Here is a 96,862-nt window from a genome sequence, read left to right as displayed (position 1 = left end):
AGAAGCGGATTTTACATCGGGCAATAAAAGTTATCCACACATAAATGGAAAATAAACCACACGACCTCTTAAAATCAAAAATGTTAATAACATAGTAGGTTATACACATCGGTAGATAAAACTTTTCCCATGTGTATAAAAGTGATGGTTATACACATACTAACATGGATTTATTTTTATCTTGTTCACAGGCAGAAAATTTTTTATCTTTTTGATTTTTATACACAATAAATCATTAAAAAACCTCTCTGTGGATAAAATCCAAAAATATATTTTTCTTTATCCACTACCAAGGTAGAAGTCTGTGTGTAAGTGTTTAATGAATTGTGAAGCTATTTATTTGATAAAATTGCGCCGCGAAGCATTGAATTTACTGAGGAAAGGCTCTAAAATCCGCGCCCTGATTTGACCAATCAAATGTAGAGGCTTGGCGACCGCTAACCCTCAAAACTCAAACACTGCATTCAGTGAGAGAATTAAGATGAAAAGAACTTTCCAACCTAGCGTTCTAAAACGCAAACGTAACCACGGTTTCCGTGCTCGTATGGCTACTAAAAGCGGACGTCAAATCGTCGCTCGTCGTCGTGCTCGCGGCCGCAAGGTTCTAAGCGCATAAGCACGCTGATGACCGAATATTGTTTTCCTCGGCATGTCAGACTTCTGAATGCCGGGGATTATCAATCTGTCTTTAACGACACTTCCTCCAAAGTCTTCGCAGGCGAATTCCTTTTATTGGCACGAAAACGAGATGACGACCAAGCTCGACTGGGTCTAATTGTGTCTAAAAAAACGGATAAACGCGCGGTAGGCAGGAATCGTATCAAACGCTTGGTACGTGATTCCTTTCGTCACCACAAAACACCACTTTCCGGTCTTGATATTGTCTTCTTAGCAAGACAAGGTATCAAAGAGCTAGAAAATGCGGATTTGCACAAACGACTCGACAAAGCGTGGGATCAATTGGCAAAAAAAGCCCAAAAACCCGCTCAAAATAAAAAACGCGACCAATCTAGACAGAAATAGGCTGAAAAAACTGCCAAAGGCTGGTTTAATAGCGCGTGATTTTTATAAGGGTTCTGTGAACCTATTGTCCAACCAAACAAATTAGTTGAATACCATGGATTTCAGACGTTACTTTTTATGGGGTGCGCTTTTTATCAGTGGCTACCTACTGTTTTTACAGTGGAGCCAAGATTATGGTCCTCAGTCCACTCAAAGCGTAGCTCAAAGCACACAGTCTCAATCTGAGACAGACTCTCAAGTGAGCAATGATTTGCCTACGGCAATTCAAAGCACAACCGAAGCCAATGCCGAAATCCCACAAAGTGTGACAAAAATCGCACCTGGGAAATTGATTGAAGTCACAACCGATACCCTTCGTGTTGCGATCAATCCTGTCGGTGGTGATTTAGTTGAAGCCGCTCTTCTTCAATACAAAAAAGAATTAGGCAAGCCTGATCCATTTGTTATTTTAGAAGATGGCAGCGAACGTACTTATGTGACTCAAAGTGGTTTAGTTGGACAAAATGGTCCAGACGCTTCTCCTGAAGGTCGCCCAGTTTACCAATCTGAAAAAACCGCTTATACCTTAGCGGAAGGTGAAGATTCTCTTGATGTCAATCTTTACTACACAGATGCACAAGGCGTGAAATACACAAAAACTTTCCGCTTTCTGAAAGGCAAATACCGTATTCGCCAATTGATCACTGTGGACAACGCTTCATCTAATACATGGCGCGGCACTCAGTTTGCTCAGATCAAACGCGATAATACGCCAGATCCTAGCCAAGCAACTAGCATGGGCTTACAGCCTTATCTAGGCGGTGCTATTTCGGACGAACAAACGAAATACAGTAAAATTTCTTTCTCTGATATGAAAGAAGAACCGATAAAAACCACCACAACCAAAGGTTGGGTAGCGGTACTTCAGCATTATTTCGTGTCAGCTTGGATCCCAGAACAAGGCCAGAAAGTTACCCTGCAAACTCGTACTAATGGTGACTTTAACATCATCGGCTTCACTGGCACGCCAGTAGAAATCGCACCAGGTAAGCAGGGCACATTAAGCTCTACTTTCTACGTGGGTCCGAAACTACAAGATCATCTTGAAGAGACCGCTGAAAACCTAGATTTGACCGTCGATTACGGCTGGTTATGGTGGTTAGCTAAACCACTATTCTGGTTATTGACCTTGATCCAATCTTTCGTGGTCAATTGGGGTATTGCGATCATCTTGGTTGTGGTTTGTGTAAAAGCTGTTTTCTTCAAGCTATCTGCTACAAGCTACCGTTCAATGGCCAAAATGCGTAAATTTGGCCCTGAAATTGCCAAGCTAAAAGAAAAGTACGGTGATGATCGCCAGAAAATGTCGCAAGAGATGATGGCGCTTTACAAGAAAGAGAAAATTAACCCATTAGGTGGTTGTTTGCCTATCTTGGTTCAGATGCCAGTTTTCCTTTCTTTGTACTGGGTATTAATGGAATCGGTTGAATTGCGTCATGCGCCATTCTTCTTATGGATTGACGATCTATCTGTGATGGATCCTTACTTCATATTGCCGATCTTGATGGGTATCAGTATGTTTGTTCAGCAATCACTTAACCCAACGCCTCCAGATCCAATGCAAGCTCGAATCATGAAGATTATGCCAGTGGCATTCTCTATCTTCTTCCTATGGTTCCCAGCGGGTCTAGTTCTTTACTGGGTAACAAACAATACGTTGTCTATCTTGCAACAGTATGTAATTACCAAACGCATCGAAAAAGAAGCCTGATACTAAACGGCTAATGATTCGATTAAAAAGGCTTCCCAATGGGAGGCCTTTTTTACGTTTAGATTGCCATGTTTGCTTCGCTAACGGACAATAGCTTCATCGCTATTTAATTTTTTACCGCACAGAGTTTGACTATGACTGACTTCCAATACGCCACAGACCAAGACACCATCGCCGCACAAGCCACAGCTCCCGGCCGAGGTGGCGTAGGTATCATTCGTTTATCGGGTCCAAAAAGCCTTGCCATCGCCAAGCAAATAGTGGGATTTGAACCTACACCTCGCTATGCCCATTACGTGCCATTTAGAACTACGAATCAAGAACAGCTTGATGAAGGCATCGCTTTATATTTCCCAGGACCAAACTCCTTCACTGGCGAAGACGTGTTTGAATTACAAGGTCACGGTGGCCCCGTGATTATGGATATGCTGCTTAGCCATTGTGTGGCGCTTGGGGCACGTTTAGCTCGTCCAGGCGAGTTCTCAGAACGAGCATTCATGAACGACAAAATGGATTTAACCCAAGCGGAAGCCATTGCCGATTTAATCGACAGCACATCAGAACAAGCCGCCAAATGCGCGTTACGTTCCTTACAGGGTGCTTTTTCAAAACGCGTTGACGAACTGGTCGAAGCCTTGATTCACCTGCGTATTTACGTCGAAGCGGCGATCGATTTTCCAGAAGAAGAGATCGACTTCATCGGTGACGGCAAAGTCGCCACAGAGCTAGCTGGCATCAAAAATAAGCTCATTGAAGTACTTAAAGAAGCCAACCAAGGCGCCTTGATTCGTGAGGGCATGAGCGTCGTTATAGCGGGTCGTCCTAATGCTGGTAAATCCAGTTTATTGAACGCCTTATCAGGTAAAGAATCCGCCATTGTCACCAACATCGAAGGCACCACTCGTGATGTCTTGCGCGAACACATTCACCTAGATGGCATGCCACTGCACATTATCGATACAGCCGGTTTACGCGACAGCCCAGACGAAGTAGAACGTATTGGTATTCAGCGCGCATGGGACGAAATAAGCAAAGCGGATCGCATTCTAATGATGGTCGACAGCCAATCGATTGATTCAAAAGACCCAAGCGAAATCTGGCCAGAATTTATGGAGAAACTCGGCGACACCAAACACTTAACCTTGGTGCGCAACAAAGTCGATTTGACCAAAGAAGGCACGGGCATTGAAATGGTCTCAGGCGTCCCTGTGGTCTCTCTATCGGCAAAAACAGGTGAGGGCGTCAACGATTTAACTGAACATCTAAAAGCCGTCATGGGCTTCGACAGCACGACTGAAGGAGGATTTATCGCCCGTCGCCGTCACATCGAAGCACTTAACAAAGCCAACCGCTTTTTAGACGCAGGTAACGAGCAACTTCACGGTTACGGCGCAGGGGAATTGCTGGCAGAAGATCTAAAAGAAGCTCAACAAGCTCTTAGCGAAATCACCGGCGCTTTCACCAGCGACGACTTGCTAGGCCGTATCTTTGGCTCGTTTTGTATTGGTAAATAAAACATGCTCACACCTGGTCCGAGATAATGGCGGGATCATAAAGCTCTGATGACAACCCCCCCTTGTGCATCTTGGCGAAGGGTTCTGATGTCACGTGCGGGGGGCGCGCCAAACAGCCGAGAATATTCTCGGCTAAACTGTGACAGACTCTCATAACCCACTGATAAAGCAACGGCAGCGACGCCGCCAAGTTCAGTAAAGAGTAGCCTGCGCGCTTCATATAATCTGATCTGTTTTTGATACTGAAGAGGCGACAATCCAACCGTTGCCTTGAAACGTCGATGAAAAGCCGACGGGCTCATATTCACGGTAGCGGCAAGTTCTTCCACCCGAAATGCCGTGGCGTAGTGTTTGCGAATCCATGTAATGGCATTTCTGATTTGGAAAAAACGATCATCGATACCGGCTATTTGTCTTAACACCGCACCTTGTGGGCCACGCAGCATTCGATACAGGATCTCGCGTTCAATAAGAGGCGCGATTAAGTCGATATCATCCGGATGATCGCTAAGACGGATCATCCTATACCATGCATCAGCAAGATCATCACTCACTTGGTCAATGCAAAAACCTCTCGTTTCAGACAAACTCAAGGGGCTATCCATCTCACATAAAATCTCTGTCACTAACGCTCGGTCGAGAGAAAGCCGCAAAGCCAGATAGGGGGAAGTCGGACTCGACTCAACCACTTCGGCAATCACAGGCACCTCGACGGATGTAATAAAGCTTTGTCCCGCACGATAGTCGACGACTTGATCCCCGATGACAATCCTTTTACTCCCTTGCAGGATTAGGCTAATCAGGGGTTGATAGATCTCAGGAAAAAGCTCTGTCGGCTGACTAACTCTAAGAATATCCAAACGAGGAATTTTGGTTTGGGTAAGTACGGATTTAGCCCTTTTTTCTACAAGAGACCTTAGTTTTTCAAGCGGATGATTCATATCACTCTTTCTAGCATAGCTTTCATCAAGCCTCAATAAATTAAGCAGGAATAGGCATTTTATAGACAGAAACTAACACGCCAGCGTTTAGTGGGTTTGTTATAAATATTGGCAATGTAATAGAGATACCTAATGGGCTCTCTGAAGTACATGTTTGTTTATTTTAACCACTCCACGTCTTTCGAATAGGAAATATGCCATGGAAATTAAAAATTCAGTCGTCCTCATTACAGGCGCATCATCAGGTATTGGTGAAGCGACAGCACGTGCGGTCGTTCAAGCAGGTGCTCAAGCCGTATTATTAGCAAGACGGCAAGATCGACTTGATGATCTAGCAAAAACGCTGGGAAACGATGTTCTGGCCTTACCCTGCGACGTAACCAACCCCATCGAGGTTCAAAAAGCCGTCCAGATCGCGCAAGAAAAATATGGCCGAATCGATGTATTGATCAACAACGCGGGACAGGGACTCTATGCCACAATTGAAGATATCGGCATTGAAGACTTTCGGGAACTATTAAATCTAAACACCGTTGCGCCACTGAATATGATGCAAGCGGTCATTCCCTTGATGCGCAAACAACAAGCCGGATGCATCATCAATGTTAGCTCGGGCGCGACCTTAGCAACGTACCCAGGTTCAGCGGCTTATACGAGCTCAAAGTCAGCACTGAACATGATCTCAAAAGTGGCACGGCTTGAACTAGCGGATGCAGGTATCACTGTCTCTTTACTACACCCCTTCATGACAGCGACCGAGTTCTATGGCTCGGTGAAATCCGGCTTAAACACTTCTAAAGAACAAGAAGCAGGCGCTATGTCAATCGCACATCAACCATCATTAGCCGCGCAAATGATCGTCAACCTAATAAAAACGGGCGATGAAGAGGTGGATCTTGTTCCGAAAGAATATGGGGGAAGTTTCGAAGGCTAAAAGCATTTCGTTAATAGAAAAAATAGCGTATTCCACGCTCCAAGCTATTGGACTTAGAGCGTGGAAAAGCTTCTTAACCCACGGTCATTTTAACTTTTGGATAGCGGACTTTTTTGCTTCTTGGGCTGGCGAGGAAGTAGGCCAGCGTCAGTGGCCCAAGGCGGCCGATGAACATCAAGAAGATAATGATACCTTCTCCCATATTACTCAATGATCCGGTTAACCCTCGAGAAAGGCCAACCGTACCCAATGCCGATACGGCTTCAAACACCACGTCAATCATCTGTGCGTGCTTCTCACTCACCAACAATATGAATATCGCCAACCAGGTGACACCAATCGAAATCATGCTCAAGGCCAGCGCTTTGCTGATTACTTCCTTTGGAATCTCGCGCTTAAACACGTTTACTTCTTCATCGCGGCGCAGGTAAGCGTAAGTCGCTAAGACCAGCAGCATAAACGTTACGACCTTGATGCCGCTGGCGGTACTCAAAGAGCCGCCTCCAATGAACATCAGCACCAACATGAGTGACGTCGTCGCGTCTCTTAGTTCTTCAATGGCGAGGGTGTTAAACCCAGCGGTGCGTGGTGTTACCGCTTGAAACCAGGAAGCCAGCCATTTGCCCGTTTCACTCAGTGGACCAAGAGTATTCGGATTGCTGTATTCAATAAAATAAATAGCAAGCAAGGCAACAAGGTTAATAACTATGGTGCCGGTAATCATCATTTTGCTGTAGGGCGAAAGTCTCGCCCAGCGGCGATTTTTCATCAGATCAATCCATACGGAAAACCCCAAACCACCGATGATAAACAAACCACTAATAGTAAAATTCACGATCGGATCGGCCACATAAGGCATCAAGCTCGCTGATGAAAGTGCAAATCCAGCGTTGTTAAAGGCGCTGATGGTGTAGAAAAAGCCATGAAATAAACTGGTTTTCCAACCCAAGGAATCACTCCAATGCAGCGCAAGAATCAGCATACCGATGGTTTCTACGATCAAGGAAAAGACTAATACTGACTTGGCGGTAGAAACAATGGTGGAGGCGTCTGTTTGATTAAAAGCCTCGATGGCGACGGTACGTTGCAAAAAACCAATACGGCCGCCTAACGCGACGAGAGTAACAATAGCGAAGGTCATTAAGCCAAGACCACCACATTGAATCAAAAGTGCAATCACTACTTGACCAAAGGTAGTGAATACCGTGCCCGTATCTTGCACCACAAGACCTGTCACTGTGACAGCAGATGTGGCTGTAAAAACGCTGTGTAACCAAGAAATCGGTTGTGTGGTGGCAATCGGTAATTTAAGTAACAAAGTGCCGATAATAATCAGCAATAAAAACCCACCGCATAAAATCAAAGGTGGCGCCGCCATGATTTTTTTCGCTGCTTTTGGGTGACGTTCTATAGCGACAATCGCAGGATCCCAATTCACCATCTCAAGCCAACCTTGGTGCGATATTTTTAAGTTCACTGCGAGGGCCACACAGCAACAAGATATCTTTTTCTTTTAGTACAAAGGCTTTGTCTATCTGCAAAAACGTCTCTTGTTCGCGTTTCACCATCACAGCATCAACTTTTCCTTTTGCTGGGTCTAAAACATCACCAAGAGGACGTTCGTCTAGCTGTGGTTTGATATGAATCTCCACCACGTACAAACCATGACCAATAGACAAATAATCGTTCACCATCGGGTAATTCAGTGCCTGTGCAACTCGCACACCCATTTCCTCTTCAGGATGAATGATCCGTGCCACACCAAGTTTAGACACAATCGTATGGTGCGCGCGGCTGCTGGCTTTGACCCAGATCTCTTTCACACCGAGCTTTTTCAACGCCAAGATGCACAACAAGCTGGATTCCATGTCTTCACCAATGGCCACCAGCACAGCATCACTGTTGATTAAGTCGAGTTCTTTTAGTGCGTTTTCATCGGTGGAATCACAAATCATCACTTGAGTGAAATCATCAACATACTTTTCAGCAATTTTTGCATCTCGATCAACCCCCGTGACTGTGTGACCTAAATAAATCAGTTCCATACTTGCTGCAACACCAAAACGCCCTAAACCAATCACAGTGAAATGCGCCATATTGACTACCTTTTATTTATGTCTTTTAAGAATTTTTTAACATTTTTAATAGATTGAGACCTTTGCACGAAGTCACGAGCGAAGCCAAGACGAGGCAAAAATAGACGAAAAAGCAGAGTTTATGGGTTATAAATGAGCATTTTGAGTCTATTTTTAACAAAGTATTGGCAAGCGCAGTAGTCGTGCAAAAGTCTCGGATTAACGGTCTGATAACAGTCGATAACCCAGACCAGGTTCTGTTTTGATGATTCGCTGGTCATTAGCGTTATCATTGAGTTTTTTACGCAACTGACTGACTAAAATCCGTAAATAGTGTGAGTCACGGGTATGGGTCATGCCCCAAATTTTAGCTAGTAACTCTTCTTGCATCACCAGTTTGTCTGGCGTAGCCATCAGCATGCGTAAAAAGGCGAACTCCTTCTTGGTTAACGCCAAGGGCGAGCCTTGCAACCATGCCTGATTGGTGCTGATTTCTAACTTAATATTACTTGTTTCTAGAACATCAGCAGGTGAGTGAGTATTCACTAAATCTCTTAGTAAAACTTTCACTCGAGCAATTAATTCGCGAATGCCGAAGGGTTTACTCAGGTAATCATTCGCACCAGATTCAAGCAGGCGAATCTTTTCATCTTCTTCATCCCGAGCAGTCAGAACTAAAATAGGTGTGTTGCTGGTGGAACGCACAAAGTTAACCAAATCCATACCATCACCGTCTGGCAAGCCCAAATCCAAAATCAACAAATGCGGTGAATTTTGTTCAATCAAACGTTTCGCAGCGCCAATGGATTCGGCACCAAGATACTCGAAACCTTCAGCCGCTAATGAAATCCGAATAAAGGTATGAATTTGTGGCTCGTCATCGACCACCAAAATTTTATAAGAAGTCATGATGCCTTGCCTTTATCGTTAATGGGCGGCTCAACGCACGCAGGCAAACAGATACGAATTAGGCAGCCTTGCTCGACAGGAACGGATTGAATAGAACCATGATGAGCCGCAATAATGCCTTTTGATACCGCCAATCCCAAACCTGTGCCGCTGTCATTTCGCTTAAAAGAATCGACCGAGTAAAACAGCTGAAAGATGCTTTCAGACTGGGCTGTACTAATGCCAATCCCTTGATCTCGTACATCAATCACAACTTGAGGATGCTTGCTGTTTGTATCTAATGTCTTTATTGAAATGGTGACAGTTTTGTCTATTGGTGAATATCGCAAGGCATTATCGATAACGTTAAAAATGGCCTGTTGAATAAGCGACGCACTCACCAAAACCAGCGGCAGCTTATCGTCTAACTGTAGAATTAAACGGGATTTTTGCTGACTAAAACGCTCCATAACAAGGTGAATAATGGCAACAGCAGATTGCTCTGACACTTTTGGAAGCACAGCGCCATGGTGCAGTTTTGTCGCTTGCAGTAAGTTCTCAATGTATTGATGAAGACGATGACTTTCGATAGTGGCACTGTCTAGCAGCTCTTGCTTTTCCTGCTCCGAGAGCTTCGCCATGTATTCTTTTAAGGTGCTTAAAGTGCCAATAATGGTCGACAAAGGCGTACGTAGGTCATGAGAAACCGATAACAAAATACTGTTACGCAGCTGCTCTTGTTTTAATTGGTTTTGCTGATTTTGGTATAGCTCAGCTAACTTACTGGTGATCACAGCCACCAACAGAAATACCAGCAAATTCACCATGTCATCGCCATTAAACATCTCGAATGAATAACGCGGTACAGTGAACAGAAAGTTGAAACACAGCGCTTCAAACAGCGCCACGCCATATACCCAACGAGAACGACAGGATAAAGCGACAACCACCACAGCCAGCTGCAAAATCAGTAATACGGCAATATTTGAACCAAGCCAAATATCCAATCCATAGCTGATCAGTAAAGCCGTACAAACCGCCAGCACAGCTAAATAGTGAGAAGGGATAGTGGATGTTGTCATTTTCATGGTGTCGCTTGTCACAGCCTTTTAAGTAAGGAAGAGCACAAGTAAGACTGTATCAAAGGGCGCAGGTATTGGCGCGTAAAAAAACCGTAACGTTTTTATTCTCTATACCAGTCACTATCCAATCAAATGGCCAAATGGCCCTGATTGGATAAGTGCTGCAATACTATCGAGTACTGGCCGGTGAAACAGAAAATATAGTTATGAAGCTTTTACATTTACCAACACACGACCACGTACCTTTCCTTCAAGTAGCTTATTCGCCGTTTCTACGACATCGTCTAAGCGGATTTCTTCGCTCATGCTGTTAAAATCTTCAGGCTGTAAAAGCTCACTCAGGCGCTGCCATGCTTCGATGCGGTCTTCTAATGGGCGCATAACACTGTCGATACCAATCAGCTTGATGCCTCGTAAGATGAAAGGCGCCACAGAAGCAGGGAAATCCATGCCTTGTGCTAAACCGCAACAAGTGACCACACCGCCGTATTTGGTAGTCGCACACGCATTAACTAAGGTATGACTTCCTACGCAATCTATGACACCAGCCCAACGCTCTTTCTGTAAAGGTTTACCAGGTGCAGACAAAGTATTTCGATCAATGATTTCGCTTGCACCAAGGTTCTTCAAATACTCGCTTTCTTCCACTCGGCCAGTAGACGCCACGACGTGATAACCAAGGCGGTTCAGTAGGCGAATTGCAAAGCTGCCAACACCACCATTTGCGCCAGTGACAAGAATATCGCCTGATTCTGGCGTAACGCCTTGTTTTTCAAGAGCAAGTACCGACAACATGGCAGTATAACCTCCTGTACCTATTGCCATAGACTGCTTAGCATCTATACCTTCAGGAAGAGGAATGAGCCATTCGCTTTTTAAACGCGCTTTTTCTGCTAATCCACCCCAGTGTACTTCACCGACACCAAACCCATTCAGCACTACAAAATCGCCGACAGAGAAGCGCTCTGAATCACTTTGTAGAACTTTACCAACGAGATCTATTCCAGGCACCATTGGAAAAGAACGTACAATAGGGGACTTACCTGTAATGGCTAAGCCGTCTTTATAATTTAAAGTACTGTAATGAACTTCCACCAATACATCGCCCGCTGGCAACTGATCTTCACTTAGCTCTGCTACAGAAATGGCGTTTTGTTTGTCTTTTTGCGTTATCAATAAGCCTTTAAACATACATCCTCCAAATTTAGACCGATCGTCTATTTATATAACTAAAAAAACCAAGCGTCTTCGCTTGGCTTATGTCATTAATTGGTTTTCTTTCGAATCGCCTGGATAAAAAACACCATGAACAAGCTTAATGGTTGCGTACTTTTAGCTAATCTCGCCCGATGAACAGCACCTTCCCAGCCAATCCAAAAGGCTTGGGAGACATCGTTTATATTGCATTGAGAGTCAATTTCGCCTTGTTTCTGACTTTCTAATAAACAATTGGCGACTCGCACTTGCCAACTTTGATAGGTTGCTTGTAATTGCTCTTGAAATGCTTCGGACAGTAAGCTTGATTCTTGTTCTAAGTTGCCCACTAAACAACCGCGCTTAAACTCGTGTCTAACAATGCCGTCTTGGGCATCTTGAGCAAATCGCTGTAAACGCTCTAACGGAGCAATAGCGCTATCCAGTAAAAACTTATCTAATTTCGTTTCAAAGTAGCGACGGTATCGGGATAGAACCGCCAAACCAAACGCTTCTTTGCTTTGAAAATAATGATAAAAAGACCCTTTTGGCACTCCTATCGACTTTAAAATAGGTTCAATACCACTGCGAGTAAAACCAGACTCCGTCAATACCTGCATTCCAGCACGTAATAAGGCTTCTCGGGTATCCAAAGTGTCTGCGCTTTGCTTTTTTGGACGCCCACGACGAGGCTTATTTGATGTATCGAGAACATGAAGCAAATTCTTGTACCTAAACGATTAAAACATGATGGATCTAAAATTAGACCGATCGTCTATTAAATTCAAGTAAGTAAATTCAAGTAGGTAAATAAAGCGCTAAGCCAAAGAAGGTCAGAGGACCGCACCTTCTTTTAATTTATCCTTGGTCGGAGGCGCACCAAAGTAACGTTTGTAGTCTCGACTAAACTGATGAATGCTTTTATAACCCACCTCTACCGAAATTTGGCCGACATTCAATTTCCCTTGGTTTAGCAGCATTTGCGCTTTTAACAGTCGCAACCGCTTCAGGTACTGTAAAGGAGACGACCCAGCGATATTTTTAAAGTGATGGTGGAAGCTTGAAACACTCATATTGGCATCTTCAGCCAGTTGTTCCACTCGAATTTCTTGATCCAGCTGCTGATGTAACTGTTTAAGCGCGTTCACTATCAGTGAAAAACGCCCTTGGTTTACAACTAAGGCACGTAATGCCGCGCCTTGAGGACTTTGTAAAGCTTCAAAGATCACTTCTCGAACTCGGCTTTGCCCCATGATTTTTGCGGTATGTGGATCGTGCAAGGCTTTAATAAGACGAGACACGGATTCGGTCATCTCGTCACTCATTGGTACGGACGACATAGGAAAATAAGATACAGATGGTTTTAAGTCATCTTCAGAAGAAACAGAAACCAACTCAGATAATAAAACAGGGTCGATATCAATAGAGACACCCAAAAGCGGTTCTTGTTGGCTTGCAAAGGTTTCACATTCAAAGGGCAAAGGCAGTGTTTGCACCAAATACTGGCCGGAGTTGTAATGAATTTCACGATCACCCAAGTAACCAATTTTACGACCTTGGACAATGATGGTGAGTCCAGGGCGATAGATTAAAGGCATTCTAGGCATGCACTTCGAACATTTCATCAGGCGAACATTCGTAATTAAGGTATCCGAAAAACCTTCTGTACTTACCAGAGGTTTGATCAAATTTACTAAATTTATATCGGTCATATTTGATCCATCTAGCTATAAAAATCAATGATATTATTATTCATGCAAGATTGTGTAGGAAAAGTTAAGTTTTTAGTTTTTGGAGAAATTGGCAAAACAACAGTAAGAATGCACAACACAATATCAGCAAGTTTACCCTACACTAGGTTGTACCTATTTCATGTTCTAATACTGGAGTAATCATTTATGAGCCAAGCAAAATCTTATGCGGCACTGTCGGCAACCACGCCACTAGCACCGTTTTCATTTGAACGTCGCGATCTACGCGAAGATGATGTCAATATTGATATTCTTTATTGTGGAGTTTGTCACTCAGACCTTCATACCGCTGAAAGTGACTGGGGACCAAGTAATTATCCAATCGTTCCAGGCCATGAAATCGTCGGTAAAGTGACAGAAGTCGGCAGCAAAGTATCTAGATACAAGGTTGGCGATATTGTTGGTGTTGGTTGTATGGTCGACTCTTGTCAACATTGCTCCCATTGTGCCGCAGATTTAGAACAATATTGTGATAATGGCCCAGTAGGTACCTATGGTGCTTATGATTTAATCGATGGCACCTTAACTTACGGCGGTTATTCTGATCATATCGTTGTTCGCGAAAAGTTTGTTCTATCTATTCCTGAAACATTAGAGCTTAGTAAAGCTGCACCTTTGTTGTGTGCCGGTATCACAACATATTCTCCACTTCGTCATCATGGCATTAAAGCTGGTGATAAAGTTGGGGTTTTGGGTATGGGTGGCCTTGGTCATATGGGCGTTAAATTCGCGAAAGCCTTTGGTGCAGAAGTAACCATTTTCACTCGCTCAGAAAGCAAAATTGCGGAAGCAAAAAAACAAGGTGCGGACCACGTCATTGTGTCGACGAATGAAGAGCAAATGAAAGCCGCAGCTATGACTTTCGACTACTTGTTAGACACGATTCCTGTCCAACATGATTTGAACCCTTATCTTGGTTGTTTAAAAGTCGATGGCACACACATTTTAGTCGGTCTTATCGAACCAATGGAGCCAGCAGTACATGCAGCTAACTTGGTCATGAAACGTCGTGTTCTTACTGGTTCTTTAATCGGTGGTATCGCAGAAACACAAGAAATGTTGGACTTCTGTGCAGAGCACAATATTGAGTGTGATGCTGAGATGATCAATATTCAAGACATTAACCAAGCGTATCAACGTATGAAAAAAGGCGATGTGAAATACCGCTTTATTATTGATATGAAAAGCCTGAAAGAAGAAGTTTAATCCGGCTTTGCTGATCTAAAAATACGTTAGTCGTCAAACAAGCGCCCCCAGTGGGCGCTTTTTTTGTTACATCATTCGTCATGACAAGAAGTGGTCTGCCGAGCTGGTGGACAAAGGCTTATTTCTGATGAGAAACCAAGCTCAGCTCAAGTAAATGTAAAATAGTTACTCACAGGATGGGGATTTTCAAATTTTCTTCCTTTCTCCACAATGTCCACACGCCTGCAAAATACAGCCTTCCAAGCTAATTATTCACAATACTTATAGAAAAAAAGATCGATATTTGAATTTTTTTAATTTATTTGCTTGTGGATTATTTTTCGATAAAAAATAGCTTTTTTTGCCATAAAAAACCAAAAAATACATTTAAAACATAAACTTATAAACAGACAACCATCAAAAAACACCTGTTGATAAGTATGGTGATAGGTAGATAAGAAGTTTTGCACAGTTTTTAACAACTTAGAGGTTAAAAATCGACTCTGTATAAGTCACCATTTTATACACAGGTTGAGGTTATCCACACCACAAGATAACCCGCCTTGTCTTAACAAGATATCATCGCTATAAATTGTTAATAAATATGATATTTTTTGAATTATGCACAGATTTAAGCTTGCTATATAAACATAACAAACATAAAAGACCTTATATACTTACTTAATAATATTAATATTGATGACCGGGGTAATCACGTTTGGATCTCTTTCTTTTTGGAAATTAGCCTATATACTAAGCGGCCTAAATCGATAGTTGATCGTTTTTTATTCATTTTTATTATTCTAGTAATACCGAGGTTCCTGTGGATTTCCCAAGTCACTTTGACGTGATTGTGGTTGGTGGCGGACACGCTGGTACAGAAGCAGCTTTAGCAGCAGCACGTATGGGCGTTAAAACTTTGTTACTTTCTCACAACATTGAAACATTAGGACAAATGTCCTGTAACCCCGCCATTGGTGGCATAGGGAAGTCCCATCTGGTTAAAGAAATAGACGCTTTAGATGGCGCTATGGCATTAGCCACAGATCAGGCGGGCATACAATTCCGTACCTTAAACTCTCGAAAAGGTCCTGCGGTTCGAGCAACTCGTGCTCAAGCTGACCGTATATTATATAAAGCGGCTATTCGTCATAAATTAGAAAACCAAGAAAACCTTTGGCTTTTTCAACAGTCTGTTGAAGATCTGATTGTTGAAAATGGTGCTGCTCGTGGTGTGGTTACTCAGACAGGTATCCGCTTTAACGGCAAAACGGTTGTTTTAACCGCCGGAACCTTTTTAGGTGGTGTTATCCACATTGGTTTACAAAATCACTCTGGTGGTCGTGCAGGTGATCCGCCATCCATTGGCCTAGCACAAAAGCTTCGTGCTCTTCCGTTCCGAGTTGACCGTTTAAAAACGGGAACGCCACCTCGTATTGATGCACGTACTGTTGATTTCTCTTTGATGCAGGCACAGCCTGGTGATGATATTGATCCAGTAATGTCATACATGGGCAATCGCGCCATGCACCCTCGCCAAGTAGAATGTTTTATCACTCATACTAACGAGCAGACTCACGACATAATTCGTGCCGGTATGGATCGTTCACCAATGTATTCTGGTGTTATTGAAGGTATTGGACCGCGTTACTGTCCTTCTATTGAAGACAAAATAGTACGTTTTGCCGATAAAAACTCTCATCAAATCTTTATCGAACCTGAAGGTTTAACAACGCACGAGCTTTACCCGAATGGTATTTCTACGTCGTTGCCGTTTGATGTGCAAATTGAGCTAGTACGTTCAATGAAAGGCATGGAAAACGCCCATATTACGCGTCCTGGTTATGCCATTGAGTATGATTATTTTAATCCTCAGGATTTAAAATACTCTTTAGAAACCAAACATATGCCTGGTTTGTTCTTTGCTGGACAAATTAATGGTACAACGGGCTATGAAGAAGCTGGTGCGCAAGGCTTGCTCGCGGGTTTAAATGCTGCATTATTGGCTCAAGATAAAGAAGCGTGGACACCTCGTCGTGACGAAGCGTATCTCGGCGTATTAGTTGATGATTTGATTAGCATGGGGACAAAAGAACCGTATCGCATGTTCACCAGCCGTGCTGAATATCGTCTGATTTTGCGTGAAGATAATGCGGACATGCGCTTGACTGAAAAAGGTCGTGAACTTGGTTTGGTTTCTGACGAACGTTGGGCTGCTTTCTGTAAAAAGCGTGAGGCTATTGAATTAGAGACTCAGCGTTTGAAATCTAGCTGGATTGTGCCTAATACGCCTGAGGCGGAAAGCATCAACCCTAAACTGGAAACGCCAATAACTCATGAATACAGCTTGTTGGATTTGCTTAAACGTCCGAATATTGTTTATTCCGATGTGGCTGGGCTAAAAAATGCCTTGGATGAGCCTGTAGATGAGCAAGTTTCAGAGCAAGTGCAGATAGCCGTGAAATACGCAGGTTACATTTCTCGTCAAGCCGAAGACATTGAGCGTCTTCGTCGTCAGGAAAATACCGAGCTACCTGAAGATCTGGATTATAGCAAGATGGAAGGGTTGTCGAATGAGATCAAGCAAAAGCTGACTCAATTGCGTCCAACGACTCTTGCGGCAGCTTCTCGAATCCAAGGTGTGACGCCTGCTGCAGTATCCTTACTATTAATTCACTTGAAAAAACGTGCGATTGCGCGCAAAAGTGCCTAGAATCATCAGCCGATAATCCTTAATTGCTATCTCTATAGAATGGATCGACTGTGACACACTTTGACACTATTCAAAAAGGCGCCCAACAAATGGGCGCTGTTCTATCTGATGAAACCATTCAGACACTTGTAAAATATCTAGCCATGCTCGAAAAGTGGAATAAGGCTTATAACCTAACCGCTATTCGTGATGTGGAACAAATGATCTCATTACATTTGCTAGACAGTTTGGCGACATTACCTTTTATTACCGGCGAAAATATTATAGACGTCGGCACTGGACCGGGTTTACCTGGTATGGTGCTTGCTATATGTTATCCAGAGAAACAATTTACGTTACTAGACAGTAATGGCAAAAAAACCCGCTTTTTAACGCAAGTTAAGATGGAGTTGGGAATTCATAACGTCACCGTAGCCAATGAACGTGTTGAAAAGCATGCTTTTCAAGGGGCGTACGACCATGTTATTTCAAGGGCGTTTGCTTCTTTGGAAGATATGATTAACTGGACGTTGCCGTTACCAAAAGACTCCGGTAACTTTTTGGCGATGAAAGGCGTTTATCCTAGTGAAGAAATAGCGACACTGCCCAAAGATGTTGACGTGGTGTCTGTAGAACCTCTAAATGTGCCAAATGTTCAGGCGGAGCGTCACATGGTTGTGATGACGCGTAAAGGATAAAGCATGGCAAAAATCATAGCAGTAACCAATCAAAAAGGTGGCGTTGGAAAAACGACTACTTGTGTTAATTTGGCAGCGTCCTTGGCAGCAATGAAGCGTCGAGTGCTGTTAATCGATCTTGATCCACAAGGCAATGCAACAACAGGTAGCGGTTTTACCAAAGAAGAATTAGACACCAGTGTTTATGATGTATTGATTGGTTCTCATGGCGTAAAAGAAGTCATGAAAAAAAGCATGCCTGGAGATTACTGGGTATTGCCTGCTAATGGTGATTTAACCGGTGCGGAAGTGGTTTTACTTGATTTACCAAGCAAAGAAACACGTTTACGTGCCGGTTTGTATGAAGTCGACAATGACTTTGATTATATATTGATGGATTGTCCGCCAGCATTGAATATGCTGACTGTTAATGCGCTAGCTGCGTCACAGGGCGTCTTGATCCCTGTGCAATGTGAGTACTATGCATTAGAAGGTTTGACAGCATTGCTACAAACAATTGAGCGTATTACTCAAGCGTTAAATCCGTCTCTAGAGGTCGAAGGCATTTTAAGAACCATGTATGATCCTCGTCCTAGTTTAACTCACGATGTTTCCAGCCAACTGCACAAGCATTTTGGTGACAAAGTGTATGATACTGTAATCCCTCGAAATATTCGTTTGGCGGAATCTCCAAGTTACGGCTTGCCGGTTCTGCATTATGAAAAACAATCTCGAGGTGCTATTGCTTACTTAGCATTGGCTGGTGAGTTTATTCGAAAATCTGTCGCATAATTATTGTGTTATAAGCGTACTTTAATACCAATTAGGGTTAATGAAATGACGATGAAAAAAAGAGGCCTAGGTCGTGGCTTAGATGCATTACTGGCACCACAATCAACGCCAACTAATGAGGCTGAAAGTGGTTCTAATAATGAGCAAATTAAAGGTCTGACTTATCTACCTGTGGAATGGCTCTCTAAAGGGAAGTTCCAACCTCGTCGTGACATGAACCCAGCACAATTAGAAGACTTGGCCGCTTCCATTCGTACCCAAGGTATTATGCAGCCAATTGTTGTGCGACCAAACGGCCATAATCAATATGAAATTATTGCTGGTGAACGCCGTTGGCGTGCCGCTAAGTTAGCTGATTTAACACAAGTGCCGGTGATCGTGCGTCACGTAGAAGACGCAGACGCTGTGGTTTTAGCCTTGATTGAGAATATACAGCGTGAAGATCTTAATCCCGTTGAAGAAGCCTTGGCTCTTCAACGTTTAGTTGAAGATTTCCATCTTACCCAACAAGAAGTTGCGGATACGGTTGGTAAATCCCGCTCAACCGTCGCGAATTTGTTACGCTTGTTAGGTCTCACACCAGAAGTTCGTCGTTTATTGGAACACGGCGACATTGAAATGGGACACGCACGGGCATTGTTGCCTTTAGAGCATGACAAGCAAATTCAAGCGGCGTCGCAAGTTGTTACTAAATCCTTATCTGTCCGTGAGACAGAGAGATTGGTAAAAAACTTCCAAGTAATTGAAAAAAGTGAAGATAACAAACCTCCTCTGCCTGATTTGAGTGCAGAAGCAGAACGCATTAGCCAAAAGATTAATGCGGCGGTAAAAATACAGCCTTCAGCCAAAGGAAAAGGCAAACTTGTCATAGAGTATAGAAACCCTGAGCACCTAGAACTCTTGGTTAGCGAACTACTCGCAGGGAAATGAAGCAATTTGTGACAAGTAGGTTTTTCTATCTAGACAAGATGAGTAGAAACTGATTCTGCTATCCGTTTTAAGTTGAACACAACTGCTATAACCCATATAATGCCTCGAATTTTGTAAATCATCACATTGATTGCACTTTTTCTGTGCAAAAAGAGAGTTTGTAATGGAAGCAAAGAAGCCATTAAGCGCCAGTGCAATGATTAGCGCTAAAAAGAAGGCTGTGTTTCGTTTCCTTTTGTTGCAATTAATACTCACTTTTTTTGTTTCTTTGGGAATCTTTTACATTGTTGATGGTCTGTATGGGTACTCTTTTTTATTAGGAGGACTGACCAGCATACTGCCCAATGTATATATGGCTTGGCGAGTGTTCGGTCATAAAGGAATTTTGCCTGCAAAAGAGGTTGTTAAATCTTTTTACAGGGGAGAAGCTGGTAAGCTTGTTTTAACAGTCTTACTGCTATCACTAGTGTTTATCCTAGTGAAACCTCTGGCCGCTGGAAGCTTTTTTGCGGGCTTTAGTTTAGGAATTTTGAGTCACTGGCTCAGCCCTGCGGTTATCCGTTAATTAAACGAACTGCGGGCGCGTGGTTTTTATCATTAAAAGAGCGTGGATATAAATATGGCAAGTGAAAATCCAACAGCTTCGGAATACATAAAGCACCACCTTCAGAATTTGACCTTTGGTCAGCATCCTGATGGTAGCTGGGGTATTGCGGAGACATCTAAAGAAGCTGCAGACATGGGCTTTTGGGCGATTCACCTAGATACAATGGGATTCTCCATTGGCTTGGGTATTTTGTTCTTGGTACTGTTTCGTTTTGCAGCAAAGAAAGCGTCAGTAGCGACTCCTACAGGCCTACAAAATTTTGTAGAGCTTATGGTTGAGTTCGTTGATAACTCAGTAAAAGAAAGTTTTCATGGCAAAAGTAAGGTTATTGCTCCATTAGCATTAACTATTTTTGTATGGATATTTTTGATGAACTTAATGGATTTGGTGCCAGTTGATTTCATCCCTAGAATTGCTACGGATGTTTTTGGTATTGAGTACTTTAAGATAGTACCGACAACAGATATCAATGCCGCATTGGGTATGTCTTTGTCTGTGTTCTTCTTGATTATTTTCTACAGCATTAGCATTAAAGGGTTTGGTGGGTTCGTAAAAGAACTTACTTTGCAGCCTTTTAATACGCCAATCATGATTCCATTTAACTTTGTTTTGGAAATGGTTGGGTTACTAGCGAAACCTGTGTCATTGGCATTGCGATTATTCGGTAACTTGTATGCTGGTGAATTGATCTTTATCTTGATTGCTCTTTTGCCTTGGGGCGTTCAGTGGGCTTTGTCTGTACCATGGGCAATTTTCCACATACTAGTCATAACACTGCAAGCTTTTATCTTCATGATGTTGACTATTGTATACCTGAGCATGGCTCACGAAGAACACTAAGATATTGTTATATATAGTAATAATTTTTTTAAACTTGAATCTAAAACTGTAAAATCTAGGAGTTAAAATGGAAACTGTAGTTGGTTTAACTGTTATCTCTGTAGCAATCCTTATCGGCTTGGCTGCATTGGGTACAGCAATTGGCTTTGCTATCTTGGGTGGCAAATTTCTTGAAGCAAGTGCTCGTCAACCAGAACTTGCGCCAATGCTACAAACCAAAATGTTCATCGTTGCAGGTCTTTTGGATGCTGTATCTATGATTGGTGTTGGTATTGCGTTGTTCTTCACTTTCGCTAACCCATTCATTGCTCAGGTTGCTGGCTAATACGTCGCTTTATTGTAAGTGATTTATTTTTTGAACGACTAGAGCGAGGATATTAGCGTGAACTTGAATCTCACACTTATAGGCCAAGCTATTTCGTTTGCCATTTTTGTCTGGTTCTGCATGAAATTTGTGTGGCCACCAGTGATTGCTGCGCTCGAAGAGCGTAGCAAAAAAATAGCAGACGGTTTAGAAGCAGCGAACCGCGCTTCCCGTGATCTTGAGTTGGCACAAGAACAAGCTGACCAAATTTTACGTGAAAGCAAAGACAACGCGGCCGAGATTATTGAACAAGCCAACAAACGTGCGAACCAAATGATCGACGAGGCGAAAGAGCAGGTGATTGCCGATGGCAAACGTCTGCGCGAAGCAGCTCAAGCAGAGATCGAACAAGACGTTATGCGTGCTAAAGAAGCATTGCGTGCTCAAGTTTCTGTTCTTGCATTTGCTGGTGCCGAGAAGATTTTGGGAGCCACCATTGACGAAAAAGCACATAGCGAGATCGTTGAACAGCTCGCCAAAGAGCTTTAAGCGAGGGTCTAATGGCTGAATTAAAAACAGTCGCGCGACCGTATGCGAAAGCCGTTTTTGAAGTTGCTAAAGAGCAAGGTCAAATTACTGAGTGGGCTGATATGCTTAGCATATTAGCTTCTGTAACAGTAGAACCTAAGCTTAAACAGGCGCTTAAAAATTCGGCTTTTAGTGCGGAAGAGAAGGCAAACGCTCTAGCGGACGTTTGTGCAGAAGTAGCTACAGAGCAAGGCAAAGCATTTTTGCTAACCCTTGCACAGAATAAGCGTTTAACGCTTCTTCCTATGATTTCTGAGCTATTTTTACAGTTCAAACTGAATTTCGAAAAAGCCGTAAATGTTAAATTTACGTCTGCATTCGAACTTACAGCAGAACAAACACAAGCATTAGCCGCTTCACTGGCGAAAAAGTTGGACCGTACTGTCAACTTAACCAGTGAAACAGACGCAAGCCTACTTGGTGGCGTGGTTATTCGTACGGGTGACTTAATCATCGACGGTTCAGTACGCGGTAAATTAGCGAAACTGGCCGAGGCGATAAACTCCTAGCGTTTCGTTAAATCGAAACCAGGGTTGAGGAATTTAGCATGCAGCAACTGAATCCATCTGAGATCAGCGAGATTATCAAGAAGCGCATCGAGAACCTCGATGTATCTTCTGATGCCCAAAATGAGGGCACAATTGTCAGCGTGGCAGACGGTATCGTTCTGATCCACGGCCTGGCAGATGTTATGTACGGGGAAATGATTGAATTCCCTGGTGGTGTTTATGGTATTGCTTTGAACCTAGAGCGTGACTCTGTCGGTGCAGTAGTACTTGGTAAATACCAAGACCTTGTAGAAGGTCAAAAAGTGAAATGTACAGGTCGTATACTGGAAGTTCCAGTAGGTCCTGAATTGCTTGGTCGTGTTGTTGACGCATTGGGTAACCCAATCGACGGCAAAGGCGCAATCGATGCAAAATTAACAGATAAAGTTGAAAAAGTGGCGCCAGGCGTTATCGAACGTCAGTCAGTTGATCAACCGATTCAAACTGGTTACAAAGCCATTGACGCCATGGTGCCAATTGGTCGTGGTCAACGTGAGTTGATCATCGGTGACCGTCAGATTGGTAAGACTGCTCTAGCAATCGACACCATTATTGCTCAGAAAGATTCTGGCATTAAATGTGTGTACGTAGCGATCGGTCAGAAACAATCTACTATTGCTAACGTTGTTCGTAAGCTTGAAGAAGCTGGCGCAATGGAATACACCACAGTAGTAGCCGCTGGCGCATCTGATCCAGCAGCAATGCTTTACATAGCGCCATACACTGGCTGTACTATGGGTGAATATTTCCGTGACCGCGGTGAAGACGCATTGATCATTTATGATGATTTGACCAAGCAAGCTTGGGCTTACCGTCAGATCTCTTTGCTTCTACGTCGTCCGCCAGGTCGTGAAGCCTACCCAGGTGACGTATTCTATCTTCACTCTCGTCTTCTTGAGCGTGCATCACGTGTAAACGTTGATTACGTAGAGAAATTCACCAATGGTGAAGTGAAAGGCAAAACAGGTTCTTTGACCGCATTGCCAATCATCGAGACTCAAGGTGGTGACGTATCTGCGTTCGTACCAACCAACGTTATCTCCATCACAGATGGTCAGATATTCTTGGAAACAAGCGCGTTTAACTCGGGTATCCGTCCAGCGATGAACGCCGGTATTTCGGTATCTCGTGTAGGTGGTGCAGCACAAACTAAGATCGTCAAGAAACTTGGCGGTGGTATTCGTCTTGCATTGGCTCAGTACCGTGAATTGGCGGCTTTCGCTCAGTTCGCATCTGACCTAGACGAAGCGACTCGTAAGCAGCTAGAGCACGGTAAACAGGTTACTGAACTGATGAAACAGAAGCAGTTCTCTCCTATGTCTGTAGCTGATATGGGCGTAGTTCTTTACGCTGCTAATGATGGCTTCCTTGAAGATGTTGAAACAAGCAAAATTGCTAGCTTTGAAAAAGCATTGTTAGGTTACATGAACAGTGAACACACTGATCTTATGGCTGACATTAACAAAACTGGTAATTTTAACGGCGAGATTGAAGCGACATTTAAAGCGGCAATCGAGAAGTTTAAAGCGACGCAAACTTGGTAATGACTTTGGTGACAAGCGATTGAGCTTGTCACCACTTTCTTGCAGTTTGTGAAATAACATTCTCACAAGGGCAGTTCTATTATGGCAGTCGGAAAAGAGATACGCACTCAGATTTCGAGCATTAACAATACGCGTAAAATTACTCGTGCTATGGAAAAAGTAGCCGCTAGTAAAACGCGTAAAGCTCAGGATCGTATGGCCGCTTCTCGTCCGTATGCGGAACGAATTCGCCAAGTAGTTGGCCATTTGGCCAACGCGAATCCTGAGTATAAACACCGTTACCTTACCGAACGTGAGGCGAAGCGTGTTGGTTATATCGTAGTCTCTTCTGACCGTGGTTTATGTGGTGGTTTGAACGTTAACGTGTTCAAAAAAGCCATTAAAGATATGAAACAATTTGCTGATTCAGGTGTTGAAATTGACATCTGTGCTATTGGTAGCAAAGCCGTTTCATTCTTTCGTAACTACGGCGGAAATGTAACAGCAGCTTTCACCGGTTTAGGTGATGCACCGAAAGCTGACGACTTAGTCGGTAGTGTTAAGGTGATGCTAGACGCATTTGATGAAGGTCGTATTGATCGTCTTTACGTGGTTTCAAATGAGTTCGTGAATACCATGACTCAAAACCCGACGGTTGAGCAACTTTTGCCATTAAAAGCGGAAGAGAATACAGAGTTACAGCACCACTGGGATTACATCTACGAACCAGAACCCGTTGAACTTTTGAACGAGTTATTAGTTCGCTATATTGAATCTCAAGTATATCAGTCAGTGGTTGAGAATATTGCGTGTGAGCAAGCAGCTCGTATGATTGCGATGAAGAACGCAACAGACAACGCCGGCGATATCATTGATGAATTACAGTTGGTGTACAACAAGGCTCGTCAAGCAGCGATTACTCAGGAAATTTCTGAGATAGTCAGCGGCGCGGCAGCGGTTTAAGGTATTTAGGTATTTAAGAGGATCCGAACATGAGTAGCGGACACATCGTACAGGTTATCGGTGCTGTTATGGACGTGGAATTTCCACGTGATAGCGTGCCAAAAGTATATGATGCCCTGACCATTGAGGGTAAAGAGTTGGTGTTGGAAGTTCAACAACAACTAGGCGACGGTATTGTTCGTACCATCGCAATGGGTTCTACTGACGGTATTAAACGTGGTTTGGTTGTTGAAAACACAAACAAGCCAGTTTCTGTACCAGTTGGTACTCAAACACTAGGACGTATTATGGACGTTCTAGGTAATCCGATTGACGAAAAAGGCCCAATCGGCGAAGAAGAGCGTTGGTCAATTCACCGTTCAGCTCCTTCTTATGCTGAGCAGTCTTCTAGCAGTGAATTGCTAGAGACGGGTATCAAGGTTATCGACCTTGTTTGTCCTTTCGCGAAAGGTGGTAAAGTTGGTCTGTTTGGTGGTGCCGGTGTAGGTAAAACCGTAAACATGATGGAACTTATCCGTAACATCGCTATCGAGCACAGCGGTTACTCTGTATTCGCAGGTGTTGGTGAGCGTACTCGTGAAGGTAACGACTTCTACCATGAGATGACTGACTCGAACGTAATCGACAAAGTATCTCTAGTATACGGCCAAATGAACGAGCCACCAGGTAACCGTCTACGTGTTGCTTTGACTGGTTTGACTATGGCTGAGAAGTTCCGTGACGAAGGTCGTGACGTACTTTTCTTCGTAGATAACATCTACCGTTACACGCTTGCGGGTACAGAAGTATCTGCATTGCTAGGTCGTATGCCATCTGCGGTAGGTTACCAGCCTACACTTGCTGAAGAGATGGGTGTTCTTCAAGAACGTATCACCTCTACTAAGACTGGCTCTATCACGTCTGTTCAAGCGGTATACGTACCTGCGGATGACTTGACTGACCCTTCTCCAGCAACAACGTTCTCTCACTTGGACGCAACGGTTGTATTGTCTCGTGACATCGCATCTTTGGGTATCTACCCAGCGATCGATCCTCTAGATTCTACTTCACGTCAGCTTGACCCACTTGTTATCGGTCAAGAGCATTACGACGTAGCACGTGGCGTACAGATGGTATTGCAACGTTACAAAGAATTGAAAGACATCATCGCAATCTTGGGTATGGACGAGTTATCTGAAGAAGATAAGCAAACGGTTAACCGTTCTCGTAAAATCCAGCGTTTCTTGTCTCAGCCTTTCTTCGTAGCAGAAGTATTTACAGGCGCACCTGGTAAGTATGTTTCTTTGAAAGACACGATTCGTGGCTTTAAAGGCATCTTGGATGGTGAGTTTGATGATCTTCCAGAGCAAGCGTTCTACATGATTGGTAGCATCGACGAAGCCGTCGAGAAAGCTAAGAAACTTTAACCATCACGCGTAGTAAAAGCGTCTAAAGGCGCTTTTACTAAGTATGACTAAGAGAGGCAACTTATGGCTATCACAGTACACTGCGATATCGTAAGCGCTGAACAAGAGATTTTTTCCGGCTCGGTCCAATTTCTTGTGGCTTCAGGATATAATGGTGACTTAGGTATTATGCCTGGTCATGCTGCATTATTGACGACTTTAGAAGCTGGTCCTGTTCGTGTGGTTAAAGAAAATGGTGACGAAGAGGTTATCTTCGTGTCCGGTGGCTTCCTAGAAGTTCAACCGCACCGTGTCACCGTCTTGGCTAACACAGCCACTCGTGCAAGAGATCTGGACGAAGAGGCGGCAGTGAAAGCGAAAGAGCATGCAAAAGAGCTCATAGCTAATCAGCAAGCTGATATCGATTACTCTCGTGCAACTGCGGAATTAGCAGAAGCGGTTGCTCGTTTGCGTACGATTCAGCAGTTCCGCGAACACAAGTAAGCGGCAACGTTGAGTTTGAAGTCAAAAAAAGCAGCCTAAGGGCTGCTTTTTTATTGGCTAATTTTTTCTATTAAAGCATCTTCCATAAAGTATCGAAGATGATCTGCTGGGCTTTGGCGATGTCTTTTGACTCCAACACTACAGCAGAAGGAAAGTTGTTACTCGCCAAAGAAATAATCGCACATTTAGGTGGGTAGATAGCGATATAGCTGGCGTCGACCGATCCCTCCGTTTTAATCCACTTTCGTTCTGATAATTCCGCCTCTTCACCACCATCCCCAAGGGCTATAACTTTTACGTTAATACCAAGCTTTACACGCTGCTTTGTGTAGTTGGGAAATGGGCGATACAAAAAAGGGCGAATCGGCTTTGAAGAAAACACACAATATTCTTTGTGGTCTTGTTGCGACACCACGTTTAAAATATCGCGCAAAACCCACTCGATACCATCATCGCCTTCATAATAACGCACATGGGTTTGATGATAATCCGGCTGTTGTTGATGCAAGTTCGGGATAATCGTGTTTTTTAGGTTATCGATGGTCTTGTTTAGGCGGTTACGTTTTTCTTCCGCTAAATTTAATAGAATATCAGGGTTTTCAGCGGTAAAAAGTCGACGCTTTCCTTTTGGGAAATAGCTCACAATGCCTTTGCTTTGCAGCTGTTTTAACGACTCATAGGTTGTGCCGCGGTTAATGCCGCTGTGTTCGGCAATATCTCGAATGGAAGACGGCCCTAGCTTTAATAGCGTTTGGTAAAGTTGCGTTTCTCTTGGTGTTAAACCAAGCATTTCAAAAGCTTGCTGAATCATATGGCTCACAGTAAATAGTAATTATTTAGAGAATGTAATCTGTATTTTCTAAGTTCACAGAATACACTTATTGACATAAAAAGCGCAGGACGATCTGGCTGCGAGGAGAGAAAAGTGACAAACGATCAACGATTTGGTGGTATCCGCCGATTATATGGCGATGCAGCGTACGAGCTTTTTACTCAAGCTCACGTTTGTGTCATCGGTATTGGTGGCGTTGGCTCATGGGCAGCAGAAGCTCTGGCTCGTTCTGGTATTGGTCACATCACGCTGATTGATATGGACGATGTTTGCATCACCAATACCAACCGTCAAATTCATGCTTTAGATGGCAACATTGGCCAATCAAAAGTGGATGTCATGGCGGAACGTATCAAGTTGATTAGCCCAGAATGCCAAGTAACTTGCATCGAAGACTTTATTACCCCTGACAACCTTCCTGAGCTGCTCTCTACGCCGTTTGACTATATTATTGATTGCATTGACAGCATTAAACCAAAAGCCGCTCTAATGGCTTGGAGTAAGAGCAATAAGCGTAAAGTCATTACAGTTGGTGGTGCGGGTGGTCAGATCGATCCAACGAAAATCCTCATCGGTGATCTTTCAAAAACGGAAAAAGACCCGCTCGCGGCAAAATTACGCAACTTTTTAAGACGACACTACAACTTTACTCGTAATCCAAAACGCCGTTTTGACATCGAATGCGTGTATTCCACCGAGCAACTACGCTACCCGCAAGGTGACGGCACGGTTTCCCATCAGCGCTTAAAAGGCGATACAGAAACCAAAATGAACTGCGACACCGGCTTTGGCGCCAGTACCGCCGTAACCGCTTCCTTCGCGTTTGTCGCGGTGTCTAGAGTATTGGAAAAACTGGCGCAGAAGGCGAATTAAGTCATGATACCTACGACTATGACGTTCTTTGAGAAGTAGTGCATGACGGACAAACAGATTCTGCTCATCTATGACAAGGAATGTCCTGCTTGTGATTTTTACTGTCAGATCGTGCGCATACATCAAAGCGTCGGAGACTTAGTACTCATTGATGCGAGAGAGAATCCTGAAGTGTTACAAGAAATCACCGCAGAGGGCTTGGACATAGACCAAGGCATGGTGTTGAAAATGGGTGGGCAGCTCTACTACGGCGCGGATGCAATCCATCTTTTAGCCTTGCTGAGCAGTCGATCTGGCGTGTTTAACCGCTTGAATTATTGGCTGTTTAGTTCCAAAAAAGTGGCTGGAATTTTGTATCCAATATTAAGGTCTTGCCGTAATCTGCTGTTAAAAATATTAGGCAAAACTAAGATTAATAACTTAAAGCAAGAAGATAATGATAGGTTTTAGTTTGATGCTATCTTGCCCAAAATCGCCAACACCCCATTGGTTCTAGAGCTGGTTAAGTAGCTTGATAGATTAAGCTCGGCTAGCTCTGCTTTTAGATCCATTTGTTGGATGTCTGTGAGAGTTTTCCCTTCGACCAAGCTCAATATAGCGACTAATACTCCGCGCATGAGTTTGGCATCGCTGTCGGCTTTGAAGTGGCGTATGCCATGGCTTTCTTCAATTATGAGCCAAACTGCGCTTTCGCAGCCTTTTATTTTGTTGTCTTCCGTTTTTTCTTCAGCTGTCAGTCTTGGGAGTGTTTTGCTCAATGTCACCAAGGTTTTGAAGGTTTCTTCTTTGCTACGGCAAGTTTGTAGTTGGGCTTTGATGCTTAAATTGTCTGTCATTGCGTGTTACTCATCACTTAATAAATCAATGGCTTCTAGCAGTACGTCACAGAAACGATTCGCTTCTTCCATGGTGTTGTAGCAGGCGAAGGAGGCACGTAAAGTTCCAGCAACGCCAAGTTGTGCCATTAATGGATGGGCACAGTGGCTGCCTGCACGAACAGCGACACCTTGGCTATCTAGGTAAGCATTTAAATCCAAAGTATGAATATTGGGTACACTTAAGGAAACCAAAGTGGTGCCTTTTTCAGGGGAATAAATCTCGATGCCACCTTCTTTGTGAAGGCGTGCGTAGACGTGTGCGGCGAGGGATTGTTCCCAAGTTAGCAAGGCGAGACGATCCTGCGCGCTAAGAAAGTCACAGGCTGCCGCTAAGCCAATAACGCCTTCAATATTGGGTGTTCCAGCTTCCAAGCGGTAAGGCAAAACATTGAACTCTGTCGCTTGGTATGAGACATGACGCACCATTTCTCCGCCTGTTTGGTAGGGCATTAATACTTCCAAAGCATGACTTTTTCCGTATAAGACGCCAATCCCTGTGGGGCCGTACATCTTGTGGCCAGAAAAAACATAGAAGTCGCAACCTAGCGTTTGCACATCAATAGGATAATGCGCCACGGCTTGAGCGCCATCGACAAGGGTAAAGGCGCCTTGCTGCTTGGCATGATCCAGCATAGTTTGTAGTGGTGTGCTTACGCCGATGGCATTGGAAATCTGCGTCGTCGCAAAAATACGAGTGCGATCGGTGAAGTAATGGCGGAATTCTGGTTCCCATTCGCCGTTGGACGTTAGCGGTAGCACGCGTAAGCGTGCGCCAGTACGAAAGGCTAATTGTTGCCAAGGTACTAAGTTGGCGTGATGCTCTAAACTGGTAATGAGGATTTCATCGCCTTTTTCGAGCAAGTGCTCTAAACCCAAAGCAACGGTGTTGATGGCTTCTGTTGCGCCTTTTGTCCAAATTACATGGCTTTGCTCTGGGGCATTGATAAAGCTTGCGACCGTTTCTCTGGCTTGCTCAAAACGGTTTGTAGCTCTATCGCTTAGGAAATGCGCACCACGATGAACGTTGGCATTGAAGCTCCGATAATAGTCCTGAAGCGCGTCCAATACAGGTAATGGCTTTTGCGTCGTCGCCGCATTATCCAAATACGTTAATGGATGACCATAGGCTGTCTGCGCCAAAATTGGAAAGAGGTGACGAAGCGAGGAAGGGTCAAAAGCCATGGATACTCTACTATTTGTTTGAACAAGGGGGCCATTTTTCATGGTTAGTACTGAGTTAAAAAACCACTAAATTGGTCTTAAACCAGTGAAATTGTACCTTAACTCCCATCAAAATCGTGAATTATTGGGCTTTTACTTGCGTTTTTTTGAGACAGCTATAATGATTGATAACAGATACTAGATGACAAACTAGAGAAGGTACAAAGCGGTGGCGGATTTTTTATATAAAGGTGTGGTGGATTGGTTCTTAGATCAGATGTCGCAAGAGGCCATCGTGCCCGGTGATAAAATGCCATCACTACGTGCTTTATCGAAACAATTGGGTCTGAGTTTAAACACAGTCATTCATGGTTATGAATTACTAAGCGAAGAGGGCTGGATTGAATCTCGTCCAAAGTCTGGCTACTTTGTTTGTCATCGCAGTGAATCAAAGCCAGCGTTGTTGCTGGCTGGTGATTCCCTTCGAGAATTAACCAATGATGGCACCAAGCCTGCTTGGTCATGCCTTGCGCACCGTGGTGCTTTAGTGGATCAAAGCGAGACGTTTTTAAGTTCGGTATCACGCCAAGAAGAAGACCGACTTCCTGTATTAGGAAAGGGCCATTTGGCGGCTCGTGAAGCGGTCAGTGAGCATTTAAAAGGGCTGGGTATCAAAACTCATGCTTCTCATCTTTGGCTAGGGTATTCGCCTTTGGCTATGTTTACTCAAAGCGTGCAAACGCTTACTCAGCGTGGCGATAGTGTGTTGGTGTTAACACCTTGCGACCCTAGAATTACCACTACGTTGCAGAGCTTAGGACGCAAGGTTATTGCTCTTACGGCTGGTGAGCGCGGTGTTGACCTTGATTTGGCTATTCGTTGTTTACGCGACAAACCCATTCGTCTGATTGTCTTGCCAGGGCAGTTTTCCTTCCCTGCTGGTCAATTGATTAGCAATCTAAGCTTGCGTCGTTGGTTGGCGATTATTGAAGAAACTAAGCTGCCGGTGATTGAATGGGATTTGTGTTCCCATTTGGCGTATCGCGCAGGTTCCACGATGACCTATAAATCATTGGATTCGTCTGACCATATTGTTTACATAGGTGGTGTGGAATCAAAAGGTGTAGGTCGTTCTGCTAGTTGGTGCTTACCGGGTAAGCATCAAGCTTTGCTAGAAGGAGCTTTTTTAGGCGCTGATATGGCGTTGAGCGATGCCCAGCAAGTGGCATTAAGTGATGCATTACAGCCAAACAGTAAGCGTTCATTAACGAAGCGTGCTCGAGATGTTTGGGCCAATTCTGAACGTGTTAAAGCGCACTTAGAAACGCGCCTTGGTGATAAAGTCAGCTTTGCGGCTAGTAAAGGTGGTATGTCTCTTTGGATGCGGATGTCAAAACCCTTAGACGTTGCCAGCATGACGGCATTACTCGCTAGCTTCCGTCACGCTATTGTGCCTGGAGCCTTGGTGAGTCATGAAGCGGATGCGAGCAACTGGTTGGCGGTCAACGTGACGTTGGACGATGTTGAGCCTCTAGCAAAAGCCTTGGCAGAGCATTTGGTGGTTGATGACGTTGAGTCAGCGCCCATTGAAGAGATTATGGTTGAAGATACTCCCGAGGAACCTCAACAAACTGCGTCTGAGCCTATTGCTGAAAGCGAGCAAACAGAAGAACTTGTTGATTCTATAGAAAGTGACTTAGCACCGTCAGGGGATGAAGAGAAAAAATCTCGTCACACAACCAGCGAGCCGCTTTATAACCCTATGTTGGATTTAATTAATCACGATTTTGGTTAATCGTTATTAAAGAGAGATAATTAAAAAGGCGCTTTTAAAGCGCCTTTTTTATGCTTTCTAGCATGCTGTTGTGATCTTTATAATCCAGCGGAATCGGTGTCAGTTTATCGCCTATAAGCAAAGCTAAAGAAGGGAAAGAGTTCAGTCCAAGGTGTCGTGCTTGGTCTATTTCTTCTTCTAGCAAACGCTGATTTTTAACATGTTGCATGCTCTTTTGGAAACCGTCTGGGTTCATGCCTATGTGCTCTGCGCACTCAATAAGCGTATCTAGATCTGACGGGTTTTTGGCATTTAGGTAATACGCCTCTTGGATGGCGTGATACATCTCTTCTTCTAACCCTGTGTCTCTTGCCACATAACAGGCTCGACAGGCTGGGTAAGTTGAACGACGTGGCGTTGTTGTCCGCCAAAAATCAAAATTGAATTCAGTGCCTAAAGTGGCTTGTATGTTTTTCCATGTCGCTTCTAGCTTGGTCTTCATATCATTTGGCATGGCAATATCTGAATCAACGGCAAGACCGCCAAGCATAGGTTGAATGGTTAATTGATCTTGATCGATTAACGGTTGCAAGGCTTTTTGTAGCTTGGTCCAGGTTGGTCGAAAACCCCAACACCAGCTGCACATCGGGTCGTAGCAGTAAATAAGTGTGGCAGTCATTGAGAAATCTCTATCGGAAAAACGAGCTGTATAAAGTAGCAGGCTTTTTAGTGATTACACAACTGCTAGAAATGGCAGACATAAAAAAACGGCTACAAGGTTAACTGCAGCCGTTTATACCGTGCATTAATCAGAGATCAGCCTTTTAATATGGCTGCAATCGCATCGCACAAAGGTTCCATGTTGTCGTGAGTCATACCAGCAACACTGATGCGTCCAGAACCCACGATATAAATCCCGAACTCTTTACGCAGTTGAGCCACTTGATCTGGGTTAAGACCAGAAAAAGAGAACATACCCTGTTGTTGAGAAATGAACGAGAAATCTTGGCTAACGCCTTTGGCGCGTAAGGTATTTACGAACAAGCTGCGCATTTCGTGAATACGAGTACGCATCGCTTTAACTTCGCTTTCCCATAATGCGAACAGTTCAGCATCATTTAGAATTTCAGCAACAACCGCAGAGCCATGAGAAGGCGGGTTGGAGTAATTGGTACGAATACAGCGTTTTACTTGCGTAAAGGTGGCTTCCGCTTGTTCTGCTGTTTCACACAGAATAGTAAGAGCGCCGACACGTTCGTTGTACAAACCGAAGTTTTTAGAGAACGAACTAGCTATTAGCATTTCTGGAACATGCTCCAAGAAAGTACGCAAACCTTGAGCGTCTTCTTGTAAGCCTTGGCCAAAACCTTGATAGGCGAAGTCGAACAATGGCAAGAAACCTTGTTTGCTGCAAAGCTTAGCAAGCTGATACCACTGCTCTGGTGTTGGATCTATGCCTGTTGGGTTGTGGCAACAACCGTGGAATAGGACAACATCGCCTTCAGGTATTTGAGACAAGCTGGCAAGCATGGCTTCAAAGTCTAAGGATTTGCTATCAGCATCATAATAAGCGTAGCTGCCGACTTCTAATCCAACGGATTGGAAAACAGACTGATGATTTGCCCAAGTTGGGTTACTGACCCAAATTGTGGCTTCTGGTAGATGTTTTTTAATGAATTCTGCTGCGACACGTAATGCACCTGTGCCGCCGGGAGTATGGGCTGTTTGAGCAAGTTGTTTGGCAATAATAGGATGATCTTTACCAAATAAAAGCGCTTGCACTGCGGATCGATAAGCGGGTGCGCCTTCGATGCTGAGATAACTTTTGGTTGTTTCTCGAGCCAACAAGCGTTCTTCGGCTTGTTTTACGGCCTTCAAAATTGGTGTATTGCCTTGTTCGTCTTTGTATACGCCAACGCCCAAGTTGATCTTATTGGGATTGGAATCATTTTTATAAGCGTCGTTTAGACCAAGAATTGGGTCTGCAGGAGCAGCTTGGATATGTTCAAACATGGTAACTCCCCAAAAGGGTTATTGTCTTTTTTTATTATGGATTAGAAGATATAAAAATCAGACTGTATGGTACTCCAAGACGGGGCTAACCGCCATAAGTTGGAGCAAAAGGGGAAGGAATTAGCGTAAGAAATGGTCGTATCAAAGGTGATTACTTTTTTTGATGTAATAAAGCCCTAAGACCTAACATGATGTTAGGTCTGGTTTGCTTGCTGTTTGTCTCAGATCGATAGGGGAATGAAAATTAATCGTCCCAACCGTTTGAGATATCCTTATGCAGGCGTTTTTCTTCTAAATGCTGTTCAATTGCGCGTCTGGCTTTTAACATACGCGCAGCGTCTTCCTTTTGATTCCGTTCTTTTGTTTCGTTATCCAAGCTAATGGAAGCATGCATTATGTCGGTTTTTACTTCAGTTAATGTTTCAGCAAAATCGCTCATCGTTATACCCTTTTGGACGTTCGACGACATTGAAATACACAGATCACTGTCATCGACTGTTAAAAAAAGTCAGAATAGACAGATAACACATTTTTCAAGTTAATAAAAAACTCAAACTGATTAAAAATCAATCTATTTTTACGAGTTTTTTGTGACAAAATTATTAATTAATCATGGCGGAATGCAATGGACGTTTCTTTTATCCTCGATTCACTCAATGACAAGCAGCGTGAAGCCGTTGCCGCACCTTTGCAGAATAGCCTTGTTCTGGCTGGAGCGGGATCAGGTAAAACCCGAGTCTTGGTGCACCGTATCGCATGGTTAATGCATGCTTATGAGTTGTCACCTTATAGCCTGATGGCGGTGACTTTTACCAACAAAGCCGCACGTGAGATGCAAGGTCGTATAGAACAGCTGGTGGGGGTACCTCCGCAAGGCATGTGGGTTGGTACGTTTCACGGCCTAGCGCATCGCTTATTGCGAGCCCACTGGCGTGATGCTGGCCTAAAAGAAAACTTCCAGATAATGGACAGTGACGACCAGCTGCGATTAATCAAGCGTATCATGCGAGAACTTAATATCGACGACACGCGCTGGCCGCCTAAGCAAGTGTCTTGGTTTATTAATGCACAAAAAGACGAAGGCCGCCGAGCCGCTCATGTGCCGGATAGCCACGACCCTTTTTCCAAAGGCATGCGCGAGTTGTATTACCATTATGAGGAAGCTTGTGAACGTGGTGGGTTATTGGACTTTGGCGAATTGCTGTTGCGTGCTCATGAGTTGATGCTCAGCACGCCAGCGTTATTGCGTCATTATCAAGACCGCTTTCGCCACGTGCTGGTGGACGAGTTTCAAGATACCAACACGATTCAATACGCTTGGTTGCGCCTCATGGTGGGCAGCGAAGGGACAATTACTGCTGTGGGTGATGATGATCAGTCTATTTATGGCTGGCGCGGTGCAAAAATTGAAAATATCCAAAACTTCACCAAAGATTTTAAAGACGTTGGCACTATCCGTTTGGAGCAAAACTATCGTTCAACCGGTCATATTTTGAACGCCGCCAACGGTTTAATCAAAAACAACGATGACCGTCTAGGGAAAGAGCTTTGGACCGACAGCGGTGATGGCGATCCAATCTCCTTGTATGCGGGATTTAACGAACAAGACGAAGCACGTTTTATCATTGGCATTATTAAACAATGGCGTGATAAGGGAACATCGCTGACAGATATGGCGATTCTGTATCGTTCTAATGCTCAGTCTCGTGTCATTGAGGAATGCTTAGTTAGGGAACAGATTGCTTATCGAATTTATGGTGGACACAGATTCTATGACCGCCTAGAGATCAAAAATGCCTTGGCTTACGCGCGTTTGGCGCTAGATCCGAATGACGATGGCGCGATGGAGCGTGTGATCAATGTACCGCCACGCGGTATTGGTGAGCGGAGTATCGGCACTTTGCGTGAAATTGCACGCGATAATGGCTGTTCTATGTGGCAAGCCGCGCAGGAAGTCGTGCGCCAATCTTTAATGCCTGGTCGTGCAACGAATGCAATTAAAGCGTTTTTGCATCTAATCGAAGGTTTGAGTACCACGGTTCAGCAACCCGATTTGAACTTGAACGATATTTTCGAGCAGATTATCGAAGAAGCGGGTTTGATCCCTTTTCATGAAAAAGAAAAGGGCGAGAAAGGCGAAGCACGTATTGAGAACTTAAAAGAGTTGGTTGGTGCGGCTGGTGGGTTTAGCTGGAGCGATGAAGACGAAGAATTTAGTTCGCCGTTGATGGCATTCTTGGACAAAGCGGTATTGGATGCCGGTGATGCACAGGCGGACGAATACCAAGACGCGGTGCAGCTGATGACCTTGCATTCGGCGAAAGGTCTAGAATTCCCATTGGTGTTCTTAACGGGCGTGGAAGAAAATATCTTCCCAAGCAAGATGTCTTTTGAAGAACCAGGCCGACTCGAAGAAGAGCGCCGCTTATGTTATGTGGGCATTACTCGTGCGATGGAAAAGCTATACATTACTTATGCGGAATCTCGTCGTTTGTTTGGCAGTGAGTCGTTTAACAGCCCATCACGCTTTATTAAAGAGTTACCGCCGGAATGTTTGGAGGAAGTGCGACTACGCTCGCAAGTAAGCCGTCCAGTGTCTTTGCAGCGTCCTGATTACAATTTTGAAAAGAATAAACTGCAAAACAGCAGCACTTTGAACAATTACAAAGCGCCAGAAGTTACCGTGAATATGGGCGATCGTGTTAATCACCCTGTGTTTGGCGAAGGCTTGGTAGTTAACTACGAAGGTCAAGGCCCACAAGCACGCGTTCAGGTCAACTTCGATGACGAAGGCACTAAGTGGCTGGTGTTGTCGTTTGCTAAACTGGAAGTGCTTTAACCCTCCGGTAACAAGGACGCTGAGTCTTATTCCTTTGCGCCTGCTTCGCAGGCTCAGCGCGTCAGAAGGAATAAGACTCAGCTTATCTTTGTCGTATTGCTTTCTGTGTTTTCATTTCTTTCTACGTTCCCCACCTATTTCACCAGCATTAAGCGGTCTAACAGCGTAAATGTTTTTAATTGCAGCAAAATTTTTCAATTGGTTGTAAACTACTTAGAGTTGTAAGCATTTAACTTATAAGGAGTGTGGCATGGCGATTCGTGTTGGTTTGATTGGTTTTGGTTTGTCTGGGCGGGTGTTTCACGCGCCTTTTGTGATGAATGACCCTGATATGACGATGACGTATGTTTGCAGTTCGAAGGCCGATGAGGTGAGGGCGGTGTTGCCTGATGTCTCGATTGTATCGTCTGCCGAGGCGGTGTTTGCTGCATCGGATGTGGATTTGGTGGTGATTACGACACCGAATGCCTTACATTTTGAGCAAGCGAAGAAGGCGCTGGAGAATGGCAAACATGTGTTGTTGGAAAAGCCCTCTGTCACTCGTGTCTCTCAGATAGAAGCTTTGTGCGTCCTGGCGAAGCAAAAAGGTTTGGTGTTTTGTGTGTATCAGAACCGTCGTTTTGATGGTGATTTTTTGCGTCTTAAAGCCTTAATCGAAAGTGGTGAATTAGGGGCATTGAAGCATTTGGATTCGCGTTTTGATCGCTTTCGCCCAGCGGCTCAGGCGCGTTGGCGTGAGGAGCCGGGTATTGGTTCGGGGATTTTCTGGGATTTAGGCCCGCATATTCTCGATCAGGCGTTATGTTTGTTTGGGCCGCCAAAGTGGTTGCACGCGAGTATCGATAAGTTACGTGAAGGCAGCCAAACTCATGATTGGTTTGAAGTTGAGTTGGGGTACGACGATAAGCGTGTGCGTTTAGCGTCTACGCCATTTGAGGCCGGTGAAATGCGCCGCTTCAACGCCAGATTCACCAAGGGCAGCTGGCAATGTGTGGGCTTGGACCCACAAGAAGAAGCGTTACGAGCAGGACAGATGCCGTGGGATGCGGATTTTCCATCGCAAGCCACTCAGCAACGCAATACGCGTTTTGTCGCGCATTCCCAAGATGATATCGAGCGAGTTCAGGAAGACCCAACACAAGGCGATTATGTGGCGTTTTATGCTAAGTTACGTGATGCCATTCTAGGTAAAGGCGAAGCGCCTGTTGCTATGGAACAAGCCTGTCAGTTGATTTATTTGATCTGTTTGGCGGAGCAGTCTGCAGAAAGCGGTCAGCGCATGTCTTGGGGATATACGCCGAATTTCTCGGTTTCGTCAAATTAGTCGCAAGAAATCGCAAAAAAGGGTTGAGCAAGATTCCCACAATTCTTATCATCTTTTGCCTTTTTGATCTTTTATGCATCAAAAAGGCAATTTTCTGTCTGATTTTATAATAAAAATACAATAATACGCGGTGTTTTAGCATTCGTGGATTATTGATCCTATCTCTAAGATTGATTGATGTGGGCATCGCTTTCTTGTGTCGCAGGCAGAGTTATTGTCATCAAGTATCTAGCTCCTGAGGGAAAATAATGCGTAATGTAATGGGATTGGGCAAATTGGCGTTCGCTGGTTTGTTGGCTGTGTCTTTGGTCGCTTGTGGTGGATCAGAGAAAGCAGAAGAGACAGCAAAAGCTGAGAAAAAAGTAGAAACGATTCATTGGAAAATGGTGACGGCTTGGCCTAAAAACTTTCCAGGTTTGGGAACGGGCGCTGAAGCACTCGCAAAAAATATTACAAAAATGTCTGATGGTCGTTTGGACGTTAAGGTATATGCGGCAGGAGAGCTAGTTCCAGCGCTGGAAGTATTTGATGCTGTTTCCCGTGGTACTGCGCAAATAGGTCATAGTTCTGCGTATTACTGGAAAGGTAAAGCGCCAGCGGTACAGTTTTTCTCGTCTGTGCCTTTTGGTATGACTGCGCAAGAGTTTAACGCTTGGCTTGAATTTGGTGGTGGATTAGAGCTGTGGGAAGAAGTGTATGCGCCATTCAACATTATTCCTATGGCGGCAGGTAACACTGGCGCGCAAATGGGCGGTTGGTTTAATAAAGAAATCAATTCTTTGGCGGATTTTCAAGGCTTGAAAATGCGTATGCCTGGCCTAGGTGGCGAAGTGCTTAAAAAGGTTGGTGCTGTGACAGTTAACCTTCCTGGTAGCGAGATGTTTACTGCTCTTCAAACGGGTGCTCTGGATGCAACAGAGTGGGTTGGCCCTTACAACGATTTAGCATTTGGTTTGTATAAAGCAGCAAAATACTACTATTACCCTGGTTGGCAAGAACCTGGTTCTGCGGTTGAAGCACTGATCAACAAAGACGCTTTCAATGCATTGCCTGAAGATTTGCAAGAGATCGTTCGTTCTGCGGCAGCGCAAGCTAATTTGAATATGCTAAACGAACTGACAGCCCGTAATAATGCGGCTTTGCAGACTCTGGTTGAAGAACACAATGTTACCTTGAAGAAATTCCCGAAAGATCTGTTAGAAGCCTTACGTGTTGCATCAGACGAAACGCTTAAAGAAGTAGCGGCTAACGATGCAATGAGCCAAAAAGTGTATGACTCTTTCACTGGCTTTTTAAACTCTGTGGCTGAATGGCATGATATTTCTGAGCGTGCCTTTATTAATGCGCGTGCAACAGACTAAGGTTTTCTCATTCATAGAATAGAGAACAAGTGACCCTGATAAGCTCTGCTGTCGGCTGATGGTAGAGCTTATTTTATATTGCTTACTTGATGTGTCCCATCGGGCAAGTTATGACTACTGAGTGAGATTCACTCTTTCACGGATAAGTACATGAATAAAATTAAAAAATGGAACCAAGCCTTACTTGTTGGTTTGATGGCAGCAGCATTGGCTGCTTGTGGTGGAGCAGAAGAAAAAGAGACTGTAAAGGCTGAGCAAAAAGCGGATGTTATCCATTGGAAAATGGTGACAACTTGGCCTAAAAACCTCCCAGGAATGGGAACAGGGGCTGAAAAGCTGGCGCAGAACATTAAAGAAATGTCTAACGGTCGTTTGGATATTAAAGTCTACGCCGCTGGTGAGCTTGTTCCTGCGCTAGAAGTATTTGATGCGGTTTCTCGTGGTACGGCGCAAATGGGTCATGGCTCGGCGTATTATTGGAAAGGAAAAGTAGCGGCTGCACAGTTTTTCTCGACAGTGCCTTTTGGTTTCAATGCTCAGGAGTTTAATGCTTGGATTGCCTATGGCGGCGGTTTAGAACTGTGGCAAGAAATCTATGCGCCTTTTAACCTGATTCCTATGGTTGCTGGTAATGCTGGCGTGCAAATGGGTGGTTGGTTTAATAAAGAAATCAATTCCCTAGAGGATTTCAAAGGTTTGAAAATGCGCATGCCAGGGTTAGGCGGCGAAGTATTGAAGAAAGTCGGAGCATCACCCATCAACTTACCGGGCAGTGAAGTATTTACGGCGCTGCAAACTGGTACGATTGATGCCACTGAATGGGTTGGTCCATATAACGATCTTGCTTTTGGTTTGTATAAAGCCGCGAAGTACTATTATTACCCAGGTTGGCATGAGCCAGGTTCTGCGGTTGAAGTTATCTTTAACAAAGAGGCTTTTGAGGCTTTACCTAAAGATCTACAAGCGATTGCTCGTGCCGCGGTTAAACAAGCTAACTTAGACATGATTAACGAGTTTACAGCGCGTAATAACGACGCACTGCAAACCCTGGTTAATGAGCATAATGTGATTCTTAAGCCGTTCCCACGAGACCTACTCGAAGCACTTAAGAAAGCGTCTGCAGAAACATTAGAAGAAGTTGCCGCTAATGATCCAGATAGCCAAAGAGTATACGAGTCCTTCAAGAACTTCATGGCGCCAGTAAGTGAATGGCATGATGTTTCCGAGCGAGCTTACATCAATGCACGCGCGGACGACTAAGACGCTACGCTTTCTATTTTAAAAGCGCTAATGCCGATAAAGCCTCGTTATCTTTGATAACGGGGCTTTTTTATTTTGCATGGGGATGAATTGAGTGAGGAAAATAATAAATATCAAAAAAGACTTGAGAGCTGACAGCGCAATTCATACTATTCAAAGCACTTAATGCATTAAATGTGCACATAGGTTCAATTTTCTTCCTTAGTGGGAAGGGGAGAAAATGAAAGTAATTAGCGTTGCTCTGGCTTGTAAATAAAGCCTCAAAACAATAAATAAAATCAGCCTCCTGAGGGATAAAAAAATGATAAGAAAAACGTGGAGTAAACTGGCATTAGTCGGTTTAGCTGCAGCAACCTTGGTTGCCTGTGGTGGATCTGAAGAAAAAGAAACAGCTCAAGTCGAGAAAAAAGCTGAAGTCATTAACTGGAAAATGGTCACCACTTGGCCAAAAAACTTTCCTGGTTTGGGGACTGGCGCTGAAAATCTAGCAAAAAGTATTAATGAGATGTCCAACGGGCGTATCAATGTAAAAGTCTATGCCGCTGGAGAGTTGGTTCCTGCTCTAGAAGTGTTTGATGCGGTTTCTCGTGGTACAGCGCAAATGGGTCATGGCGCTGCGTATTATTGGAAAGGCAAAGCGCCTGCCGCGCAATTTTTTACAGCGGTGCCTTATGGTTTCACTGCACAAGAAATCAACTCTTGGATTCATCATGGTGGCGGCTTAAAACTGTGGGAAGAAATTTATGCCCCATTTAACCTGATTCCAATGGCAGCAGGTAACACGGGCGTACAAATGGGCGGCTGGTTTAATAAAGAGATTAACTCTTTGGCGGACTTCCAAGGCCTAAAAATGCGTATTCCTGGCCTAGGTGGTGAAGTACTGAAGAAAGTTGGCGGTACACCAATTAACCTTCCTGGTGGCGAAATTTTTACGGCGTTGCAGTCTGGTACCATCGATGCAACAGAGTGGGTTGGTCCATATAATGACCTCGCGTTTGGTTTATACAAAGCAGCGAAATACTACTACTATCCAGGTTGGCATGAGCCAGGTTCTACGATGGAAGCCTTGTACAACAAAACGGCGTTTGAAGCTTTACCAAAAGACCTTCAACTAATCGTTCGCGCAGCGACTCGTCAAGCAAACGCAGAAATGTTGGATGAGTTCACCGCGCTGAACAATGCGGCATTGCAGACGCTGGTTAACGAGCATAACGTGACATTGAAGCCTTTTCCTAATGACGTATTGTTAGCATTGAAAAAAGCCTCTGCTGAAACGCTTGAAGAAGTAGCGGCTGCAGACCCATTAAGTCAGAAAGTATATGACTCATTCAAAGAATTTGGCGCGAAAGTCAGAGCCTGGCACGAAGTGTCTGAGCGTGCTTACATCAACGCCCGTGAGCTTGAGTAAGACGTTTTAAGTACGGATCAATAGATAAAAAAACAGCCCTTCTTGTTCCCAAGAAGGGCTGTTTCGTTTTATAGGTATTCTGTCAGAGCGAGTATTAGTCGTTCATGCTGCCCAATTCAAGCAGTGTCGCGTTGCCGCCGATTGCGGTTGTGTTGTTAGACACGGTGCGTTCGGTAACAAAGCGCAGTAGATAATGTGGCTTAGCAATGCTGCTTAGGTTCTTAGCATCGGTTTCTTCAACCAATTGGCAGATTAGGCCGCTTTTGGCTGCAAGGCGCTGGTTAAGCTGCTGTGCTTGCGCTGGATCACAAAGTGTTGCGACACCGGCAAGATGATCGGCTTCGATCAAGGAATCTTGCGCAGATTCTGCAATGTTTTGTACCACACCTTCAGGTACGAATGGTGCAATCTTATCCATGATTTCTTGGCCTGTTGGACCAACTGTAATGACAGGATTACCTGCAATAAGCGCTGTGAATACTTGACCGACTAAGCCGACTTTTGCGCTCTCGCCTTCAATAAAAGACGAGCAAAGAAATACGCCACGGCCTTGGTTTGAAAGCTCGTTACGCTCACCGGTTGGTCCTGGCATCACGCGAGTTTCGGCAATGGATTTTTCAGCATTGTCTATTTGCCAAGCGGCCATTTTTCTTTGTGCATCTGGGAAGGTGTTAAGGGCTTTTTGCAGTTTTTCTGCACGGCCGTGCACACCAAGCTTGTCCCATGCTTCGAAGACTTTCTGAGCGACCTGAATTTGGATAGGTTGTACGATTGTCATAGTAATGTCTCCCCTTAAAGGTCTTGCTCAATAGCGAAGCGTTGAAGGTAATGTGGACCACCTGCTTTAGGTCCTGTGCCAGATAAGCCTTGTCCACCAAATGGCTGGACGCCAACCACAGCACCGACTTGGTCACGGTTGATGTAAAGGTTGCCAACACGAGCGCGGCTCGCGATACGAGCACAAGTGGTTTCGTTACGGCTGTGAACCCCCATAGTTAAACCAAAGCCTGAGTTATTGATGGTGTCGATGATCTTATCCAAGTCGCGTGCTTTGTAGCGAACAACGTGAAGGATAGGGCCAAATTTCTCATCCGTTAGCTGGTCAATGCTGTTGATTTCAAATGCCGTTGGCGCAACGAAAGTCCCATTTTTCGCGAACTCTGGAAGCGCTGCTTGAGCAATCAGTTTGCTTTCTTTGGTCATGTGTTCGATGTGCTCAAGCAACATGTCTTGGGCTTTTTTGTCGATAACCGGACCCACGTCTGTGCTGTGTAGGTAAGGCAAACCTACCGTTTGTTCTTGCATCGCGCCTTTGATCATTGGAATGACACGGTCTGCAATGTCTGCTTGTACGAACATGACTCGCAATGCAGAACAACGCTGCCCTGCAGAAGCAAAGGCTGAACGAACCGCGTCACGAACCACTTGCTCTGGCAATGACGTAGAGTCGATCAACATCGCATTTTGACCACCGGTTTCGGCAATGACTGGTACAGGTGCAACACCACGAGCCGCTAGAGTACGGTTGATCAATTGTGCTGTACCTGTGGAACCAGTGAAGGCAAGACCCGCAATGCGTTTGTCGCTAGTAAGTGGGGCACCAACAGTCGCGCCATCGCCTGGTAATAGGTGAAGTACGTCAGTTGGAACGCCTGCTTGGTGTAGCATTTCAATAGCGCGGAAAGCGATTAAGCTGGTTTGCTCAGCAGGTTTGGCAACCACAGTGTTACCAACAACAAGAGCGGCAACCACTTGGCCTGTAAAGATTGCCAATGGGAAGTTCCATGGACTGATACAAGTGAACACGCCGCGGCCGTTTAGCTTGGCTTGTTTTTCTTGACCTAAGAAATCTGTGTAGCTTGTTGGATCGGCAAAATGGCTACGAGCTTGTTGTGCATAGTAGCGGCAGAAATCCACGGCTTCACGCACTTCGTCGATGCTGTCTTGAATGGTTTTACCTGCTTCACGATGGCAAAGCGCCATCAGTTCCGCGTAGTTTTTTTCCATCAAGTCAGCCATTTTATCTAGGCAGTCAGCACGTTCTGTCGCTGGACGTGCAGACCAAGCTGGAAAAGCGGCTTCAGCAAGGTCAATAGCCTTGGTAACGGTCGCTGTGTCTGCCCAGTCGATTTGACCTGCGGTTTGACTGTGATCGTATGGGCTCTTGATTGAGTGTGTTTGTCCAGTGGTGACTTTCTCACCTCCAACGATAGGGAAAGCACGCCATTGGGTATCTTGCCCCATGAAAGCGTCGATTTTGGCTTTGAAAGGCGTCCAGTCAGAATCAATTTCAATGTTTGGACCAAACGAATTTTTGCGGTCGTCAAACAGGTTAGCTGGTAAATTGATATGTGGGTTCGCCAATGACTTACGGCTTTCAAGCGTTGTCACAGGGTGATCGATCAAATCAGCAATTGGGTAGCTGGCGTCAATCAAGCGGTGAACGAATGAGCTGTTCGCACCGTTTTCAAGCAGACGGCGAACCAAGTAAGGAAGTAAGTCTTTATGGCTGCCTACTGGCGCGTAAATACGGACGCAGATGTCGCTGTCTTTGATCAAGCGGTTGTATAGGGCATCGCCCATACCGTGCAAACGTTGGAATTCGTATTCGTCAGTGCTGGCGCCTAATTGTTTGGCGATGCAGCTGATGGTCGCAATAGTGTGTGCGTTATGGCTGGCAAACTGAGGGAAGATGTTTGCACGAGCGTGTTCGCTTAATAGGAAGTTTGCACACGCCAAGTAAGACACGTCAGTGGATTCTTTACGAGTGTAAACTGGGTAGCCATTGATGCCGCGTTGTTGGCAAAGCTTGATCTCAGAATCCCAATAAGCGCCTTTTACAAGACGTACCGGAATGCGATCGCCTTGCTCTTTAGAAAGTGCTGTTAACCACACTAAAACCGGTAGAGCACGTTTTGAGTAAGCTTGAACGACAAGACCAAACAAGCCCCAGCCTTTGGTGCATTCGTCACGGAATAGTTTTTCAAACAAATGCAAAGACAGTTCTAAGCGGTCGGCTTCTTCTGCGTCTATGGTAATGCCTACGTTTAGCGAGCGAGCTTTGATGATCAAGCCTTTAACGCTGTCGAAAAGCTCGGTCATTACACGTTCTTCACAACCGACTTCGTAGCGTGGGTGCAAAGCAGAAAGCTTGATAGAAATGGTTGGGCGGTGCTTTTGGCTGTAGGTGTCTTTGCCGACAGATTCGACGGCTTTCATGTAAGACGTTAGGTATTTGTCAGCATCTGCAGCGGTTAGTGCGGCTTCACCCAGCATGTCGAAAGAGTAGGTGTAACCTTTGTCTCGGTAGCTTTTACCACGCGACAAGGCTTCTTCAATACTGCGGCCTAGAACGAATTGGTGCCCCATGATTTTCATGGCTTGGTTCATCGCTTTACGAATCACAGGCTCAGATACACGGTTTACCATACGGTTAACCAAGTTGGCTGGTGTGCCGTCTTTTTTCTCGCTCATGGTGACGATTTTGCCCGTGAGCAATAGACCCCATGTGGAAGCGTTTACGAAAAAGGAATCAGAGTTTTTGGCGTGAGAGGCCCAATCGGCAACGCTCAAGCGGTCTTTAATAAACGCATCGGCGGTTTCCGCATCTGGCACGCGCATCAAGGCTTCAGCCAAACACATCAACAAGATGCCTTCTTTGGTGTCTAGGCTGTACTCTAGCAACAGGGCGTCAATCATTGACATGCTGTCGTCGTCTTGGCGAACGTCGGCAATCAAATTTGCAGCGGCATTGGTTTGGTTTTCTAGCTCGACGTCAGTCGGCTTTGCCAACGGTAATAATTCCTTTAACCACTTCTCTTCGTCCATATTATAAAGAGGGGAAATAAGCTGCCACAATTCATTAAGTGGACGCTGAATGAAGTTAGGTTGTAATACCTCAATCGCTTTAAACATGGTTGGGTTCTCCCGCGTAAACATAAAAAACTGGATGGTTTTTTATTAAGGCCGCATATTGTTATAGAGCATTAAGCACTCTTTTGACTAATTTTCACTTTGCAGAATCAAAAAAATGCATGTCTGGATAATGCTGACACTTTAGTGACAGAAGGGATAAATTGTCTTTCGAAAAAGTCGTTTTTTTTTATAAGAAAGTCCGACTTATGAAGAATAAATGTCAAGGTGATTTAATGTTGTGCAGGCGAGATAGAGGAAAGCCTGTGGTGCTTATTTATGGGGCGTTTTTTCTGCTGGTTTAGCGGCCACCAAATTGTTTTTGGTATTTTAACGGTGTAATTCCAAGCGTTTGAGAAAACACATTGGTCATGGCGCTCTGGCTGGAGAAACCACACATTTCCGCTACTTGAATAGGTGGGAAGCCTTCCACTAGTAAACTTTGAGCACGCTCTAGACGTTTGCGCATTAGATATTGGTGCGGCGTCATGCCGGTTCTGTCTTTAAAGCGTTCGTGAAATTGGCTGACGCTCAAAAAGCAAAAATTCGCAAGTTGATCGATATGCACACGGCGAGACAGGTTCAATTCGATAAATTGGTCTAGTTTATCGATATCAAGATGGTTGCCTCGGGTACGGACATCTTTGTTATTGATTTGATGGCGTATGGCGCTTAACAGTGTATTGCCGCAGGCTCGGGCTAACATTAGGTCATTTGGGTATTGTTCTAATTCGCCAGAGAGGGCGGACGCCAGAATCTGCAAACGGGGATTAAGTTGAAAATACGCTGCTTGATCAAATAAGCGCGAAACCACTTCGTATTCTTCGTCAGTTATGCTTTTTTGCGGTGGGATTGGCAGGTTGACCACCATGATGCGGTTTTCACCCAATCCTGCAAAGGCATGGCTGTTCGCAGATGGAAGGATACAACCTTCACCTGTATGCAGCTGTTTGCTTTTACCTTGGATGTCGAAATCGGTGTTGCCATCTAGCACTACCACTAGTTGGTGGTAATCGTGATCATGGGTGTCCGCTTCGGCAGGTAGACTGAAAACATCGGAATCAGACTGAGTCAAAGTGCACCTTTTGAATAAACATAAGTGAGAAAGTATAGCGGCCTTAAGGCTTATTTAGTAGCGGATTTTTGTGAAGATGGCGGATTTTACCGCCTGAATGGTGTTTTAATGCGGTGTAAATGTTTGTTTTAAGAGCAATAGTAAACACCGCGCTTTATTCCGTTGATCAAGCAATAAGGCGCGGTGTTTGAGTCGTCTTCGCTACTATTAGCTAATACGAATAATCAGGTTACCTAAGGCGCCCGGTTTCAATACATCTTCATGGGCCTGAGCTAACTCTGTTAGCGCATAGCTTTGACGAATAACGGGCTTTAGAAGGCCCTTTTCAAACAATGGGCGTAAGGCTTTTGCAATCAAGGCAAGCTCGGCAGGTTTGGTGTTTGCCAAGGCTACTCCAACCACAGAGGCATCGCGGGCCATCAAATCGCGAGGATTGATTTCAACCGTGCCACGGTTGCCAACAACGGCAACACAACCACCAAAGGCCAAGGCTTTTAGGTCTTGATCTAAGTTATGGTTTGCCAGCATCTCGATCACGATATCGAAGCCAGCTTCTAGAGATTGAAACGGCGCTAGGTGATCCGCTTCATTGTGCATAATAATGTTGGTTACACCTTGCTGGCGTAATAAGTCAGCGCCAGCTGCGGTGCCTGAACTGGCAACCACCTCCATGCCCGCCGCCAACGCTAACTGCACAGTCGCAATACCTACCGCGCCTGTTGCACCATGAACCAACACTTTATCGCCAGCTTTACCATTGGCACGGCCAAACAAAGCACGGTGAGCGGTAGTGTATGGAATACCAAGGCAAGCGCCTTCCTCAAAAGACAAAGCATCGGCCAATGGGTACGTATGAGTGGCGGCACAAACGGTAAATTCGGCAGAGGAACCTGTTAGGTTGCGGCTGAAGTAAACTCGCTGACCAATTTCGAAGCCCGTGACTTTAGCGCCTAATTCAACAATAGTACCCGCGCCATCAGATCCCGGAGTATGAGGGAAATTAGCGGAATAGTTGTTGGTGCCAGAGCGGATATAAGTATCCACTGGATTGACACCAGCAGCGCCTACCTTCACGAGAATTTGATCTTCGCTAATGCTTGGCGTATTAGCCTCAGTCAGCGATAAATCGCTGGCTGGGCCGTAGTCTTTCATTTGCATTGCTTTCATGTTTTTGTCCTAACTTAATGAGTATTTTTGTTTTTCATAAGTTGTTCAAACGCACTCGTATTAATCTGTGTAGACCTGTTCTGGTAACCAAGTCGCCAATTCAGGCCAGACCGACAACAGGATTAATACAAAGACCTGGATAAGGATAAAAGGCAGCACCCCTTTGTAGATTGACTGAGTCTTAACCTCTGGAGGCGCTACACCACGCAAGTAAAACAGCGCGAAGCCAAACGGTGGTGTCAGGAAGGATGTTTGTAAGTTGATCGCCATCATTATGCCCAACCAAATTGGATCCAGACCCATAGCCAATAGTACAGGTGCTACGATTGGCACGACCACAAAAGTGATCTCAATAAAGTCTAGAATGAAGCCAAGGAAAAACATCAGCAACATCACCACAATCATGGCACCCACAACACCGCCAGGTAGCTGAGAGAAGAAGTCTTGAATTAGCTCTTCACCACCGAAGCCGCGGAACACCAATGAGAACAAAGAGGCACCGATCAGAATCATGAACACCATACAGGTGACTTTTGTGGTTGAGAACACGGCGTCTTTTAGCGTTGGGAAGCTTAGTTTACCGCTACCCCAAGCCAATAGTGCAGCACCAAAAGCACCAACACCAGCAGCTTCTGTTGGCGTTGCAATCCCGCTTAGGATAGAACCAAGTACGGCAAAAATCAGTACCAAAGGCGGTAGCAGACCTTTGATTAACTGGACGACCAAGGACTCGCTGGAGCCATTACGCAATTCATCACGAGGCACAGCAGGGGCTTTGTGAGGCTGTAACCAAGCCACCATAATGACATAAAGAATATATAGGCCGACAAGGATTAAGCCTGGAATCAAAGCACCAACAAACAAGTCGCCAACCGAAATGGTTTTTGGCGAGAAAATGCCCATTTCCAGCTGCGCTTTTTGGAACGCATTGGACATAACATCGCCCAACAGAACCAAAGCGATCGAAGGCGGAATGATTTGCCCTAATGTTCCCGTCGCACAAATTGTGCCGGTTGCAAGCGCAGGATCATAACCACGACGCAGCATAGTCGGTAGCGAGATCATCCCCATCGTTACGACAGTGGCACCCACAATACCAGTACTCGCCGCCAACAACATGCCGACTAAAATAACCGAAATGCCCAAACCACCGCGCATAGTGCCAAATAGCATGGCCATAGAATCCAGTAGCTTTTCAGCCAACTTGGATTTTTCGAGCAAAACGCCCATTAATACAAACAGCGGGACAGCGATCAGAGTTTCGTTACCAATAATACCGAATAAACGGTTTGGTAAAGCTTCTAGAAAGACGCCATCGAATGTACCAAAGGCAGAGCCTACCGCCGCGAAAATTAAGGCTGTACCGCCCAAAGAAAACGCCACAGGGTAACCAAACAGTAAGCAGACACAAACAGCGGCAAACAGCCATAAAGGGATAAATTCAACCATTAGTTTTGTCCTTCCGCGTTTTTAGCAGTAATAACACCAATATTTTTCAGAATATCGGCAACACCTTGAATGATAAGAGTCACCATCATAATAGGGATGAGTGTTTTCAGCAGATAAACGAAAGGTAAACCACCAGGCTCTGGAGAGGTTTCTAATACGCGCCAAGCTGCACTGACATAATCCAAGCTTAAATAAGCGGTATAAAGAGTAAAAGGCAGCAAAAAGAAAATGCCACCAATGATATTGACCCAAGCTTTTTTAGTAACAGAAAAATCACGGTAGAAGACATCAACACGCACGTGTTCATCGTCTTTAAAGGTATAGGCCGCGCCCAACATAAAAACCATAGCATGCAGATAAAGAACAGATTCTTGCAATGCGATCGAACCAATATCAAAGCCATAACGTAACAACACGATGAGGCAGGTAAGTAGCATCATCGCCAATGTTAGCCAAGCAACACATTTGCCCAGATAATGGGAAATGGCCTCGGCGGAACTGACCAATTTATTTAACATTAAAGTACCCACAGTTTTTTAATCATTTTTATCGGATATCTACTCAGGCAATTTTGCCCGAAAAATCCGGATGGTAAGTCTATTGGATAACGCCATGCTTGGGAATATGAGAGGACTCTTGAATAGCAAGTTAGAGACCTTTTATAAGAAATTAGATGTTTTTTACTGAAAAACATCGCTGTAATGCGCGGAAACTGACGTTTGAATGAGAATCGCAGACATTCTGAAAACCGCTATTTTGCTAGGCGATCAAATTAATTTTGAAATATTTCATGGTTTAACATTTTTGTCACATAACTTTTCTATAGTACAAAACATCGAACGAGCTATGGGCAGTTGCTCATAAATATTTGACTACAACCACTGAGGTTTATGTGATGAAAAAACTAGTTGCAGGTTTAGCGATGACAGCGGCAGTAGGCGTTTCTGTTAACGCTTTTGCAGATGTTGATTCAAATTTGATGTCTTACAGCAAAGCAAGTGGCGTTTCTGGCAATATTTCAAGTGTTGGCTCTGACACCCTAGCGAACCTAATGACATTGTGGGCGGAAGACTTTAAGCGCCTATACCCAAATGTAAACATTCAAATTCAAGCGGCTGGTTCTTCTACTGCGCCACCAGCATTAACTGAAGGTACATCAAACTTCGGTCCTATGTCTCGTCAAATGAAAGACAAAGAGATCGCAGCGTTTGAGAAAAAATACGGTTACAAGCCAACAGCGGTTCCTGTAGCAATCGATGCGCTAGCGGTTTTCGTACATAAAGATAACCCAATCAAAGGTTTGTCTCTTCCAGAAGTGGATGCCATTTTCTCTTCTACTCGTAAGGGCGGACACAGCGAAGACATCACAAACTGGGGCAAAGCTGGCCTAACAGGCGCTTGGGCAAATCGTGATATTCAGTTGTTTGGTCGTAACTCTGTATCTGGTACTTACGGTTACTTTAAAGAGCACGCGCTTTTCAAAGGTGACTTCAAAAACTCTGTAAACGAGCAGCCAGGTTCTGCGTCTGTTGTACAGTCTGTTTCTACGTCTCTTAACGGTATTGGTTACTCTGGTATCGGTTACAAAACATCTTCTGTACGTGCCGTGCCTTTGACTAAGAAAGAAGGCGGTAAGTTCATCGATGCAACAATTGAAAACGCAGCGACTGGTAAATACCCACTTTCTCGTTTCCTATACGTTTACGTGAACAAAGCGCCTAACAAGCCGCTTGAACCACTACAACGCGAATTCATTAAAATGGTACTTTCTAAAATGGGTCAAGAGGTTGTTGTAAAAGACGGTTATGTTCCTCTTCCAGCGAAAGTTGCTACTAAATACCTGAACGATTTGGGTATTAACTAAGCGCTGTAGCGAGCTACGAATGAGATGTTTTAAATAGGAGGGCCGAAATGCTCTCCTATTTTCTTTGTTTCGTAGACTGTAACACTACTGTCATATATGGATGTCACACTACTGTCACATATAATTGTCACACAACAAAGATGAATGCGGATGACTAAATCAACTGACCATCAGATGCCTGAGCTGAATTTCAATACACCAGCTTTAAAGCGTCATCGTAAAATTCGTTCCCTGAAAGACCGTATGGCCGGAATGGGGATTGCGATAGGGGGCAGCAGTGTTATTTTGGCTGTGCTGCTGATTTGTTTCTACTTACTTTATGAAGTGGCGCCTTTGTTTTCTAGCGCCAGTATTGATCGTGAAGCAAGCTATTCTTTGCCTGCGGAAGATCAAGGTAAAAGTCTTTATTTAACCACTGAAGAGCAATCTGAAGTCGGCATGCGAGTGACGAGTAATGGCAGTATTGTCTTTTTCTCTGTTGCTGATGGCAGTGTAATCGACAACATCAAAAATATTCGCTCTGAAAAGGTTACCGCCTTTGCGGTTGAATCTGATACCAGTCGTTTAATGGCGTTTGGTTACGAGGATGGCAAAGCCTTAATCGTAAAACATGATTACAAAATCTCCTACCCTGATGGCACTCGTAAGATCACCCCTGTGGTGGAATACCCTTATGGTGAAGAACCAATTGATGTTGCGGATTTTGCGATCAACAAATTAACGCTCCGCGATGGCAGCGACAGTCTAACCATGGCCGCGATTGGCGACTCAAAAAGCGCAATCACTAAGGTAACCAAAGACGTTAACTTCATTACCGAAGAAGTGGAATTGAGCGAGCAGAGCGAGTCACTGCCATTCGTTCCGGATGTCGCTAGTATGCTTCTTAGTGGTGATCAACGTTACCTCTATGTTGCAACGCGTAGTGGGGCTATGAGCGAATTTGATCTTCGTGATTTTGATAACATTGAACTAAAAGATGAGATTGATTTAATTAAGGATGCCGATACTAAACTGGTATCTATGACGTATCTGCTAGGCAAATCTTCCATCATGGTGGCCGACTCTGCTGGTCGAGTGAGCCAATGGTTCAATGTTCGTGATAATGATACGAATGAAGAAAAATTAACCTTTATTCGTGATGTTAAACAGCCTGTTGCTATTGTTGATTTAGCAATGGAGCAACGTCGTAAAGGCTTTGCTACATTGGATGAGCGTGGCTTAGTGGCGATTTACAATGCCACATCGACTCGTCAAGTACTGAATGAAAAGCTGAGCGATGATAATGCGCGCTTAATTAGCTTTGCACCACGGGCAAACGGTTTGTTATTGGAAGACGATAAGGGCGTACATTTCTTCCATGTAGATAATGAACACCCTGAAGTATCTTGGTCTTCTTTGTGGGGACAAGTGTGGTACGAAGGATATCAAGAGCCGACTTACACTTGGCAGTCTTCTGCAGCGAACAATGACTTTGAGCCTAAATACAGCTTGATGCCATTGGCGTTTGGTACTTTGAAAGCGGCGTTCTACGCGATGCTTATGGCTGTGCCATTGGCAATTTGTGGGGCGATTTACACCGCTTACTTCATGGCACCAGCCTTGCGCCGTAAGATCAAACCTGTGATCGAATTAATGGAAGCTTTGCCAACGGTTATTTTGGGCTTCTTAGCGGGTCTGTTTTTTGCGCCTTTCCTTGAAGAAAACCTGGCAGCAACTTTCAGTGTTTTTGTGGTGTTACCAGTTGGCATTCTGTTGTTTGCTTATATTTGGTCACGCTTGCCGCAAAACATTCGCTGGCTAGTTCCTGAAGGCTGGCAGCCATTATTATTGATTCCTGTGATTGTCTTTTTAGCTTGGGTTTGTTTGGCAATGAGTCCAATTATTGAGCTGAACTTCTTTGACGGCAATATTCGCGGTTGGATTACTCAGGACCTTGGAATTACGTTTGACCAACGTAACGCTCTGGTGGTTGGTTTTGCCATGGGCTTTGCGGTTATCCCGACTATCTTTTCGATTACCGAAGACGCCATCTTCAGTGTGCCAAAAGCACTTACTCAAGGCTCATTAGCTTTGGGTGCGACCTACTGGCAAACCATGACTCGCGTTGTACTACCAACGGCCAGCCCTGGGATTTTCTCTGCGGTAATGATTGGTATGGGGCGCGCTGTAGGTGAAACGATGATCGTACTGATGGCAACAGGTAACACGCCGATTATGGACGCCAACATCTTCGAAGGTATGCGAACGCTGGCAGCCAACTTGGCGGTCGAAGTACCTGAGTCTGAAGTGGGAAGTTCTCACTATCGTATCTTGTTCTTGGCGGCGTTTGTGCTCTTTATCTTCACCTTTATCGTGAACACAATCGCTGAAACCGTGCGTCAGCACCTACGCAAAAAATACGGGTCGCTATAATGAGTACTGAAATGAAAATGAAGAAAAAGTCCGTATCCGAATGGGTAAAATCTGGTGATCCATGGGTGTGGCTAAACGCAGGTGCTGTGGCAATTTCTGTCATCATGGTGGTGGGGTTGTTACTGTTGATCGCTGTGCGTGGTCTAGGGCATTTTTGGCCAGCAGACGTTGTGGAGTCCCACTACGCTTTGCCTGGTGAGCCTGAATACAACATAGTCGCTGAACGCGTGGAAAGTGTTGAAGTGCCAGCGGCTCAGCTACGTGAAGCGGGCATTGATATTCCTGATCACCACAAATTGATGCAGCGTACTTTAATGAAAACCGGTAACCGTGATGTGTATGGTTCGGATTTCCGTTGGGTGATCGATGAGTACCTAACAGAGACTCAGCGTCCAGAAATGATGTTTACCGCTGAACGTCGTGAATGGGGCAACTTATACGGCTACCTAAAAGCAGTGAAGGAAAATGGCACAATCGTTTCTGAAACGGATGATTTAACGCCAACAGATTCTGCTTTGGCGACGTGGAGTGTATTCGAACAAAGCATTGAACGTGCTGCGAGAATTTTCGATGAAATCCACCAAATTGAGAAAAAAGACATTGGCAAAATCAACTACGCACTAGAACGTATTCGCCTTGAGCAACGTCGTTTAGAGCTAGAGGGTAAACTAACGCCTGCTGCGGAAGCGGACTTAGCAGCGGAACGTAGCCAATATGATGAAGAGTACAAAGGCTTACAGCAAAGCCTGATCGATCTTTATGCTCAGATTAACCGTGACACTTTCATCGTTCAAGTTATGGACGGTACAGAACACGAAATGCCAGTAGCGAAGATCGTTCACGCTTTTCGTCCTAATGCGATGAATGTGGCTCAGAAGATGAGTTTCTACTTCACCAAAGTGTGGGAATTCCTATCTGACGAACCTCGCGAGGCGAATACAGAAGGTGGTGTGTTCCCAGCTATCTTCGGTACGGTGATGATGGTATTGCTGATGACAGTGCTCGTCACACCTTTCGGTGTGGTTGCAGCGGTTTATCTGCGTGAATACGCTGCGCAAGGTTGGGTGACTCGTACGATTCGTATTGCCGTGAACAACTTAGCGGGCGTACCTTCCATCGTTTACGGTGTGTTTGGTTTAGGCTTCTTTATATACTTCCTAGGATCTGGCATCGATCAGGCTTTCTTCCCTGAAGCCTTGCCATCACCTACCTTTGGTACTGGCGGCTTGATGTGGGCATCTATTACGCTCGCGCTATTGACAGTACCTGTGGTTATTGTGGCTACCGAAGAAGGTTTGTCACGCATTCCTCGTAACGTGCGTGAAGGCAGCTTAGCCTTGGGTGCAACGAAGTTTGAAACCCTATGGCGTGTTGTTCTGCCAATGGCCAGCCCAGCGATTATGACAGGGGTTATTTTGGCGGTCGCGCGTGCTGCCGGTGAAGTGGCACCATTGATGTTGGTGGGTGTGGTGAAACTAGCGCCATCGTTACCATTAGATGGTAATTACCCTTACATCCATTTAGATCAAAAATTCATGCACTTAGGCTTCCATATTTACGATGTGGGCTTCCAAAGTCCAAACGTAGAAGCCGCACGACCTTTGGTGTATGCAACAGCCTTATTGCTTGTGATTGTGATTGCGCTATTAAACTTGTCAGCAGTGACGATCCGAAATCATTTACGTGAAAAATACAAATCGCTGGAAATGTAAGCGGCGGAGAAGAGATTATTATGAGCGACGTTAAAACACACTCGATTGATATTTCAGCAATGCAGCGTAGCCAGCAAGCGCTGCGTATTGAAGACGAAACCGTTTGCCTATCTGTAAACGATTTGCACCTGTATTACGGTGAGAAAGAAGCGCTGAAAGGCGTAAACATGATCATTCCAGAGAAAAAGGTGACTGCGTTTATCGGGCCTTCTGGTTGTGGTAAATCAACGTTATTGCGTTGTTTTAACCGCATGAATGATTTGGTGGACGGATGCCGAATTACCGGCCAAATCAACTTACGTGATGAGAACATCTACGCCAAAGGCACTGATGTTGCTGAGTTGCGTCGTCGTGTTGGCATGGTGTTCCAAAAGCCGAACCCATTCCCAAAAAGTATTTATGAAAACGTGGCTTACGGCTTGCGTATTCAAGGTATTAATAAAAAGCGTTTGCTTGACGAAACCGTTGAGTGGGCTCTGCGTTCTGCTGCCTTGTGGGATGAAGTAAAAGACCGTCTACACGAAAGTGCATTGGGTATGTCTGGTGGTCAGCAACAGCGTTTGGTTATTGCCCGCACCGTTGCGGTAAAACCTGAAGTGTTGTTGCTGGATGAGCCTGCGTCAGCATTGGACCCGATTTCAACCTTGAAGATCGAAGAGCTTATCCATGAGTTGAAAAACGAGTTCACGATCGCGATTGTGACGCATAACATGCAGCAAGCGGCGCGTGTTTCTGATTACACCGCGTTTATGTATATGGGTGATTTGATTGAGTTTGGCGATACAAACACTTTGTTCACTAACCCAAGTAAACAACAAACAGAAGACTACATCACGGGCCGCTACGGCTAGGCGGAGGACGCATTATGAAAGAATTAACAACGGATCATATTTCTCAGCAGTTTAACAACGAGCTGGAGCTGCTTCGCCAGCACTTTTTGACGATGGGCGGTGTAGTAGAAAATCAGGTGCAAGATGCCGTACAAGCTTTGTTAGACGCTAACGGCTCGTTAGCGGAAGACGTGAAAAAACAAGACGCTACGGTTAATCAGCTGGATGGCTTGATTGACGAAGAATGTCGCCGCATCCTAGCTAAACGCCAGCCAGCGGCTTCTGACTTGCGTATGATCTTATCGATCAGCAAAGCCGTAAGTGAGCTTGAGCGCATGGGCGATGAGGCGAAGAAAATTGCCAATCTAACGCTAAACTTGATCAATGAAGGTGAGTCTCCACGTGGTTATGTGGAGATTAATCGTATTGGCCAAATGGTGACGCGCATGATTCACGACTCACTAGACGCGTATGCACGTTTAGACATTGAAGCAGCGATTAAAGTGGCCAAACAAGACCGTACAGTAGACCAAGAATACAATACGGCGATGCGTTCCTTGGTGACGTATATGATGGAAGATCCGCGCAGTATTTCGCGCGTTATCAACGTCATTTGGGTGTTGCGTTCGTTAGAGCGTATTGGCGACCATGCACGCCATACTTGCCAGCATTTGATCTTCTTGGTGAAAGGCGTGGACGTTCGCCATGTCAATCCTAATGATCTTTCGACAGAGGTAAGTAAAAAGTAAAGCTTACTGTCACGGTCTCTTGGCGTTTATTGCAATGATAATCGCCAAGAGGCCGATTTTACGCTGAGCTATTTAGCGAACTTTGTTATCATCAGGTTTTTGTTATATCTGGTGCCTCTCATGTTTACCATAGAAACCCATCCTACTGATTCTGTTGAAGAATCCTATCGTGCGTTAAATACTCAATTGGCGGCTTTATTAAGCGGTGAACGCGATTTTATTTGCAATGCGGCTCAGTTTTCGGCATTTGTGATGCAAACCGTGGCGGATTTGAATTGGTCTGGTTTTTACTTTGCTCGTGGTGAAGAGTTGGTGCTGGGGCCTTATGTGGGCAAGGTTGCGTGTACGCGTATTCCGTTTGCTCGAGGTGTCTGCGGTAAAGCCGCCACCACTTTGCAAACGCAGCGCATCGAGGATGTGCACGCATTTGAAGGTCATATTGCCTGTGATGCGGCGTCGGCCAGTGAAGTGGTTATTCCGGTTGTGGTCAATGACAAGTTAATGGCAGTGTTTGATATGGACAGTCCGAAAGTTGGCCGCTTTTCTGCGGCGGATCAAGCCGGGTTGGAGTCGTTTTTAGCAACCTTTATTGCTGCAACCGATATGCACTGGTCAATTTAAGCCATTGAGAAAGAGCTCATCGAGCTCTTTTAAAGACGCTTGATGTAAGGCCGGTAAGTGATCCATGATCACTTGCATGTCTTGTTTATTATGCTGTGCCGCTAGTCTTTCTATTTGTTGGAATTGCTCGGCAAGTCTTCGCAAGGCCATATTCAAACTGGCGGATTTAAGCGAATGGCCAATATTTTTTATGGTGTCGTAATCTTCGTTATCCCAAGCTTGAAACAACAGAGCCATTTTCTCCTGGCTGTCGGTTATAAATTCCAAACGTATGTCGTTCATCGTGTCTTTTCCAATAAGTTGGATAAGTGAATTTAGGTGTGCGTGATCAATCATTTTGTGTCGCCCCTTGGAACGGCTTTTTGTTGGCGAATAGTGTGGCAATGTGTGTTTCAAGTTGGCTTTGCGTGATTGGAAAATGCAAGGGTTTGACTTGAAAGTCTGGGTTATTGATAGCAAGAGGTTGGTAGCTTATGACAGGGCAGGATCTATTTTTCCATTGCTGCAGGGCATCTTGACCATCTCGCTCAAAGTTTGCTGTATTGCCTAAAATGACTAGGTTACAGTGTCTATTGTCTTGCATGCTGCCATCTTTTGAGACACTAACACTGATGTTCATGGTCGCCAGTTGTAAGCTGATGATTTTTGCGAGTTGAGCGTCTGTCTCGATGAGAAGGGCCTGTGTGTTGTCTGGGCACTGTGGTGGCTTGTGTTGTTTTAGTGTCGGTGCTGAATCGGTAATATAAAACGGGATATCGACCCAAAACTCACAGCCTTTTTGTGGCGCACATGAGAAATGCATTTCCCCTTTCATTAAATATACGAGCTTGTGACAAAGTGCCAAACTCAAGCCAACTTTGCTTGGTAGAGGGCCTTCTTGTTGCATCGGTAAAGATGGGTTAATTCTAAGGTTTTGCTGCAGTTCGTCCGCCATGCCTTGGCCTGTATCCCTTAGAACGATTTGCATGACGCTCACTTCTTTGGTGCCTGCTGGTAATGGTATGACCGGAGCGGCAGACGCTGAAGGGCGAACTTGCAAACTGATGCTGCCAGTTGGTGTATGGTTAATGGCGTTTTGCAAAAGCGCGACTATGATCTCTTTGGTTCGAACGAGATCCAAACAAACAAAGTCTGGTAAGTTTGGGTCAATATAGACGATGCTTTGCAGGTTTTTACGCGCCATTTGCGACTCAAATAGAGAGAGGCAGTCTTCAATGCTGCTTTTGAGTGGCTCGGTTGTTGGCACCAAGGTCAGCTTTTTCGCATCAATCAAGGCCAAGTCTGAGAGCATTTCGATAATCTGCAGTAATTGGTTGCCAGACTCTTGAATGTGTTTAGCAAGGTTTTCGGTGTTTTTAGGGGACTCGGTATTGTTGAGTGTGCTGGCGATGCCCAAAATGGCGTTAATAGGCGCTCGTGTTTCTTGATTGATAAAGGTCAACATGCGGGCTTTGTCTTCGTGAACGGCTTTAATGTTGTCGTTGAGGTTATTGTTGAGTTTAAAAACATGTCTAAGCTGGACCAATCCTTTCATGGCGAAAAAGGCGAGACTAAGTAAACACGCGACAAGTATCATCGACAGTAATTGAATGGTATCTAGGTTTTTTTGCAGTGTTTTATGTTGTTCGGATATGTATGTGTTGCTGCCTTTGTTGACCAGTGTGACAAACTCATTCACCTGAGTGTCGATGCTTTTGATTCGTTCCACTAATGTGGGCAGATAGCTGTAGTCGCCAGCTTCTATTTTCGATAACTGAAAGCTCAGTAATTCCATTTCACCGTTTATAATGTTTAGCAATCGCGTGGTACGACCGCCTTCAAAATTACGGATCAGCTCACCAATCTCGCCTTTTCTTAGTAGATCCACTCGGCTCATTAGTACATCGTACCGAAAAAAAGCCTCGCCATTTAATGACGGCGCTTTTTGATCTAATTCAATAAGGTAGTTCAGAAAGCGATAGGATTGCAGCTGCAATTGCAAAGCGTTCCACAATGAGCTTTCAAAAACACGTCGGCTGTTGTTTTTCGAACCATCGTTGGTGTATGTGATGATACTAAAAATAGCCAAACTCACCGTTATGATGAAAATTATAAAACCATACAGTACCCACTGTTTGAAGATGGATAGCCACATTTTTTCTGGAAATAGGCGCATTATTTACTGTACCAACAAGATGGATTTGATATGAGAAATTTGCCAAATAGAGCGGCCATAAATTTCTTCAGACCTGAGCTCTTCGTGTTCATCAAATGGATAGATCACCATAATGGGGCCTAGGCTGCGAACGTTAATCAACCTTTCATCTTGGCGTGTGGCGAAAATTGCCCCTTTGTCGATAAAATCGCTGATGGGAATTTCGGTCATATATTGGTTAAGTGCTGTCACCTGCAGTAGGTTTCCATTGCTGCCTAGGTAGTTTAATAAATCCACAGCAGAAAAACCCCGATAAGTATGCGGCCCTTGCGTCCAAGGCGTGTGCGTTGTCACCGTATATTGAGGCAGGGCGTCGAGCATCGCCATATCAAAGCCTACTTGGTCTTCAGCAATGGCGGTTCCAGATACGGTTAAAACGATTCTGCCCTGTGGGGAGCTAGGGATATTGTCAGCAATAGCGTAGCTAGCAAGGGAAAAACCACTAACAAGGAATATAAAAGACAATAAACGCATACGGGAACTCTAAGTCATTCTGTAAAAGAGTCCATGATAGACAAAAACCGTAGGCTTGTGGGTAAAAATCAGTCAGAGGTAACAGAATATTACAGTTCTGTTCCTCTAAACCGTTTCGATTAACTTCAAAAGGGTTTAGAGGATGAACCTAAAGGGCTGAGGCTGATCTTTAAGGTAATTCAGCCAGACGTGAACAGCCAACCTGATGCTCTGAAGAGATAGCTTGCAGAATGGGCTTTTGCTGCGCACAACCTTCGTTAGCATGAGGGCAACGCGTGCGGAAAACACAGCCAGAAGGCGGGCTAATAGGAGAAGGTAAGTCACCCGTTAACAACTGAATTTTCTTACCCCGTTCCGCTCTTGGGTCCGGTACTGGCACTGCAGACAACAAGGCTTTGGTATAAGGGTGTTGTGGGTTCTCATACAAGGAGCGTTTGCTAGCGAGTTCCACCGCGTTCCCCAAGTACATCACCAATACACGATCTGAAATGTGTTTTACCACACTTAAATCGTGTGCAATAAACACCAAAGACAAGCCCATTTCGGCTTGCAGTTCTTTTAGTAGGTTCACGACTTGCGCTTGAATAGATACGTCTAACGCCGAAACCGGTTCATCGCAGACGACCAATTTAGGTTTAAGAATCAAAGCACGAGCAATACCGATACGCTGACATTGTCCGCCAGAAAACTCGTGTGGGTAGCGGTTGATCACGTTTGGTAATAAGCCCACGCGATCCATCATGGCGCGGACTTGTGCCTTTACTTCTTCCTTAGATAATTCCGGGCGGAAGGTGTTTAGTGGTTCTGCGATGATATCGCCCACCGTCATACGCGGATCAAGAGACGCCAACGGATCTTGAAAGATCATTTGCAGCTCTTGGCGTTTGCTGCGCATTTGTTTTTTGTCTAAATCCGTCAGATCTTGCCCTAGCCAAACGACATTGCCTTCGGTAATGGGCACAAGTCGTAATAACGCGCGCGCCAAGGTGGATTTACCACAACCTGATTCACCCACGACGCCTAAGGTTTCGCCTTCGTAAATGGTAAGATTTACGCCGTCCACGGCTTTTAATGCTTGGCCTTTTTCCCATGGCCATGCATTGTCTGATTTGATGTTGAAGTGAACTTTTAAGTTATTCACTTCCATTAAAATGTTGTTTGCAGTGTTCATTAGGCGACCCATCCATCAACGGATTTATGACAAGCTCGTAGTTGACCCGGTGCATACTCTTCTAGCAGTGGTATGCTTTCTCCGCAGCGCTCTTTAGCAAATTCACAGCGTGCTTGGAATGGACAACCAGACGGCATATGCAGCAAGTTGGGTGGATTGCCCGGAATGGTGGAGAGCTTTTCGTCATTACTATCGAGACGTGGAATCGCTTTAAGCAAACCTTGAGTGTATGGATGTGTTGGACGGTAAAACACATCTTCAGCGGTGCCGTATTCCATGGTTTGACCCGCGTACATCACCAGTACTTTGTCGCATAAACCCGCTACGACACCCAAATCATGAGTAATCATGATGATAGAGGTGTTGAAGTCGTCTTTTAACTCGTTCAGCAAGGTTAAGATCTGAGCCTGTACGGTGACGTCTAGAGCTGTGGTTGGTTCATCTGCGATCAGAAGCTTAGGTTGGCACAATAATGCCATAGCGATCATCACACGCTGTCTCATGCCACCAGAAAATTCGTGTGGATACATGTTCATGCGTTTGCGCGCTTCGGGCATTTTTACCGCGTCGAGCATCTTCACGGATGCTTCAAACGCTTCGGCTTTGCTCATGCCTTTGTGCAGCATCAAAACTTCCATCAGCTGCTTGCCGACTTTCATGTAAGGATTCAATGAGGTCATTGGATCTTGGAAAATCATCGCAATTTCTTTGGAACGAATGCGGTTCATGGCTTTTTCATTCAGGGTAAGAATGTTTTGCTCGTTAAAGCGCGCTTCCCCTTCGATTACACCATTACCAGCCAATAAGCCCATTAGGGCAAATGCCGTTTGGCTTTTACCAGAGCCAGATTCGCCTACGATGCCGAGGGTTTCGCCTTGTGCCAAGGTAAAGTTCAGATCATTCACTGCCGTTACAAAACCATCGGGTGTTCTAAAGTTTACTTTAAGGTTATTTACTTCTAATAAATTCTTTTTACTTGATAAGCTCATAAAGCCTCCTTAGCGGTCTTTTGGATCAAGCGCATCGCGTAAGCCATCGCCGAGGAAGTTAAAACAAAACAGAGTCACAACTAGGAAACCAAGTGGCCACGCCAATTGCCAGATCGCAATCTCCATGTTCTGCGCGCCTTCAGAAATCAACGCGCCCCAGCTGGTCATGGGTTCTTGCACGCCAAGGCCTAAGAAGCTGATAAAGGACTCTAACAAAATCATATTTGGTACCAACAAAGTGGCGTAAACAACAACGATACCGAGCACGTTTGGCACAATGTGGCGCAAAATGATTTTTGGTGTCGACACGCCGCAAGCGTACGCCGCTTCTATGTATTCTTTGTTTTTTAGGCTCAAGGTTTGGCCGCGGACTATCCGCGCCATATCAAGCCATGAAATCGCACCGATGGCGACAAAGATCAAAAAGATATGACGACCAAATAGGGTCATCAAAATGATCACAAAGAACATGAAAGGGAAAGAGTTTAGTATTTCCAAGAAGCGCATCATCACACTGTCGACACGTCCACCAATGTAGCCGGAGGTTGCACCGTAAAGTGTGCCTATGATGATGGCCACAAAACTGCCCATGATGCCGACCAACAGGGAAATTTGTCCACCTTGCATGGTGCGAACAAAAATATCGCGGCCTAAGGTGTCGGTGCCAAAATAGTGACCGTTTTCTATATTTGGGCGACCCAATACGGAAATGTCGGATAATGCTTCCCAGTCGATATCATCGTAATTCCATTGGCTTAAAAAGGGGCCAATTAGAGCGATAGCAGCAATAATCGCTAGAATTATCAAGCTAGTGACAGCGGCATGGTTAGAAAAAAATCGACGATGAGCGTCTTGCCATAAACTGCGACCTTCAACTTCCACCACTTTTTCGGCGAATTGTTCGACGGCCTGAACTTTGTCTTTTGTAGTAATCATAATTGCGTGGCCTTAGTAGCGGATTTTCGGATCAATAACAGCGTACAAAATATCGACGATGGCATTGAATAGAATCGTTAATGTACCCACCAAAATGGTGACGCCCATGACCATGGAATAGTCGCGATTCAATGCGCCGTTGATAAAGTGCTGACCAATACCGCCAGTACCAAAGTACACGTCGACAATCACAGAACCTGTCACTATGCCGACGAATGCAGGCCCAAGGTAAGAAATAACGGGTAACATTGCAGGGCGCAAAGCGTGCTGAAAAATGATGCGATACTTTGGTAATCCTTTGGCTCGCGCGGTACGGATAAAGTTGGAGTGCATGGTTTCAATCATGCTGCCACGGGTAATACGTGCGATTTGTGCAATGTAGCTGGTGGACATGGCAATGACCGGCATCACCAGATAAGGCCAAGCGCCGCCATTCCAGCCGCCGGGTGGCAGCCAATGGTTATAAATAGAGAAAAATAGGATACACAAAGGTGCTAAAACGAAATTTGGTAACACGATACCTAGGTTAGCAAAGCCCATCACACTGTAGTCTAACCAAGAGTTCTGACGCAGTGCTGCGATAATTCCGCAACCCACACCAATGAGTAGCGCGACAAGAAAAGACCAGATACCAATCTCAGCAGAGACAGGGAAACTCTGTGCAATCAGTTCATTGATGGTGAAATCTTTGTAGCGAAAAGACGGTCCAAGATCGCCTTGAAGCAAGCCGCCAAGATAGTAAAAATATTGGTTAATGACCGGCTCATCCAAATGGTATTTGGCGTTAATGTTTTCCAACACTTCGGGTGGTAAAGCGCGTTCGCTGGTAAATGGGCTGCCGGGAGCAGAGTGCATTAGGAAGAAAGAAACCGTAATCAAAATCAACAATGTTGGAATGGCTTCTAAAATGCGTTTTGAAATAAATGTCAGCATAAAAATTACCGGATTAGGCGTTATAAATAACGGCTAATGCTAGGAACCTGTAGGGAATTCAAGAGATGCCCAGCGCAAAAGCGCTGGGCATGGTGTTAATACAAAGCACTTTGTCATTTCAAAGTGCTTTTTATTTAGAAAGCAATGCTTAGTGCTTGATGATGTACATATCGCGCGCGTAAACGTTGTCTTCTGGGTTTGGCATGTAGCCGCCTAAGTAGCTTTTTACCAAACGTTTTTCTGTGTATTGATAAATAGGCGCAACGGCCATGTCTTGCTCAATGGCAATCTCTTCTGCTTTGTTGTAGTTCGCTGCAGGGTGCTGCATGGTACGAGCGTCGTGCAATAACTTGTCGTATTCAGGGTTGCTGTATTTACCGTCGTTATTACCGTGTGTGGTGGTTAGAAGGTCTAGCATGGTAGAGGCTTCGTTGTAGTCACCGATCCAGCCAGCACGAGCCACATCAAATTGTTGATGCTTCTTCGATTCTAGGTACGTTTTCCACTCTTGGTTTTCCAGTGTGACGTTTACGCCCAAGGTTTTCTTCCACATGGAAGCAATCGCAATGGCGATTTTCTTGTGGTTCTCATTGGTGTTGTAAAGCAAGCTGAAAGACAGTGGGTTATTTTTGCCATAGCCCGCTTCTTCTAACAATTCTTTGGCTTTCTCATTACGCTCTTTTTGTGTCCATGTCGCGTATTCAGGCGTAGCTGGAGTGAAATCATTCACAACTTCTGGCGTAAAAGAGTAAGCAGGTAGTTCACCTGTGCCTGTCACATATTTTGCAATCACGTTACGGTCGATGGCATAAGACAAGGCTTTACGAACGCGCACGTCGTTGTATGGTGCTTTCGTTTTATTGAAGTCATAGTAGTAAGTACCTAGCTTTGGCGTAACCACTACTTGGTCTGGAATATCACGCATAAGCTGCTTGTAATGGTCATTTGGTAGCTCATAGCTAAGGTCCATTTGACCCGCTTGGAAGCGTTTTAGCTCAGCGTTAGGCGATTCAATTGGTAAGTAGGTAACCTTGTTGATGATGGTTTTGGCGTCATTCCAGTAGTGTTTGTTACGAGTGAAGACCATTTTTTCGTTGACGATCCACTCGTCCATTTTGTACGCGCCGTTAGACACCATGTGTTCTGGTTTCGTCCAGTCATCACCCCATTTTTCGACCACTTTTTTAGGTACTGGGAACATAGTCTGGTGAGAGGTCATTTTCACAAAGTAAGGCACAGGGCGCTCAAGTGATACTTGGAATGTGTGGTCGTCTAGTGCTTTGACGCCAAGCGTGGAAGGATCCGCTTCGCCGGCAATGATTTTCGATGCGTTTGTAATCGCAGGAATTTCCATGAACCATGCGTATGGAGACGCCAATTTAGGGTCTACAGCACGTTGGAAAGCGTAAACAAAATCTTCTGCTGTAACTGGGTCGCCATTGGACCATTTTGCATCTTTACGTAGGTGGAAAGTGTATTGCGTGTTGTCAGCGTTTACATCGTAGCTTTCAGCTACACCAGGAATTTGGTTGCCATCGCCATCTTGGTTATACAAACCTTCAAAAAGATCTTTTGAGCGAATAGAAGCTGGCGTACCTTCCATTTTTTGTGGGTCCATGGTGCTAGGCTCTGAACCACCGCCACGAACCAATTCTTGTTTAGCGGCTAATTCGACGCCAGCGGGTACCTCTGCAGCCTGAGCTTGCAGAGCGAAAAGAGAAGTAGCCATGATGGCACTGGCGAGCAATGTCTTTTTCATTGGAATGTGTCCCTATATTGTTAGTTAACTTTTGAGTGCTTTTTTATAGTTAGACGCTTACCAGCACTGGTGAATATTCGTCTTAAGGTTGCATAGTTCACCAATTTACAAAAGGTCACAATCGAAATTGCGTATCAGCCCATACGTCTAATAAATGTAAATTTTGGATAATCGTTATGGAAACGAGGCTCGAAATGTAAAAGGGGCTTGAATGCTATAAGGGTTGAGCTTATTGCTAACAGCATTGTGGAGCCATGAAAGCCCTCGTGGTACTCTGTGGCTCTTTAAATAAATTAGATGAAAGGTTAGTTCGCCATCGTGATTACTCATCCATTTAAAGCCGCAGGGGCTTTTTTAAAAGCATTCCCTTTGGTTATGTCGAAAGAGTTAAGAGTATTTATATTGGTTCCACTGCTGGCAAATTTTGTGCTGATGGGATTACTTTATATGGTGGCTTTTAGTTATTTTCAGTCCTTAATGGACTCCGCTATGAGCTATTTACCCGAGTGGGTCTCGTTTCTAAATTGGCTGTTTTACATTATCTTTGGGGCCATTATTAGTGTGTTGCTGTTTTACAGTTTTTCGGTTGGGGTAAATATTTTAGCCGCGCCTTTTATGGCGTTTCTGGCCGAAAAAGTGGAAGAAAAAGAAACAGGTAAAGTCTTTGATGAGGCGCTTAACGCCAGTGTTATTGTGTCCATAATTGGCCGTAGTTTGCAGCGTGAGTGTCAGAAAATACTGTACTTTTTACCTCGCTTTGTTCTGTTGCTGTTATTGTCTTTTATTCCTATTGTTAATGTTATAGCGCCTGTATTACTGTTGTTATTCTCGGCTTGGATGCTGTCTTTGCAATATATGGATTATGCGTTTGATAATAATAAAGTGAAATTCCACGATATGAGAATGGCATTACGTGCCAAGCCTTTATTATGCTGGACGTTTGGCGGGATTGTTATGGTGTCTTTGACCATTCCGTTTTTAAATTTATTTATGATGCCGATAGCTGTTGTGGCGGCCACGTTATTGTGGATTTCGGTTTTCAGATCACAGCACGGTGATTATTCTGCCTTGTTAGATCGCACTAATGGAACCTTGTGATGTCTTTAAAAATATTGGTTGTTGATGATGCCTCTTTTACTCGTGATTTGATCCGACGGACATTGCGAAAGCAGTTTCCTGCGGTCGAAATTGAAGAAGCGGTAAACGGAAAAAAAGCCCAGCAAATGTTAACCAAAACGCAATTTGATATTGTTTTGTGTGATTGGGAAATGCCTGAAATGACAGGGGTTGAGCTTTTAAAATGGTGCCGCGAGCAACCAAAATATAAAAAAGAAGATGTTCCCTTCGTGATGATCACCAGCCGTGGTGATAAAAGCCATGTGGTGGAGGCCGTTCAGTCTGGTGTAACGGATTACCTTGGTAAGCCGTTTTCTAGTGAGCAGTTGATTAATAAAGTCATTTCAGCGGCGAAGAAACATGGTATTGAGCGCAAACTGGCGTCACAAAAGCCACGTGAATCCGCGGCGCCCGGCGGCGTGAGTTCAGCGTCACTTGATGTCTTGATGGGAGCGGGTAAAGCGTCTAGTCCTGTACAAGCGACCAAGTTTACTAATCCTGATGTGCCTGCAGTGTCAGTGAAAGATGTGAAAATTCCGACCTTGGTGCGTTTTGAGAGTAAACAATTCCGTTGCATGGTTATTCAGTTCAGTAAGACGGAAGCCACGATGTTTATTAAAAGCGATGACATTGTGCCGCAGGTTTTGGGCCAAGCCGTATTGGATTTGGAATTTGGTGGGAAAGTTAATCGGTTGAACTATTATATTCAATCCGTGGCAACCACTGAGAAAAAACACGATTCGACCTTTTTGACGGTAACCTTAAGTTTGATCGACCAAGACAGCGAAAAAGAAACCTTCATTAGTCAGTTGTTTGATAGTTTATAACTCCTCACTTACAGCACCCTCCATCGTTATTATCGCCATTTCCGCTTTTGCGGAAATGGCCTACGAACAAAACTTATTGCTATCTAATGAAACAGCGATGCCTCCTCGCTTTTGGGGCGGGTGGTTCATTTACTTTGTGAAATCTTGGTTTTCGTCTGTTGTAATCGCAATAGCTGCCGTGACGGCATCATTGCGGGTTCGGTTAGCAGGGAAGTGACACGAGAAGGTACTGCCAAGCCCAGGTTGGCTGCGAACCTGTAGCTTGGCTTCATGGTGTAAGAGAACATGCTTCACAATTGCGAGACCTAAGCCTGTGCCGCCTGTTTTGGATCCTCGCCCTTTATCCACCCTAAAAAAGCGCTCAGTAAGTCTTGGAATGTATCTAGGGTCAATGCCGATTCCGCTATCTTGTACCGAAAATACGCCATTAAATTCGCTTGATTCCCACTTAATGGTAATGGCTCCGCCATCGGGTGAATATTTAATAGCGTTGACGACAAGATTCGAAAATGCGCTGTACAGCTCTTTATAGGAACCATATAAATGGGCTTCTTCAGGGATGTGCACAGACAGTGAATGCGAGTCTTTGAGGATAGGTCCCATAGCACTGGTGATAGAGCTTATGATGCTGGATACTTTGTGCCATTGATTTTCTTCACGCTTGTCGTTGCTTTCTAAGCGTGAAAGCAACAACAGATCTTCGATAAGCTGTTCCATACGTTCTGACTGCTCAGACATATTGACGATGCCTTTCTGCATACTCACTGGCAAGCTATCACGAAACATATCGAGGGTTTCTAAATACCCTTTAATTACGGTCAGTGGCGTTTTTAATTCATGGGACGCGTTGGCGACAAAGTCTTTACGCATCTGTTCTAGTAAGTGCAAACGCGTGACATCGCGAACAAAAATTAAGTGATCATTTTTGTCATACAAAGTGGTTTGAATTTCTAAATACACACCGTCTTTGGCGGGAGATTTGATGATTAAAGGCTCTCCGAAACGCTTTTGACTAAAATAACGGAAGAAATCTGGGTTGCGGACAATGTTGGTAATGACTTGGCCACGGTCTGTGTGACGAATTAAGCCAAGGAAATGCCCCGCAGAATTGTTCCACCATTCTAAATTGCCTTGATTGTCTGCCATGATCACGCCTTCTTTTAAGGCCGTGGTCGAGCTTTCAATGCGTGTTAATGCTTGGCGCATGCGACGTTTAGATTTACGTTGTTTTTTCTGCAGACGATAGACTGCATCAAACACATCCCCCCAAATGCCACTGGCTTCTGGGGGCGCTGCACGCCCTGAATACCGTAACCAATTATGGAATTGATAAAGCTGATACAGCTGCCAATACAAAGACGCCAAAACATACAGCAGCAAAACACCTAACAATTGCCCAATAATGAGACCGATGACAACGCAGGCTGCTAACCCTGCTAGCCAACTAAGAATAGTGTTTCGCCAAATGGTTTTCATACGGACCTTTTTGCTGAAAAGCGGTAGCCTGTTCCTCGTACAGTTTGTATCAAGAAATCATGGGTACTACCAATGGCTTTGCGTAAGCGACGGATATGGACGTCTACCGTACGCTCTTCAACGTACACGTTACCACCCCATACCTGATCTAATAATTGTGCTCTAGAATAAGCGCGCTCTTGGTGAGTCATTAAGAATTTGAGCAAACGGTATTCTGTTGGCCCCATTTCCAAAGGGCGACTACCAATGGTGACACGTTGGCTGATTGGGTCAAGCGTTAGACCTTCGATTTCGATCGGTTCATCAACACCCTGTGGTGTTGCGCGACGCAATACGGCTTTTAGACGTGCGACCAGCTCTCTTGGTGAAAAAGGCTTGGTAATATAATCATCGGCACCGACTTCTAAGCCTTGTATTTTATTATCTTCTTCGCCTTTCGCCGTCAGAATAATGACGGGAATTTCAGCCGTGGTTGTATCTTTTTTCAAGCGGCGTGTTAATTCGATACCGCTGCCGCCAGGCATCATCCAATCGACAAGCACTAGGTCTGGTCGATGATCCACAATGATCTCATGGGCTTGCTGGATATTTTCGGCTTCCAAATACTCGTAGCCCGCCATTTCAAGGGCGATGGCTATCATTTCGCGTATGGAAGATTCATCATCAATAATTAATACTTTTTTACCGGTCACAGGATTCATCCTCATCTCAGGAACGGTTTTATTAAAGCGATCAATTGTGACAATTCGGTTACATTGTCACAACTTTGCCACATATTACATTAAATAGCTTAGTACTAGGCCAATAAAGACGCAGTATCCAATGCGGTTATTGTCTAAGAAAGAACGAAAGCAAGCTTGCCTATCGCGCTCTTTTGCTTGTTTAAATTGTTGATAGAACAATCCAACACAGACAACAAGGGACACAAAGTATAACCAATGTAGCCCAGCGAGTAGGCCAATCCAAGTCAATAAAGACAAGGTTAGTCCTTGTAGGCAAACAATGACGAATAAATCATGGCGACCAAACAAAATCGCAGTAGATTTAATACCCACTTTTAGGTCATCCGGACGGTCTGTCATTGCATAATAGGTGTCGTAAGCGATTGTCCAAAAGCAGTTTGCGACAAACAGCATCCATAGCTCGGGATCGGTTAAATCACCTCCCTGAGCGCTGTAGGCCATGGGAATGGCCCATGAAAAGGCTAAGCCAAGAAATAACTGTGGCAGATGTGTGTAGCGTTTCATAAACGGGTACAGAGCAGCCAGACCTAAACCTGCAAACGACAATAGAATCGTTCTTAGGTCAGTAAAGAGAACCAAGATAAAACTCAAAATAGACAAAGCACAGAAGAGGAGAAGTGCTTCTTTTTCAGACACTCGCCCCGACGGTAACGGGCGGTTTTTCGTACGTTCAACATGACCGTCGACCTTCCTATCAGCGTAGTCGTTAATCACACAACCTGCTGAACGCATACTAAAAACACCTAAGACAAAAATAATCACCAGATGCCACTGCGGCATGCCGTCGGCGGCCAGCCATAAAGCCCATAAAGTGGGCCACATGAGTAAAAATGAGCCAATAGGGCGGTTGAATCGTGTTAATTCTGCGTAGTCTTTAAGTTTGTTCATACTATTCCAAACGGTGATTTTAGCTGGTGTATTTCATCAAAAAAAGCTTCATTAACCAATATCCCAGGACCAAATTGGTGGAAGACAGAGCGCCGCGCCCAAAGTGATTGGGGCTGGTTTGGAAACATATGTTTCGGTAATTGAGTGACTTCGATAGCGCTCCGCTTGAGCTGCCTATGTTGGAACAAATAGCCGCCTAATGGCTTGTTTTGTAGATGTTTTACTTGTCGCCAATGTCCTTTCAAGGACTTTGCAGGAATAACTGAGCGAGCATAAATCACGGCGATTCCGTCAACCTTGAGCAGTACTGTGCGAATACGTGCTGCGTCTCTTGGGCTGAGTTTTAGGCGCTTTCGTTCTCTTACTGTGGGCGTTCCCCAAGCGTCATCAAGGACTTCAACAGTTAATGCTCCCACGCTGTGTAGTTTTGCGGTAAGGGAGTCTTGTGTGATCAGCCAAGGCCAAAGCTTTTTCGGCACTTTCATTTTATTAATTTGATGTACTGGAGACCAGCGATAGTCAAACTGTTGTGCGGCAGATGGGTTCATTACCGCCTGAGGCATCTTCGTCATATGAGATTAAGCGTTCATTTTGTTGATTAAGGCGACCATTTTATGCAACTCGGCAGACTTCTGATAAATCGCATCACGGCAGCCTTCTGCTTCTTCCAGCGTCAATCCGATTTCGACTAACACCGATGGCTCTATGGGATTGTTATGGCGTAGCTGATTAGAGACAAACAGTAATTTCGCTAATATCGCGTGTTCTCCATAGTAGTGAGGCTTTTTACTGTATCTTATCGCCATCCAAATGTTGTCCGGTAGACTCCAGTAACGCAGTAGCCAAGAACCCAGTTGCTCTTTGGTGAAATGCAAAATTTGCATCTCAACCAGTTCAGACGGCAAGTGTGCATTTGCTTCTTGGTAGCGTGAAAGAATGGAAAAGTGTGGTGGTAAAATAGTGCTAATGCCCAAGTAGCCAAAATTATGTAACAAGCCGGCAAGATAAGCATGGCCAAGTTTAGGGCGATTTTGCATCGGCATGGCTTTCACCAATGACTCCATTAATACAGCATTGGACACGGAGTCTAGCCAGAAGTCTTCATAGTGACGTGGGCCATCTTCAGGTGGTTGAAAGCCATTCCCCATGGATAAGCCAAGCGCTAGGTTCATCACCATGTCGTAGCCTAATACGCGTATGATGGCATCTTCTACGGACTCTATAGAACCTGGAGCGCCATAGTAGGGTGATGATGCCCAGCTAATAACTTGAGCCGCCAAGCTTGGATCGAGGGCTATGACGTCACACAACTCATCCGTTCCCGCGGATTGATCAGTAGAAAGGCGGATAATTCGGTGAGAGGACGCGGGTAAAGGCGGAATTTCTAATGTTTCTTCAATACGTTGTTTAAGACGGATGGACTGAAACCGGCCAAGCGCCTGAAGAATTTGTTCTTCATCGTGCTCGTGATTATCAACAGGGCGGTTGATGAGTGAGGTATCAATAGAAATAGCTTCAAAACGATTAAGAGGGCCCGAAAACATCGACTCTAATTCAACAGATGTAATGTCGTGATAGGCACCATCCACTTTTGTACGAATCGAAAATACGGCCTCTTTTAACATGCTTGCTTCTAAAATGGTGGTCACACTGTTTGGTTTAATCAGTGGGTCACCAGAGCTGTGGTAATGATTAACCGGCTCAAAACGGCGTTTCGTCAGCCGTGATACCGCGGATATATCCAGCATATTGCTCTCAGGGAAAATAACCTGCAAACGACCAGTGTGATCGGCTAGATGTACTACGCGTAATCTAGGGGTTGTTTTAGGGTTGATGGAAGCGCCCATGTATTTTCCTGTAGTGAAGACTATATAAAAAAAGCCCCTATAAAAGGGGCTTTGTGAATATAACAGATTTTAAGTTCTAGTTCTGAATAGTAAGTGATTAGTGATTCAGAATTTGACTTAAGAACATCTGAGTACGGTCGTGTTGAGGGTTGTCGAAGAATTCGTGAGGCTTATTCGCTTCTACGATTTCGCCAGCATCCATGAACACAACACGGTCAGCGACGGTTTTAGCGAAGCCCATTTCGTGTGTTACACACACCATGGTCATGCCTTCCTCAGCCAACTGAACCATTACGTCCAATACTTCTTTGATCATCTCAGGGTCAAGTGCAGACGTTGGCTCATCGAACAACATGATACGAGGCTGCATGCACAAGCCACGAGCAATTGCCACACGTTGTTGCTGACCACCAGATAACTGACCTGGGTATTTCAATGCTTGGTTAGCGATTTTGACTCGCTCCAAGTAATGCATCGCCATTTCTTCAGCTTCTTTCTTAGGTGTTTTACGAACCCAGATTGGTGCCAATGTTAGGTTTTCTAAAATGGTCAGATGAGGGAACAAATTAAAGTGCTGAAACACCATCCCCACGTCTTTACGAATCGCTTCGATGTTTTTCAGGTTGTTATTCATCTCAACGCCATCAACCAGAATGGTGCCTTTTTGGTGTTCTTCTAGGCGGTTGATACAACGCGTCATAGTTGACTTACCAGAACCAGAAGGACCACATACAACGATTCGTTCGCCTTTCTTGATGCTGAAGTTGATGTTTTTAAGTACGTGAAAATCACCGTACCACTTGTTTACATCGTTAAATTCGATGATTGCTTCTTCGCCCTGCGCTAGCTGGGCACGAGCCATGTTTGTATCTGTCATAATAAAGACCTTTAATTCTTAACTAATTTCGCTTGTGCCCAGTTTCTAACTTACGCTCGAGAGCCATACTATAACGAGACATACCAAAGCAGATAGCCCAATAGACAAAACCTGCAAAGGCATAACCTTCGACAGTCGTTCCTAACCAGTTTGCATCATGGTTAGCGGCTTGAATTCGACCTAAGAAGTCAAACATACCAACGATATAGACTAAGGTTGTGTCTTTAAACAAAGCAATGAAAGAGTTCACTATTCCAGGGATTACCAGTTTTAGTGCCTGCGGCAAAATAACCAGAATCATAGATTGCCAATAGGTTAAGCCCATCGCATCTGCGGCTTCATACTGGCCTTTAGGGATCGCTTGTAGACCACCACGAACCACCTCAGCCATATACGCAGCAGAGAACAAAGTGATACCAATCAACACACGTAATAGTTTGTTAAAGTTCAAGCCTTCAGGCAGGAATAACGGAATCATTACGGATGCCATAAACAAAATAGTGATCAATGGTACAGCACGAATCGTTTCGATGAAGACCACACACACAGATTTTGCTATCGGCATGTCTGAGCGTCGACCAAGAGCCAATACCACCCCTAATGGGAAGGAGGCAACGATACCAATGACCCCAAGCAGCACAGTAAGAAACAAGCCGCCCCACAAAGAGGTTTCTACAACTTCTAAGCCAAAGATGCCACCAGCGAACAAGAAGTAAGCGACGATGGGATAAGCAAAGATAATTGCGATAGAAAGGTACAGCTTATTGATCGTTTTAATGGCAAAAGCACCCACCATAACGATTAACAGAATAACGGCTAAATTAATGCGCCATGTTTCTGCTTCAGGGTATAACCCGTACATAAACTGGTCAAAATAGACGACAACAAATGCCCAACAAGCACCGCCACCAGTACAAGCGGCTTTTGACGTCCCTTCCCATGTTGCATTGATGAAACCCCACTCAATGACAGGTGGAATAAGCAAATACAACAGGTACAAGCTAAAAAGAGTGAGGAATATATTCAGCGGGGACGAAAATAAATTCTGACGTACCCATGCCACAGGACCAACCGATGTAACTGGTGGTGGGAGGCTTGGTGATGGTTTAAAGATAATAGCCATGATCTGCCTCCTAGCGCTCAATTAATGACATTTTGCTGTTGTACCAGTTCATGAATACCGAAATCGATAGACTCAATGAACCGTAAACCAACATACAAAGACCGATGGTTTCAATCGCCTGACCTGTTTGGTTGAGCGTCGTACCCATGACCACAGCAACCAACTCTGGGTAAGCAATAGCGGCACCCAACGAAGAGTTCTTCGCCAAATTCAAATATTGGCTAGTGAGTGGCGGGATAATGACTCGCAATGCTTGAGGCAATACGATCAGTCGCTGAGTGAGGTTGTCACGAAGGCCCAAAGAGCGAGCTGCTTCGGTTTGTCCCCAGTTAACAGACAATATGCCAGCTCGCACGATTTCAGCAATAAATGCCCCTGTGTAAGTAGATAGAGCAACTAACACAGCTACGAACTCAGGTGGAAGAACCATACCGCCCGTTACGTTAAAGCGACTTTTTTGCGGTAGGTCGAACTCTATCGGAAACCCAGAAACGGCCAAAAATAGAAATGTCACACCAACAATAACGCCAAGAGACGACCAGTAAGCAGGGAACCATAGCCCTGTTCTTGTCTGGCGCTTTTTCGCCCAAATAATCAAGCCAATGGAAGCTACAATCGACAAAACAAAGCCGAAAATTACCAAGCCAAAGCCATCTTGAGCGATTGGGTTAGGTGAATAAATGCCGCGTTTATTTAATAGGAAATCGGCAAATTCATAACTATTTCGTGGTGCTGGCAATGCCGCGAGTACAGCAAAATACCAGAAGAACATTTGCAGTAGTAATGGAATATTACGCAATGTTTCGATGTAGACAGTGGCTAAACGTGCCACTAGCCAGTTTTTGGATAATCGAGCTAGCCCCATTATTACGCCAATAATGGTGGCTAAGATAATCCCTAATAGGGAAATAACAAAGGTATTGATTAAGGCAACAAAAAACGCTCGCCCGTAGGTATTCGCCTCAGTGTATTCAATTAGGTGGATAAGAATTGGAAAGCCAGCTGGTTCATTGAAAAATGAGAAACCAGTTGAAATTCCACGGTTATCGAGGTTGGACTGAAGGTTACTGAATAAGTAATAACCCGCAAAGACCACCATCACTAGTAGCACAATTTGAAATATTAAAGCGCGATTACCCGCGTCATTCAAAAAGCTGTTATTGCTTGGAGTTGTTTTATCGCTCATCTTGTTTCAGGCAATGGAATGCTCGTCAGATGTGTAAGAAAGGGGGGAGAAACCCAGCGGCATTTGCCGCTGGGTAAATACCCAAGCAGGTTGCTTTAGGTATTAGCGAACTGGTGGCGCATACATGATGCCGCCAGCTTCAGTCCATAGTGCGTTAAGGCCACGTGGCAGATCTACAGGAGTAGATGGACCTACGTTACGCTCAAACACTTCACCGTAGTTACCTACGTTAGCGATAATGTTGTAAGCCCAATCCGCTGGAAGACCAAGTTGTGCACCCATGTCACCTTCAACACCTAGTAGACGCTTGATACCTGGGTCATTTGTTTCACTTTTGACCTTAGCAACGTTTTTAGATGAGATATTCATTTCTTCAGCGTTAACTTGAACAAACATTGACCAAGTTACGATGTCTTTCCATTGGTTGTCGCCGTGACGAACAACAGGGCCAAGTGGCTCTTTAGAAATAGTTTCTGGAAGAATTAAGTGAGCAGAAGGATTTGCAAGTTTAGTACGGTGAGCCGCTAGACCAGATTTATCTGTTGTGTAAACGTCACAACGGCCTTGGTCGTATGCAGATAGTGCTTCGTCTGCTTTTTGTACAACAACTGGCACATAAGACAATTTGTTTTTACGGAAGAAATCCGCCATGTTCAATTCTGTTGTTGTACCTTGTTCTGTACAAACCGTTGCACCGTCAAGGTCCAACGCAGAAGTAACACCTAGATCTTTACGAACCATGAAGCCTTGACCGTCATAGAAGTTCACTGCTGTGAAGTCTAAACCCAAAGACGCATCACGCGTGTAAGTCCAAGTTGTGTTACGAGCAAGGATATCAATTTCGCCAGATTGTAGGGCGGTGAAACGCTCTTTAGCAGAAAGAGGAGTGAATTTAACTTTTTGATCATCGCCAAAGATTGCAGAAGCAACAGCGCGACAAGCATCCACATCTATACCTGACCAGTTGCCTTTATCATCGGCATTGGAGAATCCTGGAACACCATTACTAACACCACACTGGATAAATCCTTTTGACTTAACGTCGTCAAGTGTTGCGGCAGCAGCACCGGTGCTTATGGTTGCTGCGATTGCAGCAGTCGAAAGTAGCTTACAAACATTCGATTTCATTATATTGAGCCTCCCAGGCGTTTTTTTATATATGTTGTTATCTTGCTGAAATTTACCGTTCAGAGTGTTACGTCTGTGATTAAAACGAAGCAAACTTGATGCCAACATGTAATTATTCTTGTTGTTAGGTATATGCAGATGATTCCTCTACAAGATCATCACATGCCCCTATAGAATTACTCTTTTGAGGCGTAGTCAAGGATAAACTGTAAGAAAATAGCTAGGAGATACTTATTTTTTACACCTTTTGCACTGTTCAATCTTGGTATTTATAAAAATGTAAACAAGGCATTTTTCTGAGGGATGCTAGAGAATTCAGGGCTTCCCATTACGTGAGCTGTGTTTTATTGCTCACTTATGGGGCGTTGATAGTGAGTTTGTAAAGAATTATTACGCTGAATGATTTTTTTGCATCATTTTGGTGCTTTGATGAAATCTACTGTGCTTCGTTTAAATACCCACATGTAATATATTGAATAAAGCACTTTCCATAATTTGTAATCTGCATGGTAGACTTAGTCATAAATTGAAGTCATGTAAGGAGATCCATATCAGATGGATAACTCAGCAAAGCCACTCGATCGCTTAGATAAAAAAATTCTTCGAGAATTACAAATTAACGGCCGTCTATCCAATGTAGAGCTAGCAAGTCGTGTAGGACTTAGTGCAACACCTTGTTTGGAGCGAGTGCGTCGGCTTGAGCGTAATGGCTACATTACGGGCTACTGTGCCTTAGTTAACCCTAAAAAAGTAGACGCTGGACTACTGGTGTTTGTTGAAATTCGTCTTAAAACAACGTCTCCAGAAGGGTTTAATGAATTCAAAGCCGCGGTAACGGAAATTCCAGAAATACTAGAATGTCATCTCATTGCTGGGGATTTTGAATACCTTCTTAAAGCACGAGTATCGAACATGGATTCGTATCGCCTTTTGCTTGGTGAAACGTTATTGACGCTACCGCATGTTCGTGAATCTCGTACCTACGTTGCGATGGAAGAAGTCAAAAATACCACGGTTGTTAATATCCCTTAATGTTATCCACATTGAAGATGCGGATAAGTGTGCACATCTTTAGACGTTCAAATACTGATCGTGGTTAGGTAGCCAGCGTGATAACAATGGCGAAACACGCTCAGGGTAGTGGCGGTACAATTGTGCTGCGGCTTTTTGAACGTCATCAAGCAAGTTTTTATCACGCTGTAAATCGGCTACTTTAAATTCCCAAAGCCCAGTTTGTCTGGTGCCAAGTAATTCCCCTGGCCCTCGTAACTCAAGATCTTTTTCGGCGATTTTAAAACCATCACTGGTCTCTCGCATGGTGGCAAGCCGTTCTTTACCCTGTTGTCCTAATGGCGCTTTATAAAGTAGCACGCAATGGCTGGCGGTTTGCCCTCGACCCACACGACCACGTAACTGATGAAGCTGAGCAAGGCCAAGACGTTCAGGGTTTTCTATTACCATTAAGCTGGAATTAGGCACATCCACACCCACTTCAATCACCGTGGTGGCAACCAATAACTGAATGTCTCCGGCCTTGAATCTGGCCATAATATCGGCTTTCTCTTGCGCTTTAAGTCGCCCATGTACCAAGCCAATGGATAAGCCGCCGAGTTGTTCCTGCAGCAAAATAGCGGTGTCTTCTGCGGCTTGGCATTGCAAGGCCTCTGATTCTTCAATCAAGGTACACACCCAATAAGCTTGCTTTCCTTCTTCACAGGCGCTTTTCACCCGATCAATGACTTCTTGGCGTCGCTGATCCGATACCACAATCGTGTTTACTGGGGTTCGTCCAGGTGGCAGTTCATCAATGATGGAGCAATCTAAATCAGCATAGGCGGACATGGCTAACGTTCGAGGGATCGGTGTGGCGGTCATGATCAGTTGGTGAGGCTGGAAGCCATGCTTCATGCCTTTTTCTCGTAATGCCATACGTTGGTGCACGCCAAAGCGGTGCTGCTCATCAATAATGGCAAGCGCTAGGCGGTCAAATTCGACAGTGTCCTGAAATAAGGCATGAGTGCCAACGACAATTTGCGCAGCACCTGAAGCAATATCAGCGAGCTCTTTTTCGCGGGTTTTCCCTTTAAGTTTGCCTATCATCCACGCGACTTTTAAACCGAGAGGCTCAAACCATTGGCTGAAATTAATATAATGTTGCTCAGCGAGAATTTCTGTGGGGGCCATGATGGCAACTTGATAGCCAGCCTGTACAACAGAGGCGGCAGCCAATGCAGCGACCAAGGTTTTCCCTGATCCTACGTCGCCTTGCACCAAACGTAGCATAGGATGCCCTGAACCGAGATCCTTAAGGATTTCCTGAAACACGCGATTTTGCGCATTGGTTGGCGAAAAGGGCAATTGCTGTAACAGTCTTTGGCTGAGTTCGCCTGCGGTTTGTACTTGGATCGCTGTATCTTGTTTGGCTTTCACCCGTTTACCAATCAGAGAAAGTTGATGCGCCATAAGCTCTTCAAAAGACAGGCGATACTGAGCGGGATGGCTTCCTGAGCGTAACAGTTCTAAGTTCGCTTCTCTGGATGGGTGATGGAGAAAGTGAATGGCGTCGCTCAGTGGTGGCAAACTGAATTGGGTGCGAATTTCGTCAGGCAGCCATTCTTGTAGATTGTAGGGCGTTAAACGCTCTAATGCTTGCTCACACAGCTGGCGAATCTTGGTTTGCGTTAAGCCATCTGTGAGTGGATAGATAGGCGTAAGCTGAGCAGTTTCTTCCTGTGTTTCGTTGTCACCGATTACCTTGTATTCAGGGTGATAGATTTCAAAGCCTGTGCTGCCGCGACGGATTTCACCAAAGCAACGCAACCGTTTACCGGACTCTAGCTGCTTCTTTTGCGCCGCGGAAAAATGGAAAAAACGTAAGCAAAGCGTGCCTGTATTGTCTTTTATTCGGCACAGTAAACTGCGTCGTTTGCCCATTTTTATTTCACAGCCGGTAATTTGGCCTTCGACTACAGCTTCGTCACCGAAGCGTAGATGTCCAATTGGCACAACGCGCGTTCTGTCTTGATAGCGAATGGGTAAATGAAACAGCAAATCTTGTACTGTATTCAAATGCAACTTGGCTAGCTTTTCAGCCATCGCATCGCCAACGCCTTTAAGCTCTCGAACGTCCTGTGAGTCTAGTCCATCGATCATTCAGAGGCTCTATAACTTTAGGTGCTTGCTAGCATCGCGGATGGATTGGCTTAATGCTTCAATGGCCTTAGGGCGAGGGAAGCTAGCACGCCATGCCAACGCGACGGTACGCTTTGGCGCAGGCTCGGTAAAAGGCCGAACTTCTAGTAAATCGTTATTAATATTGGTGACAGCGGACTTTGGTAACACTGTGACTCCCAAGCCTGACGCAACCATGTAACGTATGGTTTCTAATGAGCTGCCATTAACGATGGTTCGACCGTCACCGTATTCCCCTTCGTTTACTAGAGGGCAAGCTTCCAATACTTGCTCACTAAAGCAGTGGCCTTTACCCAGCAGCAGCAAGTTATCGGTAGAAAGCTGATCGGTCTCAATGTGCGACAGTTTTGTCCACGGATGCGTCTTTGGCATCAGCACAACAAACTCTTCTTCGTAAATTGGTTGAGTGACGACATCTGGCTCGCGGAAGGGGAGCGCGACAATAATGGCGTCTAACTCGCCATTACGCAGCTTAGGGCGTAAGTTTTCGGTGAGGTCTTCTTCGATGGACAATGGCATATTAGAGGCGGCATTATGCAAAGAAGGAATCATAGCTGGGAACAAATACGGCGCGATGGTAAAAATAGCGCCGACTCTTAGAGGGCCTTTAAGTTGATTCTTTCCTGATGCCGCCAACTCTTTGATCATGTTGGCTTGATCCAGTACTCGCTTGGCCTGAGTAATGATTTGCTCGCCTAAAGGTGTGATGTACACGGAGCTTTTGCTGCGCTCAAAAATAGCGGTGCCGAGTTCTTCTTCAAGCTTTTTCACCGCAACACTTAACGTTGGTTGCGATACATAGCAGCGATCGGCAGCACGGCCAAAATGTTTTTCATCCGCTAGCATTACAATGTATTTCAATTCCGTTAATGTCATAGCACACCTTTCACCTTGGCTGATTCATTGTTAATAACTATGATAATACATAATTTGATAAAGTATACTCGAAAGCAAAAAATTCTGTCTAAGCACCCAGGAGAAAATATATGGCAAAAATTTTGATCGCTGGCTGCGGGGATCTAGGTTCAGGTGTGGCCTCTGAGTTGGTAGCACAAGGTCATAGTGTCATTGGGATTCGTCGCACCTTGTCGGACTTTCCTGCTGGCGTTGAAGGTATTACGGGTGATCTGGCGGAAATGTCTGATGACAGGCTGCCTGATGATGTGGATGTGGTGTTTTTAATCATGACACCAAACGGGCGCACAGAAAGCGCCTATCGTAGGGCCTACTTCGACACGGCCCAAACATTGATCCATCGTTACAAAGACGTTGCCAAACCACCTAAGGTGTTTTTCGTCTCTAGCACTAGCGTCTATGGGCAAAGCCAAGGTGAGTGGGTGGATGAAACCACGCCAGCACAACCGACATCCGCCACGGCTAAGGTGTTACTCGAAACGGAACAATCGCTAGCGGCGGTATTTTCTAGTGTATCTGTACGTTGCTCTGGTATTTATGGCTCAGGGCGTTATCGGTTGTTAGAAACCGTTTTAAGTGAAAGTGATTGGGGAGCGAACAGCTGGACCAACCGCATTCATCGGGACGATGTGGTGACAGCGCTGGTGTTACTGGCAAACTGTGCCTTAAACGAAAAAAACGTGCCAGCGCACGTAATAGTGACCGATCAAACGCCTGTTTCTATGTGGGAAGTGAAGTTGTGGCTGGCAACTTGCCTTGGCGCTAAAGTTGCTGTGAGCAGCGGTGAAGGCTTTGTTCCGATTTCAGGTAAGCGCCTTCAAGGCCAGTTCCTTTTATCACAAGGTTGGCGCTTGCAGTACCCAAGTTATGTAGCGGGTTATCATGGGCTTTTAGAAGAGTTTCGCGCTTTGCGTAAATGAGCAGCGTTAAGAATATAGCACTATAAAAAAAAGAGGCCGAAGCCTCTTTTTTTATAGGGATCACAGCGAAGATCTTAGTCTTCCAATACCATGATGCCTTCGATTTCCACTTGAACGCCTTTTGGTAAAGCGCGAACGCCCATTGCCGCACGAGCTGGGTAAGGCTGTTTTACGAATTGAGTCATCACTTCGTTTACTGTGGCAAAGTTGCCCAAGTCTGTCATGAAGATGTTGAATTTCACAACGTTTTCTAAAGAACCGCCAGCGGCTTCACACACTGCCTGTAGGTTTTTGAAAACTTGTGTTGTCTGTTCAACGATGTCTTCGCTGATGATTTCCATGGTTTCAGGAACCAGAGGGATTTGGCCAGACAAATACACAGTATTACCAGCACGTACGGCTTGAGAATATGGACCGATAGCGGCTGGTGCGTTTTCAGTGTGAATCACTTGCTTTGACATAAATACGTATCCTATTTTCTAGACGGTGATAAACAAAAGATAAATCGAGGTCGATTAGCGTCCTACAATGGTTTCGCGAGAGACTTTCTCGACACAACGAACCGCTTTTATACGACGCATAACATCCGCCAAGCCTACGCGACTAGAGATGGTGATGCTTAACCGTAAACGACTTACTCGGCCTCGTTCAATAATATCAAGGTTAGATACTTGGAAGTCAGTATCGCTGATTGAGCTAGCGATTTTCGCCACAGCACCGCGTTCATTGATGTAGGTAACAATCAGGCTAATGTGCAGCTCTTCTTCAATTTCTTTGCCCCATGCCATATGAATAAAGCGTTCAGGGTTGGACAAATGGTCTTGAACGTTCGGGCAATTAAGGTGGTGAATGATGATGCCTTTATCCACTTGCACATAACCCACAATTGGGTCGCCTGGAATAGGGGCGCAGCATTTGGCATAAGAAATAAGCATGCCTTCAGAGCCATTCACTTTAAAGGACTTCGGTGTAACGAGCGTGTCTTCATCAATGTTTGGGAAGAGCTCGCGAGCCACCAAATAGCCAACATGACGACCTTTACCAATAGACTCTAATAAGTCATCTAGAGAAGCCAGCTGGTGGGTTGCTAATACTTGCGCAATTTGCTCTGTGGTTAGTTCTTCAATATTGGTTTTAAACGCATTTAAAGAGCGAGTTAACAGACGGTGCCCAATCGATATGGCATTTTCTCTCTGTTTGTCTTTTAAGTAATGGCGGATGTTGGTGCGTGCTTTACCCGTAATGGCGAAACTTAACCAAGCAACGTTCGGTTGCGCATTTTTCGCTGTAATGATTTCAACTGTCTGTCCGCTTTCTAGTTGTGTGCTGAGTGGAGCAAGACGACGGTTTATTCGGCACGAGATACAGGTATTGCCGATTTCTGTGTGGACGCCATAAGCAAAATCGACAGGCGTTGCGCCAGAAGGCAATTCAATAATCTGGCCGTTCGGTGTAAAGACATACACTTCGTCTGGGAATAAATCACTTTTCACGTTATCAACAAATTCGACGGGGTTACGTGCTTTTTGTTGAATTTCTAACAGGCTTTTCACCCATTTAGTTGCCCGATCATGATTGCTTGGTATGTTAGACGAGCCACTGACTTTATAAGCCCAATGAGCTGCAATGCCGTTATTCGCCACTAGGTCCATTTCTTCGGTGCGTATTTGAACTTCCATCGGAATGCCGTTGGTGCCTAATACAGTGGTGTGAAGAGATTGGTAACCGTTGGATTTTGGAACCGCAATATAATCTTTGAAACGACCTTCAATCGGTTTGAAGATGGCGTGAATAACACCAAGAATTCGATAACAGCTATCATGACGATCTGTCACGATGCGTACGCCCATCACGTCCATGATTTCATCTAAGGAGCGGCGTTTCTTGTCCATCTTCTGATAGATGCTGTAAATGTGTTTTTCTCGAACGCTGATGCTGGCTTCAATGTAATCTGCTGCCAGTTCGGATCGGATCGTGTCTTCAAGCTTTTGTGTGTCTTTGATGCGCTGTTGGCCATATTTTTTATGGATGGCTTTTTGCAGCATGCGAGCACGCATTGGGTAGTAGGCTTGGAAGGCAAGGGATTCTAAAGCAACTCGAACGTTGTACATGCCCAGACGATTTGCAATCGGAGCATAAATGTCTAATGTTTCGCGGGCAATACGGCGCTTTTTGTGGGCCGGCATGGCATCAAGAGTGCGCATGTTGTGTAAACGGTCAGCCAACTTCACCAAAATGACACGAATATCATCGGCCATGGCCATGGCCATTTTTTGGAAGTTATGGGCTTGTTTTTCGACTTGGCTATTGAATTCCAAATGGGTAAGTTTACTTACGCCATCGACTAACCCCGCCACACCTTCACCAAATTGTTCGGTGAGCGCTTCACGGCTGATGCCTGTGTCTTCAATAACGTCATGCAGTAATGCCGCTGTCAGTCCATCACAATCCATTCGAAGTTCCGACAGAATTTCGGCGACAGCGAGAGGATGGGTGACATAGGGCTCGCCACTTTTACGCTTTTGCCCATCGTGGGCTTGCTCGGCGTAATAGTAAGCGCGTTTTACTTTGGCTATTTGCTCATAGGGCAAATACTGACTGAGAGTCAGTGCTAAATCTTCAATGGTATACATCGCTCACCTCACTAGGCCGAACAGAAAGTGCGATTGATGTGATATGAGCGACACCATAGAGATTAAAACTCGTGTAATGGACGCTTTTGTTGATCAACATTATGCAAATTGATCAAGTTCTCAGCAATTTCACGAAGTGCAACTACAGTCACTTTATCGCCTTCTAAAGGCACTTTTGCGTCTTCGCCGCCAGTAGCAAGTTGACGAGCGCGTTTTGAAGCGACCATCACTAGTTCAAAGCGGTTATCAACGTTTTCTAAACAATCTTCTACGGTAACTCGAGCCATTTTGACCTCTGTGTTCGGTTATCTATTTTTCCAAGGGTAATTCTACTTAACGGCTTCTTATAATGACAAGAGATCATTTATAAGATTGCCATGTTTTTCACGCATTACTGTGGTTTTCGAGCGCATTGCGGTGAAAATCGACTGTAATTGAGAAAGCGCCGTATCAAAGTCATCATTCACGATAGTAAAATCGTATTCATCGTAGTGTGACATTTCGTTTATCGCTTTACTCATACGTCTTTGAATCACGTCATCAGAGTCGGTTCCTCTTCCGCGCAAACGTTCTTCTAACGCCTGCAAAGAAGGAGGGAGAATAAAGACGCCAATTGCTTCCGGATAAAGTTGACGAACTTGGCGAGCGCCTTGCCAATCGATTTCTAAAATGACATCTAAACCTTGTTCCAGCATGCTGAAAACAGAGTTTTTTGACGTGCCGTAATAGTTATCAAACACTTGAGCATGTTCGAAAAACGCGTCTTCGGCAATCATATCTAAAAAGTCTTCGACGTCAGTGAAATAGTACTCTCTGCCATGCTCTTCGCCTTTTCTCGCTTCGCGCGTGGTATGAGAAATGGAAATTCGCACATTGGTGTCTTGACTTAGCAACGCCTTATACAAGGTCGATTTACCCGCACCAGATGGCGCTGATAAGATGAATAAATTGCCTTTATGTTTGTCCATAGGGTTCTTTTAATCCGCCTGTCGATGTCTTTTCAACGTTTTACTATACCACAAACATTTGCTTTAAATGTCTGATATTGCCTTATCGGATTTTATCGAAAAATTCATGTTTTTATGTGCTTTGTGAAAAACTCTGCAATGACAAATAAACTTTCTAATTTAGAGGCAATTTTTTTAAACACAGCTAGGCTGTTAGTAGGTAAACAGTATATTTGTACAAACGTAACATATTAGGAAGAGCAAGGATGGGTAATAAGATGGATTTACCTTCTAATGACAGTCCACCGCAGATTACACCTTACGCCAGAATAAGAAAATATTGTAAAGTCCTAACTGTCGAAGACGATCAAGACTACCAAGATGCATTGCTGAACGGATTGAGTGCATTAAATTACGACGGTAAAAAAGTGGAGTTTTTAACAGCATCCTCCGCACTTGAAGCCGCAACCGTTATTGCAGAAAACCCTGATATATCGGTTATTTTTCTTGATGTGGTTATGGAGACAGACAACGCTGGCTTACGCTTAATTCGTACCATACGTGAAGATATTGGTAATGATTTGGTCCGTATCGTGTTGTTGACTGGCCAAGCCGGAATGACGTCAGCTGAAGACGTGATTAACCAATATGATATTGATGACTATTGGTGCAAATCTGAGCTTACACAGGTGCATTTACAAACCATTGTGCTAAGCAATCTGCGCACTTGGGAGCATCTTTCAGATATGAAAGAAGCTCGTCATAGCATGCAGTTGCTGCTTGCTGCTAGCCAACGGATTGCTTCTAAGAGTGATATTGAAGATTACACTCGCTCGATTTTGGAAGAAATTAGCCAGCTATTAAAAGTGAAGAAAGGCGGGATGGTGTGTTTTTTCCATCCTGAGCAAGAAGGTCTAGAAAACGCTTCTATTGTGGCGACCAGCGGAGAGTTTTTAAATCATAGATATGGCTATCTGTCTGCCGTTATGAGCGAGGGTGTTCTAAAAGACAGTGTGTTACTTGCCTATGAGAGAAAAAATCATGTGTTTATTGATGGCTTCTCTGTGTTGTATTTCTCGAACAAAGAGCTGGATGGTCGAATTTACATGGTCATTGTGAAGATGAACCGATCACTCGCGACAAACGAGATTAATTTACTGCAGGTGTTCTGTGAAAATATCAGCGCCGGCTTTCGCAATGTGGCATTGAATAACAAATTAAGCGAATTAGCGTACATAGAGCCAACATTAGGCATTCACAACAAAAACTGGCTGATTCGTAACATTCGCGACATGTTTTCATGGGAGCGGGAAAAAGCTACGTTACTAATGGTGTGTGTTGATGATCTGGCGTATACGGAATCTGTGTTAGGCGCGAGTTATTGCGATCAGCTGATTTTGTCTTTGTATGATTATCTCAACGAATTTTTTGGGCAGTCTGTCGATATCGCCTTACTTGAGCGTGATACCTTGATGTTGGTGGTATATGACAATAAAGAATACAGCGAATTGTCATTGGAACGGATTATTCATACCAGCATAAAAGTTGAAAAAGCCACTCATTCGTTCGATTTAACGATTAGCTCCGTGAAGTTATCAGACTTTCCTTCTTATGGAGCCGAACAGCTGATTAGTGTCGGTAAAAGCACGTTAGCAAGAGCACAGTATGAAGGCGTTGCTTTCTTGGCTTTTTCTAATGAACTGGCCTCTGCCATGTTTGGTCGTTATGAGTTACTACAAGATCTACGAGAAGCGATTTTAAATGGTGAGATTGTGGCGTATTTTCAGCCCAAAGTGAGTCTGAAAGACAATACTTTAATCGGCTTTGAAGCGTTAGCCCGATGGGAACATAAACATAGAGGGTTTATTGCTCCTGATCTGTTTATTTCCTTGGCTGAAAGCAGTGGACTAATCGATAAATTAGACCGATCAATGCTACGCCAGGCTTGTCGAGCAATTAATAGGTTCAAAGCCATAGGTTTACATGTTCCTATTTCTGTCAATGTGGCCGGTAATGAGATAATCCGCCCGGATTATTTCTCGACCTTTAAAACAATCCTTGAAGAAGAGCGAGCGCCTGCCACGTTGATTGAGCTGGAGATTACAGAATCGCAGTTGATTAATGAAAAGGTCGCAATAAACCAACATTTGTCGGCGCTGAAAACACTCGGTGTCCATACTAATATAGATGACTTCGGTACAGGATATTCGTCCCTAGCGTATTTATCTACTTTGTCGGTCTCTACGCTAAAAATTGATCACAGTTTTGTGTGGCAAATGGAGGAGTCAGAAAAGGATTGGGAAATTCTGAAAATGATCATTGATCTGGGGAACTTGCTTGGATTGAATGTCTTGGCTGAGGGCATCGAGACAGAGTTGCAAAAAGCGCATTTGCTTTCTTTGGGGTGTGAAAATGGTCAGGGGTATTTATTTGCTAAGCCCATGTCGCTAGACGACACCATTGATTGGGTTAAAAAAGGCCAATAAAACGATGCAAGCCAAGGCTATTTTGTCTCAGAAAAAGCCTTTATTGGCTGTGTATTTAATCGGCATCTTGCTGATTATTACCTTGCTTAGTTTTGGTGCTTATCGTTACTTCTTGGATAGTAAAGTGAATCAGTTGGCATGGACTGAATCGGAGATATTGTCCCGTAGTGCAAGTGTTATCAGCCGAGAAATGGGCCATATCAAACGCGTCACCATGCTATTGCGTAATAGTGTTACCGCACGTCTAACGCCTCAATGGACGACTCAATCCCAGAATGCGCCATTTCCCGATGACTGGAAGGCACAGGTAGCCGAAGAGTTTGCTTATTTTGCCCAAACCTCTGAACTTATTTCCCAAGTAAGGTGGATCTCAGTAGAGGGCCGTGAATTGATTCGAATAAATGCCCAAGCGGGCGTGATATCGAGAGTATCCGAAGAGCAGTTGCAGAATAAATCCCATCGTAATTACGTGAAAAACGCCCCTAAAGAAGCCAATCAAGAGGTCTATATTACCCCTCTCGATTTGAACATAGAAAACCAAGAAATTGTTCGGCCTTTTCAACCAACAGTACGCGGTGCGATACGCATGGCGGATGAAATGCCAGGCATTTTGGTGGTTAATTATGATCTAACCCAGCTGTTTGAATTAATGAGGTCATTAAGCAGAGACGATGTGGCATTAGAAGTATTAGATGACGATGGCTATTGGGTTCTAGCGTCTGACAAAAGGCTTGAATGGGGAGGGATACTTCATCCAAACGATGCAAGGTTTAATATCAAGTCGCACTTTCCCGCAATTTGGCAAGAGATGAATACTATCCAAGGATTGGAGCGATTGTTTTCAAACAATCGATTGTGGAGCATGTTAGAGCTGCCTATCGATGGAAATATAAATGATAGGCAAGGACTATCTAATTCTTCGTCCTTGTATCTGGTGGCCCTATCTGACGCGGCGGCACTGGTTACATGGCAGCGAACGCTCATGTTGAGCATTATTGGTGTTGCGAGTTTGTGCTTTCTGTTGACCGCATGGTTGGTTTGGCGAAAGGTGTCTGCTCAGTTTGAGGCCTATCGATTACTGCAGCTGATAAAACAAGAAAGAGACCAGGTAGAACAAACGAATCAAAGTCTAAACTTGGCCAACCAAAAGCTAATTGATTTACAAGACGAGCTGGTAGAAACCAGCAAACTGTCCTCTTTAGGTTTGATGGTGGCTGGGCTAGCACATGAAATGCACACGCCATTAGGCGGTGTCAGAATGGCCTTGTCTTCCTGTAAAGTCTGGTTGGACAAAGAAGCCAACACGCTAGCTTCGAAAACCAACGAGGGGATGGTTAACTCACTAGCGATCGCAGAAAAGAACCTTTCACGCGCAATAAATGTGGTCGCGAGTTTTAAGCGTATTGTATCGGATCGCACCGCTCAAGAAGTGCAAACTTTCTACCTTCATGATGTGGTCAACGATATTGTTTTTACCTATAAGCCGACGTTTAAAAAACGCTCTGGCATTATCTTAAAGGTAGAAGTCGCAGAGAATATTCAGATGTTAGGCTACCCAGGAATACTTTCACAAATCCTTCAAAACCTAATAGATAACGCCTTAGAGCATGGCTTTCAACGTCTGGATACGGGCGAGATAAAGCTGGTGGCGTTCAGCAAAAACGACCACTTAGAACTGAAACTTAGTGACAATGGTCGAGGCATAGCCCCAGAAATGCAGAAACGCATTTTTGAACCTTTTGCGACGACAGGCAGATCCAAGAAACATACTGGGCTGGGGCTTCATTTGGTTAGCCAATGGGTGAACAAACTCATGCAAGGAAGGATTGAAGTGGTGTCAGAAGTTGGGGTTGGCACCACTTTCAGGTTAACGATTCCCTTGGAGCAAAAGATCGAAGAAGAGTCTTAATTCTACGATCTTCCGGGGAATTTAATGGTTAGGCTTAGGGCTTGCCATCCAGCCTAATGCCATCCAAATGACGCCAATGCTCAGCATGACATAAAGTGGCGCAGTCCAGGATTGGTGCCAATCGTAAAGCGCACCAATCAACACCGGACCAATGGCCGCAAGTGTATAACCAATTAATTGTGCCATACCAGACAGGGCCGCTGCTTGCTTTGGACTATTCGTTCGTAAACTGACGAATGACAAACCTAAAATAAAGCCCATACTAACGCCGAAACCAAAAGATACGGACCAAACACCAGACCAACTAGGAATGAACAAAAAGCCAGCTAAGCTTAACGTTGTTAATCCAGTGGCAAACAAACATAAGCGCCTATGGCTGCCTAAACGATGAATGAAGGGGGCCAAAATAAGCGATGGAATCGCGCCTGCTAATTGCAAGTAACCTTGGTATAAACCTGCGGTTGAATCGGTATAGCCATTATTCATTAGAATTGCAGGAACCCAAGCCACAACCACATAATTGACCAAGGAGTTGACCGCCAAAAAACTTGCTACTTGCCATGCAGTGACAGAGCGCCAAACGGACGTTGATATTTCAACGTTACCGGTTTGTGGTGGTTGATGCTGGGTTATTTTGCAGCTAAACCAGACTGCCAGAGGCAACAGAATCAACAAACTCTGACAGGCCAGAGCAAACGACCAACCACTCATTGGCAGATCAAAGCTGGGCTGTTCGGCATATAAACTCAACGGCACCGCAAGGCTCGACATCAAAAAGCCGCCGATACTCATCATCAGCACATAAATGGCCGTGAGCTGAACCACATAATTTGGGAACTCACGTTTTAGCAAACTTGGTAGCAAAACATTACCAATGGCAATCCCAGCGCCAATAAATATCGCGCCCACATACAAACTACCGATTGAACCAAAAGCGCGAATGATCATGCCAATGGCGATCAACCCAACGCCTGATGCCAAGATCCGCTCAATGCGAAAGTGGCGAGTTAGCCAAGACGCCACCGGTGCAAAAAAACCAAAGGCCAACAATGGCAAGCTAGTGAGCAAGCCAGATTGGGAGCTGCTTAAATGGAGATCTGCACTGATTCTATCTAATAATGGCGGCAAGCCTGTCACTGGCCCGCGCAAACTCAGCGCCACCAAGAAAATGAACAAGAGTAAAAAGGCTGCGTCGTGTTGCGCTAATTTTTGTAATCGTTTCATGGTGTCCGTTTCGAAAAAGAGGTTTTCTGGAAATATTGTCGATTCGCTATTATATGGGTTACTCTGCTTGCTGAATTAAGCGACTTGGACAATAAATTGCGAAATACAGACAAAAGCATTTTTGAGACACTGACCGACCTTTGTTTTGCGGATCATTATCCGCATCGCGTTCTTGTCTTGCGCTCGCAATCCGTTCCACATAGCGAGGAAACACCTTGGCATAAACATCAAAAAGGCCAACTTGTGTTACCGCTCACGGGCGTTGTCACTAGCTTTATCGATGACAAAATGTGGCTTGTGCCGCCTCGTTGCGCCGTTTGGATTCCCAGTAATGAAATGCATCGTAACCAGATCTCGCCTAATGCCGATGTCTGCATGCTGTTTGTCGATGGTCGTGATTTACCTTTGCCAGAGACGGCTTGTACCTTGACGGTTACGCCCTTTGTGCGGGAGCTAATATTACATCTGCATTCGCAACAGCGTTATGAAGAAACCGACCCAGCGACAGATCGACTTGTTGATGTCTTGATTGATCAGCTCATTCAGTTGGAACGGGAAGAGTTTGATTTTCCCATACCTGACGAGCCAACATTGAATCGTCTCGCACTTGAGCTGATTGCCAGACCGAATGAAAAGCGCACATTAGGTGAATGGGCAAGCGATTTTGCCATGAGCGAACGTACGTTGGCGCGAATGATTAAGCGCCATGTACAACTGACTTTTGGTCAATGGCGGAGTCAGTTGCACATTGTCCTTGCCCTGCAAAAATTGGCGATCAACTTGCCTATCCAAACCATCTCTGAAGAGCTGGGCTACGATTCCGTCAGCGCTTTTATCACCTTCTTTAAAAAAGCACTGGGCAAATCCCCAAGGCAATATCGAATTGAACGTTGGGGCAAGGAATGACACAGCGCCTCATCGTGGTGGGCTTAGACCGTCTTCAGAATATACAGCGCCAAGAAAATTAATGACAAGCCAGATAGACGATCAATCCACATGGCTTTGCTGCGCAATTTTTCCAAGAAATGCACATTCGATAACAGGCACGCTATCAAGGTGTACCAAAGACCATCCACCAGCCAAGGTGTTGCTACCATAAGCATTTTTCCACTGACCTGATGGACTTCGGCAACAAAAGGGCTGAATAGCGCGGCAAAAAACAAGGCTATTTTAGGGCTTAAAATCGAGACCAGAAAACCTTCTTTGGCTGACTGAAACACACTAACGCGAGTGCCGGATTCCAGTTTGGCCGCAATGCCACCTTTGGAACGCAGAGCATTCACACCAAGGTAAGCCAAATACGCCGCCCCCGCGTAACTGATGATATTAAATAGCAAAGGCAACTGATGGAAAATCACCGCCAAGCCAAGCATAGACAGCAATGCGTACAAGCCAATGCCCGTTGCGTGCGCCCAAGACGTAGCCAAACCGTTTGCTCGACCACCCGCTAAACTGTGTTTAATGACCATCGCGAGACTTGGCCCTGGTGAGATGGCGCCAAGTAAACAAATGGTGAATAGGGAAAACCAAATAGACAGTGACATACGCTTGCTCCTTAATGATGGAAGCAGATTAGCAAGCCCTTAGTATTATATGAAATCATATTTTCTCATGATGGCTATGATTTTGCGTCATAACCAATGGAGTAAGTGGCTTCTGACATTACCTGCAAAACAAGGCTTCTGATCCATAGGTGAGAAGGGTCGTTGTCGTATTTAGCATGCCATAAGAGCCAGTACTTATGACGTGGTGTTGTGATGGGAAGGGGTTTATAGGTAAGCGAGAAGTGCTTTTTTAAGTTTCGGGCAATGTGCTCTGGAATCACCATGAGGTGCTGACTTTGACACAGCGATTGCGCCGCCGCATAGAAAAATGGCACTTTTAGCGCAAAACGGCGCTGCTTTTGTAGATTGGCCAATGCTTCATCCACGTAACTGTCTTTGTCGCCACCACCGATCACTTTAATATGCGCGTAAGCGAGTAGATCGGTCACACTTAAAGAGTCTTGCTTAGCCAAAGGGTGGGCACGGCTCATTACGCAAACTGGGACGTCTTCACCTATTTGAATAGAAGACACACCTTCTGGTTGTGTCGGAGACATGCTTGATGCCAATTGAATATCCGAGGTAGCAAGTTGAGGCAATAAATCCGGCTGCCACAAACGATACTGTATGGATACATTGGGTGCTTGTACCGCCAAGGCTTCGACAATATTGGGCAAAATATACTGCGCCACATAATCGCTGGAAGAGAGCACAAATTCCCCATGCCACTTTTCCGGATCGAATGCTTCTTCCACCAGTAAATCATCCAACTCCAGAAACCAATGCGCTAACTTTGCTTGCAGCTGCAATGCTTTGGGTGTGGGAATCAAGGTATTGCCTTCGCGAATGAGCAATGGATCGGCAAATAAGCTTCGTAGTTGACTGAGTTGGCGGCTCACCGCCGATTGCGTCAGATTCAATTTATCGGCCGCGTGGCTAACATGACGCTCCTCTAGCAACACCTTTAAGGAACGCAACAAATTTAGGTTAACACGGTGGATCATCTCGATATGCTCACAGGCTGACAGAGTGTTTGGTTTATTTTTCGACTTTACTCACCATAACGCAAGGTGAATTGCCCAACTTAATGGGCAAACTTTAACACCACCACACCAAGGATAATCAGCAGCACGCCCATGTAGCGAAGCAAGGATGTCGGATCGCCATAAAACCAAATGCCTAGCAAAAACGTACCAGATGCACCGATTCCTGTCCAAACCGCATATGCGGTTCCCATCGGAATTTCTTTCTGTGCCAACCAAAGCAAGGTACCACTGACGGCCATAAAACCCACCGCAATGGCAATGCCCAATACTTTTGAGCCACCAGATTGCGCCATCTTTAGCCCAACAGGCCAGCCGATTTCTGTTAATCCTGCCAGTAGCAAATACAACCAACTCATTTCCATTACTCCATACTAAAAATATTCGCACTCATGTGGGCGAAGTTGCTTTTTATAGTATCGATATTTATGATGATAAAAAGTTATTAACTATCGATATTTTTCATATGTTAAGTCTTGAACAAATTAATATGCTGGTGTTGTCCGCTGAACTGGGATCCTTTTCAGCGTGCGCGAGAAAACTAGGCAAGGTGCAGTCAGCCGTGAGCCACGGCATCAGCAGCTTAGAAATAGACTTGGGGGTTGAACTGTTTGATCGCACCTCTCGCAGTCCAAAGCTAACATCAGAAGGGGAGCGCTTAATTCGCAGTGCGAAAGCGCTTTTAGCCCAGTCCCATGAATTTGAAAAAATTGCCGAATCCATTCATCGACGCGAAGAAAGTGCGCTCACCATTGCCATTGATGATGCGTTAATCGCCCCTCATGTGTCGTCGATATTTGCGCTATTTGCTCAGCAATTTCCTTATGTCCAGCTAGACATCGTATCCCTTGCTTCTCCCGATATTACCGAAGCCGTGGCGAATGGAAATATTGATATGGGGATTATGTTTTCAGAGGTAGAAGCGAACAAGCAAGTTGATTTCTGCTACGTGGGCGGTGTGGACTTTATTGCTGTTTGCCACTGTGACTTTCCTTTGGCAGAGCTGAGCTTATTGTCGGAATCTGACCTTGCACCCTATCGGCAAATAGCCGTTCGTGGTTTTTTTAAAAAAGAGTCGCAAGCCTTAATCAGCATGACGCCAAACGCATGGTGGTGTACAAGTAACTACGCGGTTTTAGAGTTGATACAACAAAAAATAGGTTGGGCGTATTTGCCCTTATCCTTGGTTCAACCATTCATCGAAACCGGTGATATTCATAAAATCGACGTGACTTTTGACCACAAGCCTTGGTCTGTTCCTGTGGATTTGGTCTCCAAAAAAGGCGCGAACCGCGGCCCCGCTTACCAATGGTTATTTGATGCTTGTAAAAATGCGTTTTCTGCGGACTTTTATATGTGAAAAAGCCCGCTTTTACATAGCGTAAAAGCGGGCTTTAAAATACGGTCATGACTTATAAAAGTGACTTATTCAGTCGCTTCATGAATCGTTTCTTTCGTGCTGTTGTACGCTTTTGAGGAGTCTTCTTTCACGCCTTCCCAAGTATTTGCGCAGCCAGCTAATGCAAGTGTTACCGCAATGACTAATAATGGAAACTTCATGTTCAAACCTCTTTTTGTTTGGAGTTTTTACAGAGTAACAAAAAGCTTTGTAAAGGGTAATCCACTATTTTGATTTAACTTAGGATAAGGCGTTTTAACGTTCTACTGACCAGTTTGACTGAATATCACGAGGATATTTCTTTGATCCGTAGACTGTTTTTTGCGTGTGCTTGGTATCAAAAGATTAAGTAAAAGCGGGCTGTCATAATCCTCTAATTGCCTAATTTGTTTACATCAAAATAGATTGATCTTCTTTGGCCTTGCCATAGAATGGCATCCATTTACTCCCTGTTTAGAATGTTTAAATTGAGGTGATCATGTCCAGTACACTGTTTGTGCCTGCGAATTCAATTCGTCAGCGTTTAAAGGTGTTTATTGAAAACATCACGGTACAGCGTATTTTGCTGGCATTTATTTTAGTTAATGCGGTGATTCTAGGGTTAGAAACCTCGTCAGATATCATGGCTGCCGTTGGTCCGTTTTTAATCGCCTTGGACAAAGTCATATTGGCGGTGTTTGTGGTGGAGTTAGCCATCCGTTTATTTGTGCATCGCTTGGCCTTTTTTAAAGACGGCTGGAATGTGTTCGACTTCATTGTGGTGGGCATCGCGCTGGTTC

The 96,862-nt window shown here is 44.7% G+C and carries 90 protein-coding genes (1 of these 90 cut by a window edge); 42 read left to right on the top strand and 48 right to left on the bottom strand.

Annotated elements, in window-relative coordinates; translation table 11 throughout:
- Window positions 1-481: 481 nt before the first annotated feature.
- The 4 genes from rpmH (at window position 482) to mnmE (ending at window position 4,287) form a co-directional block, all read left to right on the top strand.
- The gene (rpmH, locus tag C1X04_RS18380) at window positions 482-616 is read left to right on the top strand and encodes a 50S ribosomal protein L34 (protein ID WP_084035504.1); all 135 of its coding nucleotides are present in this window, start codon (window positions 482-484) and stop codon (window positions 614-616) included.
- A gap of 8 nt (window positions 617-624) precedes the next feature.
- Window positions 625-1,023 carry a ribonuclease P protein component gene (gene rnpA, locus C1X04_RS18375; protein WP_110576249.1) on the top strand — a complete coding sequence of 133 codons (399 nt, stop codon included), beginning with the start codon at window positions 625-627 and terminating at the stop codon, window positions 1,021-1,023.
- Between the two features lie 94 nt (window positions 1,024-1,117).
- Window positions 1,118-2,773 (top strand): membrane protein insertase YidC, encoded by a 1,656-nt coding sequence (gene yidC, locus C1X04_RS18370; RefSeq protein WP_110576247.1) that lies wholly within the window; start codon window positions 1,118-1,120, stop codon window positions 2,771-2,773.
- A gap of 134 nt (window positions 2,774-2,907) precedes the next feature.
- Window positions 2,908-4,287 (top strand): tRNA uridine-5-carboxymethylaminomethyl(34) synthesis GTPase MnmE, encoded by a 1,380-nt coding sequence (gene mnmE, locus C1X04_RS18365; protein ID WP_137170669.1) that lies wholly within the window; start codon window positions 2,908-2,910, stop codon window positions 4,285-4,287.
- 35 nt (window positions 4,288-4,322) lie between these two features.
- Here the strand turns inward: mnmE and C1X04_RS18360 are convergent, their stop codons facing one another.
- Entirely contained in the window at window positions 4,323-5,228 is a 906-nt protein-coding gene (locus C1X04_RS18360) for an AraC family transcriptional regulator (RefSeq protein ID WP_137170668.1), read from the bottom strand.
- Between the two features lie 199 nt (window positions 5,229-5,427).
- On the opposite strand from C1X04_RS18360, the gene C1X04_RS18355 reads away from it, so the two are divergent.
- On the top strand, window positions 5,428-6,162 hold the full coding sequence (locus tag C1X04_RS18355) for an SDR family oxidoreductase (RefSeq protein WP_137170667.1): 735 nt from the start codon (window positions 5,428-5,430) through the stop codon (window positions 6,160-6,162).
- A gap of 73 nt (window positions 6,163-6,235) precedes the next feature.
- Here the strand turns inward: C1X04_RS18355 and C1X04_RS18350 are convergent, their stop codons facing one another.
- The 7 genes from C1X04_RS18350 to C1X04_RS18320 all read right to left on the bottom strand — a co-directional run bounded on the left by C1X04_RS18350 (window position 6,236) and on the right by C1X04_RS18320 (window position 13,113).
- Window positions 6,236-7,639, bottom strand: a complete 1,404-nt coding sequence (locus C1X04_RS18350; protein ID WP_254682294.1) for a TrkH family potassium uptake protein — start codon at window positions 7,637-7,639, stop codon at window positions 6,236-6,238.
- Entirely contained in the window at window positions 7,605-8,258 is a 654-nt protein-coding gene (locus C1X04_RS18345; protein ID WP_137170666.1) for a TrkA family potassium uptake protein, read from the bottom strand. The genes C1X04_RS18350 and C1X04_RS18345 overlap by 35 nt, the downstream gene beginning before the upstream one ends.
- Before the next feature lie 198 nt (window positions 8,259-8,456).
- Window positions 8,457-9,146, bottom strand: coding sequence for a response regulator (locus C1X04_RS18340; protein ID WP_137170665.1), 690 nt, complete (start codon window positions 9,144-9,146; stop codon window positions 8,457-8,459).
- On the bottom strand, window positions 9,143-10,213 hold the full coding sequence (locus tag C1X04_RS18335) for an ATP-binding protein (RefSeq protein ID WP_137170664.1): 1,071 nt from the start codon (window positions 10,211-10,213) through the stop codon (window positions 9,143-9,145). Before C1X04_RS18335 ends, C1X04_RS18340 begins: the two co-directional genes overlap by 4 nt.
- Window positions 10,214-10,411: 198 nt before the next feature.
- Window positions 10,412-11,398, bottom strand: a complete 987-nt coding sequence (locus C1X04_RS18330) for an MDR family oxidoreductase (RefSeq protein ID WP_137170663.1) — start codon at window positions 11,396-11,398, stop codon at window positions 10,412-10,414.
- A 74-nt stretch (window positions 11,399-11,472) separates the two neighbouring features.
- Window positions 11,473-12,123, bottom strand: a complete 651-nt coding sequence (locus C1X04_RS18325) for a TetR/AcrR family transcriptional regulator (RefSeq protein ID WP_137170662.1) — start codon at window positions 12,121-12,123, stop codon at window positions 11,473-11,475.
- A gap of 111 nt (window positions 12,124-12,234) precedes the next feature.
- Window positions 12,235-13,113, bottom strand: coding sequence for an AraC family transcriptional regulator (locus C1X04_RS18320; RefSeq protein ID WP_137170661.1), 879 nt, complete (start codon window positions 13,111-13,113; stop codon window positions 12,235-12,237).
- Window positions 13,114-13,299: 186 nt separating this feature from the next.
- Here C1X04_RS18320 and C1X04_RS18315 point away from each other — a divergent pair, with 186 nt between their 5' ends.
- The 14 genes from C1X04_RS18315 to C1X04_RS18250 all read left to right on the top strand — a co-directional run bounded on the left by C1X04_RS18315 (window position 13,300) and on the right by C1X04_RS18250 (window position 26,690).
- Window positions 13,300-14,358 carry an NAD(P)-dependent alcohol dehydrogenase gene (locus C1X04_RS18315; protein WP_110576224.1) on the top strand — a complete coding sequence of 353 codons (1,059 nt, stop codon included), beginning with the start codon at window positions 13,300-13,302 and terminating at the stop codon, window positions 14,356-14,358.
- Between the two features lie 802 nt (window positions 14,359-15,160).
- Window positions 15,161-17,050, top strand: coding sequence for a tRNA uridine-5-carboxymethylaminomethyl(34) synthesis enzyme MnmG (gene mnmG / locus C1X04_RS18310; protein WP_110576222.1), 1,890 nt, complete (start codon window positions 15,161-15,163; stop codon window positions 17,048-17,050).
- A gap of 50 nt (window positions 17,051-17,100) precedes the next feature.
- The gene (gene rsmG / locus C1X04_RS18305) at window positions 17,101-17,727 is read left to right on the top strand and encodes a 16S rRNA (guanine(527)-N(7))-methyltransferase RsmG (protein WP_110576221.1); all 627 of its coding nucleotides are present in this window, start codon (window positions 17,101-17,103) and stop codon (window positions 17,725-17,727) included.
- A gap of 3 nt (window positions 17,728-17,730) precedes the next feature.
- Entirely contained in the window at window positions 17,731-18,498 is a 768-nt protein-coding gene (locus C1X04_RS18300; RefSeq protein ID WP_110576219.1) for a ParA family protein, read from the top strand.
- A gap of 45 nt (window positions 18,499-18,543) precedes the next feature.
- The gene (locus C1X04_RS18295; RefSeq protein ID WP_137170660.1) at window positions 18,544-19,428 is read left to right on the top strand and encodes a ParB/RepB/Spo0J family partition protein; all 885 of its coding nucleotides are present in this window, start codon (window positions 18,544-18,546) and stop codon (window positions 19,426-19,428) included.
- A gap of 163 nt (window positions 19,429-19,591) precedes the next feature.
- Entirely contained in the window at window positions 19,592-19,993 is a 402-nt protein-coding gene (locus C1X04_RS18290; RefSeq protein WP_110576216.1) for an ATP synthase subunit I, read from the top strand.
- Window positions 19,994-20,047: 54 nt separating this feature from the next.
- Complete coding sequence (gene atpB / locus C1X04_RS18285) at window positions 20,048-20,875, top strand: F0F1 ATP synthase subunit A (protein ID WP_110576214.1); 828 nt, start codon at window positions 20,048-20,050, stop codon at window positions 20,873-20,875.
- A 67-nt stretch (window positions 20,876-20,942) separates the two neighbouring features.
- Window positions 20,943-21,200, top strand: a complete 258-nt coding sequence (gene atpE, locus C1X04_RS18280) for a F0F1 ATP synthase subunit C (RefSeq protein ID WP_087610906.1) — start codon at window positions 20,943-20,945, stop codon at window positions 21,198-21,200.
- A gap of 57 nt (window positions 21,201-21,257) precedes the next feature.
- On the top strand, window positions 21,258-21,728 hold the full coding sequence (locus C1X04_RS18275; RefSeq protein WP_110576211.1) for a F0F1 ATP synthase subunit B: 471 nt from the start codon (window positions 21,258-21,260) through the stop codon (window positions 21,726-21,728).
- 11 nt (window positions 21,729-21,739) lie between these two features.
- Complete coding sequence (locus C1X04_RS18270; RefSeq protein ID WP_137170659.1) at window positions 21,740-22,276, top strand: F0F1 ATP synthase subunit delta; 537 nt, start codon at window positions 21,740-21,742, stop codon at window positions 22,274-22,276.
- 38 nt (window positions 22,277-22,314) lie between these two features.
- Window positions 22,315-23,859 carry a F0F1 ATP synthase subunit alpha gene (gene atpA / locus C1X04_RS18265; protein ID WP_110576208.1) on the top strand — a complete coding sequence of 515 codons (1,545 nt, stop codon included), beginning with the start codon at window positions 22,315-22,317 and terminating at the stop codon, window positions 23,857-23,859.
- 81 nt (window positions 23,860-23,940) lie between these two features.
- Window positions 23,941-24,801: a F0F1 ATP synthase subunit gamma gene (atpG, locus tag C1X04_RS18260; protein WP_110576206.1), complete on the top strand. Its 861-nt coding sequence runs from the start codon at window positions 23,941-23,943 to the stop codon at window positions 24,799-24,801.
- Between the two features lie 29 nt (window positions 24,802-24,830).
- Window positions 24,831-26,207, top strand: coding sequence for a F0F1 ATP synthase subunit beta (atpD, locus tag C1X04_RS18255; protein ID WP_110576204.1), 1,377 nt, complete (start codon window positions 24,831-24,833; stop codon window positions 26,205-26,207).
- A 63-nt stretch (window positions 26,208-26,270) separates the two neighbouring features.
- The gene (locus C1X04_RS18250) at window positions 26,271-26,690 is read left to right on the top strand and encodes a F0F1 ATP synthase subunit epsilon (protein WP_110576202.1); all 420 of its coding nucleotides are present in this window, start codon (window positions 26,271-26,273) and stop codon (window positions 26,688-26,690) included.
- Window positions 26,691-26,760: 70 nt separating this feature from the next.
- Here the strand turns inward: C1X04_RS18250 and C1X04_RS18245 are convergent, their stop codons facing one another.
- Window positions 26,761-27,501, bottom strand: coding sequence for a TrmB family transcriptional regulator (locus C1X04_RS18245; RefSeq protein WP_110576200.1), 741 nt, complete (start codon window positions 27,499-27,501; stop codon window positions 26,761-26,763).
- A gap of 114 nt (window positions 27,502-27,615) precedes the next feature.
- Here C1X04_RS18245 and tcdA point away from each other — a divergent pair, with 114 nt between their 5' ends.
- A complete protein-coding gene (tcdA, locus tag C1X04_RS18240) occupies window positions 27,616-28,395 on the top strand; it encodes a tRNA cyclic N6-threonylcarbamoyladenosine(37) synthase TcdA (RefSeq protein ID WP_137170658.1) in 780 nt (259 codons plus the stop codon).
- 42 nt (window positions 28,396-28,437) lie between these two features.
- Complete coding sequence (locus C1X04_RS18235) at window positions 28,438-28,845, top strand: DCC1-like thiol-disulfide oxidoreductase family protein (RefSeq protein WP_137170657.1); 408 nt, start codon at window positions 28,438-28,440, stop codon at window positions 28,843-28,845.
- Here C1X04_RS18235 and C1X04_RS18230 read toward each other — a convergent pair.
- Window positions 28,842-29,231: a SufE family protein gene (locus C1X04_RS18230; protein WP_137170656.1), complete on the bottom strand. Its 390-nt coding sequence runs from the start codon at window positions 29,229-29,231 to the stop codon at window positions 28,842-28,844. The genes C1X04_RS18235 and C1X04_RS18230 overlap by 4 nt on opposite strands.
- A gap of 6 nt (window positions 29,232-29,237) precedes the next feature.
- A complete protein-coding gene (locus tag C1X04_RS18225) occupies window positions 29,238-30,455 on the bottom strand; it encodes an aminotransferase class V-fold PLP-dependent enzyme (protein ID WP_137170655.1) in 1,218 nt (405 codons plus the stop codon).
- Between the two features lie 208 nt (window positions 30,456-30,663).
- On the opposite strand from C1X04_RS18225, the gene C1X04_RS18220 reads away from it, so the two are divergent.
- Entirely contained in the window at window positions 30,664-32,229 is a 1,566-nt protein-coding gene (locus C1X04_RS18220) for an aminotransferase class I/II-fold pyridoxal phosphate-dependent enzyme (protein ID WP_137170654.1), read from the top strand.
- A gap of 34 nt (window positions 32,230-32,263) precedes the next feature.
- On the opposite strand, the gene C1X04_RS18215 is transcribed toward C1X04_RS18220, so the two are convergent.
- From C1X04_RS18215 to C1X04_RS18205, 3 genes are all read right to left on the bottom strand, one after another.
- Complete coding sequence (locus tag C1X04_RS18215) at window positions 32,264-32,887, bottom strand: DsbA family protein (RefSeq protein WP_137170653.1); 624 nt, start codon at window positions 32,885-32,887, stop codon at window positions 32,264-32,266.
- Window positions 32,888-33,024: 137 nt separating this feature from the next.
- A complete protein-coding gene (locus C1X04_RS18210) occupies window positions 33,025-34,221 on the bottom strand; it encodes an amino acid aminotransferase (RefSeq protein WP_110576185.1) in 1,197 nt (398 codons plus the stop codon).
- Window positions 34,222-34,465: 244 nt separating this feature from the next.
- On the bottom strand, window positions 34,466-34,660 hold the full coding sequence (locus C1X04_RS18205; RefSeq protein WP_110576183.1) for a PA3496 family putative envelope integrity protein: 195 nt from the start codon (window positions 34,658-34,660) through the stop codon (window positions 34,466-34,468).
- A gap of 186 nt (window positions 34,661-34,846) precedes the next feature.
- Here C1X04_RS18205 and uvrD point away from each other — a divergent pair, with 186 nt between their 5' ends.
- From uvrD to C1X04_RS18180, 5 genes are all read left to right on the top strand, one after another.
- Complete coding sequence (uvrD, locus tag C1X04_RS18200) at window positions 34,847-37,060, top strand: DNA helicase II (RefSeq protein ID WP_137170652.1); 2,214 nt, start codon at window positions 34,847-34,849, stop codon at window positions 37,058-37,060.
- A gap of 250 nt (window positions 37,061-37,310) precedes the next feature.
- Window positions 37,311-38,384 carry a Gfo/Idh/MocA family oxidoreductase gene (locus C1X04_RS18195; protein WP_137170651.1) on the top strand — a complete coding sequence of 358 codons (1,074 nt, stop codon included), beginning with the start codon at window positions 37,311-37,313 and terminating at the stop codon, window positions 38,382-38,384.
- 248 nt (window positions 38,385-38,632) lie between these two features.
- On the top strand, window positions 38,633-39,745 hold the full coding sequence (locus C1X04_RS18190) for a TRAP transporter substrate-binding protein (protein WP_110576177.1): 1,113 nt from the start codon (window positions 38,633-38,635) through the stop codon (window positions 39,743-39,745).
- A 150-nt stretch (window positions 39,746-39,895) separates the two neighbouring features.
- Window positions 39,896-41,005 (top strand): TRAP transporter substrate-binding protein, encoded by a 1,110-nt coding sequence (locus tag C1X04_RS18185; protein WP_137170650.1) that lies wholly within the window; start codon window positions 39,896-39,898, stop codon window positions 41,003-41,005.
- Window positions 41,006-41,306: 301 nt separating this feature from the next.
- Window positions 41,307-42,413, top strand: a complete 1,107-nt coding sequence (locus C1X04_RS18180; protein WP_137170649.1) for a TRAP transporter substrate-binding protein — start codon at window positions 41,307-41,309, stop codon at window positions 42,411-42,413.
- Between the two features lie 94 nt (window positions 42,414-42,507).
- On the opposite strand, the gene C1X04_RS18175 is transcribed toward C1X04_RS18180, so the two are convergent.
- The 6 genes from C1X04_RS18175 to C1X04_RS18150 all read right to left on the bottom strand — a co-directional run bounded on the left by C1X04_RS18175 (window position 42,508) and on the right by C1X04_RS18150 (window position 50,534).
- The gene (locus C1X04_RS18175) at window positions 42,508-43,191 is read right to left on the bottom strand and encodes a 1-pyrroline-5-carboxylate dehydrogenase (RefSeq protein ID WP_137170648.1); all 684 of its coding nucleotides are present in this window, start codon (window positions 43,189-43,191) and stop codon (window positions 42,508-42,510) included.
- A 14-nt stretch (window positions 43,192-43,205) separates the two neighbouring features.
- Window positions 43,206-46,328, bottom strand: coding sequence for a bifunctional proline dehydrogenase/L-glutamate gamma-semialdehyde dehydrogenase PutA (gene putA, locus C1X04_RS18170; RefSeq protein WP_137170647.1), 3,123 nt, complete (start codon window positions 46,326-46,328; stop codon window positions 43,206-43,208).
- Window positions 46,329-46,626: 298 nt separating this feature from the next.
- On the bottom strand, window positions 46,627-47,400 hold the full coding sequence (locus tag C1X04_RS18165) for an AraC family transcriptional regulator (RefSeq protein WP_137170646.1): 774 nt from the start codon (window positions 47,398-47,400) through the stop codon (window positions 46,627-46,629).
- Window positions 47,401-47,607: 207 nt separating this feature from the next.
- Window positions 47,608-48,567, bottom strand: coding sequence for an NADPH:quinone reductase (locus C1X04_RS18160; RefSeq protein ID WP_137170645.1), 960 nt, complete (start codon window positions 48,565-48,567; stop codon window positions 47,608-47,610).
- A gap of 60 nt (window positions 48,568-48,627) precedes the next feature.
- Window positions 48,628-50,016, bottom strand: coding sequence for a TRAP transporter large permease subunit (locus C1X04_RS18155; RefSeq protein ID WP_137170644.1), 1,389 nt, complete (start codon window positions 50,014-50,016; stop codon window positions 48,628-48,630).
- Window positions 50,016-50,534, bottom strand: a complete 519-nt coding sequence (locus C1X04_RS18150) for a TRAP transporter small permease subunit (RefSeq protein WP_110577123.1) — start codon at window positions 50,532-50,534, stop codon at window positions 50,016-50,018. The genes C1X04_RS18155 and C1X04_RS18150 overlap by 1 nt, the downstream gene beginning before the upstream one ends.
- 377 nt (window positions 50,535-50,911) lie before the next feature.
- Here C1X04_RS18150 and C1X04_RS18145 point away from each other — a divergent pair, with 377 nt between their 5' ends.
- The 6 genes from C1X04_RS18145 (at window position 50,912) to C1X04_RS18120 (ending at window position 58,204) form a co-directional block, all read left to right on the top strand.
- Window positions 50,912-51,880 carry a PstS family phosphate ABC transporter substrate-binding protein gene (locus C1X04_RS18145; RefSeq protein ID WP_110577122.1) on the top strand — a complete coding sequence of 323 codons (969 nt, stop codon included), beginning with the start codon at window positions 50,912-50,914 and terminating at the stop codon, window positions 51,878-51,880.
- Between the two features lie 150 nt (window positions 51,881-52,030).
- On the top strand, window positions 52,031-54,292 hold the full coding sequence (locus tag C1X04_RS18140) for an ABC transporter permease subunit (protein WP_137170643.1): 2,262 nt from the start codon (window positions 52,031-52,033) through the stop codon (window positions 54,290-54,292).
- Entirely contained in the window at window positions 54,292-56,004 is a 1,713-nt protein-coding gene (gene pstA / locus C1X04_RS18135; RefSeq protein WP_245927079.1) for a phosphate ABC transporter permease PstA, read from the top strand. The genes C1X04_RS18140 and pstA overlap by 1 nt, the downstream gene beginning before the upstream one ends.
- Window positions 56,005-56,024: 20 nt before the next feature.
- Window positions 56,025-56,855, top strand: coding sequence for a phosphate ABC transporter ATP-binding protein PstB (gene pstB, locus C1X04_RS18130; protein WP_110577119.1), 831 nt, complete (start codon window positions 56,025-56,027; stop codon window positions 56,853-56,855).
- 14 nt (window positions 56,856-56,869) lie between these two features.
- Window positions 56,870-57,583: a phosphate signaling complex protein PhoU gene (gene phoU, locus C1X04_RS18125; protein WP_110577118.1), complete on the top strand. Its 714-nt coding sequence runs from the start codon at window positions 56,870-56,872 to the stop codon at window positions 57,581-57,583.
- A 120-nt stretch (window positions 57,584-57,703) separates the two neighbouring features.
- The gene (locus C1X04_RS18120; RefSeq protein ID WP_137170642.1) at window positions 57,704-58,204 is read left to right on the top strand and encodes a GAF domain-containing protein; all 501 of its coding nucleotides are present in this window, start codon (window positions 57,704-57,706) and stop codon (window positions 58,202-58,204) included.
- Here C1X04_RS18120 and C1X04_RS18115 read toward each other — a convergent pair.
- The 8 genes from C1X04_RS18115 to C1X04_RS18080 form a co-directional block, all read right to left on the bottom strand.
- The gene (locus C1X04_RS18115) at window positions 58,196-58,540 is read right to left on the bottom strand and encodes an Hpt domain-containing protein (RefSeq protein WP_137170641.1); all 345 of its coding nucleotides are present in this window, start codon (window positions 58,538-58,540) and stop codon (window positions 58,196-58,198) included. The genes C1X04_RS18120 and C1X04_RS18115 overlap by 9 nt on opposite strands.
- Window positions 58,533-60,359: a HAMP domain-containing sensor histidine kinase gene (locus C1X04_RS18110; RefSeq protein WP_137170640.1), complete on the bottom strand. Its 1,827-nt coding sequence runs from the start codon at window positions 60,357-60,359 to the stop codon at window positions 58,533-58,535. Before C1X04_RS18110 ends, C1X04_RS18115 begins: the two co-directional genes overlap by 8 nt.
- Window positions 60,360-60,362: 3 nt before the next feature.
- Window positions 60,363-60,872 (bottom strand): hypothetical protein, encoded by a 510-nt coding sequence (locus C1X04_RS18105; protein ID WP_110577114.1) that lies wholly within the window; start codon window positions 60,870-60,872, stop codon window positions 60,363-60,365.
- Between the two features lie 169 nt (window positions 60,873-61,041).
- A complete protein-coding gene (gene oppF / locus C1X04_RS18100; protein ID WP_137170639.1) occupies window positions 61,042-62,043 on the bottom strand; it encodes a murein tripeptide/oligopeptide ABC transporter ATP binding protein OppF in 1,002 nt (333 codons plus the stop codon).
- Entirely contained in the window at window positions 62,043-63,032 is a 990-nt protein-coding gene (locus C1X04_RS18095) for an ABC transporter ATP-binding protein (protein ID WP_137170638.1), read from the bottom strand. The genes oppF and C1X04_RS18095 overlap by 1 nt, the downstream gene beginning before the upstream one ends.
- 9 nt (window positions 63,033-63,041) lie before the next feature.
- Window positions 63,042-63,968 (bottom strand): oligopeptide ABC transporter permease OppC, encoded by a 927-nt coding sequence (oppC, locus tag C1X04_RS18090; protein ID WP_137170637.1) that lies wholly within the window; start codon window positions 63,966-63,968, stop codon window positions 63,042-63,044.
- 12 nt (window positions 63,969-63,980) lie between these two features.
- Complete coding sequence (gene oppB / locus C1X04_RS18085; RefSeq protein ID WP_137170636.1) at window positions 63,981-64,901, bottom strand: oligopeptide ABC transporter permease OppB; 921 nt, start codon at window positions 64,899-64,901, stop codon at window positions 63,981-63,983.
- A 148-nt stretch (window positions 64,902-65,049) separates the two neighbouring features.
- Window positions 65,050-66,660, bottom strand: coding sequence for an ABC transporter substrate-binding protein (locus tag C1X04_RS18080; protein ID WP_137170635.1), 1,611 nt, complete (start codon window positions 66,658-66,660; stop codon window positions 65,050-65,052).
- 318 nt (window positions 66,661-66,978) lie between these two features.
- On the opposite strand from C1X04_RS18080, the gene cysZ reads away from it, so the two are divergent.
- Together cysZ and C1X04_RS18070 are read left to right on the top strand one after the other, a co-directional pair.
- Entirely contained in the window at window positions 66,979-67,758 is a 780-nt protein-coding gene (gene cysZ / locus C1X04_RS18075) for a sulfate transporter CysZ (RefSeq protein WP_137170634.1), read from the top strand.
- Window positions 67,758-68,603: a response regulator gene (locus C1X04_RS18070; protein ID WP_110577107.1), complete on the top strand. Its 846-nt coding sequence runs from the start codon at window positions 67,758-67,760 to the stop codon at window positions 68,601-68,603. Before cysZ ends, C1X04_RS18070 begins: the two co-directional genes overlap by 1 nt.
- Before the next feature lie 129 nt (window positions 68,604-68,732).
- Here C1X04_RS18070 and phoR read toward each other — a convergent pair whose 3' ends face one another.
- The 9 genes from phoR to C1X04_RS18025 form a co-directional block, all read right to left on the bottom strand.
- Window positions 68,733-70,079 (bottom strand): phosphate regulon sensor histidine kinase PhoR, encoded by a 1,347-nt coding sequence (phoR, locus tag C1X04_RS18065; protein WP_137170633.1) that lies wholly within the window; start codon window positions 70,077-70,079, stop codon window positions 68,733-68,735.
- Window positions 70,076-70,771: a phosphate regulon transcriptional regulator PhoB gene (phoB, locus tag C1X04_RS18060; RefSeq protein WP_110577134.1), complete on the bottom strand. Its 696-nt coding sequence runs from the start codon at window positions 70,769-70,771 to the stop codon at window positions 70,076-70,078. The genes phoR and phoB overlap by 4 nt, the downstream gene beginning before the upstream one ends.
- Before the next feature lie 84 nt (window positions 70,772-70,855).
- The gene (gene ubiA / locus C1X04_RS18055; protein WP_137170632.1) at window positions 70,856-71,710 is read right to left on the bottom strand and encodes a 4-hydroxybenzoate octaprenyltransferase; all 855 of its coding nucleotides are present in this window, start codon (window positions 71,708-71,710) and stop codon (window positions 70,856-70,858) included.
- Window positions 71,707-72,282: a chorismate lyase gene (locus tag C1X04_RS18050; RefSeq protein WP_245927078.1), complete on the bottom strand. Its 576-nt coding sequence runs from the start codon at window positions 72,280-72,282 to the stop codon at window positions 71,707-71,709. The genes ubiA and C1X04_RS18050 overlap by 4 nt, the downstream gene beginning before the upstream one ends.
- A gap of 6 nt (window positions 72,283-72,288) precedes the next feature.
- Entirely contained in the window at window positions 72,289-73,557 is a 1,269-nt protein-coding gene (locus tag C1X04_RS18045) for an HDOD domain-containing protein (RefSeq protein ID WP_137170631.1), read from the bottom strand.
- Window positions 73,558-73,654: 97 nt separating this feature from the next.
- Window positions 73,655-74,434, bottom strand: coding sequence for an amino acid ABC transporter ATP-binding protein (locus tag C1X04_RS18040; protein WP_110577103.1), 780 nt, complete (start codon window positions 74,432-74,434; stop codon window positions 73,655-73,657).
- Between the two features lie 22 nt (window positions 74,435-74,456).
- Window positions 74,457-75,557, bottom strand: coding sequence for an amino acid ABC transporter permease (locus C1X04_RS18035; RefSeq protein WP_110577102.1), 1,101 nt, complete (start codon window positions 75,555-75,557; stop codon window positions 74,457-74,459).
- A gap of 10 nt (window positions 75,558-75,567) precedes the next feature.
- Window positions 75,568-76,743 carry an amino acid ABC transporter permease gene (locus tag C1X04_RS18030; RefSeq protein WP_110577101.1) on the bottom strand — a complete coding sequence of 392 codons (1,176 nt, stop codon included), beginning with the start codon at window positions 76,741-76,743 and terminating at the stop codon, window positions 75,568-75,570.
- A gap of 102 nt (window positions 76,744-76,845) precedes the next feature.
- A complete protein-coding gene (locus C1X04_RS18025) occupies window positions 76,846-77,871 on the bottom strand; it encodes an amino acid ABC transporter substrate-binding protein (protein ID WP_110577132.1) in 1,026 nt (341 codons plus the stop codon).
- A 555-nt stretch (window positions 77,872-78,426) separates the two neighbouring features.
- Between C1X04_RS18025 and lrp the strand changes: the two genes are divergently transcribed.
- A complete protein-coding gene (gene lrp / locus C1X04_RS18020) occupies window positions 78,427-78,903 on the top strand; it encodes a leucine-responsive transcriptional regulator Lrp (protein WP_110577100.1) in 477 nt (158 codons plus the stop codon).
- 39 nt (window positions 78,904-78,942) lie between these two features.
- Here lrp and recG read toward each other — a convergent pair whose 3' ends face one another.
- Both recG and C1X04_RS18010 read right to left on the bottom strand, forming a co-directional pair.
- A complete protein-coding gene (gene recG, locus C1X04_RS18015; RefSeq protein WP_110577099.1) occupies window positions 78,943-81,024 on the bottom strand; it encodes an ATP-dependent DNA helicase RecG in 2,082 nt (693 codons plus the stop codon).
- A 9-nt stretch (window positions 81,025-81,033) separates the two neighbouring features.
- Window positions 81,034-81,939: a hydrogen peroxide-inducible genes activator gene (locus C1X04_RS18010; RefSeq protein ID WP_110577098.1), complete on the bottom strand. Its 906-nt coding sequence runs from the start codon at window positions 81,937-81,939 to the stop codon at window positions 81,034-81,036.
- A gap of 110 nt (window positions 81,940-82,049) precedes the next feature.
- On the opposite strand from C1X04_RS18010, the gene C1X04_RS18005 reads away from it, so the two are divergent.
- Entirely contained in the window at window positions 82,050-82,898 is an 849-nt protein-coding gene (locus C1X04_RS18005; RefSeq protein WP_137170630.1) for an NAD-dependent epimerase/dehydratase family protein, read from the top strand.
- A 74-nt stretch (window positions 82,899-82,972) separates the two neighbouring features.
- Here C1X04_RS18005 and C1X04_RS18000 read toward each other — a convergent pair whose 3' ends face one another.
- The 4 genes from C1X04_RS18000 to gmk all read right to left on the bottom strand — a co-directional run bounded on the left by C1X04_RS18000 (window position 82,973) and on the right by gmk (window position 86,499).
- Window positions 82,973-83,359, bottom strand: coding sequence for a RidA family protein (locus tag C1X04_RS18000; protein ID WP_012072047.1), 387 nt, complete (start codon window positions 83,357-83,359; stop codon window positions 82,973-82,975).
- A gap of 54 nt (window positions 83,360-83,413) precedes the next feature.
- Window positions 83,414-85,531, bottom strand: a complete 2,118-nt coding sequence (locus C1X04_RS17995) for a bifunctional (p)ppGpp synthetase/guanosine-3',5'-bis(diphosphate) 3'-pyrophosphohydrolase (RefSeq protein ID WP_137170629.1) — start codon at window positions 85,529-85,531, stop codon at window positions 83,414-83,416.
- A 62-nt stretch (window positions 85,532-85,593) separates the two neighbouring features.
- Window positions 85,594-85,818, bottom strand: coding sequence for a DNA-directed RNA polymerase subunit omega (gene rpoZ, locus C1X04_RS17990; RefSeq protein WP_110577095.1), 225 nt, complete (start codon window positions 85,816-85,818; stop codon window positions 85,594-85,596).
- A 57-nt stretch (window positions 85,819-85,875) separates the two neighbouring features.
- On the bottom strand, window positions 85,876-86,499 hold the full coding sequence (gene gmk / locus C1X04_RS17985) for a guanylate kinase (protein WP_110577094.1): 624 nt from the start codon (window positions 86,497-86,499) through the stop codon (window positions 85,876-85,878).
- 257 nt (window positions 86,500-86,756) lie between these two features.
- On the opposite strand from gmk, the gene C1X04_RS17980 reads away from it, so the two are divergent.
- Together C1X04_RS17980 and C1X04_RS17975 are read left to right on the top strand one after the other, a co-directional pair.
- Complete coding sequence (locus tag C1X04_RS17980) at window positions 86,757-88,964, top strand: EAL domain-containing protein (protein WP_137170794.1); 2,208 nt, start codon at window positions 86,757-86,759, stop codon at window positions 88,962-88,964.
- A 4-nt stretch (window positions 88,965-88,968) separates the two neighbouring features.
- Window positions 88,969-90,873, top strand: a complete 1,905-nt coding sequence (locus C1X04_RS17975) for a sensor histidine kinase (RefSeq protein ID WP_137170628.1) — start codon at window positions 88,969-88,971, stop codon at window positions 90,871-90,873.
- A 21-nt stretch (window positions 90,874-90,894) separates the two neighbouring features.
- Here C1X04_RS17975 and C1X04_RS17970 read toward each other — a convergent pair whose 3' ends face one another.
- Window positions 90,895-92,097: an MFS transporter gene (locus tag C1X04_RS17970; protein ID WP_110577093.1), complete on the bottom strand. Its 1,203-nt coding sequence runs from the start codon at window positions 92,095-92,097 to the stop codon at window positions 90,895-90,897.
- A gap of 96 nt (window positions 92,098-92,193) precedes the next feature.
- Here C1X04_RS17970 and C1X04_RS17965 point away from each other — a divergent pair, with 96 nt between their 5' ends.
- A complete protein-coding gene (locus C1X04_RS17965; RefSeq protein WP_245927077.1) occupies window positions 92,194-93,003 on the top strand; it encodes a helix-turn-helix domain-containing protein in 810 nt (269 codons plus the stop codon).
- Between the two features lie 23 nt (window positions 93,004-93,026).
- Here C1X04_RS17965 and C1X04_RS17960 read toward each other — a convergent pair whose 3' ends face one another.
- The 3 genes from C1X04_RS17960 to C1X04_RS17950 form a co-directional block, all read right to left on the bottom strand.
- A complete protein-coding gene (locus C1X04_RS17960; RefSeq protein ID WP_110577091.1) occupies window positions 93,027-93,641 on the bottom strand; it encodes a LysE family translocator in 615 nt (204 codons plus the stop codon).
- A gap of 74 nt (window positions 93,642-93,715) precedes the next feature.
- The gene (locus tag C1X04_RS17955; RefSeq protein ID WP_137170627.1) at window positions 93,716-94,645 is read right to left on the bottom strand and encodes a LysR family transcriptional regulator; all 930 of its coding nucleotides are present in this window, start codon (window positions 94,643-94,645) and stop codon (window positions 93,716-93,718) included.
- 80 nt (window positions 94,646-94,725) lie between these two features.
- Window positions 94,726-95,043: a multidrug efflux SMR transporter gene (locus C1X04_RS17950; RefSeq protein ID WP_137170626.1), complete on the bottom strand. Its 318-nt coding sequence runs from the start codon at window positions 95,041-95,043 to the stop codon at window positions 94,726-94,728.
- A gap of 107 nt (window positions 95,044-95,150) precedes the next feature.
- On the opposite strand from C1X04_RS17950, the gene C1X04_RS17945 reads away from it, so the two are divergent.
- Entirely contained in the window at window positions 95,151-96,044 is an 894-nt protein-coding gene (locus tag C1X04_RS17945; protein WP_137170625.1) for a LysR family transcriptional regulator, read from the top strand.
- A 65-nt stretch (window positions 96,045-96,109) separates the two neighbouring features.
- On the opposite strand, the gene C1X04_RS18825 is transcribed toward C1X04_RS17945, so the two are convergent.
- On the bottom strand, window positions 96,110-96,244 hold the full coding sequence (locus tag C1X04_RS18825) for an entericidin EcnAB (RefSeq protein ID WP_110577088.1): 135 nt from the start codon (window positions 96,242-96,244) through the stop codon (window positions 96,110-96,112).
- 317 nt (window positions 96,245-96,561) lie between these two features.
- On the opposite strand from C1X04_RS18825, the gene C1X04_RS17935 reads away from it, so the two are divergent.
- Window positions 96,562-96,862, top strand: partial view of an ion transporter gene (locus tag C1X04_RS17935; RefSeq protein ID WP_137170624.1) — the 5' portion only. The gene runs 533 nt beyond the window's last position; 301 of the gene's 834 nt are visible here — the first part of the coding sequence; its start codon is at window positions 96,562-96,564; its stop codon lies off the right edge, out of view.

Origin of the sequence: Marinomonas sp. FW-1 (assembly GCF_005222245.1) — a bacterium.
Classification (GTDB): domain Bacteria; phylum Pseudomonadota; class Gammaproteobacteria; order Pseudomonadales; family Marinomonadaceae; genus Marinomonas; species Marinomonas alcarazii.
This window is presented reverse-complemented; position numbering and strand designations above follow the sequence as displayed.

Excerpts from the sequence above, each read along its gene's own strand:
- rpmH (WP_084035504.1), top strand. The coding sequence starts at position 482 with ATGAAAAGAACTTTCCAACCTAGCGTTCTAAAACGCAAACGTAACCAC.
- rnpA (WP_110576249.1), top strand. The coding sequence starts at position 625 with ATGACCGAATATTGTTTTCCTCGGCATGTCAGACTTCTGAATGCCGGG.
- yidC (WP_110576247.1), top strand. The coding sequence starts at position 1,118 with ATGGATTTCAGACGTTACTTTTTATGGGGTGCGCTTTTTATCAGTGGC.
- mnmE (WP_137170669.1), top strand. The coding sequence starts at position 2,908 with ATGACTGACTTCCAATACGCCACAGACCAAGACACCATCGCCGCACAA.
- C1X04_RS18360 (WP_137170668.1), bottom strand. The coding sequence starts at position 5,228 with ATGAATCATCCGCTTGAAAAACTAAGGTCTCTTGTAGAAAAAAGGGCT.
- C1X04_RS18355 (WP_137170667.1), top strand. The coding sequence starts at position 5,428 with ATGGAAATTAAAAATTCAGTCGTCCTCATTACAGGCGCATCATCAGGT.
- C1X04_RS18345 (WP_137170666.1), bottom strand. The coding sequence starts at position 8,258 with ATGGCGCATTTCACTGTGATTGGTTTAGGGCGTTTTGGTGTTGCAGCA.
- C1X04_RS18340 (WP_137170665.1), bottom strand. The coding sequence starts at position 9,146 with ATGACTTCTTATAAAATTTTGGTGGTCGATGACGAGCCACAAATTCAT.
- C1X04_RS18335 (WP_137170664.1), bottom strand. The coding sequence starts at position 10,213 with ATGAAAATGACAACATCCACTATCCCTTCTCACTATTTAGCTGTGCTG.
- C1X04_RS18330 (WP_137170663.1), bottom strand. The coding sequence starts at position 11,398 with ATGTTTAAAGGCTTATTGATAACGCAAAAAGACAAACAAAACGCCATT.
- C1X04_RS18320 (WP_137170661.1), bottom strand. The coding sequence starts at position 13,113 with ATGACCGATATAAATTTAGTAAATTTGATCAAACCTCTGGTAAGTACA.
- C1X04_RS18315 (WP_110576224.1), top strand. The coding sequence starts at position 13,300 with ATGAGCCAAGCAAAATCTTATGCGGCACTGTCGGCAACCACGCCACTA.
- C1X04_RS18300 (WP_110576219.1), top strand. The coding sequence starts at position 17,731 with ATGGCAAAAATCATAGCAGTAACCAATCAAAAAGGTGGCGTTGGAAAA.
- C1X04_RS18295 (WP_137170660.1), top strand. The coding sequence starts at position 18,544 with ATGACGATGAAAAAAAGAGGCCTAGGTCGTGGCTTAGATGCATTACTG.
- C1X04_RS18290 (WP_110576216.1), top strand. The coding sequence starts at position 19,592 with ATGGAAGCAAAGAAGCCATTAAGCGCCAGTGCAATGATTAGCGCTAAA.
- atpB (WP_110576214.1), top strand. The coding sequence starts at position 20,048 with ATGGCAAGTGAAAATCCAACAGCTTCGGAATACATAAAGCACCACCTT.
- atpE (WP_087610906.1), top strand. The coding sequence starts at position 20,943 with ATGGAAACTGTAGTTGGTTTAACTGTTATCTCTGTAGCAATCCTTATC.
- C1X04_RS18270 (WP_137170659.1), top strand. The coding sequence starts at position 21,740 with ATGGCTGAATTAAAAACAGTCGCGCGACCGTATGCGAAAGCCGTTTTT.
- atpA (WP_110576208.1), top strand. The coding sequence starts at position 22,315 with ATGCAGCAACTGAATCCATCTGAGATCAGCGAGATTATCAAGAAGCGC.
- atpG (WP_110576206.1), top strand. The coding sequence starts at position 23,941 with ATGGCAGTCGGAAAAGAGATACGCACTCAGATTTCGAGCATTAACAAT.
- atpD (WP_110576204.1), top strand. The coding sequence starts at position 24,831 with ATGAGTAGCGGACACATCGTACAGGTTATCGGTGCTGTTATGGACGTG.
- C1X04_RS18250 (WP_110576202.1), top strand. The coding sequence starts at position 26,271 with ATGGCTATCACAGTACACTGCGATATCGTAAGCGCTGAACAAGAGATT.
- C1X04_RS18245 (WP_110576200.1), bottom strand. The coding sequence starts at position 27,501 with ATGATTCAGCAAGCTTTTGAAATGCTTGGTTTAACACCAAGAGAAACG.
- C1X04_RS18235 (WP_137170657.1), top strand. The coding sequence starts at position 28,438 with ATGACGGACAAACAGATTCTGCTCATCTATGACAAGGAATGTCCTGCT.
- C1X04_RS18230 (WP_137170656.1), bottom strand. The coding sequence starts at position 29,231 with ATGACAGACAATTTAAGCATCAAAGCCCAACTACAAACTTGCCGTAGC.
- C1X04_RS18225 (WP_137170655.1), bottom strand. The coding sequence starts at position 30,455 with ATGGCTTTTGACCCTTCCTCGCTTCGTCACCTCTTTCCAATTTTGGCG.
- C1X04_RS18215 (WP_137170653.1), bottom strand. The coding sequence starts at position 32,887 with ATGACTGCCACACTTATTTACTGCTACGACCCGATGTGCAGCTGGTGT.
- C1X04_RS18210 (WP_110576185.1), bottom strand. The coding sequence starts at position 34,221 with ATGTTTGAACATATCCAAGCTGCTCCTGCAGACCCAATTCTTGGTCTA.
- C1X04_RS18205 (WP_110576183.1), bottom strand. The coding sequence starts at position 34,660 with ATGAGCGATTTTGCTGAAACATTAACTGAAGTAAAAACCGACATAATG.
- uvrD (WP_137170652.1), top strand. The coding sequence starts at position 34,847 with ATGGACGTTTCTTTTATCCTCGATTCACTCAATGACAAGCAGCGTGAA.
- C1X04_RS18195 (WP_137170651.1), top strand. The coding sequence starts at position 37,311 with ATGGCGATTCGTGTTGGTTTGATTGGTTTTGGTTTGTCTGGGCGGGTG.
- C1X04_RS18190 (WP_110576177.1), top strand. The coding sequence starts at position 38,633 with ATGCGTAATGTAATGGGATTGGGCAAATTGGCGTTCGCTGGTTTGTTG.
- C1X04_RS18185 (WP_137170650.1), top strand. The coding sequence starts at position 39,896 with ATGAATAAAATTAAAAAATGGAACCAAGCCTTACTTGTTGGTTTGATG.
- C1X04_RS18180 (WP_137170649.1), top strand. The coding sequence starts at position 41,307 with ATGATAAGAAAAACGTGGAGTAAACTGGCATTAGTCGGTTTAGCTGCA.
- C1X04_RS18175 (WP_137170648.1), bottom strand. The coding sequence starts at position 43,191 with ATGACAATCGTACAACCTATCCAAATTCAGGTCGCTCAGAAAGTCTTC.
- putA (WP_137170647.1), bottom strand. The coding sequence starts at position 46,328 with ATGTTTAAAGCGATTGAGGTATTACAACCTAACTTCATTCAGCGTCCA.
- C1X04_RS18160 (WP_137170645.1), bottom strand. The coding sequence starts at position 48,567 with ATGAAAGCAATGCAAATGAAAGACTACGGCCCAGCCAGCGATTTATCG.
- C1X04_RS18155 (WP_137170644.1), bottom strand. The coding sequence starts at position 50,016 with ATGGTTGAATTTATCCCTTTATGGCTGTTTGCCGCTGTTTGTGTCTGC.
- C1X04_RS18150 (WP_110577123.1), bottom strand. The coding sequence starts at position 50,534 with ATGTTAAATAAATTGGTCAGTTCCGCCGAGGCCATTTCCCATTATCTG.
- C1X04_RS18145 (WP_110577122.1), top strand. The coding sequence starts at position 50,912 with ATGAAAAAACTAGTTGCAGGTTTAGCGATGACAGCGGCAGTAGGCGTT.
- C1X04_RS18140 (WP_137170643.1), top strand. The coding sequence starts at position 52,031 with ATGACTAAATCAACTGACCATCAGATGCCTGAGCTGAATTTCAATACA.
- pstA (WP_245927079.1), top strand. The coding sequence starts at position 54,292 with ATGAGTACTGAAATGAAAATGAAGAAAAAGTCCGTATCCGAATGGGTA.
- pstB (WP_110577119.1), top strand. The coding sequence starts at position 56,025 with ATGAGCGACGTTAAAACACACTCGATTGATATTTCAGCAATGCAGCGT.
- phoU (WP_110577118.1), top strand. The coding sequence starts at position 56,870 with ATGAAAGAATTAACAACGGATCATATTTCTCAGCAGTTTAACAACGAG.
- C1X04_RS18120 (WP_137170642.1), top strand. The coding sequence starts at position 57,704 with ATGTTTACCATAGAAACCCATCCTACTGATTCTGTTGAAGAATCCTAT.
- C1X04_RS18115 (WP_137170641.1), bottom strand. The coding sequence starts at position 58,540 with ATGATTGATCACGCACACCTAAATTCACTTATCCAACTTATTGGAAAA.
- C1X04_RS18110 (WP_137170640.1), bottom strand. The coding sequence starts at position 60,359 with ATGCGCCTATTTCCAGAAAAAATGTGGCTATCCATCTTCAAACAGTGG.
- C1X04_RS18105 (WP_110577114.1), bottom strand. The coding sequence starts at position 60,872 with ATGCGTTTATTGTCTTTTATATTCCTTGTTAGTGGTTTTTCCCTTGCT.
- oppF (WP_137170639.1), bottom strand. The coding sequence starts at position 62,043 with ATGAACACTGCAAACAACATTTTAATGGAAGTGAATAACTTAAAAGTT.
- C1X04_RS18095 (WP_137170638.1), bottom strand. The coding sequence starts at position 63,032 with ATGAGCTTATCAAGTAAAAAGAATTTATTAGAAGTAAATAACCTTAAA.
- oppC (WP_137170637.1), bottom strand. The coding sequence starts at position 63,968 with ATGATTACTACAAAAGACAAAGTTCAGGCCGTCGAACAATTCGCCGAA.
- oppB (WP_137170636.1), bottom strand. The coding sequence starts at position 64,901 with ATGCTGACATTTATTTCAAAACGCATTTTAGAAGCCATTCCAACATTG.
- C1X04_RS18080 (WP_137170635.1), bottom strand. The coding sequence starts at position 66,660 with ATGAAAAAGACATTGCTCGCCAGTGCCATCATGGCTACTTCTCTTTTC.
- C1X04_RS18070 (WP_110577107.1), top strand. The coding sequence starts at position 67,758 with ATGTCTTTAAAAATATTGGTTGTTGATGATGCCTCTTTTACTCGTGAT.
- phoR (WP_137170633.1), bottom strand. The coding sequence starts at position 70,079 with ATGAAAACCATTTGGCGAAACACTATTCTTAGTTGGCTAGCAGGGTTA.
- ubiA (WP_137170632.1), bottom strand. The coding sequence starts at position 71,710 with ATGAACAAACTTAAAGACTACGCAGAATTAACACGATTCAACCGCCCT.
- C1X04_RS18050 (WP_245927078.1), bottom strand. The coding sequence starts at position 72,282 with ATGACGAAGATGCCTCAGGCGGTAATGAACCCATCTGCCGCACAACAG.
- C1X04_RS18045 (WP_137170631.1), bottom strand. The coding sequence starts at position 73,557 with ATGGGCGCTTCCATCAACCCTAAAACAACCCCTAGATTACGCGTAGTA.
- C1X04_RS18040 (WP_110577103.1), bottom strand. The coding sequence starts at position 74,434 with ATGACAGATACAAACATGGCTCGTGCCCAGCTAGCGCAGGGCGAAGAA.
- C1X04_RS18035 (WP_110577102.1), bottom strand. The coding sequence starts at position 75,557 with ATGGCTATTATCTTTAAACCATCACCAAGCCTCCCACCACCAGTTACA.
- C1X04_RS18030 (WP_110577101.1), bottom strand. The coding sequence starts at position 76,743 with ATGAGCGATAAAACAACTCCAAGCAATAACAGCTTTTTGAATGACGCG.
- C1X04_RS18025 (WP_110577132.1), bottom strand. The coding sequence starts at position 77,871 with ATGAAATCGAATGTTTGTAAGCTACTTTCGACTGCTGCAATCGCAGCA.
- lrp (WP_110577100.1), top strand. The coding sequence starts at position 78,427 with ATGGATAACTCAGCAAAGCCACTCGATCGCTTAGATAAAAAAATTCTT.
- recG (WP_110577099.1), bottom strand. The coding sequence starts at position 81,024 with ATGATCGATGGACTAGACTCACAGGACGTTCGAGAGCTTAAAGGCGTT.
- C1X04_RS18010 (WP_110577098.1), bottom strand. The coding sequence starts at position 81,939 with ATGACATTAACGGAATTGAAATACATTGTAATGCTAGCGGATGAAAAA.
- C1X04_RS18005 (WP_137170630.1), top strand. The coding sequence starts at position 82,050 with ATGGCAAAAATTTTGATCGCTGGCTGCGGGGATCTAGGTTCAGGTGTG.
- C1X04_RS18000 (WP_012072047.1), bottom strand. The coding sequence starts at position 83,359 with ATGTCAAAGCAAGTGATTCACACTGAAAACGCACCAGCCGCTATCGGT.
- C1X04_RS17995 (WP_137170629.1), bottom strand. The coding sequence starts at position 85,531 with ATGTATACCATTGAAGATTTAGCACTGACTCTCAGTCAGTATTTGCCC.
- rpoZ (WP_110577095.1), bottom strand. The coding sequence starts at position 85,818 with ATGGCTCGAGTTACCGTAGAAGATTGTTTAGAAAACGTTGATAACCGC.
- gmk (WP_110577094.1), bottom strand. The coding sequence starts at position 86,499 with ATGGACAAACATAAAGGCAATTTATTCATCTTATCAGCGCCATCTGGT.
- C1X04_RS17980 (WP_137170794.1), top strand. The coding sequence starts at position 86,757 with ATGGATTTACCTTCTAATGACAGTCCACCGCAGATTACACCTTACGCC.
- C1X04_RS17975 (WP_137170628.1), top strand. The coding sequence starts at position 88,969 with ATGCAAGCCAAGGCTATTTTGTCTCAGAAAAAGCCTTTATTGGCTGTG.
- C1X04_RS17970 (WP_110577093.1), bottom strand. The coding sequence starts at position 92,097 with ATGAAACGATTACAAAAATTAGCGCAACACGACGCAGCCTTTTTACTC.
- C1X04_RS17960 (WP_110577091.1), bottom strand. The coding sequence starts at position 93,641 with ATGTCACTGTCTATTTGGTTTTCCCTATTCACCATTTGTTTACTTGGC.
- C1X04_RS17955 (WP_137170627.1), bottom strand. The coding sequence starts at position 94,645 with ATGATCCACCGTGTTAACCTAAATTTGTTGCGTTCCTTAAAGGTGTTG.
- C1X04_RS17950 (WP_137170626.1), bottom strand. The coding sequence starts at position 95,043 with ATGAGTTGGTTGTATTTGCTACTGGCAGGATTAACAGAAATCGGCTGG.
- C1X04_RS17945 (WP_137170625.1), top strand. The coding sequence starts at position 95,151 with ATGTTAAGTCTTGAACAAATTAATATGCTGGTGTTGTCCGCTGAACTG.
- C1X04_RS18825 (WP_110577088.1), bottom strand. The coding sequence starts at position 96,244 with ATGAAGTTTCCATTATTAGTCATTGCGGTAACACTTGCATTAGCTGGC.